The sequence below is a fragment of the Pseudomonas sp. Choline-02u-1 genome (genome assembly GCF_002836515.1).
In the GTDB taxonomy this organism is placed as follows: Bacteria; Pseudomonadota; Gammaproteobacteria; order Pseudomonadales; family Pseudomonadaceae; genus Aquipseudomonas.
On sequence record NZ_PJBC01000013.1, the window covers coordinates 276,764 to 391,699 of the forward strand.

The 114,936-nt window shown below is 60.3% G+C and carries 105 protein-coding genes and 1 pseudogene (2 of these 106 only partly in view); 77 read left to right on the forward strand and 29 right to left on the reverse strand.

Features of this window, described 5'->3' with window-relative positions:
* Window positions 1-828, forward strand: partial view of a LysR family transcriptional regulator gene (locus CXF97_RS11435; RefSeq protein ID WP_007956593.1) — the 3' portion only. 66 nt of this gene lie to the left of the window's left edge; the window shows 828 of its 894 coding nt (coding positions 67-894); the start codon falls outside the window, past its left edge; its stop codon occupies window positions 826-828.
* A gap of 6 nt (window positions 829-834) precedes the next feature.
* Window positions 835-1,431, forward strand: a complete 597-nt coding sequence (locus tag CXF97_RS11440; RefSeq protein WP_101158588.1) for a tRNA-uridine aminocarboxypropyltransferase — start codon at window positions 835-837, stop codon at window positions 1,429-1,431.
* A 121-nt stretch (window positions 1,432-1,552) separates the two neighbouring features.
* Here the strand turns inward: CXF97_RS11440 and CXF97_RS11445 are convergent, their stop codons facing one another.
* The 3 genes from CXF97_RS11445 to CXF97_RS11455 form a co-directional block, all read right to left on the reverse strand.
* Complete coding sequence (locus CXF97_RS11445) at window positions 1,553-2,914, reverse strand: HlyD family type I secretion periplasmic adaptor subunit (RefSeq protein WP_101158589.1); 1,362 nt, start codon at window positions 2,912-2,914, stop codon at window positions 1,553-1,555.
* Window positions 2,915-2,924: 10 nt separating this feature from the next.
* Entirely contained in the window at window positions 2,925-5,084 is a 2,160-nt protein-coding gene (locus tag CXF97_RS11450; RefSeq protein WP_101158590.1) for a type I secretion system permease/ATPase, read from the reverse strand.
* A 144-nt stretch (window positions 5,085-5,228) separates the two neighbouring features.
* Window positions 5,229-6,587: a TolC family outer membrane protein gene (locus CXF97_RS11455; RefSeq protein ID WP_101158591.1), complete on the reverse strand. Its 1,359-nt coding sequence runs from the start codon at window positions 6,585-6,587 to the stop codon at window positions 5,229-5,231.
* Window positions 6,588-7,117: 530 nt separating this feature from the next.
* Between CXF97_RS11455 and CXF97_RS11460 the strand changes: the two genes are divergently transcribed.
* Window positions 7,118-14,974: a retention module-containing protein gene (locus CXF97_RS11460; RefSeq protein WP_101158592.1), complete on the forward strand. Its 7,857-nt coding sequence runs from the start codon at window positions 7,118-7,120 to the stop codon at window positions 14,972-14,974.
* Window positions 14,975-15,270: 296 nt separating this feature from the next.
* On the opposite strand, the gene CXF97_RS11465 is transcribed toward CXF97_RS11460, so the two are convergent.
* Both CXF97_RS11465 and CXF97_RS11470 read right to left on the reverse strand, forming a co-directional pair.
* Window positions 15,271-15,666 carry a YbaN family protein gene (locus CXF97_RS11465; RefSeq protein WP_101158593.1) on the reverse strand — a complete coding sequence of 132 codons (396 nt, stop codon included), beginning with the start codon at window positions 15,664-15,666 and terminating at the stop codon, window positions 15,271-15,273.
* 10 nt (window positions 15,667-15,676) lie between these two features.
* Window positions 15,677-16,264, reverse strand: coding sequence for a YecA family protein (locus CXF97_RS11470; RefSeq protein WP_101158594.1), 588 nt, complete (start codon window positions 16,262-16,264; stop codon window positions 15,677-15,679).
* Window positions 16,265-16,668: 404 nt separating this feature from the next.
* On the opposite strand from CXF97_RS11470, the gene recQ reads away from it, so the two are divergent.
* The 3 genes from recQ (at window position 16,669) to CXF97_RS11485 (ending at window position 21,295) form a co-directional block, all read left to right on the forward strand.
* Window positions 16,669-18,798, forward strand: coding sequence for a DNA helicase RecQ (gene recQ / locus CXF97_RS11475; protein ID WP_101158595.1), 2,130 nt, complete (start codon window positions 16,669-16,671; stop codon window positions 18,796-18,798).
* Between the two features lie 132 nt (window positions 18,799-18,930).
* Complete coding sequence (locus tag CXF97_RS11480) at window positions 18,931-19,365, forward strand: MarR family transcriptional regulator (protein WP_016771142.1); 435 nt, start codon at window positions 18,931-18,933, stop codon at window positions 19,363-19,365.
* A gap of 127 nt (window positions 19,366-19,492) precedes the next feature.
* Entirely contained in the window at window positions 19,493-21,295 is a 1,803-nt protein-coding gene (locus CXF97_RS11485; RefSeq protein ID WP_101158744.1) for a FimV/HubP family polar landmark protein, read from the forward strand.
* 103 nt (window positions 21,296-21,398) lie between these two features.
* Here CXF97_RS11485 and CXF97_RS11490 read toward each other — a convergent pair whose 3' ends face one another.
* Complete coding sequence (locus CXF97_RS11490; protein ID WP_101158596.1) at window positions 21,399-23,588, reverse strand: patatin-like phospholipase family protein; 2,190 nt, start codon at window positions 23,586-23,588, stop codon at window positions 21,399-21,401.
* Window positions 23,589-23,659: 71 nt separating this feature from the next.
* Between CXF97_RS11490 and CXF97_RS11495 the strand changes: the two genes are divergently transcribed.
* Entirely contained in the window at window positions 23,660-23,947 is a 288-nt protein-coding gene (locus tag CXF97_RS11495; RefSeq protein WP_101158597.1) for a SelT/SelW/SelH family protein, read from the forward strand.
* Here the strand turns inward: CXF97_RS11495 and CXF97_RS11500 are convergent.
* Window positions 23,941-24,834: a DMT family transporter gene (locus tag CXF97_RS11500; protein WP_101158598.1), complete on the reverse strand. Its 894-nt coding sequence runs from the start codon at window positions 24,832-24,834 to the stop codon at window positions 23,941-23,943. The genes CXF97_RS11495 and CXF97_RS11500 overlap by 7 nt on opposite strands.
* A 73-nt stretch (window positions 24,835-24,907) precedes the next feature.
* Entirely contained in the window at window positions 24,908-25,672 is a 765-nt protein-coding gene (locus CXF97_RS11505) for an AraC family transcriptional regulator (RefSeq protein WP_101158599.1), read from the reverse strand.
* A gap of 135 nt (window positions 25,673-25,807) precedes the next feature.
* On the opposite strand from CXF97_RS11505, the gene CXF97_RS11510 reads away from it, so the two are divergent.
* The gene (locus CXF97_RS11510; RefSeq protein ID WP_101158600.1) at window positions 25,808-26,623 is read left to right on the forward strand and encodes a UDP-2,3-diacylglucosamine diphosphatase; all 816 of its coding nucleotides are present in this window, start codon (window positions 25,808-25,810) and stop codon (window positions 26,621-26,623) included.
* A 123-nt stretch (window positions 26,624-26,746) separates the two neighbouring features.
* Here CXF97_RS11510 and CXF97_RS11515 read toward each other — a convergent pair whose 3' ends face one another.
* Window positions 26,747-27,337 (reverse strand): HD domain-containing protein, encoded by a 591-nt coding sequence (locus CXF97_RS11515; protein WP_101158601.1) that lies wholly within the window; start codon window positions 27,335-27,337, stop codon window positions 26,747-26,749.
* Between the two features lie 14 nt (window positions 27,338-27,351).
* The gene (locus tag CXF97_RS11520; RefSeq protein WP_101158602.1) at window positions 27,352-27,663 is read right to left on the reverse strand and encodes a DUF962 domain-containing protein; all 312 of its coding nucleotides are present in this window, start codon (window positions 27,661-27,663) and stop codon (window positions 27,352-27,354) included.
* 165 nt (window positions 27,664-27,828) lie between these two features.
* Between CXF97_RS11520 and CXF97_RS11525 the strand changes: the two genes are divergently transcribed.
* Entirely contained in the window at window positions 27,829-28,890 is a 1,062-nt protein-coding gene (locus CXF97_RS11525; RefSeq protein ID WP_218239547.1) for an AraC family transcriptional regulator, read from the forward strand.
* Here CXF97_RS11525 and CXF97_RS11530 read toward each other — a convergent pair.
* Complete coding sequence (locus CXF97_RS11530) at window positions 28,847-30,301, reverse strand: TrkH family potassium uptake protein (RefSeq protein WP_101158604.1); 1,455 nt, start codon at window positions 30,299-30,301, stop codon at window positions 28,847-28,849. The genes CXF97_RS11525 and CXF97_RS11530 overlap by 44 nt on opposite strands.
* 121 nt (window positions 30,302-30,422) lie before the next feature.
* On the opposite strand from CXF97_RS11530, the gene CXF97_RS11535 reads away from it, so the two are divergent.
* Window positions 30,423-30,989, forward strand: coding sequence for a nitroreductase family protein (locus tag CXF97_RS11535; RefSeq protein ID WP_101158605.1), 567 nt, complete (start codon window positions 30,423-30,425; stop codon window positions 30,987-30,989).
* Window positions 30,990-31,100: 111 nt separating this feature from the next.
* On the opposite strand, the gene CXF97_RS11540 is transcribed toward CXF97_RS11535, so the two are convergent.
* A complete protein-coding gene (locus CXF97_RS11540; protein WP_101158606.1) occupies window positions 31,101-32,441 on the reverse strand; it encodes a HAMP domain-containing sensor histidine kinase in 1,341 nt (446 codons plus the stop codon).
* 176 nt (window positions 32,442-32,617) lie between these two features.
* Entirely contained in the window at window positions 32,618-33,070 is a 453-nt protein-coding gene (locus CXF97_RS11545; RefSeq protein ID WP_101158607.1) for a Spy/CpxP family protein refolding chaperone, read from the reverse strand.
* 265 nt (window positions 33,071-33,335) lie between these two features.
* On the opposite strand from CXF97_RS11545, the gene CXF97_RS11550 reads away from it, so the two are divergent.
* Window positions 33,336-33,809, forward strand: coding sequence for a hypothetical protein (locus CXF97_RS11550; RefSeq protein ID WP_101158608.1), 474 nt, complete (start codon window positions 33,336-33,338; stop codon window positions 33,807-33,809).
* 106 nt (window positions 33,810-33,915) lie between these two features.
* On the opposite strand, the gene CXF97_RS11555 is transcribed toward CXF97_RS11550, so the two are convergent.
* The 4 genes from CXF97_RS11555 to CXF97_RS11570 all read right to left on the reverse strand — a co-directional run bounded on the left by CXF97_RS11555 (window position 33,916) and on the right by CXF97_RS11570 (window position 36,018).
* Window positions 33,916-34,593 (reverse strand): response regulator transcription factor, encoded by a 678-nt coding sequence (locus tag CXF97_RS11555; RefSeq protein WP_101158609.1) that lies wholly within the window; start codon window positions 34,591-34,593, stop codon window positions 33,916-33,918.
* Between the two features lie 7 nt (window positions 34,594-34,600).
* Window positions 34,601-35,011, reverse strand: coding sequence for a translation initiation factor 2 (locus CXF97_RS11560; protein WP_101158610.1), 411 nt, complete (start codon window positions 35,009-35,011; stop codon window positions 34,601-34,603).
* Between the two features lie 109 nt (window positions 35,012-35,120).
* Window positions 35,121-35,420, reverse strand: coding sequence for a YciI family protein (locus tag CXF97_RS11565; RefSeq protein WP_016771127.1), 300 nt, complete (start codon window positions 35,418-35,420; stop codon window positions 35,121-35,123).
* A 1-nt stretch (window position 35,421) separates the two neighbouring features.
* Window positions 35,422-36,018, reverse strand: a complete 597-nt coding sequence (locus CXF97_RS11570) for a septation protein A (protein WP_101158611.1) — start codon at window positions 36,016-36,018, stop codon at window positions 35,422-35,424.
* 87 nt (window positions 36,019-36,105) lie between these two features.
* Between CXF97_RS11570 and CXF97_RS11575 the strand changes: the two genes are divergently transcribed.
* From CXF97_RS11575 to CXF97_RS11605, 7 genes are all read left to right on the forward strand, one after another.
* Window positions 36,106-36,969, forward strand: coding sequence for a PHP domain-containing protein (locus CXF97_RS11575; protein ID WP_101158612.1), 864 nt, complete (start codon window positions 36,106-36,108; stop codon window positions 36,967-36,969).
* A 13-nt stretch (window positions 36,970-36,982) separates the two neighbouring features.
* Complete coding sequence (locus CXF97_RS11580) at window positions 36,983-37,612, forward strand: L-threonylcarbamoyladenylate synthase (protein ID WP_016771124.1); 630 nt, start codon at window positions 36,983-36,985, stop codon at window positions 37,610-37,612.
* Between the two features lie 123 nt (window positions 37,613-37,735).
* On the forward strand, window positions 37,736-38,434 hold the full coding sequence (locus CXF97_RS11585; protein ID WP_172828192.1) for a ScpA family protein: 699 nt from the start codon (window positions 37,736-37,738) through the stop codon (window positions 38,432-38,434).
* Window positions 38,435-38,445: 11 nt separating this feature from the next.
* Complete coding sequence (gene scpB, locus CXF97_RS11590; protein ID WP_101158613.1) at window positions 38,446-39,399, forward strand: SMC-Scp complex subunit ScpB; 954 nt, start codon at window positions 38,446-38,448, stop codon at window positions 39,397-39,399.
* Window positions 39,400-39,523: 124 nt separating this feature from the next.
* Window positions 39,524-39,715, forward strand: a complete 192-nt coding sequence (locus CXF97_RS11595; RefSeq protein WP_101158614.1) for a DUF1289 domain-containing protein — start codon at window positions 39,524-39,526, stop codon at window positions 39,713-39,715.
* 142 nt (window positions 39,716-39,857) lie between these two features.
* Window positions 39,858-41,078, forward strand: a complete 1,221-nt coding sequence (gene rluB / locus CXF97_RS11600) for a 23S rRNA pseudouridine(2605) synthase RluB (protein ID WP_101158745.1) — start codon at window positions 39,858-39,860, stop codon at window positions 41,076-41,078.
* 819 nt (window positions 41,079-41,897) lie between these two features.
* A complete protein-coding gene (locus CXF97_RS11605; protein ID WP_101158615.1) occupies window positions 41,898-43,319 on the forward strand; it encodes an amino acid permease in 1,422 nt (473 codons plus the stop codon).
* Window positions 43,320-43,551: 232 nt separating this feature from the next.
* Here CXF97_RS11605 and CXF97_RS27980 read toward each other — a convergent pair whose 3' ends face one another.
* The 3 genes from CXF97_RS27980 to CXF97_RS11615 are packed head-to-tail and all read right to left on the reverse strand — an operon-like array spanning window position 43,552 to window position 45,045.
* Window positions 43,552-43,854 (reverse strand): hypothetical protein, encoded by a 303-nt coding sequence (locus tag CXF97_RS27980; RefSeq protein ID WP_157830880.1) that lies wholly within the window; start codon window positions 43,852-43,854, stop codon window positions 43,552-43,554.
* Window positions 43,844-44,563 (reverse strand): DUF4225 domain-containing protein, encoded by a 720-nt coding sequence (locus CXF97_RS11610; protein ID WP_101158616.1) that lies wholly within the window; start codon window positions 44,561-44,563, stop codon window positions 43,844-43,846. The genes CXF97_RS27980 and CXF97_RS11610 overlap by 11 nt, the downstream gene beginning before the upstream one ends.
* Window positions 44,560-45,045 carry an Hcp family type VI secretion system effector gene (locus CXF97_RS11615; protein ID WP_101158617.1) on the reverse strand — a complete coding sequence of 162 codons (486 nt, stop codon included), beginning with the start codon at window positions 45,043-45,045 and terminating at the stop codon, window positions 44,560-44,562. Before CXF97_RS11615 ends, CXF97_RS11610 begins: the two co-directional genes overlap by 4 nt.
* Before the next feature lie 203 nt (window positions 45,046-45,248).
* Here CXF97_RS11615 and arfB point away from each other — a divergent pair, with 203 nt between their 5' ends.
* Window positions 45,249-45,662 carry an alternative ribosome rescue aminoacyl-tRNA hydrolase ArfB gene (gene arfB, locus CXF97_RS11620; RefSeq protein WP_016771119.1) on the forward strand — a complete coding sequence of 138 codons (414 nt, stop codon included), beginning with the start codon at window positions 45,249-45,251 and terminating at the stop codon, window positions 45,660-45,662.
* On the opposite strand, the gene CXF97_RS11625 is transcribed toward arfB, so the two are convergent.
* From CXF97_RS11625 to phhA, 6 genes and pseudogenes are all read right to left on the reverse strand, one after another.
* Window positions 45,659-46,858 carry an MFS transporter gene (locus tag CXF97_RS11625; protein WP_101158618.1) on the reverse strand — a complete coding sequence of 400 codons (1,200 nt, stop codon included), beginning with the start codon at window positions 46,856-46,858 and terminating at the stop codon, window positions 45,659-45,661. The genes arfB and CXF97_RS11625 overlap by 4 nt on opposite strands.
* 103 nt (window positions 46,859-46,961) lie before the next feature.
* Window positions 46,962-47,144: a hypothetical protein gene (locus CXF97_RS11630; protein WP_101158746.1), complete on the reverse strand. Its 183-nt coding sequence runs from the start codon at window positions 47,142-47,144 to the stop codon at window positions 46,962-46,964.
* A 70-nt stretch (window positions 47,145-47,214) separates the two neighbouring features.
* On the reverse strand, window positions 47,215-47,346 hold the full coding sequence (locus tag CXF97_RS28445; protein WP_256589790.1) for a hypothetical protein: 132 nt from the start codon (window positions 47,344-47,346) through the stop codon (window positions 47,215-47,217).
* Window positions 47,347-47,630: 284 nt separating this feature from the next.
* Window positions 47,631-48,801, reverse strand: a pseudogene (locus CXF97_RS11635) (amino acid aminotransferase).
* On the reverse strand, window positions 48,801-49,157 hold the full coding sequence (locus CXF97_RS11640; RefSeq protein WP_101158619.1) for a 4a-hydroxytetrahydrobiopterin dehydratase: 357 nt from the start codon (window positions 49,155-49,157) through the stop codon (window positions 48,801-48,803). The pseudogene CXF97_RS11635 and the gene CXF97_RS11640 overlap by 1 nt, the downstream one beginning before the upstream one ends.
* Before the next feature lie 115 nt (window positions 49,158-49,272).
* Window positions 49,273-50,064 carry a phenylalanine 4-monooxygenase gene (phhA, locus tag CXF97_RS11645; protein ID WP_016771114.1) on the reverse strand — a complete coding sequence of 264 codons (792 nt, stop codon included), beginning with the start codon at window positions 50,062-50,064 and terminating at the stop codon, window positions 49,273-49,275.
* A gap of 407 nt (window positions 50,065-50,471) precedes the next feature.
* Between phhA and CXF97_RS11650 the strand changes: the two genes are divergently transcribed.
* From CXF97_RS11650 to flhB, 39 genes are all read left to right on the forward strand, one after another.
* Window positions 50,472-52,034 carry a sigma-54-dependent transcriptional regulator gene (locus CXF97_RS11650; RefSeq protein WP_101158620.1) on the forward strand — a complete coding sequence of 521 codons (1,563 nt, stop codon included), beginning with the start codon at window positions 50,472-50,474 and terminating at the stop codon, window positions 52,032-52,034.
* A 272-nt stretch (window positions 52,035-52,306) separates the two neighbouring features.
* On the forward strand, window positions 52,307-53,047 hold the full coding sequence (locus CXF97_RS11655) for a flagellar basal body rod protein FlgF (RefSeq protein WP_039761110.1): 741 nt from the start codon (window positions 52,307-52,309) through the stop codon (window positions 53,045-53,047).
* 45 nt (window positions 53,048-53,092) lie between these two features.
* Window positions 53,093-53,878, forward strand: coding sequence for a flagellar basal-body rod protein FlgG (gene flgG, locus CXF97_RS11660; protein WP_016771111.1), 786 nt, complete (start codon window positions 53,093-53,095; stop codon window positions 53,876-53,878).
* A 51-nt stretch (window positions 53,879-53,929) separates the two neighbouring features.
* Window positions 53,930-54,625, forward strand: a complete 696-nt coding sequence (gene flgH / locus CXF97_RS11665) for a flagellar basal body L-ring protein FlgH (protein WP_042558188.1) — start codon at window positions 53,930-53,932, stop codon at window positions 54,623-54,625.
* 27 nt (window positions 54,626-54,652) lie between these two features.
* Entirely contained in the window at window positions 54,653-55,741 is a 1,089-nt protein-coding gene (locus tag CXF97_RS11670) for a flagellar basal body P-ring protein FlgI (protein ID WP_256589804.1), read from the forward strand.
* A gap of 11 nt (window positions 55,742-55,752) precedes the next feature.
* Window positions 55,753-57,069: a flagellar assembly peptidoglycan hydrolase FlgJ gene (gene flgJ, locus CXF97_RS11675; RefSeq protein ID WP_101158622.1), complete on the forward strand. Its 1,317-nt coding sequence runs from the start codon at window positions 55,753-55,755 to the stop codon at window positions 57,067-57,069.
* Window positions 57,070-57,093: 24 nt separating this feature from the next.
* Window positions 57,094-59,154: a flagellar hook-associated protein FlgK gene (flgK, locus tag CXF97_RS11680; RefSeq protein WP_101158623.1), complete on the forward strand. Its 2,061-nt coding sequence runs from the start codon at window positions 57,094-57,096 to the stop codon at window positions 59,152-59,154.
* A 13-nt stretch (window positions 59,155-59,167) separates the two neighbouring features.
* Window positions 59,168-60,715 carry a flagellar hook-associated protein 3 gene (locus tag CXF97_RS11685; RefSeq protein WP_101158624.1) on the forward strand — a complete coding sequence of 516 codons (1,548 nt, stop codon included), beginning with the start codon at window positions 59,168-59,170 and terminating at the stop codon, window positions 60,713-60,715.
* A 69-nt stretch (window positions 60,716-60,784) separates the two neighbouring features.
* A complete protein-coding gene (locus CXF97_RS11690) occupies window positions 60,785-64,345 on the forward strand; it encodes a glycosyltransferase (protein WP_101158625.1) in 3,561 nt (1,186 codons plus the stop codon).
* A 55-nt stretch (window positions 64,346-64,400) separates the two neighbouring features.
* Window positions 64,401-67,130 carry a glycosyltransferase gene (locus CXF97_RS11695; protein ID WP_101158626.1) on the forward strand — a complete coding sequence of 910 codons (2,730 nt, stop codon included), beginning with the start codon at window positions 64,401-64,403 and terminating at the stop codon, window positions 67,128-67,130.
* A 142-nt stretch (window positions 67,131-67,272) separates the two neighbouring features.
* Window positions 67,273-68,655: a bifunctional 2-polyprenyl-6-hydroxyphenol methylase/3-demethylubiquinol 3-O-methyltransferase UbiG gene (locus CXF97_RS27985; protein ID WP_157830881.1), complete on the forward strand. Its 1,383-nt coding sequence runs from the start codon at window positions 67,273-67,275 to the stop codon at window positions 68,653-68,655.
* A 47-nt stretch (window positions 68,656-68,702) separates the two neighbouring features.
* Window positions 68,703-69,464 (forward strand): class I SAM-dependent methyltransferase, encoded by a 762-nt coding sequence (locus CXF97_RS11705; RefSeq protein WP_101158627.1) that lies wholly within the window; start codon window positions 68,703-68,705, stop codon window positions 69,462-69,464.
* Between the two features lie 352 nt (window positions 69,465-69,816).
* A complete protein-coding gene (locus CXF97_RS11715) occupies window positions 69,817-70,749 on the forward strand; it encodes a ketoacyl-ACP synthase III (protein ID WP_101158629.1) in 933 nt (310 codons plus the stop codon).
* A gap of 349 nt (window positions 70,750-71,098) precedes the next feature.
* Window positions 71,099-71,950 (forward strand): flagellin domain-containing protein, encoded by an 852-nt coding sequence (locus tag CXF97_RS11720; RefSeq protein WP_101158630.1) that lies wholly within the window; start codon window positions 71,099-71,101, stop codon window positions 71,948-71,950.
* 72 nt (window positions 71,951-72,022) lie between these two features.
* Entirely contained in the window at window positions 72,023-72,388 is a 366-nt protein-coding gene (locus CXF97_RS11725) for a flagellar protein FlaG (protein WP_101158631.1), read from the forward strand.
* A gap of 73 nt (window positions 72,389-72,461) precedes the next feature.
* On the forward strand, window positions 72,462-73,868 hold the full coding sequence (gene fliD, locus CXF97_RS11730; protein ID WP_101158632.1) for a flagellar filament capping protein FliD: 1,407 nt from the start codon (window positions 72,462-72,464) through the stop codon (window positions 73,866-73,868).
* 128 nt (window positions 73,869-73,996) lie between these two features.
* Complete coding sequence (gene fliS / locus CXF97_RS11735) at window positions 73,997-74,392, forward strand: flagellar export chaperone FliS (RefSeq protein ID WP_101158633.1); 396 nt, start codon at window positions 73,997-73,999, stop codon at window positions 74,390-74,392.
* A gap of 9 nt (window positions 74,393-74,401) precedes the next feature.
* Complete coding sequence (locus CXF97_RS11740; RefSeq protein WP_101158634.1) at window positions 74,402-74,698, forward strand: flagellar protein FliT; 297 nt, start codon at window positions 74,402-74,404, stop codon at window positions 74,696-74,698.
* 170 nt (window positions 74,699-74,868) lie between these two features.
* Complete coding sequence (locus CXF97_RS11745) at window positions 74,869-76,344, forward strand: sigma-54 dependent transcriptional regulator (RefSeq protein ID WP_041479014.1); 1,476 nt, start codon at window positions 74,869-74,871, stop codon at window positions 76,342-76,344.
* A 110-nt stretch (window positions 76,345-76,454) separates the two neighbouring features.
* Window positions 76,455-77,666, forward strand: a complete 1,212-nt coding sequence (locus CXF97_RS11750; protein ID WP_101158635.1) for a PAS domain-containing sensor histidine kinase — start codon at window positions 76,455-76,457, stop codon at window positions 77,664-77,666.
* A gap of 5 nt (window positions 77,667-77,671) precedes the next feature.
* The gene (locus tag CXF97_RS11755; RefSeq protein ID WP_101158636.1) at window positions 77,672-79,054 is read left to right on the forward strand and encodes a sigma-54 dependent transcriptional regulator; all 1,383 of its coding nucleotides are present in this window, start codon (window positions 77,672-77,674) and stop codon (window positions 79,052-79,054) included.
* 128 nt (window positions 79,055-79,182) lie between these two features.
* Entirely contained in the window at window positions 79,183-79,512 is a 330-nt protein-coding gene (gene fliE, locus CXF97_RS11760; protein ID WP_016771081.1) for a flagellar hook-basal body complex protein FliE, read from the forward strand.
* A 14-nt stretch (window positions 79,513-79,526) separates the two neighbouring features.
* Window positions 79,527-81,314 (forward strand): flagellar basal-body MS-ring/collar protein FliF, encoded by a 1,788-nt coding sequence (gene fliF / locus CXF97_RS11765; RefSeq protein WP_101158637.1) that lies wholly within the window; start codon window positions 79,527-79,529, stop codon window positions 81,312-81,314.
* Complete coding sequence (fliG, locus tag CXF97_RS11770; RefSeq protein WP_016771079.1) at window positions 81,307-82,326, forward strand: flagellar motor switch protein FliG; 1,020 nt, start codon at window positions 81,307-81,309, stop codon at window positions 82,324-82,326. The genes fliF and fliG overlap by 8 nt, the downstream gene beginning before the upstream one ends.
* Window positions 82,327-82,330: 4 nt before the next feature.
* On the forward strand, window positions 82,331-83,143 hold the full coding sequence (gene fliH / locus CXF97_RS11775; RefSeq protein WP_101158638.1) for a flagellar assembly protein FliH: 813 nt from the start codon (window positions 82,331-82,333) through the stop codon (window positions 83,141-83,143).
* The gene (gene fliI, locus CXF97_RS11780) at window positions 83,133-84,491 is read left to right on the forward strand and encodes a flagellar protein export ATPase FliI (protein ID WP_016771077.1); all 1,359 of its coding nucleotides are present in this window, start codon (window positions 83,133-83,135) and stop codon (window positions 84,489-84,491) included. The genes fliH and fliI overlap by 11 nt, the downstream gene beginning before the upstream one ends.
* A gap of 6 nt (window positions 84,492-84,497) precedes the next feature.
* Window positions 84,498-84,947 (forward strand): flagellar export protein FliJ, encoded by a 450-nt coding sequence (gene fliJ / locus CXF97_RS11785; protein ID WP_101158639.1) that lies wholly within the window; start codon window positions 84,498-84,500, stop codon window positions 84,945-84,947.
* A 189-nt stretch (window positions 84,948-85,136) separates the two neighbouring features.
* Entirely contained in the window at window positions 85,137-85,442 is a 306-nt protein-coding gene (locus CXF97_RS11790; RefSeq protein ID WP_101158640.1) for an STAS domain-containing protein, read from the forward strand.
* A gap of 5 nt (window positions 85,443-85,447) precedes the next feature.
* The gene (locus CXF97_RS11795; RefSeq protein WP_101158641.1) at window positions 85,448-87,151 is read left to right on the forward strand and encodes a fused response regulator/phosphatase; all 1,704 of its coding nucleotides are present in this window, start codon (window positions 85,448-85,450) and stop codon (window positions 87,149-87,151) included.
* A gap of 30 nt (window positions 87,152-87,181) precedes the next feature.
* Entirely contained in the window at window positions 87,182-87,529 is a 348-nt protein-coding gene (locus tag CXF97_RS11800; RefSeq protein WP_101158642.1) for an Hpt domain-containing protein, read from the forward strand.
* A gap of 105 nt (window positions 87,530-87,634) precedes the next feature.
* Window positions 87,635-88,999 carry a flagellar hook-length control protein FliK gene (locus tag CXF97_RS11805; protein WP_101158643.1) on the forward strand — a complete coding sequence of 455 codons (1,365 nt, stop codon included), beginning with the start codon at window positions 87,635-87,637 and terminating at the stop codon, window positions 88,997-88,999.
* Between the two features lie 213 nt (window positions 89,000-89,212).
* Entirely contained in the window at window positions 89,213-89,716 is a 504-nt protein-coding gene (fliL, locus tag CXF97_RS11810; RefSeq protein ID WP_101158644.1) for a flagellar basal body-associated protein FliL, read from the forward strand.
* 9 nt (window positions 89,717-89,725) lie between these two features.
* On the forward strand, window positions 89,726-90,694 hold the full coding sequence (fliM, locus tag CXF97_RS11815) for a flagellar motor switch protein FliM (protein ID WP_003222890.1): 969 nt from the start codon (window positions 89,726-89,728) through the stop codon (window positions 90,692-90,694).
* Between the two features lie 55 nt (window positions 90,695-90,749).
* Complete coding sequence (gene fliN, locus CXF97_RS11820; protein WP_016771070.1) at window positions 90,750-91,208, forward strand: flagellar motor switch protein FliN; 459 nt, start codon at window positions 90,750-90,752, stop codon at window positions 91,206-91,208.
* Window positions 91,209-91,661, forward strand: a complete 453-nt coding sequence (fliO, locus tag CXF97_RS11825; protein WP_101158645.1) for a flagellar biosynthetic protein FliO — start codon at window positions 91,209-91,211, stop codon at window positions 91,659-91,661.
* On the forward strand, window positions 91,661-92,419 hold the full coding sequence (gene fliP / locus CXF97_RS11830) for a flagellar type III secretion system pore protein FliP (protein ID WP_101158646.1): 759 nt from the start codon (window positions 91,661-91,663) through the stop codon (window positions 92,417-92,419). Before fliO ends, fliP begins: the two co-directional genes overlap by 1 nt.
* On the forward strand, window positions 92,416-92,685 hold the full coding sequence (fliQ, locus tag CXF97_RS11835) for a flagellar biosynthesis protein FliQ (RefSeq protein ID WP_101158647.1): 270 nt from the start codon (window positions 92,416-92,418) through the stop codon (window positions 92,683-92,685). Before fliP ends, fliQ begins: the two co-directional genes overlap by 4 nt.
* A 3-nt stretch (window positions 92,686-92,688) precedes the next feature.
* Complete coding sequence (gene fliR / locus CXF97_RS11840) at window positions 92,689-93,474, forward strand: flagellar biosynthetic protein FliR (protein WP_101158648.1); 786 nt, start codon at window positions 92,689-92,691, stop codon at window positions 93,472-93,474.
* Between the two features lie 3 nt (window positions 93,475-93,477).
* Window positions 93,478-94,617 (forward strand): flagellar biosynthesis protein FlhB, encoded by a 1,140-nt coding sequence (flhB, locus tag CXF97_RS11845; RefSeq protein WP_101158649.1) that lies wholly within the window; start codon window positions 93,478-93,480, stop codon window positions 94,615-94,617.
* 103 nt (window positions 94,618-94,720) lie between these two features.
* Here the strand turns inward: flhB and CXF97_RS11850 are convergent, their stop codons facing one another.
* Window positions 94,721-95,080 (reverse strand): DUF6124 family protein, encoded by a 360-nt coding sequence (locus CXF97_RS11850; protein ID WP_101158650.1) that lies wholly within the window; start codon window positions 95,078-95,080, stop codon window positions 94,721-94,723.
* Window positions 95,081-95,622: 542 nt separating this feature from the next.
* Here CXF97_RS11850 and flhA point away from each other — a divergent pair.
* From flhA to CXF97_RS11920, 14 genes are all read left to right on the forward strand, one after another.
* Window positions 95,623-97,752, forward strand: a complete 2,130-nt coding sequence (gene flhA / locus CXF97_RS11855) for a flagellar biosynthesis protein FlhA (protein ID WP_101158651.1) — start codon at window positions 95,623-95,625, stop codon at window positions 97,750-97,752.
* An 11-nt stretch (window positions 97,753-97,763) separates the two neighbouring features.
* Complete coding sequence (gene flhF, locus CXF97_RS11860; protein ID WP_101158652.1) at window positions 97,764-99,104, forward strand: flagellar biosynthesis protein FlhF; 1,341 nt, start codon at window positions 97,764-97,766, stop codon at window positions 99,102-99,104.
* A 116-nt stretch (window positions 99,105-99,220) separates the two neighbouring features.
* Window positions 99,221-100,051: a flagellar synthesis regulator FleN gene (gene fleN, locus CXF97_RS11865; RefSeq protein WP_016771060.1), complete on the forward strand. Its 831-nt coding sequence runs from the start codon at window positions 99,221-99,223 to the stop codon at window positions 100,049-100,051.
* Window positions 100,048-100,788 (forward strand): RNA polymerase sigma factor FliA, encoded by a 741-nt coding sequence (gene fliA, locus CXF97_RS11870; RefSeq protein WP_016771059.1) that lies wholly within the window; start codon window positions 100,048-100,050, stop codon window positions 100,786-100,788. Before fleN ends, fliA begins: the two co-directional genes overlap by 4 nt.
* A gap of 167 nt (window positions 100,789-100,955) precedes the next feature.
* Window positions 100,956-101,327, forward strand: a complete 372-nt coding sequence (locus CXF97_RS11875; RefSeq protein ID WP_024012118.1) for a chemotaxis response regulator CheY — start codon at window positions 100,956-100,958, stop codon at window positions 101,325-101,327.
* Between the two features lie 18 nt (window positions 101,328-101,345).
* Window positions 101,346-102,134 carry a protein phosphatase CheZ gene (locus CXF97_RS11880; protein WP_016771058.1) on the forward strand — a complete coding sequence of 263 codons (789 nt, stop codon included), beginning with the start codon at window positions 101,346-101,348 and terminating at the stop codon, window positions 102,132-102,134.
* 37 nt (window positions 102,135-102,171) lie between these two features.
* A complete protein-coding gene (locus tag CXF97_RS11885) occupies window positions 102,172-104,442 on the forward strand; it encodes a chemotaxis protein CheA (protein ID WP_101158653.1) in 2,271 nt (756 codons plus the stop codon).
* 49 nt (window positions 104,443-104,491) lie between these two features.
* Entirely contained in the window at window positions 104,492-105,628 is a 1,137-nt protein-coding gene (locus CXF97_RS11890) for a chemotaxis response regulator protein-glutamate methylesterase (RefSeq protein WP_101158654.1), read from the forward strand.
* Complete coding sequence (locus CXF97_RS11895; RefSeq protein ID WP_039763601.1) at window positions 105,628-106,368, forward strand: flagellar motor protein; 741 nt, start codon at window positions 105,628-105,630, stop codon at window positions 106,366-106,368. The genes CXF97_RS11890 and CXF97_RS11895 overlap by 1 nt, the downstream gene beginning before the upstream one ends.
* Before the next feature lie 15 nt (window positions 106,369-106,383).
* Window positions 106,384-107,274, forward strand: a complete 891-nt coding sequence (motD, locus tag CXF97_RS11900) for a flagellar motor protein MotD (RefSeq protein WP_101158655.1) — start codon at window positions 106,384-106,386, stop codon at window positions 107,272-107,274.
* A gap of 43 nt (window positions 107,275-107,317) precedes the next feature.
* The gene (locus CXF97_RS11905) at window positions 107,318-108,106 is read left to right on the forward strand and encodes a ParA family protein (RefSeq protein ID WP_101158656.1); all 789 of its coding nucleotides are present in this window, start codon (window positions 107,318-107,320) and stop codon (window positions 108,104-108,106) included.
* Between the two features lie 118 nt (window positions 108,107-108,224).
* Window positions 108,225-109,178, forward strand: coding sequence for a CheW domain-containing protein (locus CXF97_RS11910; RefSeq protein ID WP_101158657.1), 954 nt, complete (start codon window positions 108,225-108,227; stop codon window positions 109,176-109,178).
* Window positions 109,179-109,268: 90 nt separating this feature from the next.
* Window positions 109,269-109,754, forward strand: coding sequence for a chemotaxis protein CheW (locus tag CXF97_RS11915; protein WP_016771050.1), 486 nt, complete (start codon window positions 109,269-109,271; stop codon window positions 109,752-109,754).
* A 1-nt stretch (window position 109,755) separates the two neighbouring features.
* Complete coding sequence (locus CXF97_RS11920) at window positions 109,756-110,151, forward strand: DUF2802 domain-containing protein (protein ID WP_101158658.1); 396 nt, start codon at window positions 109,756-109,758, stop codon at window positions 110,149-110,151.
* 106 nt (window positions 110,152-110,257) lie between these two features.
* Here the strand turns inward: CXF97_RS11920 and CXF97_RS11925 are convergent, their stop codons facing one another.
* Both CXF97_RS11925 and CXF97_RS11930 read right to left on the reverse strand, forming a co-directional pair.
* Window positions 110,258-110,587, reverse strand: a complete 330-nt coding sequence (locus tag CXF97_RS11925; protein WP_101158659.1) for an EscU/YscU/HrcU family type III secretion system export apparatus switch protein — start codon at window positions 110,585-110,587, stop codon at window positions 110,258-110,260.
* Window positions 110,584-112,158: a flagellar hook-length control protein FliK gene (locus tag CXF97_RS11930; protein WP_101158660.1), complete on the reverse strand. Its 1,575-nt coding sequence runs from the start codon at window positions 112,156-112,158 to the stop codon at window positions 110,584-110,586. Before CXF97_RS11930 ends, CXF97_RS11925 begins: the two co-directional genes overlap by 4 nt.
* 197 nt (window positions 112,159-112,355) lie before the next feature.
* Here CXF97_RS11930 and ccmA point away from each other — a divergent pair, with 197 nt between their 5' ends.
* From ccmA to ccmE, 5 genes are all read left to right on the forward strand, one after another.
* Complete coding sequence (gene ccmA, locus CXF97_RS11935) at window positions 112,356-112,991, forward strand: cytochrome c biogenesis heme-transporting ATPase CcmA (protein ID WP_073472746.1); 636 nt, start codon at window positions 112,356-112,358, stop codon at window positions 112,989-112,991.
* The gene (gene ccmB, locus CXF97_RS11940) at window positions 112,988-113,656 is read left to right on the forward strand and encodes a heme exporter protein CcmB (protein WP_039763615.1); all 669 of its coding nucleotides are present in this window, start codon (window positions 112,988-112,990) and stop codon (window positions 113,654-113,656) included. Before ccmA ends, ccmB begins: the two co-directional genes overlap by 4 nt.
* Before the next feature lie 97 nt (window positions 113,657-113,753).
* Entirely contained in the window at window positions 113,754-114,509 is a 756-nt protein-coding gene (locus tag CXF97_RS11945) for a heme ABC transporter permease (protein WP_101158747.1), read from the forward strand.
* Window positions 114,506-114,682, forward strand: a complete 177-nt coding sequence (ccmD, locus tag CXF97_RS11950) for a heme exporter protein CcmD (protein ID WP_101158661.1) — start codon at window positions 114,506-114,508, stop codon at window positions 114,680-114,682. Before CXF97_RS11945 ends, ccmD begins: the two co-directional genes overlap by 4 nt.
* Window positions 114,679-114,936, forward strand: partial view of a cytochrome c maturation protein CcmE gene (gene ccmE, locus CXF97_RS11955; RefSeq protein WP_016771044.1) — the 5' portion only. The gene runs 198 nt beyond the window's last position; only the first 258 of its 456 coding nucleotides appear in the window; it begins with the start codon at window positions 114,679-114,681; its stop codon lies beyond the right edge, outside the window. Before ccmD ends, ccmE begins: the two co-directional genes overlap by 4 nt.

A 114,936-nucleotide genomic window follows, 5' to 3' on the forward strand; every position in this document is an offset into this window, starting at 1 on the left:
TTTGCCAATGCGCAGCAGGAACTCAACCTGTCGACCTCGGCGATCAGCACTTACATGAGCCAGCTCGAAGCCGCGTTGGGTCTGGTGCTGTGCCATCGCGGGCGTGGCGGGTTCAGCCTGACCAGCAAGGGCGAGCTGTTCCATCAGGAAACCCTGCGCCTGCTCGCCGAGCTCGAAGGCTTCGAGCAATACGCCGCCGCGCTCAAGGGCGAACTGCGCGGCACGCTCAATCTGGGGGTGATCGATTCCACGGTCAGCGACAAGGCCCTGCCATTTGCCGAAGCCATCGGCGCTTACAGTCAAGAGCACCCGGCGGTGCATTTGCACCTGTCAGTGATGAGCCCTTATGAATTGCAACTCGGCGTGCAGGACAATCGCCTCGATCTGGCCATCGGTGCGTTTTCCACGCGCATGAGCGGTCTGGTCTATATGCCGCTGTACCGCGAGCAGCACTGGCTGTATTGCAGCAGCCGCCATCCATTGTTCAACGAGCGGCGCATCCCCGAGCAGGTCATCACTCAGCAACGCATGGTCGGGCGCGGCTACTGGAGCCAGGCGGAACTGGCCCGGCACGGTTTCAAACACAGCGCCGCGACCGTGGAAAGCATGGAAGCTCAGCTGATTCTGGTGCTCTCCGGCGCGTACATCGGTTATCTGCCGGAACACTACGCGCAGGCCTGGGCCGACAAGGGTGATCTGCGTGTTTTGCTGCCGGCGACCTTCGGTTATCAGGCGCCGTTTTCGATGATCATGCGCAGGGGCCGCAGTCGCGAGCCGCTGATCCAGACCTTTCGCGATTTGCTCAAAGCGCAATTGAATCAGGCGTAACCCATCATGTCCCGAGCCCAATGCCCGCGCTGCCTGCGCCCCCAGACCCATTGCCTGTGCGCGCTGATTCCGCACCTCGACAGCCGCACCCGAGTATTGCTGCTGCAGCATCCGAGCGAGGTCAGTCACGCGCTCAATACGGCGCGACTGGCGGTGTTGGGGCTGAGCAATGCCGAGCTGATTGTTGGTGAGGTGTTCGACGATTTGCCGACGCTGTTGAACCGGCCGGGTTATCGGGCGCGCTTGCTGTTCCCGGCTGAGGATGCGCAGCCGTTGCAGGCTTACGATGAATCCGATGAACCGGTGTTGCTGGTGGTGCCCGACGGCACCTGGCGCAAGGCACGCAAGATGTTGCATCTCAACCCGCTGTTGGCCGCGTTGCCACGGGTGACTTTGGCTGAAGGCGGGGTGTCGCGCTATCGCTTGCGCAAGGCACCGGGGCCAGGGGCGTTGTCGACTATCGAGGCGATCGTGCAGGCACTGGAAACCCTTGAAGCGCCGTCGACGTTTGCGCCGTTGCTCAAACCTTTTGAAGCGCTGATCGACGGGCAGATTGCGGCGATGGGGGAGGAGACTTTTCAGCGCAATCATGGCGATAGATAGGCGTTGTCTGTGCTGGCCTCTTCGCGAGCAAGCCCGCTCCCACATGGATATGCATTCCCCTTGTGGGAGCGGGCTTGCTCGCGAAAGCGCCAGATCCATCACCCCAGCGTCCGGATGATGCCTAGCGCTCGCGCATCGCCTCGGTCCGCGCTTTCAGCACCGGTTTGAGCAGGTAATCCAGTACGCTTTTCTCGCCAGTAATAATGTCCACTGTCGCCACCATTCCCGGGATGATCAGCAGCGGTTTCACATCGCCCCCCAAGTGATTCTTGTCGGTGCGCACCTGAATCAGATAGAAGCTGTTGCCCTTGTCATCGGTAATCGTATCGGCGCCGATCAGCTCAAGTTTGGCGCTCAGCCCGCCATAAATCGTGTAGTCGTAGGCGCTGAACTTGACCATGGCTTTCTGGCCCGGATGCAGGAATGCCACGTCTTGCGGGCGGACCCTGGCTTCGATCAGCAGGTTGTCTTCCAGCGGCACGATTTCGACCATGTCGCTGCCCGGCTGGACCACGCCGCCGATGGTGTTGACCTTCATCTGCTTGATCACCCCGCGTACCGGCGAAGTCACCGTGGTGCGGCTGACGCGGTCATCGATGGCGATGCTCGAGGCGGTGATTTTCGACAGGTCGGTGCGTTTCTCGTTGAGCTCCTTGGCGGCCTCAGAGCGAAAGGTCTGTTCCGACTCGTCGATCTTGCTGCGGATTTCGGCGATGGCTGATTCGGCGCGGGGAATGGCCAGCGTGGTGGCGTTCAGCGAACCACGGATTTCCACCGCGCTGCGTCTGAGCCGGAGGATTTCCACTGGTGAAACCGCGCCGGTTTTCACCAGCGGTTCCGACATGTTCATCTCTTGCTGCAGCAGCGCCAGGCTGGAACTGAATTGGCCTTGCTTGGAGCGAAATTCCGCCAGCTCCTGGGTTTTCTGCCGCAGCTGTTCGCTGAGGGTGCGCTGTTCGCTGGCCAAGCGGCGTTGCCGTTGCTCGTACAGCGAGCGCTCGTCTTCGGCGACTTGCGGCGCCTTGGCGATGACTTCAGCGGAGAGCTTGAAGGGCCGCCCCTCGGCCTCCGCTGACAGCCGTTCGACTTGCGCGGTCAGCGCATACCGGTCGGCCTCACTCTCGCCCTTGTTCGAGCGAAAGCGCGTGTCATCCAGACGCAGCAGGGTGTCGCCCTTGCCGACCATCTGGCCTTCGCGAACGAAAATCTCGGTGACGATGCCGCCCTCGAGGTTCTGGATCACCTGAACCTTGCTCGACGGAATCGCCTTGCCTTCGCCCATGGTCACTTCTTCGAGCACGGCGAATTTGGCCCATACCAGTGCTGCGATCAGCAGCGCTGCCGCCAGCCACACGGTAATTCGCGATTTGCGGGGCGAATCCTGCAACGCTGCGCCGGCGGTTTCCGGCATGAACTCGGCTTCGGCGCTTTTGCCGAAACTGTCGAAGTAACCGCGCTTGTTGCTATCGGAGGAAGCAGGCATGGCGTAACTCCTAGACCGCCGCCGAGCCGACACGGCCCTTGCGCAGTGCATCGATGACTGCTTCTTTCGGGCCGTCCGCGACGACCCGGCCGTTGTCCAGCACCAGCAACCGGTCCACCAGGCTCAGCATCGAGGTGCGGTGGGTGACCAGCAGCAGGGTTTTGCCTTGCACCCAGCCATGCAGTTTCTGCCGCAATGCATCTTCGCTGCTGTTGTCCATGGCGCTGGTGGGCTCGTCGAGCAGCATGATCGGCGGATCGAGCAGTAACGCCCGCGCCAGCAACACGGCTTGGCGCTGGCCGCCGGAAAGCAATTGCCCGCGCTCGCCCACCGGTCGGTCGAAGCCTTGCGGATGTTGCCGCGCCAGTTCGGTGACGCCGGTCAGTTCGGCAACCTCAAGCATGCGTGAGTCGCTGATGTAACGCGCGCCCAGGGTCAGGTTGTCGCGCAGGCTGCCGGCCAGCAGCGGCAAGTCGTGGGCGACATAACCGATCTGCTGGCGCAGGTCAGCCACGTCCAGTTGGCGCAGATCCAGGCCGTCGAGCAGCAGTTGGCCTTCCTCCGCTTCGTAAAAGCCCATGACCAGCCGCGCCAACGTGCTTTTGCCCGAGCCGCTGCGACCGATGATGCCGACCCGCTCGCCGGGTTTCAGGCTGAAGCTGACTTCGCACAGCGCCGGCGCATTCTGGCCGTTGTAGTGAAACGTCACGCCGCTGACGTCCAGTGCACCTTGCAACTGCGTGCGTTCCAGCGGCCGTTGTTTGCCGTCGCGTTCCTGTGGCAGGGCCATCAGCGCGTCGGTGCTTTTCATGGTCAGTTGCGCTTGCTGATAGCGGGTGATCAGCCCGGCGATCTGGCCGAGCGGGGCGAGTACGCGGCTGCCAAGCATGTAAGTGGCGACCAGCGCGCCGACGCTGAGGTTGCCGGCGATGATGCTGTAGACCCCGGCGACGATCGTCGCCATCCCGGAAAACTGCTGGATGAACAGCGTGCCGTTGGTGGCTAGCGCCGACAGGTTGCGCGCGTGGCTGTCGAGGCGGGTGAGGGCGCCGTGGGTGCTTTCCCATTTGTGCTGGCGCTCGCTTTCGGCGCCGCAGGCCTTGAGGGTTTCCAGACCGCCGAGGGTTTCGATCAGCACCGCCTGACGCTCGGCGCCGAGGCTCAGGCTTTTTTGCACGGTGTCACGCAGGCGCACCTGAATCGCCATGGCGAAGATGATGGTGATCGGAAACGCCAACAGAGGAATCACCACCAGCCAGCCGCCGAGCAGGCCGATCACTACCAGCATCAACACCACGAAGGGCAAGTCGATCAGACTGGTCAGGGTCACGGCGGTGAGAAACTCACGCAGCCCCTGGAAGTCGTGAATGCTCTGGGCAAAGCCGCCGATGGTCGCCGGCCGCGCTTTCATCGACATGCCGGTGATGCGCTCGAACAACGTTGCCGAGAGGATCACATCGGTTTTCTTGCCGGCGGTGTCGAGCAGGTGCGCACGCACCACGCGCAGCACCAGTTCAAAACCGGTGCCGATCAACAGGCCGATCGACAGCACCCACAGCGTCGAGGTCGCCTGATTGGGCACCACGCGATCGTAGGTCTGCATGACGAACAGTGGCACCATCAGGCCCAGCAGGTTGATCAGGAAACTGGCGAGGATCGCATCGCTATACAGCCATTTCGACAGTTTGAGAGTGTCGCGAAACCACGCGTTTACCCGTGGCACCAGCGGCGCGCGCAGGTCTTCGAGTTCATGGCGCGGGCGGGCGAACAAGGCCTGGCCGCTGTAGTGTTCGCTGAGCTCTTCGCGGCTGACCCATTGCTCGCCGCCGTCGGCTTCGCTGGGCAGCAGCAGGGCTTTGCCGTCCTCGCCAAAACGGCGCAGCACGGCGGTGCGGCCGTCGTTGAGCAGCAACAGGATCGGCAGGTTCAGCGGCGAAATGTCTTTCAAGTCACGGCGCAACAACCGCGCCTGCAAACCGGCCCGCGCTGCTGCGCGGGGCAGCAGATCGAGGCTCAGGCGTTGCTTGTTCAGGGGCAGCCCGGCACTCAGGCTGGCGCGACTGACCGTGGCGCCGTGCAGCTTGCAGAGGATCAGCAGGCCGTCGAGTAACGGGTCGTCGAAGCTCAGGCGCGGATCGACCCCGGTAACGCCGGGTTCCATGCTGGTCATAGTGATTGCCTCTGTTGAACGGGCTCGGTTATCGGATCGTTCCCACGCTCCCGCGTGGGAATGCAGCCCGCGACGCTGCGCGTCCCTTGAGGCATTCCCACGCAGAGCGTGGGAACGATCAAGTGTCCACGGCGCCCATGTGGGTTACTTCAGCTCAGGCAGGCGCGCCTGGTTTTTCACTTCGGTGGTGGCAATCGCATCAGCCGGCAACACCACGCGTTGTTTGCTCAGCAGTTGGCCCATGTTCGCCAGCACGCGGTACATCGAGTATTCCTCGGTGTAGCGGATTTCGGTGTAGCGACGGTTGGCGTTGTACAGCTCGTTTTCGCTGTCGAGCAGGTCGAGCAGGGTGCGCTGGCCGAGGCCGAACTGGTCCTGATAAGCGGCGCGCACGCGTTTGGTGGTTTCGGCGTATTCGCGGGCGGTCGGCGTTTGCTTCTTGGCGTTTTCCATGGCGTTCCAGGCCAGGCGAATATTCTCGTTGAGCTGGCGCAAGGCGTTGTTGCGGATGTCCATCGCCTGGTTGATGTCGTGGGCATTCGCCGCCAGACGAGCCTTGTCGCTGCCGCCACGGAACAGGTTGTAGTTCATCACCACGCCGACACGCCATTCGTTGTCGTGACCTTCGTCGCCCTGCACGTTGTTGTTGGCGCCGACCGCCGCTTCCGCGTCAAAGCGTGGGTAGAACGGCGACTTGGCCACTTCGTACTGGCTCTCGGCGGACTGCACGTCAGCCTGGGCCGATTTCAGGTACGGGTTGTTGTCGACCATGCTCTGCTGCGCTTCACGCAGGTCCGGCGGAAGTTCGCCACGGGTCGAGGCCGGGGTTTCCAGCTCGTCGGGCATGCGTCCGACCACGCTGTAGAAATTCGATTCGGCGTCGGCCAGATCAACTTCGGCGGTGTCGAGGTTGTTCTGCGCCAGTGCACGACGGGCGACCGATTGGTCGGAGTCGGCGGTGCTGCCGATGCCGCGCTCGGTGCGCAGGCCGATCTGATCGTTGACGCGCAAGTGCGCCTGCAGGTTGTTCTCGGCCAGCGTCACCAGTTCACGACGCTTGAGCACTTCAAGGTAGACCTCAATGGTGCGCAGGGCCAGATCCTGCGCGGTGCCTTGCGCGTAGTAGGCGCGCGAGTTGGACACGCCCTTGGTGCGCTCGACCTCGTTGGCGGTGTTGAAGCCGTCGAAGATCATCTGCCGCAGGCGCAGCTCGGACTGGGTGTAGTTGAGAATCTCGGTGTTGTGATTACCGAAAGCGCGAGTGTTGGTGTTGTCGCTGTAGCCGCGACCGTAGGCAGCGTTCAAATCGACCGAGGGATAGAACCCGCCCTTGGCCACTTTCACTTGTTCGTCCGCTGACAGGCGCGCGTCCACCCGCGACGCCAGTTCCGGGTGAGTGGCGATGGTGCTTTGGATCGCCTCGGTGAGGTTCATCGCCTGGGCTTGGGAAGTGCAAGCCATGGCCAGCAAAACCGCGCTGCAGAGGGGGGTCAAAACGCGCATGGGTGCATCTCCCTGGATCTCAATGTTGTGTTACTGTCGCCAATTATTTGACGTAATTTTAGGGTGTAAGCGTTTCACTCTTGTAACAACAGAGCTAAGAACATCCTAGAGCGTAGCCAAGAAAAAATTTTCATAAGCCTTATTCCAAAAAAAACTTATGCGGTTTTTCAAAAGCAGCACATTGTTCAGCTCGAAAGCCTTTGTTTTATGCGCTTTAGGGAGCTCCAAAAGGCTTGAGGAAAGTTCCATTCACTTTGCGAGACACTGCGAAGTACTGCTGAAGGGGAGGGACGCGTCACGGCAAATGAGCGACAGATTTTTGTCACTCTGGTGATTCACCGCCGTTACGTAGCGCTAGTGGGTCGATGAATCGAACAGGGTTGGCAAGTGCTTGATAGCGCTGGTAATTCTCTTGATCCGACCTGCGAAACGAACTGCCGAGGGTGCGAGCGTCGCCCCCGGCAACCCGATTGAGCCATGGGCTGCTTCGCGAACCTGTGCCGACGGTGGTCGGCAGCGGAGGATTTCACATGGCAGCGCTCATCGGTACGGTCACAAAAGTCATTGGTCAGGTGTTCGCCCAGGCGGGCGACGGCATCAAGCGTCCGCTGTTCGAGGGCGATCGCCTGTACGGCGGCGATCAACTGATCACCGGCGCGGAAGGTGCGGTGGCGGTGAAACTGCAAAACGGCGAGCAATTGACCCTCGGCCGGGGCAGCAGCATCACCATGACCGGGCAATTGCTGGCCGACCAGGCGGTGCCGGTGAACGTCGCTGAAGCGCAGACCCCGAGCCAGGCGCAACTGACCGATGTCGAGCAAATCCAGAAAGCAATCGCCGCCGGTGAAGACCCCAGTAAAACTGCCGAAGCCACCGCTGCCGGCCCCAACGCGCCGACCGGCAATACCGGTGAACTGGGCGGCGGGCACAGCTTCGTGCTGCTGACCGAAGTCGGCGGCCGAGTCGATCCGAGCATCGGTTTCCCCACCGCCGGCTTCAACGGCATTCCCGAATTTCCCGAGTATCGCCGCGATGCGGACAACGACAATGGCGACGACACGCCGGCGCCGGTCGTGGTGCCACCGACGCCGGTGAACAACCCGGTCATCCTCAACGGTCTCGAAGGGGCGGGCGGCGAGCTGAACCTCAATGAAGCCAATCTGCCTGACGGTACAGCGGCCAATCCGGGCGCGCTGACGCAAAGTGGCAGCTTCACCGTCTCGGCAGCGGATGGCTTGAACAGCCTGAGCATCGGCGGCATCAACGTGATCGTTGGCGGCGTGCCGATCGGCTTTCCCCAGTCGATCACCACGCAACTGGGCAACACCCTGACCATCACCGGTTACAACGCGGCCACTGGCACGGTCAGCTACAGCTACACCCTCACCGGCAACGAGACCCACGCGGCCGGCGACGGCGTGAACAACCTCAGCGAACAGTTCACCGTGATCGCCACCGACAGCAATGGCGACAGCGCCACTGGCACGCTGGACGTGAATATCACCGACGACGTGCCCAAAGCGTTTGATGACGCCAACGGCGTTGCCTCGGAAACCGTGCTGACCCTGACCGGCAATGTCCTCACCAATGACATCCAAGGCGCTGACCGCGTACCCACCGGACCGGTCACGCCCGGTACATTCACTGGTACTTACGGCACGTTGATTCTGAACGCCGACGGCACTTACACCTACACGCTAAATACCAGCGACGCCGACTTCAAAAACTTGACCGGCGGCGGCAACGGCACCGAAACCTTCGCCTACACGATCACCGATGCCGACGGCGATACCAGCACTGCCAATCTCGTTTTGCGGATCCACAACAACGACGATCCAGTCACCATCGACGGCCTGAACGTCGCCGGTGGCGAGTTGACGATCTACGAAAAAACCCTCAGCGACGGCAGCGCCCCTGACGCTGGCGCACTGACGCAAAACGGCACCTTCACCATCACCGCGCTGGACGGCGTGACCACGCTGACAGTCGGCGGCATCGCCGTGGTCACCAATGGCGTTGCCGCAGGCTTCCCGCAATCGATCACCACGCCACTGGGCAGCACGCTGACCATTACTGGTTTCAACGCTGCAACCGGTGTGGTCAGTTACAGCTACACCCTGGCCGACAACGAAACGCATCCGAACGCCAATGGCGCGAACAGTCTGCCTGAGCAGTTCGCGGTTACCGTCATCGACGACAACGGGACAACGGCCACCGGCACCCTCGACGTCAACATCGTCGACGACCTGCCGAAAGCCAACGATGACAGCAACGGCACCGCCTCGGAAAATCAACTGACCCTCACCGGCAGTGTCCTCACCAATGACATACAAGGCGCCGACCGCGTACCCACCGGACCGGTCACGCCGGGCACTTTCACCGGTACTTACGGCACCTTGGTTCTGAACGCCGACGGCACCTACACCTACACGCTAAATACCAGCGACGCCGACTTCAAAAACTTGACCGGCGGCGGCAACGGCACCGAAACCTTCGCCTACACGATCACCGATGCCGACGGCGATACCAGCACTGCCAATCTCGTTTTGCGGATCCACAACAACGACGATCCAGTCACCATCGACGGCCTGAACGTCGCCGGTGGCGAGTTGACGATCTACGAAAAAACCCTCAGCGACGGCAGCGCCCCTGACGCTGGCGCACTGACGCAAAACGGCACCTTCACCATCACCGCGCTGGACGGCGTGACCACGCTGACAGTCGGCGGCATCGCCGTGGTCACCAATGGCGTTGCCGCAGGCTTCCCGCAATCGATCACCACGCCACTGGGCAGCACGCTGACCATTACTGGTTTCAACGCTGCAACCGGTGTGGTCAGTTACAGCTACACCTTGGCCGATAACGAAACGCATCCGAACGCCAATGGCGCGAACAGTCTGCCTGAGCAGTTCGCGGTTACCGTCGTAGACGACAACGGCACAACGGCCACCGGCACCCTCGACGTCAACATCGTCGACGACCTGCCGAAAGCCAACGATGACAGCAACGGCACGGCGTCAGAAACCCAACTGACCCTGACCGGCAACGTCCTCACCAACGACATACAAGGCGCCGACCGCGTAGCAACAGGCCCGGTTACACCCGGCACTTTCACCGGCACGTTCGGTACCTTGGTTCTGAACGCTGACGGCACCTACACCTACACGCTGAACACCAGCGATGCCGATTTCAAAGCCTTGACCGGCGGCGGTAACGGCACCGAAACTTTTGCCTACACGATCACCGATGCCGACGGCGATACCAGCACTGCCAATCTTGTTCTGCAGATTCACAACAACGATGATCCGGTGCTGCTCAATGGCCTCGACGTCAACGGTGGCGAACTGACGGTCTACGAAAAAAACCTCAGCGACGGCACCAGCCCCAACACCCCGGCGCTGACCCAGAACGGCACTTTCACCGTCAGCGCTCTCGATGGTCTGCAGACCCTCACAGTCGGCGGCATCGCCGTGATCACCAATGGCGTGGCCGCAGGTTTCCCGCAATCAATCGTCACGCCGCTGGGCAGCACCTTGACCATCAGCGGTTATGACCCTGCAACCGGCGTGGTCAGCTACAGCTACACCCTGGCCGACAACGAAGCCCATCCAACCGCCAACGGCGCCAACAGCCTCACCGAGAACTTCGACGTCGTCGCGACCGACACCGATGGCAGCACCGCCAGCGGTCAGATCAACGTCAACATCGTTGATGATTTGCCGACTGCGCATGCAGATGCGGCTTCGGTGGCGGAGGGCGGCACTGTCAGCGGCAATGTACTCAACAACGATGTCGGCGGCGCTGATGGCCCGGCGGTTACTGGCGCGGTGGTTGGCGTGCGCGCCGGTGCCGACACTTCGACCTCGGCCATCGGCGGGCTCAATTCGCAGATCAACGGCACCTACGGCTACCTCACGCTTGATGCCAACGGCAACGCCGTTTATCACAGCAATCCCAACGCGGTGAACGGCCCGGGCGCGGTCGATGTGTTCACTTACACGGTGCGCGATTTCGACGGTGATGAAAGCACCACGACCATCACCATCGACGTCTATAACAGCTGCCTGAAAGCGGTCAGCGATAGTGACGTGACCGTGTATGAAAAAGCCCTCGACCTGAACCAGGATGGCCAGGATCTAGCGGCGGGCAGCGTGGTCGGCAGCGATCCGGGCAGCACCGGCGAAACCGCATCCGGCACCCTGGTCGGCTCGGTTACCGGCGCGGTCGGCGCGATCAGTTATGCGCTGGTCGGCAGCGCCACCGGCAATTACGGGCAGATCGTGCTCAACGCCAATGGCACTTACACCTACACCCTGACCTCGCCGGCGACCACCACGCCGCACGCCGACGACGGCGCCAACAGCCTGAGCGAAACCTTCACCTATCAGGCCACCGATTCGCTGGGCAATGTCGTCACCAGCAGTATTGTCGTGAGCATCGTCGATGACGTGCCGAAAGCGCTGAACGACAGCAATGCCGACAACGCGACCGAAGCGCAATTGACCCTGACTGGCAATGTCCTCGACAACGACGTGCAAGGCGCCGATCGCGTCGCCAGCGGCCCGGTGACCGCCGGTACTTTCACTGGCACTTACGGCACGCTGGTACTTAACGCCAACGGCACTTACACCTACACGCTGGACGTTAACGACGCCGACTTCAACAACCTCCACGGCGGCGGCAACGGCACTGAAACCTTCGCCTACACGATCACCGACTCCGACGGCGACACCAGCACCGCCAACCTTGTGCTGAACATTCACAACAACGACGACCCGGTGTGTCTCGACGGCCTCAACGTGAAGGGCGGCGAACTCACCGTCTACGAGAGGAACCTCAGCGACGGCAGCAGCCCCAACACCTCGGCGCTGACCCAGAGCGGCAGCTTCACCGTCACCGCGCTTGATGGCCTGCAAACATTGACGGTCGGCGGCATTGCCGTGGTCAGCAATGGCGTCGCCGCCGGTTTGCCACAGTCGGTGGTCTCGCCGCTGGGCAGTACGTTCACCATCACCGGTTACGACCCGGCCACCGGCGTGGTCAGCTACAGCTACACCCTGGTCGACAACGAAGCCCATCCAGACGCCAACGGTGCCAACAGCCTCAGCGAGAATTTCGCGGTGGTCGCCACAGACACCGACGGCAGCACGGCCAGCGGTCAGATCAACGTCAACATCGTTGATGACCTGCCGACAGCGCACGCAGATGCCACTTCGGTGGAGGAGGGCGGAACCGTCAGTGGAAACGTGCTCGAAAACGATATAGGCGGGGCTGACGGCCCGGCAGTTTCCGGTGCCGTGATCGGCGTGCGTGCCGGCGCCGATACGTCTACTTCTGCCATTGGCGGTTTGAACTCACAAATCAACGGCAGCTACGGCTACCTCACCCTCGATGCCAACGGCAACGCCGTTTATCACAGCAATCCCAACGCGGTGAACGCCCCGGGCGCGGTTGACGTATTCACCTACACCGTGCGCGATTCCGATGGCGACGAAAGCACCACCACCCTCACCATTGATGTGCACAACAGCTGCCTGGTCGCCGTCGGCGACACCGACGTCACGGTTTACGAAAAAGCCCTCGACCTGAGCAAGGATGGCGCCGATCTGGCTCCCGGCACGGTCACCGGCAGCGAACCGGGCAACACCGGCGAAACCGCCAGCGGCACGCTGGTGGGTTCCCTCAGTGGCGGCAGCGGCGCGATCACTTATACGTTGGTCGGCAACGCCACCGGCAGCTACGGACAACTGCAGCTCAACGCCGACGGCACCTACACCTACACGCTGACCTCCGCGCCGAAAACCGCGCCGAACGCCAGCGACGGGGCCAATACCCTCAGCGAAACGTTCACCTACCAAGCCACCGATGCACTGGGCAACAGCACCACCAGCACCCTTGTGGTCAACATCGTTGACGATGTACCGAAAGCCGTTGCTTCGGATCGCTCGGTGACGGCGGTGGAGATCGATTCCAACGTGCTCATCGTCCTCGACATTTCCGGCAGCATGGCCGATGCCTCTGGCGTGCCGGGCCTGTCGCGGCTGGCGCTGGCCAAGCAGGCGATTGGTGCCTTGCTCGACAAGTACGATGATCTGGGCGATGTGAAAGTGCAGTTGGTGACATTCAGCAGCAATGCTGCCGACCGCACCACCGTGTGGGTGGATGTGGCCACCGCCAAGACGCTGCTCGCGGGTCTGAATGCCGGCGGCGGCACCAACTACGACGCCGCCGTGGCGGTGATGCAGACCGCGTTCAACACCTCCGGCAAACTCACCGGGGCGCAGAACGTCGGCTACTTCTTCTCCGACGGCAAGCCCAACGAGGGTGACATCGGCACGGCTGACGAAGCCGCGCTGAAAAACTTCCTCGACGCCAACAACATCAAAAACTACGCCATTGGACTGGGCAGTGGCGTGAGCAACGCCAACCTCGATCCGCTGGCCTACGACGGCATCAATCACACCGACACCAATGCGGTGGTGGTCACCGATCTCAATCAGCTCAACTCGGTATTGTCCGGCACCGTGCAGGGCGCGCCGGTCACCGGTTCGCTGCTGGGCGAGGGCGGTTCGTTCGGTGCCGATGGCGGTTTCATCAAGTCCATCGTCGTCGACGGCACCAGCTACACCTACGATCCGAAGGCCCTCAGCGGCCAGGGTTCGTTGACCGCGAGCGGCGGCGCCAACCACGGCACCTTCAACACGGCGAACAACACGGTCAGCATCGCCACCAACAATAGCGGCACCTTGGTGGTCAACCTCGACACCGGCGAATACAGCTACACCTCGCAGAAAACCACGGCGGTGGTGATCACCGAAAACATCGGTTTCACCGTCAGTGACAACGACGGCGATCTGGCCAGCTCCACGCTGACGGTGAAAGTGATCCCCAACGCGCCGCCGGTGGCGATGGACGATCACGTCATCACCAATGTGCTGTCCGGCAACATCGTGGTGCCGGGCGAGCTGCTGCTGGCCAATGACACCGATCCGAACGGCGATGCACTCAACGCCACGCCAACCAGCTTCAATACGGGTTGGGTATCGAAAGCAGCGGACTTCACCGGCACCGGTCTGATCGGTTTCACCGGGCAGCCCAATAATGCGGCCAACCAGAACCTGGCCAACGTGCGCAGCGCCTTCAGCGCCAATGCCGCGACGATGACCGCCGTGCTGGTAGTCAGCGGTTATCTCGGCATGGTGAGCAACAGCAATGCCAATGATGAAGATCGCATCACCGTCAATCTGCGTCAGGGCGAAACCCTCAATCTGGATCACAATCTGGGTGCCGGCAAGATCAGCATGGAGTACTCGCTCAACGGTGGCGCCTACGCCGCGCTGGCGGACGGGCAAACGCTGACCGCTTCGGCGGACGGCATCTACCAGATCCACATCACCAATATTGGTAACGGCGGCGGCAACCCCAACGCCGCAGAGAACTACCAACTGACAATGACCCTTGACTACGCCGGGGCCCACGACATCACGCCGGACTACCATGGCACCTACACCGCCAACGACAACCACGGCGGCAGCGATACGGCCAGTCTCAGCATCAGCTATCAGGACGGCCACACCCTGACCGGCACCGCCAGCGACGATGTGCTGGTGGCGGGCAGCGGCAATAACGTGATCAATGCCGGCGACGGCAATGACGTGCTCAGCGCTGGCTCCGGCAATAACGAAATGCACGGCGGCGCCGGCAACGATTTGCTTTACAGCGGCGCCGGCAATGATCTGCTCGACGGCGGCACCGGCAGCGACACGGCCAGCTACGCCCATGCCACAGCCGCGGTCACCGTCAACCTCGACCTGCTAGGTGCGCAAAACACCCTCGGCGCCGGCACCGACACCCTGACCGGCATCGAAAACCTGCTCGGCTCGAACTTCAACGACAGCCTCACCGGCGACGCCAACAACAACGTGATCAACGGGGGGCTCGGCAACGACTTCCTCAACGGTGGCGCCGGCGATGACTTGCTGATCGGTGGCATGGGCAACAACACTCTGACCGGCGGAGCAGGGGCGGACACCTTCCAGTGGCTCAAGGGCAACAGCGGCCACGACCTGATCACCGATTTCACCCCCGGCACCGACAAGCTCGACCTGTCGCAACTGCTGCAAGGCGAAAACGCCAGCACCGCTTCGCTGGATGACTATTTGCACTTCACTGTCAGTGGCAGCGGCGCCTCGGTGATGACCAGCATCGACGTCAGCGCCATGGCCGGCGCCACGCCGAACCAGACCATCGATCTCGCTGGCGTCAACCTTGCCAGCCACTACGGCGTGACCCCGGGCGCAGGCGGCATGATTGCCAGCGGCCACGACACGGCGACGATCATCAGCGGCATGCTCAATGATCATTCGTTGAAAGTCGATACCGTTTGATCTGAGGTCTGAAACAACAAACCCGCCGCCCCGGTTGGAGGGACGGCGGGTTTTTTCTGTGTGTAGGCATGTATTGCCTGTCAGTCAGCCTTCGCGGGCAAGCCCGCTCCCACGCAGATGAGCGGCGGCCACAAATCTTTTGTCACACCACAGAACCTGTGGGAGCGGGCTTGCCCGCGAAGAGGCCGGAATTGACACCGCAGGACTCAGCTGACTGTCATCCCGATTGCGGCAACTCCAGATTATCCAGCACCCGATTCACCGCCAGTTCGCCAAGCATGAGCAACTGCGATTTATCAGGATTTACGCAATGTCTTCTGCCGCAAAATATAAACCGTTACCAACACCGCACTGGTCAGCATGAACCCCCGCGCCCACATCAACGGCACCAGATAACACGAGAACAGAATGCTCACCCACATCAGCCCGATCGCGTAGACCTTGCCTTTGAGCGGAATGCCGTTGCCTTCGAGGTAGTCGCGAATCCATGGCCCCAGTCGTGGATGCTCGACCAGCCAGCGATAGAAGCGCGGAGAGCTGCGCGCAAAGCAAGCTGCAGCAAGCAGAAGGAAAGGAGTGGTGGGCAGGACCGGCAGGAAGATGCCGATCACCCCCAATGCCACGCTGAGCCAGCCGATGGCCAGCAGGACGTAGCGCAACATCAGGGGGCGGTTGCCTATGGGATTGTCCATAGGCCGGATCTTAGTGGTGGCGTGGCTTGAGGATCGCCGGTTTTTCGTCGGGCGCCTGGCACAGCAGGTACAGCGCGGTGAGGGCTTCCGGGATTTGTACGATCATGTCGTCCATCAGGTTGGCGTCCTTGGCGATGTCCTCGAACTCAGGCTGCTCGTCGAACAGACCGGAACCGACCATGATCGGCAGGAGCATTTCGCTGACTTCTTCTTCGGCGGTTTCGAACCAGGCGGCTTCGCGCAGGAACACACCTTCCATGAAACCGATGCACCAACCGCGCAGTTCGGAATCGTCCGGCTCTTCGCCCAGATCCAGTTCGCAAGGCAGTTCGAATTCTTCATCCGAGGCCAGTTGACGAGCGATATGCGCTTTGAGGCCGATCAGTGTGGCTTCGATTTCGGCACGCTGGGCTTCGTCGGCGTAATGCGGCTCTTCGGCGAACAGCGCGTCGATCCACTCGCGCTCCGGGACGTCTTCGGAGCAGATCGACAGCGCGGTCAGGTAACCGTGGGCGGCGACGTAATCCAGCGCCTCGTCGTGCAGCTCGTCGGCGTCGAGGAAGACTTGCAGGCGGGTCAGTTGCTCAGCGAAGGACATTACGGGGCTACCTTGGGGAATAAACAATGCGGGAATTCTAGGCCTTCTTGCGCGCTCTAGCCAGCCGCTTGGCAGATTTGCCCAATTACCGGACTTACTGGAAAGGGTGAATAGCCTGTGGGAGCGGGCTTGCTCGCGAAGACGGTGTGTCAGGCACTTTTGCATCGACTGACCCGCCGCTTGCGCGAGCAAGCGCGCTCTCACCGGGTTTTGTGCGTGGCAGGTTTATCAGTGTCTTCTCAGCGGCACCCTCTGCGGCAAAGGCCTCGGGTATACTGCCGCGTTTTGCGATCCCTGCTGGCGCTGCGCTGGTCATGCAACGTGTTCTTACGTTTTGTTTAAGCAGCCGAGGCTGCTCTGAACCAGCCTGAGCAGGGATGTATCGGTAGATTTTTGGAGTTTTTATGCTCGAACAGGCTCAACGCGTCCTCAAGGACATCTTCGGCTACGACAGTTTCCGTGGCCGTCAGGGTGCGATCATTGAGCGCGTGGCCAGCGGCGGTGATGCGCTGGTGCTGATGCCTACCGGTGGCGGCAAGTCCTTGTGCTTTCAGGTGCCGGCGCTGCTGCGCGACGGTCTGGCGGTGGTGGTTTCGCCGTTGATCGCTCTGATGGACGATCAGGTCGCCACCCTTGAAGAACTGGGCGTGGCCGCTGCCGCGTTGAACTCCACGCTGAGCGCTGAACAGCAGCGTGATCTCGCTGTGCGGATCAAGCGCGGCGAAGTGAAAATGCTCTATCTGGCCCCCGAGCGTCTGGTCCAGCCGCGCATGCTGGCGTTCCTGCAAAGCCTGGAAATCGCTTTGTTCGCCATCGACGAAGCGCATTGCGTGTCGCAATGGGGCCACGACTTCCGCCGCGAATACCTGCAACTGGGCCAATTGGCGGAACTGTTCCCCAACGTTCCGCGCATTGCCCTGACTGCGACCGCCGACAAGCGCACCCGCGAAGAAATCGTCGATCGCCTGCATCTGCAGAATGCCGAGCGCTTCCTGTCGAGCTTCGACCGCCCGAACATTTTCTACCGCATCGTCCCGAAAGAGCAGCCGCGCAAGCAATTGCTGGCGTTCCTCGCCGAGCGGCGCAGCGACGCCGGCATTGTTTATTGCCTGTCGCGCAAGAAGGTCGAAGAAGTTGCGGCATTCCTCAGCGAGCAGGGCTTCCCTGCGCTGCCGTATCACGCCGGTCTGCCGAATGATCTGCGCGCCTACCATCAGAAGCGCTTCCTTAACGAGGAAGGCCTGATCATGGTCGCCACGGTGGCGTTCGGCATGGGCATCGACAAGCCCAACGTGCGCTTTGTCGCGCACCTCGATCTGCCGAAATCCCTCGAGGCGTATTACCAGGAAACCGGACGCGGCGGCCGTGACGGTCTGCCGGCGGACGCGTGGATGGCCTACGGTCTGCAAGACGTGGTGATGCTCAAACAGATGCTGCAGAACTCCGAAGGCGACGAACGGCACAAGCGTCTGGAGCAGCACAAGCTCGACGCCATGCTCTCGCTGTGCGAAGAAACCCGCTGCCGCCGGCAGGCATTGCTGGCCTATTTCGACGAAGACATGCCCGAGCCGTGCGGGCATTGCGACAACTGTGTCGACGGCGTGCAGACCTGGGATGCCACCGAGCCGGCGCGCCAGGCCTTGTCGGCGATTTTCCGCACCGGCCAGCGTTACGGTGTCGGCCATCTGGTCGATGTGCTACTGGGCAAGGACAACGAAAAGGTACGCAGCTTTGGCCACCAGCACCTGTCGGTGTTTGGCGTGGGCAAGGCGTTGAGCGAGAGCGAGTGGCGCTCGCTGTTCCGCCAGTTGGTGGCGCGTGGGTTGGCCGATGTCGATCACGAGGGTTATGGCGGTCTGCGCTTGAATGACAGTTGCCGGCCGCTGCTCAAAGGCGAAGTGAAACTGGAACTGCGCCGCGACCTGAAACCACAAGTCACCGCCAAAACCGGCAGCAAGAGCCAGGCCAGCCAACTGGTGCGCGGCGAGGAACGCGAACAGTGGGAAGCCTTGCGCGCGTTGCGGCGCAAGCTCGCCGAAGAACACGGCGTGCCGCCATACGTCATCTTCCCCGACTCGACCCTGTTGGAAATGCTCCGCAGCCAGCCAACCTCGCTGGCGGAAATGGCCACGGTCAGCGGCGTCGGCGCGCGCAAGCTGGAACGCTACGGCGAAGCTTTCCTCGAAGTGCTCGGCGGCGAGGCCGAAGCGCCGAAAGTGGTGGCCGACGTCCGTCACGAACTGATCACCCTCGCGCGCGCGGGCATGACGCCGCTGCAGATCGCCGGGCAACTGCAGTGTTCGGAAAAGAACGTCTACGCGATGCTCGCTGAAGCCATCGGCAAGCAGCAATTGTCGCTTGAGCAGGCGTTGGACTTGCCTGAGGAACTGATGGGCGAAGTACAGGACGCGTTTCTCGATGGCGAGGGCGAGTTGCCGTCCGTCGCCGAAGTGGCCGAGTTGTTCGCCGGGCGCGTGCCGGAAGGTGTGCTTTATTGTGTGCGGGCGGCGTTGCAGTCTGAATTCGAGATGTGAAGCGACGTTTGCGCCAAGCCCCGTTCAGTTGTAACGATTCAGTACAGAGCCACCCTTGCCTATAACTGCCGCTCATGCTTAGCTGACTAATAATTAGATTTTCCGTATTTTCAGTCTAACCGTGAGTGTTTTATGCCGTTAACCGATCAACATCGCTTTGGTATGCAACTGGCCCAGATGTCCCGTGGCTGGCGTGCCGAACTGGATCGTCGTCTCGCCGGGCTGGGCCTGTCGCAGGCGCGCTGGCTGGTACTGCTGCATCTGGCGCGCTTTGAAGAGGCGCCGACCCAACGCGAACTGGCGCAAAGTGTCGGCGTCGAAGGTCCGACTCTGGCGCGCTTGCTCGATAGTCTGGAAAACCAGGGACTGGTGCAACGCCAGTCAGTGATGGAAGACCGTCGGGCGAAAAAAATCGTGCTCTGCGCACCCGCTCTACCTCTGATCGAACAAATCGAAACGATTGCCACGCAACTGCGCCACGAATTATTCGAAGGCGTCGACGAGGCGGATTTAAAGGTGTGCATGCGCGTGCACGGGCACATTCTGGCCAATCTGGAAAAATCCTGAGGCACATCCCAACGCCGATTTTTTGAGAGATCGCTCTGAGCCGACTATAAGAACTACTGGGCAATATCGTGTTCGTACCGGATGTGCGAACGCATAGAAACCGGTTTTGCTTATTTAAGGGATGCTCATGCTCGCAAGTCGGCAAGTGCTGTGCGGGGGCGCCAAATGGCTGCTCGCTGCCGGTCTATTCAGCTATTCGACCTGGTCGATGGCGTTGGGGTTGGGCGAAATCACTGTTCATTCGGCCCTGAATCAGCCGTTCAAGGCCGACATCGCGCTGGTCGATGTCGGCACGTTGACGCAAAACGATCTCTCGGCCAGCCTGGCCTCGGCAGATGAATTCGGCCGGGCCGGCGTCGAGCGGGTGTTCTTTCTCAACGACCTCAAGTTCACCCCGATCCTGCATGGCAATCGCCAGATGATCCGGGTGACCTCGAACAAGCCGGTCAACGAACCCTTCCTCAACTTCCTCGTGCAGCTCGATCAGCCCAACGGCCGCCTGCTGCGCGAGTACACGGTGCTGATCGACCCGCCGGGTTCGCCGGGCATCGTGCCCGCCACCGACGAGCCGGATCCGCGCCCGCAATCCTCCGAATTCCCAACCGTCGAACCGGTTACCGCACCGCCCCAGGCTGCCCAAGGCAAACGCACTGCCGCGCCCCTACCGCCAACGCCAGCGGCACCTGCCAACGATGCGCAGGCCGAGCAACTGGCTGCCAGCGTGTTGCTGACCCAGCAGCTGCAAAAGACCCTCGACGAACAGAACCTCAGACTGCAAGAGCAGCAATTGCAAATAGCCGACGGCAAGAAGCAGATCGAAGATTTGCAAACCCGTCTGGCCGAAGTGCAGAGAGCTCCGCCACCGGCCGCGGTCGCAGCTGTTCCGGCGGCCGTTTCGGCCCCCGTCGAGGCGACAGACGACGGTTTGAACTGGCCACTGCTCGGCGGGCTGATCGTGCTGCTGGGTGCGCTGGCGGCATTGTTTCTACGCCGCCGTCAGCAACGTTCGACAGCCGATGGCACGCCGCTGCCGCTATTGCCGGTGAGCGCCGAAGATGACGTCGATGAGCCAGAACTTCAACAATCTGTCGGTTCGCACGCGGCCACTGATCATCGCGACGAACCCGGTGCCGGCGATGTGCTGGAAGCCGTGGGCATTTATCTGGCCTATGGCCGGCTCAACGAAGCGGCCGGGCTGCTGCGCGATGCCTTGTACAAGGAGCCTGAGCGCACCGATCTTGGTTTGCAGTTGCTGGAAGTTCTTGGGCGCCAAGGTGACAGCGCCGCCTATGAACAGCAGGAGGAACACCTGCGGGCACTCGGCGTTGATGACCGCACACTGGTTGAGGCGCGTGCTCGCCATCCAAAACTGGCAGGCGCCGCACCGGCGGCATTCGCAGCAACGCCGATCGCAGCCGAATTGCCCTTGGCCACAGCGGCGACCGTTTCGGTGCCCCTCGCATCGACGCTCGGCGCTCCCGAGGATGATTTCGAATTGAATCTGAGTGAGCTGTCGATGGATTCAAACTGGGATCTCAACGACAGCCGCACCGATTCCGCCGCACCGCCGATTGATGATCCGGAGTTGGGCACAAGCCTGTCCGTGCTGCCGGTCGACTTCGAGCTGCCACAGGCTGCATCTGGGGAAGAAGCCGAACTTGAATGGATCCCCGAACCCGACGCCCAGCCGCTCGACGATGACTTCCTCAATGCGTTCGGCGATCCCGAGCCGTCGCCGGCATTGGAGCCTCTGGATCTGCAATTACCCGAGTCCAGCGAGACCGAGGCTGCTGGCAAGCTCGAACAGGCCCAAACCTGCATCGACGACGGCGACATCGACAGTGCGATCGCGCTGCTCAACGAATTGCTCAAGGAAGGGGATGAGCCATTGCGGCAAACAGCGAGGACGTTGTTGGCGGGGATTCGTTGACTGCCGACGGATTACAGGTTTCTCCAGGACCGCTTTCGCGAGCAGGCTCGCTCCCACCATGAAATGAGTTGTCCTTGTGGGAGCGAGCCTGTTCGCCAGGACGTCAGAACGTCTGCCCCAGATTCAGATAAACCGCCTGCTCATCGGCATCATTCAATCCATAAGTGAAATTCAACGGTCCCAGCGGCGTGTCGAAGCCGATAAACACGCTCGCGGCGTTGATGTAGCCGCTGTCAAATGCGTTGTCGTTATTCCACGCCCGACCGCGTTCCAGCGAGGCGCCGGCGTACAGCGGGAAATCCAGCGGCAGATACGAGCGCGGCGTCAGGCGGCGGTAGTACACGGCGCGCATCAAGCTGACGTTCTGCCCGGACAACGCGTCCTCACGGAACCCCGACAACTGCCGCGCGCCGCCAAGCAGGAAGCTTGAAGTCACCACATTGGCATTGTCCAGCGTGCGGCCGTAGCGCCCGCCGAGTATCAGCGTATCCGGGCCGTGGCTCATGGCCTTGTCGAAATTCAACTCCCACTGGCGATAGCGGGTGTCTGAGCTCAGTCCCGGTTCGAACTGGGTGAAGGTCAGGCTCACCTCTTTGCCCGTATGTGGAAAGTAGACGTTGTCCAGCGAGTCGTACGAATACTTCACGGTATAGAAGCCTTCGTTGAAGCTCTCGCTCGGCAAATCCTGATCGCCGATGCGCACGTCAGCCTCGCCCCAGGCCTGGCCGACGCCAAGCCGCACTTCGCCGTTGTTGCCGATCTGCCGGCCAAGGTTGAGGCCGAAACCGTAGCGCTCGACGCGATATTGGGCGATCGGATCGTTATCCAGCACCGAGTCGACGTTCTGCGCCTCGAACGACGCATACGGCGCGACGAAATAGCGCGAGCCGACATCCAGCGGCTGATAGAACTCGCTGTACAGCTCCTGCTTGTCGCCGATTTGCGCCCGGGTCAGCCATTCCGCACCGAGTCGGTTGATGCCGTTGACGCGATAGCTGGCGCCGAGATTGAAAGCACTGTCGCCGCGCATGTCGTCCGACAGGTTGAGGCCAACCCGCAAGTAATCGGTGCCGCTGCGCTTGCCGCTGGCACTGATGACCAGGGTGTGATCCTGGCCTTTGTGCACCACGCGGTAACGCACCTGATCGAAGTAATCGAGGCCGTACAACGTGCCCATGTCCGAATGCAGGCGGCCCAGATCCAGCGGCGCGCCGATCGGCTGGCGGATGTAATAGCGAATCACGGCATCGTCGACTTTCGAGTCGTTTTCGACGCGGATGGCCGTGATGATCGGCGTGCGCTGTCCCGGTTGGCGGGCGGCGTTGAGTTCGGCGTCCTGGGTTTCAGTTGGCTTCAGTTGTGCCAGCCGCGCATCGAGGATTCGGGTGGCGCGGTAACCGGCATCGATCATCTCCTGAGCCTTGCCGAAATCGGTCACGCCGAACGCGGCCAGCGCGGGTTGGATCAATACGTCATCGGCATGCAGAGCTGCCAGTTGCTCTTCGGAGTTGCGCCGGGTCATCAGGGTAATCGACTGATTGAGCACATCCACCACCGTGGTCAACTGCTTGCGGTTGCGCAGCGGCGTGCCGATGTCGACGACGATGGCGATGTCGACACCCATTTCCCGTGCGACGTCCAGCGGGATGTTGTCGGTCATGCCGCCGTCGACCAGCAGGCGGCCGTCGAGCTCGACCGGGGCGAACACCGCGGGGATCGACATGCTCGCGCGAATCACCTGGGGCAGGTGGCCTTTGCGAAACACCACTTTTTCGCCATTGGCGATGTCGGTGGTCACGGCGCGAAAGGGGATCGGCAGTTTGTCGAAGTCGCGGGTGTCGCTGGTGTGGGCCAGCAGGCTTTCCAGCAACAGCGCGAGGTTCTGACCCTGGATAACCCCCAACGGCAGGCCGAGGCTGCCGTCGTCGCGAAAGCTGAGTTTCTGCTTCACCAGAAAGTCGCGATCGTCCTGCTTGCGCCGGAACGGCACATCTTCGCGCGGCGGTGCGTCGGACAGCGCTGCTTGCCAGTCGATGCTCAGCGCGAGTTTCTCCAGTTCATCGACCTTGTAGCCCGAGGCGTACAGGCCGCCGACCACCGCGCCCATGCTGGTCCCGGCAATCGCGTCGATCGTGATGCCTTGTTCTTCCAGTGCTTTGAGCACGCCGATGTGCGCCAGCCCGCGCGCGGCACCGCCGGACAACACCAGACCGACTTTCGGTCGTGGCGCTTCACTGGCATGAAGCAGCAGGGGAAGGAAACCAAGCAGCAGGCAGAACAGCAAACGGCGCATTGTGAGTCTCTGGGCAAGCGGTAAAGCCGGCTATTATAGCGGCGCCCTCTGTCTCAGGAGTTTCAGCGATCATGACCGTCGCCAAAGCCGAAGTTGTCATAACTTATTGCACCCAATGCCAGTGGCTGCTGCGCGCGGCGTGGCTGGCCCAGGAGCTGCTCAGCACCTTCGCTGACGAGCTGGGCAAAGTGTCATTGGTGCCGGGCACCGGCGGGGTGTTTCACATCACTTGTGCGGGTGTGCAGATCTGGGAGCGCAAGGCCGACGGTGGCTTCCCCGAAGCCAAGGTTTTGAAGCAGCGGGTGCGCGATCAGATCGATCCTGACCGCGACCTCGGTCACAACGACCGCGCTCAGTGAGAGGCGGCCTCGGCGGCGACGGTTTTTTTGTCGCTGCCGCCTGACATCCGCGCCGACACTACGATAGCGATGATGATCAACGCGCCACCGATGAGCATGCGCAGGGTCGGGGTTTCACTGAACAGCAGCCAGGCGAGGGTGATGCCGTAAACCGGCTCCATGGCGAATACCACCGCCGCCGTGCGCGCCTTGATCACCGCCAGACTGGCGACGAACAGGCTGTGCGCCACGCCCGTGCAGAACACTCCGAGCAGGGCGATCCACAACCAGTCCAGCGCGCGCACCGCACTCAACTGCGGCGCTGCAACCGGCAACAGACACAACGCCACGACAACGTTCTGGCACAACGCCGCCTGCACCGCCGGGATGCGTCCGGAACTGGCGCGGTTGGTCAGCGACAGCAGGGAAAACAGCAGGCCGGACAACACTGCCCAAAGCAAGCCGACTGTCGCGCCGCTGCCCAGATCGAACGCCGGAGTTACCAGCCCCAGACCGATGGTTACCAACACGACCAGGACGATTTCATTGGCACGGATGCGTTCGCGGAAAATCAGCCCTTCGAGTATCACCGTAAACGCCGGGAAGCTGGCAAAGCCCAACGTGGCGATGGCCACTCCGGCGATCTTCACCGATACGAAAAAACTCACCCAATGTCCGGCCAGCAACACCCCGCTCAGCGCCAGGCGTCGCCAGTCGACTGCTTGCAGTTTTTGCCAGCCGCTCTGGCTGGCGAATCGAGCGAAGAAGGCCAGGGCAAGCACGGCGAAGGCGGCGCGCCCGAACACAATGACCGCCGGCGACGCGGCAGCGAGTTTGCCGAACACACCGGTCAGGCCGAACATCAAAGCGCCGATATGCAGGGCGCCGAGGGCGGTACGCGGAGTCATTGCAATCCTTTTATCTCAAACACAATCTCAACTGCATATTGAACCGGGGGATGGCCAGGAGTCTGTCGCGAGGCTAGCGATTTTTGTCGCAGGAGTCGCGCCGCAACTGGCGCGGCGAGGCGCCGAACTCACGCAGCATCGCCGCAGAAAAAGCGCTTTGCGATGAATAACCGACACGGCTGGCGATTTCACCGATCGGCAGCGACGTGTCGCGCAACAGTTGCACGGCCAGAAGCAGGCGCCGACTGCGGATATAGTCCATCGGCGTCTGCCCGCACTCAGCCATGAAGCGTGCGTGCAGTCGCGCACTCGACAACCCCGCGACCCGCGCCAGGTCGGCGACTTGCAGCGGATACGCAGCGTTTCGCTCGATGTGCGCGTCCAGCACGACATAGGGCAGACGGCGAGCAGCGACTTCGGCAGGCCGCGCGTGGTTGAGGCTGGCCAGCAGCAGCACCGCGCCTTGCTGTGCGATCACCGGGTCGCTGACCGGGCTGTTGGCCAACCAACTGATTAATTGGCTCTGCTGCGCATTCAGCGATGACCGCCCCGCCTGATCGAACAGTCGGCGACTGGCGTCGGCGTGATCGCCCAGAGCGTTCGTCAGCCACTGGTCGTCGGGGATATCCAGCACCAGACACTGGCTGCCCTCGGGACTGCCGCACGCATGGTGGGCACCGGACGGGATGACTACGAAACTGCGTTGACGGACCTGACTGCCGCGCCCCTCGACCTCGAAATCCAGCGCACCGGACAGCCCGAACACCAATTGCGGGTGGTTGTGGCTGTGGACGATCAGGTCGTGATTGTACTGTCGCAGAGTAAGGATCGGTCGCATGGCAGGTTGTCTCCGAAGTGGTCGCCAGTCTACACCGGTGCGCACAGGCTGCACTGTCACACGACTGACGCGCGCCTGTCATGGTCGATTAACCGGGCGCGCGCAAGCTGGCGAAAACATCGCAGAGGGTTGCCCATGACCAGCGCCGAGCTCGCCCGCCCCAGTCGCAAACAACGGGTGCGAACCCTGTGGATCTCCGATGTGCACCTGGGCACGCGGGATTGTCAGGCCGAGCATTTGTCGCAGTTTCTCAAGGGCTATCACGCCGACAAGATCTATCTGGTCGGTGACATCATCGACGGCTGGAAACTGCGCAGCGGCATGTACTGGCCGCAGGCGCACACCAACGTCATCCGCCGGCTGCTGACCATGAGCAAGCGTGGCACCGAGGTGATTTATGTCACCGGCAATCATGATGAATTTCTACGGCGCTATTCCAGGCTGATTCTGGGCAATATCCAGTTGGTCGACGAGGCGGTGCATGTCACGGCCGATGGCCGGCACCTGCTGGTGATTCACGGCGATCAGTTCGATGTGATCACTCGCTATCACCGTTGGCTGGCGTTTCTCGGCGACTCGGCCTACGAATTCACCCTGACGCTCAACCGCTGGCTCAATCACTGGCGCGCCCGTTATGGCTACGGTTACTGGTCGCTGTCGGCCTATTTGAAACACAAGGTGAAGACCGCCGTCAGTTTCATCAGCGACTTCGAAGAAGCCATTGCCCACGAATGTGTGAAGCGCGAATTGCACGGCGTGGTCTGCGGGCATATTCACCATGCCGAGATTCGCAAGGTCGGCGAGGTGGACTATCTCAATTGCGGCGATTGGGTCGAGTCGTGCACGGCGTTGATCGAGCATTGGGACGGCACGATCGAGTTGTATCGGCTGGCGGATGCGCAGGCGCGGGAGGCGGAGTTGAAAGCGGCCAATGTTGCCGAGATCGCCTGAACCACGCAGATCCAAAGTGGGAGCGGGCTTGCTCGCGAATGCGCGGTGTCAGCCAGAAAATCTCTCACTGGCACATCGCATTCGCGAGCAAGCCCGCTCCCACTTTAAGAAGTGTGTGTGTTTTCAGGCTGGGCTGTGTTCTTGCATCGCGGCTTTGTAAATCGAATTTTTCGGCTGCGCAAACAGCCTTTCCATCATCGGCTCGAAGAAACTCAGCGGTAACGTGTCATACGCCGGATCAAACGCCGCCGCATCGTATTTGGCGCAGAACTCGGCAGTCGCCTGAAACTGCGGATGTTCCCTGAATTGCTCGCGCAAATGCCGATCCATGCCCAGGTGATGAAAGAAGTAATAGCCCTGAAAGATGCCGTGCTTCTCCACCATCCACAGATTTTCCGCACTTACGAACGGCTTGAGAATCGCTGCAGCAATGTCCGGGTGATTGTACGAGCCCAGGGTGTCACCAATGTCATGCAGCAGCGCGCAGACGACGTATTCCTCGTCACGGTCGTCGCGAAAGGCCCGTGTCGCGGTTTGCAGCGAGTGGGTCAGGCGATCGACCGGGAAACCGCCGAAATCGCCTTCAAGCAGTTTCAGGTGCGTGACAATTCGCGACGGCAGCTGTCTGGCATAGGCACTGAAGTCAGCGGCGATGATCGCCCAGTCTTCCTCGGTGCCGTCCTTCATGTGGGTGAAACGAGCCTGGACATTCATGGGCAGATCCTCATTCAGAACGCCACGCGACCGAGAATCATGTCGCGGTACATGACGAAATCGCCGAGCAGGCTGTACAGCGGATGCTGAAAGGTCGCAGGGCGGTTCTTCTCGAAAAAGAAATGACCGATCCAGGCGAAGCTGTAACCGGCCAGAGGCAAAGCCAGCAACAGCAGCCAGGCGCCCTTGGCGATGCTCAGGGCGAGAATGAAGATGACCAGGGAAGTGCCGATGAAATGCAGACGGCGGCAGGTGCTGTTGTTGTGTTCGGCGAGGTAATACGGATAGAACTCGGCGAAGCTGTTGAACTGCTTGAAATTTTCCACGACCGCGCTCTCTGTGGTGATTGTTCTGGCGTCAAGTTGTTCGGCGGGCAGCTTATTTGAGTCTAGAGTGATCAGGGGTGTGGGCCAGTGACAATCGGCGCCACTTTAGTATCCTTCGCAAATAGGGCGGTTACCTGCAGCCCGTCATGTAAAAGAATAACAACCATGAGCGAACGAACGACTTCTGCAAGCTGGGCGATGGGGATTGTCAAAGCACTGGAGATGGACGGCCTGGATTGCCGGGTTCTGTTCAAGCAACTGGGGCTGGATTTCAGCGCCCTCGAAGATCCGGATGCGCGCTTCCCGCAAGACTCCATGACCCGGCTCTGGCAACGCGCGGTAGAGGTCTCCGGCAACCCGGCGATCGGCCTGAACATGGGCAAAGTGGTGCGACCGGCCTCGTTCCATGTCGCCGGCTACGCACTGATGTCGAGCAATACGCTGGCTGAAGGCTTCCAGCGCCTGGTGCGCTATCAACGCATCATTGCCGAAAGCGCCGACTTGAGTTTTCGCCTGCTCGACGAAGGTTACGCGCTGATTCTCACCGTGCACGGCGATCACTTGCCGCCCACCCGGCAGAGCGCCGAGGCGTCACTGGCCTGCGCTTTGGCGCTGTGCGGCTGGTTGACCGGGCGCCCACTGCATCCGGTCAAAGTGCTGATCCAGGGTGATCAGCCGACCCATCTGCAACCCTATAAAGAAGCCTTCCACGCCCCGCTGGTATTCAATGCCCCTTACGATGCGTTGATCTTCGAACGTGCCGATATGGAAGCACCATTGCCCACCGCCAACGAAGCCATGGCGTTGCTGCATGACCGCTTCGCCGGCGAATATCTGGCGCGGTTTTCCGAAACTCGCGTGACGCACCGGGCACGTCAGGTGCTGTGTCGTTTGCTGCCTCAGGGCGAGCCCAAGCGCGACACTGTCGCGCAGACCCTGCACCTGTCGCAGCGCACTTTGCAGCGCCGGTTGCAGGAGGAGGGCACCAGTTTCCAGCAGTTGCTCGATGACACCCGGCGTGAACTGGCCGAGCAATATCTGGCGCAACCGACCATGACCTTGCTGGAAATCGCTTACCTGTTGGGATTCGCCGACCCGAGCAACTTCTTTCGCGCCTTCCGCCGCTGGTTCGACGCCACGCCCGGCGAATACCGCACGCGCCTTTTACAGGTGCCGGACGCGGTCAATGACGCCAGAACGCCGGAATACACAGCACAAACACCGTAATGATCTCCAACCGGCCGAGCAGCATGCCGAACGACAGGATCCACTTGGCGGCATCCGGCAGGGTGGCGAAGTTGCCGGCCGGGCCGATGGTTTCACCCAGGCCCGGGCCGACGCCGGAGACCGTGCTGGCGGCGCCGGTCAGCGCGGTCATCCAATCCACGCCCAACAATGACAGCAGCAGGGCGATCACACAGATGGTGATGGCGAAGAAGAACGAAAAGGTCAGAATCGAGCGCACGATCTCTTCGTCGAGACGATGGCCGTTGTACTTCTGCTTGATCACCGCGCGCGGGTGGATCAACTGATTGAGGTTGGCCTTGAGCAGAATATAGGCGACCTGGAAACGAAAGATCTTGATCCCGCCCGACGTCGAGCCGGAGCAACCGCCGACAAAGCCCAGATAGAAAAACAGCATCAGCGAGAAGTTGCCCCACAGGCTGTAATCGCCGAGGGCAAAACCGGTGGTGGTGACTATCGACGTCACGTTCAGCGCCACGTGCCGCAGTGCTTCGAGCCAGTGCAGCTTGGTGGTCCACCAATACCAGGTGCCCAGCACCAGCCAGGTCACCAGTAACATCGCCAGCAACCCCTGCACTTGCTGATCGCGGATCAGAGCTTTGCGATTGCCGCGCAACGTCGCCACGTACAGGGTGAACGGCAGGCTGCCGAGAATCATCACCACGACCGCCACCCAGTGCACCGCCGGCTGCGACCATTTCGCCAGCGACTGGTCGGAAGTCGAAAAACCGCCGGTGGAAATCGCCGACATTGCGTGGTTGATTGCATCGAACAGGCTCATTCCCGCCCACCAGAACGCCAGGCTGCCAAGGATGGTGATGCCGACGTAAGCCGCCACGATCAGCCGCGCCACCATATGCGAGCGCGGCATGACCTTTTCCGAGCGGTCCGAGGATTCGGTCTGGAACAGCCGCATGCCACCGATACGCAGCAGCGGCAGAATCGCCACCGCCATGCCGATGAAGCCGATGCCGCCGATCCAGTGCAGCATCGAGCGCCACATCAGGATGCCCGGCGACATGTTGTCCAGGCCGTTGAGTACGGTAGAGCCAGTGGCGGTGATGCCCGACATGCTTTCGAAAAACGAGTCGGTGTAGCTGATGTGCTGGGTCAGCAGAAACGGCAGCGCGGCGAAAATGCACACCACCAGCCAACTGCTCACCGTCAGCAGATACATGTCACGCGGGCGTAAATGAATGTGTTCGGGACGTCCAGGGATCACCAGCGCCAGGCCTGCAACGAAGGTGATCATGCTCGCCCAAAGGAACGAAGGAAGATCGCTGGTGCGCTCGAAGATCACCAGCGTGGCCATCGGCACGACCATGGCCACCGCCAGGGTGATCAAAAAGATGCCGATGATGAAACCAATGATCCGTAAGGTCGGCAACGCCATGAAATCCGCTCGGGCTGATGGGGGAAGGGCGCCATTCTACCCGTGGGGCAGGGCATGTAAACCGGCAGGCGCTGCGCAGTTAAAGCTAGAATAGCCGCACATTTTTCAAAGGAGGTGGCCGATGCAGGCTCTCGACGCGTTGCTCAACCGTGTTTCCGTTCCCCGCCTGGTCGAACCGGCCCCCACTGCCGAGCAGCGTGAGGCGCTGTTTGGCGCGGCCTTGCGTGCTCCGGATCATGGGCATCTGCAGCCGTACCGCTTTTTGACCGTCGAAGGCGCAGCGCGTGAGCAAATGGGCGAGCTGCTCGCCGAGGCGGCTCGCCTGCAGGGCGGCGAAGTCACCGAAGCGATGATCGACAAGGCCCGCAACGGCCCACTGCGCGCTCCGCTGGTGGTTGTGGTGATCGCCAGGTTGCAGGAACACGTGAAATATCCGAAGGCTGAACAGTTGCTCACGGCGGGCTGCGCGGCACACGGGATTTTGCTCGCGGCGTACGCGCAGGGGATTGGCGCGGTGTGGCGCACCGGGGATCTGGCGTATTCCAGGCATGTGGCCGAAGGCCTGGGGCTGGCGGAAGGCGAAGAGGTGATCGCGTTTCTCTATCTCGGCACGCCGCAGAAAGAGCCGCGAGTGGCGGAGAAGGTTGATCTGAACGAGTTCGTCAGCGTCTGGCCCGGTAAAGCCTGACCTCACAGAATCACGTGTGGGAGCGGGCTTGCTCGCGAAAGCGCTGGCATGGTCAACATCTTGTTTGACCTGTACGACGCTTTCGCGAGCAAGCCCGCTCCTACATTTGCATCATGGTTGTACCGTCACACCGGGTAAGAGCGGCAATTCCAGACTCGCCACAAACCCACCTTGCGCATGATTGGCCAACACCAGACTGCCGCCATGCCGTTCTGCCGCCCGTTTGGCAATCGCCAGCCCCAAGCCATGCCCCGCTGCCGTCTGCCCCGGCGCCCGGTAAAAAGGTTCGCCCAACTGGCTTAGATGCTCCGCCTGCACCCCCGGCCCATGGTCGCGCACGCTGATAATAATCCGCTCTCCCTGCCGCGCAGCCTGCAGTTCGATCGGTTGCTCCGGCGGATTGAAGCGCTGGGCGTTGCGCAGCAGATTATCCACGGCGCGCTCGATCATCGTCGGCCAGCCTTTGAGATTCAGTTGTGGCTCAGCTTGCAGGCGCACGGTCTGCTCGGGGGAGCCGAGCTGCGCATCCTTTTGCAGCGTGGCGAGCAACGCATTCAGGTCCACTTCTTCAGCGCTGGCGTTGTCGGCATCGACTCGCGCCAGCACCAGAATTTCACTGATCAACGCCTCCAGCCGGTCGCATTCGCGGGTCAGGCGTGGCCACAGTTTTTCCCGTTCTTGCGGGTTGGCGCGCTCGGCCAAAGCCAGCGCGATGCGCAGGCGCGCCAGTGGTGAGCGCAGTTCATGGGAAACATCGCGCAGCAGCTGCCGCTGACTGCCGATCAGGCTTTGCAGGCGCGCGCCCATGCGGTTGAAATCCGTGGCGAGCACGCCGAATTCGTCACGGCGGTTGGCCAGTTTCGCCAGGCTGTTCTGCTGATAAGTGGTCTGCCCCAGATCATGCACCGCTCTGCGCAAACGGCTGAGCGGGCGGGTGATCGAGAAAGTCACCAGCAGACTGAACAAGGTCAGCACTACCAGCGCAATGCCCAGCGCACTCAGCGGCCAGAGCAGGCTTTCGCGGTGCCAGGCGTCGAGTTCCGGGTGCGGGATGCGATAGATGAACAGATAGGTGTCGCCGGTCTTTTCACTGGTGATCTCGTCAGTCAGGCGCCGCCACGGCAAGCGGCGGTCGTCGTTGTGCTGTCGCGCTTCAAACGCTGCGGCGCGACGCGGGAAAGTGCCGCGCACCACCGGGTCGCCGGTTTCATTGAGCACCTGAACGTCGATGTGATACTGGCGTTTACGTTGTTCGAGAATGTCCTGCGCGGCCTCTTCGCCCTGGGCTTCGTAGGTTTGCGTCCATTCATTGGCCAGCGTATTGAGGCCGGGATGACGGCTGAGGATCCACGCGTCCTGATTGAGCATGTGCCCGAGCAGAATTGACAGGCCGGCTACCAGAGCGATGGCCAGCCAGAAGCTCGCAAGAATCCGCCAGAACAGTGAACGCACAGAAACTCCTCGAAAATCACACTGTTCAAATGTGGGAGCAAGCCTGCTCGCGAAGGCGTAGTGTCAGTCAGTCCATCGCTGGCTGATACACCGCCTTCGCGAGCAGGCTCGCTCCCACATTCGATTTGAATGGAACAGGCCCGACGAGGTGAGTCGTCGGGCCCAGGGTCAAGCCATTATTGCGCCTTTTGCGCCTGCTGCGCTTTCCAGGCCTTGAACTCGGCCCATTCGGCGCGGCGTTCGGCGCGCTTCTTCTGGATCTCGTCGAACTGCTTCTGTTGCTCGGGTTTGAGCAGCGCGCGGACATCGGACTCGGCTTTCTTGTGGTTGGCCGCGATCTCGTCCTTCATGGCTTTCTGATCGGCCGGCGAGAGTTTTTCCAGGTATTTGTCGACCACCTGCTTACGCTCGTGCATTTGCTCGCCCATGATCTTGCGGATCTGCTCGCGCTGTTCGCGGGTCAGATCAAGCTGGCTGTACGGGCCTTTGCCGTGCATGCCGCCGTGCATCTGACCACCGTGGCGCGGACCGTCGAGCGGGCCACCCATCGGGCCGCCATCCTGCGGCATGGCCATGGCCACGGTTGGCAGAGCGGTAGCGAACATCAGAGCGATAAGAGTCTTGCGCATGGTGTATCTCCTTGTCTCGTTCCCGGTACGTTCCGGATGAGTGCAGATTACGCAGATCAAGGTCAGCGGCGGTCAGCGCAGCGTAAAGCTTGGGTAAAGACGCTTCACTCCCGGCCTTACACATATCCTGTGCAGGAGGTGCCGGTGGCTGCAATCTCTTGGATAATGCACGCGCCGAGGCGGTGATCGCTCATTTGGACGGTATTGCCGCTCAGCGAAAGAACAACGGCTGCGTGCCTAAACAAAGCCAATACCGAGATCCCCTATGACAAGGAAAACGTTTATCAGGCAACTCGGCCCATGGCTGATGGCAGCTTTATCGATCAATGCGGTTTTTTTGGCTTTGCTGATTTTTGATCACGGTTCGAAAGGACACGATATGAAGATGATCAAAACGAAAGAGCCATTGCTGATCGAGGGCCCAAATGGCGGCGAGAATTACTACGTGCTGCCGCAGGGTACGACGCTATATCGCGATAAAAGCTTTCCTGAAGGGCATGATCGTTATGTGGTGTATTTCAACCATAAAGGTCCGGTTGCTTACGAAGAAGTAGCCATGAAACCTGAATATGGCGGTCCTTTCATTGAGCCGCTCTGGCTGGCAGATGTTGATGCGGACACTTTGAGGGAAATCTTCAAGCGTTTCCCACTGTCCAAAAAAGACGTTGCTGCCGGCATCAGTGCCAGGGAAATAACCAGGAATGATTTGGCCGACATTATTCGTTCGATGCCCGAATGATCATTAAAGAGCCACCGAAGGCTGTGATCTTCAGACGATGGGACGCGGAGCGTACCTGGCTGCATTCCCACACAGAGCGTGGGAATGATCAGGGCAGGGAAGAGATTCAGAGGCTGTAGTAGTAACCACGGCTACGCAGGGCAACGATGCGCGGGCGTCCGTCCGGGTGGGGGCCGATTTTTTTTCGCAGGTTGCTGACGTGCATGTCGAGGCTGCGGTCGTACAGGGTCAGCTTGCGGCCGAGGGCCAGTTGCGCCAGTTCCTGTTTGTCCAGCGGCTCGCCGGGTTGCTTGAGCAGGGCTTCGAGCAGGCGGCTTTCGGAGACAGTCAGGGTCAGTTCTTTTTCGTCGATGCTGACTACGCCGCGCACCGGGCTGAAACTCAGATCGCCCAGTTCCAGTTGCGTCGACACGGCGGCGGGATGGCTGCGACGCAACACCGCACGCAGGCGTGCAGTCAGTTCGCGCGGGTCGCAAGGCTTGGCCAGGTAATCGTCGGCGCCCAGTTCGAGGCCCAGGATACGGTCCAGCGGTTCGCCGCGCGCCGAAAGCATCAGCACCGGCAAGTCGGCGTGGTCGTTGCGCAGTTGCTTGAGCAATTCCAGACCGCTGCCGTCGGGCAGCATCACGTCCAGCACCACCGCCGCCGGCGCGGCTTCGGCTAACGCCTTGCGCGCGCTCTGGCCGTCGTGGCAGGCGCGCACCTGGAAGCCTTCCTGGCTCAACCAGCTACTCAGGAGTTCGCACAACTCCTGGTCATCATCAATCAATAACAGCTCGCTCATGACTCACTCAATTTAGCCATTGCCGACGTTTTCGGCTTGCACCACTGGCAAAGATACCGCAGAGCAGCGCCAATAGCGCTACCCCGGCGCCGGTGACGAACCACTGCTGTTGATCGGTCAGCAAACGCGGCAACGGGCTGGCCTGGGCTTCCTTGAGTTGCAGCTTCAGGCGCTGGTTCTCCTGGCGCAACCGGGCGAGCTGGGTGCTTTCACGCGCGTTGTCGGCATTTTGCAGTTGTTTGTTCAGTTCTTCACGCTGCTGTTCACTGGCCTTGAGCCGCTGTTGCAGTTCGGTGATCTGGCTGCCGGCGCTCAGCGACAATGGCGTGGAGCTGCTGCCTTCGGTGGTTTCCTCACCATGGGCGGGCGCCATGATCGACAACGTGAGCAACATCAGACACAACGGACCCTTGCGCATCGCGACACCTGTTTTCCAAATGGATATTGGGCAGGTTGTCGGCAGGCAAACGAGAATAATGAGCGATTGAGAGCGCGATGAACCGAGAAGGTTCATCGCGTGGCAGGACTTAAGGCAGGACTTGCTTGAACGGCTTGACGATCACATTGGCATAGACGCCGGCTGCGATGTACGGATCGGCGTCGGCCCAGGCTTGAGCGGCGCTCAGGGAATCGAATTCGGCGACGATCAGGCTGCCGGTGAAACCCGCTGCGCCCGGATCATTGCTGTCGACGGCCGGGTGCGGACCGGCCAGCACGATGCGGCCTTCGCCCTTGAGCGCTTGCAGGCGTTCCAAGTGCGCCGGGCGCGCGGACAAGCGAGCTTCGAGCGAGTTGGCAACGTCGGTGGCGATGATGGCGTAGAGCATGTCAGTCCTCGGTTTTTGGCGTTGTGGTATCGGTGTCATGCAAATGGCGCGACAAGTAGATGCCCTGTGCAACCAGGAACAGTACGGTCATGCCCAGGCTGCCGAACACCTTGAAGTCGACCCAGATGCTCTGGAAGGTGAAGGCGACGAACAGGTTGGCGGCGCCGCAGAACAGGAAGAAGCCGATCCAGGCGATGTTCAGGCGGGTCCAGACCGGGTCCGGCAGGGTCAGCGCATGGCCCATGATGCGTTTGATCAGCAGGCGGTCACCGATGAAGTGGCTGCCGATGAAGGCCGCGGCGAACAGCCAGTTGACCACCGGCGCCTTCCATTTCAGGAAGGTTTCGCTGTGGAATGCCAGCGTCAGGCTACCGAATACCAGACAGGCGATCAGCGTCAGCCATTGGCTCTTTTCCAGCTTGCGCTGCTTGATGAACAGCGCGCCGTACACCACCAGCGAGCTGATGATCAGCATCGCCGTGGCGCTGTAAATACCGCCTACGGTCACTTGCTGGCCGGCAATGTCGACGACCCGCGGATCAAGTTTGTAAACGATGAAGAACAGCAGAAGCGGGATGAAATCGATGAATTGTTTCACAGTGAGAGCCAGAAGCTGGATGTGGCGGCATAATAACAAACATATGGGCGCGCGATAGCGCCAGCTGATTTGAGGTTACAACTCCCCGTGAATGTTGATTTGCACTGCCACAGCACGGCCTCCGACGGCGCCCTGGCGCCTGCGGTTCTGGTTGCGCGTGCGTTCGAGAACGGCGTGCGGGTCCTGGCGTTGACCGACCATGACACTCTCGAGGGGCTCGCCGAGGCGCGAACTGCCGCCACCGAGTTGGGCATGCAACTGGTCAACGGCGTCGAATTGTCCTGCACCTGGGGCGGTGCGACCATTCATGTATTGGGCTACGGTTTCGACGTCAACGCCGCGCCGTTGGTCGAAGCGATCGCTAAATTGCACGATGGCCGCTGGCTGCGGTCGGAAGAAATAAGCCGCAAGCTCGCCCTCAAGGGCATGCCCGGTGCCCTCGACGGCGCCCGGCAGCTCCAGCAGGAACTGGGCGACAGCGGCAACGCGCCGGCCCGGCCGCATTTCGCTGACTGGATGGTGCGTGAAGGTTATGTAAAGGATCGCGCCGAGGCGTTTCGCAAATGGCTCGGCGCCGGCAAGCTCGGCGACGTCAAGCTGCACTGGCCGACCCTGGAAGACACCGTCGGCACCCTGCGCGCCGCCGGTGCCTGGGTCAGCCTGGCGCATCCCTGGCACTACGATTTCACCCGTAGCAAACGCCGAAAGCTGATTGCCGACTATATTCAAGCAGGCGGGCATGCTATCGAGGTGGTCAATGGCCATCAGCCCGCAGAACAGGTGGGCAGCCTGGCGATCCTTGCCCGTGAGTTCGGTCTGCTGGTCAGCGCCGGCAGTGACTTCCATGGCCCTGGCGGCTGGTCCGAGATCGGCCAGTACCGGCCGGTTCCCGAGGACCTTCCACCCCTGTGGTGTCGGTTCAAACATGACACAGATATTGCCGCCGTCTGAACAGGTAGAGAACGTGAGTCAATTTTTCCAGATACATCCGGAAAACCCGCAAGCGCGCCTGATCAAACAGGCGGTCGAGATCATCCGCAAGGGTGGGGTGGTGATTTATCCCACGGACTCGTCCTACGCCATCGGTTGCCAGATCGGCGACAAAACCGCCATCGAGCGCGTGCGCCGTCTGCGTCAGCTCGATGAAAAGCACAACTTCGCGCTGATCTGCAGCGACCTGTCGCAGCTGGGCAATTACGCCAAGATCGACACTGGCACCTTCCGTATCCTCAAGGCGCACCTGCCGGGTCCTTACACCTTTATTCTCAACGCCACCCGCGAAGTGCCGCGCCTGTTGCTGCATCCGAAGAAACGCACCATCGGCCTGCGCGTGCCGAGCCATCCGATCGCCCTGGCGCTGCTGGCCGAACTCGGCGAGCCGCTGATGAGCGTGACGCTTATCATGCCCGGCGACGAAGATCCACTGAGCGATCCGTATGAAATGCGCCAGTTGCTTGAGCATCAGGTCGACCTGATCATCGATGGCGGTTTTGGCGGTATCAAGGCCTCGACGGTGATTGACCTGACCGGCGACGACCCGGAAGTGGTCCGCGTCGGTTGCGGCGATCCGACGCCGTTCATGGTCGAGGCCTGAATGTCGGCAGTGGAAACCGTGGTCGATCCCCAGGCCGGCGCCCAGCAGGAACTGCCGTTTGCCATGGTCTATGGCCAGGCGGTCATGGAGATGCCGCTGGACCTGTACATCCCGCCGGATGCGCTGGAAGTCTTCCTTGAAGCCTTCGAAGGCCCGCTCGACCTGCTGCTGTACCTGATTCGCAAACAGAACATCAATATCCTCGACATTCCGGTGGCAGAAATCACCCGCCAGTACATGGGCTACGTCGAGTTGATGCAGTCGGTGCGTCTGGAACTGGCCGCTGAATATCTGGTGATGGCGGCGATGCTCGCCGAGATCAAATCGCGCATGCTCCTGCCGCGCGCCGAAACCGTCGAAGACGAGGAAGACGACCCGCGCGCCGAACTGATCCGTCGCTTGCAGGAATACGAGCGTTTCAAGGCTGCTGCTGAAGGCATCGACGGCCTGAGTCGGGTCGGTCGCGATGTGATCGTGCCCAAGCTCGATGCCCCGGAGGCGCGGGCGCGCAAGCTGTTGCCCGACGTGGCGCTGGAAGAGATTCTGATGTGCATGGCCGAAGTGTTGCGCCGTGGCGACATGTTCGAAAGTCACCAGGTCAGCCGCGAAGCGCTGTCCACCCGCGAGCGCATGAGCGATGTGCTGGAACGGCTCAAGGGCGGCGGTTTCGTGCCGTTTGTCGAGCTGTTCACCGCCGAAGAGGGGCGCTTGGGTGTAGTGGTGACCTTTATGGCGATCCTTGAACTGGTCAAGGAATCCTTGGTCGAGCTGGTGCAGAATGAGCCGTTCGCCGCGATCCACGTGCGAGCCCGAGCCGAATAACGAGTCCCTGTATGAACCTGACTGAACCCCGCGAGCTGGCGCCCCTGCTTGAAGCCTTTCTGTTGGCCTCGGGAAAGCCGCAATCACTTGAGCGCCTGTTTGAACTGTTCGAAGAAGGCGAGCGGCCGGAGCCGGCGGTCTTCAAGAAAGCCCTGACGCTGCTCGGCAAGTCCTGCGAGGGCCGTGCCTTCGAGCTCAAGGAAGTCTCGTCGGGCTATCGCTTGCAGATCCGCGAGAAGTTTTCACCGTGGGTCGGCCGTCTCTGGGAAGAGCGCCCGCAGCGCTATTCCCGCGCGTTGCTGGAAACCATCGCATTGATCGCCTATCGCCAGCCGATCACCCGTGGCGAAATCGAAGACGTGCGTGGCGTCGCGGTCAACAGCAACATCGTCAAGACTTTGCTCGAGCGTGAGTGGATTCGCGTGGTGGGTTACCGCGACGTGCCGGGCAAACCGGCTATGTTCGCCACGACCAAGGCGTTTCTCGATCACTTCAACCTGAAAAATCTCGAAGACCTGCCGCCGCTGGCCGAACTGCGCGAAATGGAAGCCGAACCGGTGCTCGACTTCGACGATGCGCCGGTGCCGCAGAGTCTGCAGGAACTGGCCGACGCCAGTGCCGAGCCGGAGGAGGAGAAGGAAGAAACCAGTTTCCATTCGTTGCTGCTGGAGCTGGACAGCATGGAAGAGGGCATCAAAACCGACTTCGACGACTTGCTGCGTGATGCGGTGGATGGCGCAGCGCCGGTCTCTGAGCCTGAGATTATCGAGCCGACTGTTGAAGTTGAACATGAAGCCGCGCCTGATGCCGAACCGGAAGAAGACATTCTCGGTGTCGCCGAAGCCCGCGAGAAACTCTTGGCCGCCGTTGCCGCCCTCGAACAGCCGGAACTCAGCGAAGAAGAAGCCGAAGCCCGCGCATTGGCCGAAGCGATCGAAGCCGAACGGCGTGAGTTCGGCGACTGACCCAGACCCTGTGGGAGCGGGCTTGCTCGCGAATGCGTTGTGTCAGGGCATGCAGTCACGTCGGATACACCGCATTCGCGAGCAAGCCCGCTCCCACATTTCCACGTAAAAGCTGGAGAGGATGATGAGTTCAACCAAAGACCCCTGCATCAGCCTCTGCAAATTCTCCGACGACATCTGCCTCGGCTGTGGCCGCAGCAAACGCGAGATAAAGGCCTGGAAGAAACTCGACAAGGACGACAAGCGCACCGTGCTGGCGCAAGCCGCGTTGCGCCTGATCAAACTCGGCGGTGCCGGTCGGCGGAAAAAGAAATAACCGGCAATCGATCAGCTAGTCTCTGATGCGCGACGGCGCACATCCGCGTATGATTCGCGACCCTTCGCCGATCCCTTCGGCCGAATACCAGATTCCATTGCTTCAGGCGCCGCCTGAACAGACCACACCGGGAGGTGCCCAGATGAGTGACATCAATCAGAAAGACGACCAGGAAATCGGCCCAGCAGGCGAAAAGCTGCAGAAAGTCCTCGCCCGTATCGGCGTCGGCTCGCGCCGTGACGTCGAAGCCTGGATCAGCCAGGGCCGCATCAAGGTCAATGGTAAAGACGCCACCCTCGGCCTGCGTGTCGACATGCACGACGCCATCACCATCGATGGCAAGGTGATCAAGCGCGAAGAGGCTGCCGAATCGGTGCGCCGCGTGATCATGTACAACAAGCCCGATGGCGAAATCTGCACCCGTGACGACCCGGAAGGCCGTCCCACCGTGTTCGACAAGCTGCCGCGTCCGAAAGAAGGCCGCTGGATCAACATCGGCCGTCTCGACATCAACACCACCGGTCTGCTGATGTTCACCACCGACGGTGAATTGGCCAACCGCCTGATGCACCCATCCTACGAGATGGACCGCGAGTACGCCGTGCGGGTACGCGGTGAAGTCGATGACGAAATGATCGAACGCCTGAAGGCCGGCGTGGTGCTGGAAGACGGCCCGGCGCGTTTCACCGACATTCAGCAGGCGCCGGGTGGCGAAGGCTTCAACCACTGGTACCACTGCGTGGTCATGGAAGGGCGTAACCGTGAGGTTCGTCGTCTGTGGGAATCGCAGGGCCTGGTGGTCAGCCGTTTGAAGCGCGTGCGTTTCGGTCCGGTGTTCCTCAACTCCGACCTGCCGATGGGCCGCTGGCGCGAAATGAGCCAGTACGAAGTCGACGTGCTCAGCGCCGAAGTCGGCCTGACGCCAGTGGCAATGCCGCAGCTGAACGCCAAGAGCAAGGACAAACTGGAACGCATGCAGCGTAAATCGTCGCGGCCGATGGCCAAGACCGAGCGCGTGCGCACCCTGCGTCCTGCCGCTGGTGCACCGACCGGGCCACGCCCGGGCCGTGAGCCGCAGATCGAAGGCGAGCGTCCAGGTCGCAAGCCGGTTTCCCGTGACGGCGAGCGCGCCCCGCGTCCGGCCAATGGACGTACCGAGCGTGGCGAACGCGGCGCTCCTGCCGGTCGCGGTACGCCGGTAGCGGATCGTCCAGCCGACACCAACAACAAGCGTCCGGCCAAACCGGCGCCGAAGCGTCCGGGCATCAAACTGGTCGACGGCGACAAGCCCTCGGGCAAACGCCGCGGCGCCCCGGCCGGCTCCGGTCAGCGCCCAGGGTTTGGTCGCAAGAAGCCTGAATGAGGCTGCCTTGAGCTGCAAGTTCTAGCTGCAAGCTGAAGCAGAAACGCCAATCTTGGGATTGGCGTTTTTTTTCGTCTGGTGAAAGTGGTTTTTTTTCTCTGTGGCCGTCCTCTTCCCGAGCAAGCCCGCTCGCGCCGATAGGCAGACGTCCTTCAGAAATTACTGATTCGGAAAGTTTACGTTACAGGTTGTAAAAAAAAACTGACGAAATGGCGCAGCTGACTGGGTGATTTCTTCCATGCCACCTGGCTGTAAGGAAAAGCTTCCGAAACCAGCCATACCGGTCGCCAGGCAAGGCTCTGGCGCGCTTGTTTCCGAGGATCAGGCAAGGTGTGATGCGCGGTATGCCTGTCATGCAGGCCCATAACAAGAAGGAGGCGCAATGAACGCCGCGACTGATTTCCACTTCTCCCCGTGGGACGGTTTTCTCCTCGTCCCCGTCGATGGCCTGCAAAGGCCTGACTCACATTTTGCAGCCGCTCGAGACTGTCGAGGCGGACACGCGCAATCCCGGCAACCGACACGCTGATCAGGCGGGTCTGGCAGCAGGGGGTTAGCGGTGTACAATGCGCCGCGTTTTAACTGTGACCCTCTGCGTAATCGCAAAAATCCCGAGGCTATCCGCCTTGCTCACTCCGCCGCGCCACAAGCGTGCCGGGTTCGATTTCGTCACAGATAAAAACAAACAGGTGACGCATGACCGTTGTAAATGAGCTGAACTCCTGGTGCCTGCGCTGGGGTTTGATCGGGGCTGCCTGAAATCGCAACCTTGCAGCAACGTCTACTGAACATCATCAAACCTTGCGTGAGACCTTTTTCATGAGTGGACAACCCTCGCAATCAGGCGAGCTTAAGCGCGGCCTGAAAAATCGCCATATTCAACTGATCGCCCTCGGTGGCGCGATCGGTACCGGATTGTTCCTCGGTTCTGCCGGGGTGCTGAAATCCGCCGGCCCGTCGATGATCCTAGGCTATGCCATCTGCGGCTTCATCGCCTTCATGATCATGCGCCAGTTGGGTGAAATGATCGTTGAAGAGCCGGTGGCCGGCTCCTTCAGCCACTTCGCGCACAAGTATTGGGGCGGTTTCGCCGGTTTCCTTTCCGGCTGGAACTGCTGGATTCTGTACATTCTGGTGGGCATGTCCGAGCTGACAGCGGTCGGCAAGTACATCCATTACTGGGCGCCGGACATCCCGACCTGGGTCTCCGCTGCGGCCTTCTTCGTACTGATCAACGCGATCAACCTGGCCAACGTCAAAGTTTTCGGTGAAGCTGAATTCTGGTTCGCGATCATCAAGGTCGTGGCCATCGTCGGCATGATTGCCTTGGGCAGCTACCTGCTGGTCAGCGGCCATGGCGGCCCGCAGGCTTCGGTGAGCAACCTGTGGTCGCACGGCGGTTTCTTCCCCAACGGGGTGAGCGGTCTGGTCATGGCCATGGCGATCATCATGTTCTCCTTCGGCGGTCTGGAAATGCTCGGTTTCACCGCAGCGGAAGCCGACAAGCCGAAAACCGTGATCCCGAAAGCGATCAACCAGGTGATCTACCGTATCCTGATTTTCTACATCGGTGCGCTGGTGATCCTGCTGTCCCTGACTCCGTGGGACAGCCTGTTGGAAACCCTTAACGCGTCGGGCGATTCCTACAGCGGCAGCCCGTTCGTGCAAGTGTTCTCGATGCTCGGCAGCAACACCGCCGCACACATCCTCAACTTCGTCGTGCTGACCGCCGCGTTGTCGGTTTACAACAGCGGCACCTACTGCAACAGCCGCATGTTGCTGGGCATGGCCGAGCAGGGCGATGCACCGAAAGGCCTGGCGAAGATCGACAAGCGCGGCGTGCCGGTGCGTTCGATCCTCGCGTCGGCAGCGGTGACCCTGGTCGCGGTGCTGCTCAACTACCTGATCCCGCAACATGCGCTGGAACTGCTGATGTCGCTGGTGGTTGCGACACTGGTGATCAACTGGGCGATGATCAGCTTCTCGCACTTCAAGTTCCGCCAGCACATGAACCAGACCAGACAAACGCCACTGTTCAAGGCGCTGTGGTACCCGTACGGCAACTTCGTCTGCCTGGCGTTTGTGGTGTTCATCCTCGGCGTGATGCTGCTGATTCCGGGGATTCAGATCTCGGTGTACGCGATTCCGGTGTGGGTCGTATTCATGTGGGTCTGCTACGTGATCAAGAACAAGCGCAATGCTCAGCCCGCGTTGAACGCGGCGGGTTCGGCCGCGAAGTAAACAAGACGTAGAGACAACAAACCCGGCCAAGTGCCGGGTTTGTTGTTTGGAAGTGTGGCTCTCAAGTGAAATCAGATTCTGTGGGAGCGCTGCGGCTGGTTCGATGAGAGGGACTGTGTTTCTGGCGGGGCTTGGGCTCTTGGTATGGATTGTCACTGGTGCTGCCTGAGCGCTGTCGACTCGTGATCGACGAGATTGATTCGTTACTAATGTAGCTACTTGAGAATCAGTGTTATTGATTTTCTTTGCTTGGTGTGCAAAGCGTTTGAAGTATAGCGCTTACAAAGGCAATCCATCGAATTAGGTAGTTGTTTTCAATAGTGTCTTTGGATGAAGGGATAAACAGAATGTAGCCATGACGAGCAACGTTAAGTTGTATTGCTCCGCCAAGTATGATCAATGCAAAAAAGAACCAAAATATTCCGGGTTTCAGATTGGGGCCTGAGATTTTTTTTGCTGTTGAGTAATAAAGCCAAAATATTGTTAGAGAAGCAAGCAGGTATAGCGTTGTTGTAAGTCCTTGGTCACTCGTCACTGATTTTTTTCTCTTTGTATATTGAATTTATTGTTATTGCGTTTGAGGTGGCCTCAAAGGTAAGTGCTGATTTAGTTGCTTTTTCATACCCGCGTACGTAATCGGCTCGTACATATCTAAACAACCGCCATGCATCAGGCTTTAAAACCTGACCGGCAACACCATATACGGAAAGCCCTAAATCAACTGCTCCATATGCCACATTTCCCTCAGATTTTCCGCTGCCTATCAACTTTGCAGCCTCTTGGTAACCTTTTCTGACTGGCCCATGTGTATCGGAGCGGCCTTCCCACAAATTTCGCCCATTCTCATATACGTTGTTCGCCCCATGAAGCATCAAAGGTGAACCTGCCAGTAGACAAAGTGTGCCTGCGGAGCCGTAGCAAATTCCAGCCCCTGCTGCGAACTGAAATGCTCCAGCGATTACTCCAACACCTTTTTGAGCAATCTCCATTGACTGGCTTAAAAGGCTGCTCTGTTCGTTCTTGAGATCATTCAGAGCCTGCTCCGGACTTTTTTCACCTTGCGCAACCGCATCAACAATACTTTTGGCGTAGTAAGAAACCTCTCGGCCAAATTGCAAACGTAGCGTGCCGTCCTTGATGTACCTGGCACCCAGTGTGCAGGCTTGGCTTCCAAGTCTTCTTGCAGCTTCGCTGACAAGCCAATAATCGCAACTACCGGGTTTGCATTCACTTATCGGTTTCATGTCTCGTTTCCCCAGGTGCTGTGGCCGCTGGTTCCAGCTGAGTGGTGCACCCAAGTGATCTCCCTGTAGCGAATAGCCAGGTGTTCCTGCGGCTCTGCATCGTTTTGCAAAATCGAGTGAGGCATCTCAAGCGTCAGATCGGCAATAACACCGCCGGTAATCGAGATGGAATAAAATTTTTCCTGTATGCCAAACGAGGACACGCGATAAAAGTTAATCGTACAGTCTATTTTTTCTCTGGTTGACAGTGCTTGAGCGAGAAGTGGTGAAGATTTGTCGATGTTTTTAGTTATGATGAGAGGGCTGTGTGTCGGCTTGTCAATGTTTCCTATATTGGCCATGTTGTGGCTGTAAGACAGCACCATAACTTCGTCTGTATGTCCTGCCTGATATTTATTGCCAACAGAGTCTGCACTTGAGCAGCCCGCTGAAATTAACCCCTGAGTTTTACCTGTGATGGACATATATCCGTGGTTGGCCATTTTTGACACTCCTTTAGTCGACCTGAAATTCTATAACAGGGATTTGAGGAGTTCTGTAGGGCGCTTCTGAAAAGCAGGTTTGTGCCTGCCGGACGGCGCTATCGTGCGCTCAGGCCTTCGTCAATCAGGTCTACTATGGGTCCCGCTCAGGTTTGGTATCGGTTTCGCGGTATCCTGTACCCTCTGATTACGGATGCTTTTCCATGCTGGTGATTTCCAACAACGTGCATCTGCCGGATGCCGAGATCGAGTTGACGGCCATCCGTGCGCAAGGCGCGGGTGGGCAGAACGTCAACAAGGTTTCCAGCGCCATGCACCTGCGCTTCGACATTCCCAACTCATCCCTGCCTGAGTTCTACAAGGAACGCCTGCTGGCACTGCGTGACAGTCGCATCACCAGCGACGGCGTGCTGATCATCAAGGCTCAGCAATACCGAACCCAGGAAGCCAACCGCGCCGATGCGCTGGAGCGGCTGGTCGAGCTGATTCTCAGCGCCACCAAAGTCGAAAAGAAACGCCGCCCGACCAAACCGACCCTCGGTTCGAAAAAGCGTCGGCTGGAGTCGAAAACCAAGCGCGGCAGCATCAAGGCTGGGCGCGGCAAGGTGGATTTTTAAACCTCGCGGTATTTTGTCGTGTGCTTGTACAGATAAATGCTTAAACCGAGCCCGCTCAACGCGGCGAATGCGGCGAACAGAAAGATCGAAGCGAAACCGAACCCGGCGGCAATTGCCCCGGCCAATGGACCGGTGATGCCCAGCGACAAATCGATGAACAGCGAGTAAGCACCGACCGCTGCGCCCCGGCTCGAGGCTGGCACCAGATTCACCGCCTCCACGCCCAATGCCGGGAATACCAGCGAAAAACCAAAGCCGCTCAGTGCCGCGCCGGCCAATGCCCAGTGCGCATCCGGTGCGATCCACAACAGCAGCAACCCCAACGTTTCGACCGTCAGGCAGGCAATCGCCACGCGGAAACCGCCGAGGCGGTTGATCAGGTTGCCGAACAGCAGCCGCGCGCCAATGAAACTGGCACCGAACAGGCTCAGGCACAGCACGGCGTTATCCCAATGCCGGGTCGCGTAATACAGGGTGATGAAAGTCGCGATGGTGCCAAAACCGATCGAGCCCAGCGCCAGCCCGCAGCCATGCGGGAAGACTTTGCCGAGCACATGCATGAACGGCAGGCGTTCGCCGGCGACGATCGGCGCGGCGGTTTTCGGCCATGCCAGCGCGAGGCCTAGCAGGGCGAGGAGGATGATGCTCACGCCCATGCTCCACAAGCCCAGTCGGCTCACCAGCCAGACGCCGAACGGCGCGCCGATCGCCAGGGCACCGTAACTGGCGATGCCGTTCCAGGAAATCACCTTGGCGGTATTCGCCGCACCCACACGACCGATGCCCCAGCCAATCGAGCCGGAGCCGACCAGGCTTTCCGCGCTGCCCAATACCAGACGGCCGATCAACAGGCTGATCAGGCTCAGCAGCGGCAGGTTCGGCGTCCACGCCGAAATCAGCATGAACACACCGCTCAAGCCACAACCAGCGAGGCCAATCATCACCGCGCGTTTGCTGCCCTGGTTGTCAATGATCTTGCCGGCATACGGGCGGCTGAGCAGGGTGGCGAGGTATTGCACGCTGATCACCAGCCCGGCGATCACCGCGCCAAATCCGAGGTCGCTGTGCACGTAACCGGGCAACACCGCCAAGGGTATGCCGATGTTCAGGTAACCGATAAAGGTGAAAAGGACGATGGAAACGACTTGCAGCGTAACCGCCAGTGGGCGCTGGGGTTCGGGTATAGAGGACGACATGGGTAACGATCCACGGGAGCAGCAGATTAGATAGGCTGCTCATAATACCGGCGTGAACCGTTCAGGGGCGGGGAAAAGTAAAACTATTTGCCGGGCGGCGCTTTCAGGATTTCGCCGGAGCGACCAGTTGCGTGGTGACCAGGGCGGCGAGGGCGTTTTCTTCGCTGCCGAAACGCTCGAGCAGGGCAGCCTGTTTCTCGGGCGAGAGGCGATTCCAGATGTCGATCATTTTCTCGGTGGCGCCGATCAGCACGGCAGCTTGGCTTTCAGAAAATTCGTCGGTCATGGCGGGCTCGGGTTTCAGGCAGTGTGGAAAGCGCATGTTAGCGCTTTCCACACGGTCTGTACGGCGGGTCTTACGCTTCGCTGTCGGCTTTGCGGCTGTCAGCGGCTTCTTGCGGCTCGGGCTTATCGGCGCCGGCGTGTTGCGGGGTCGTCTGCTCAGGTACGTGCAGGCTTGGGAAGGGGAGATTGGGAATCTCGTGCATGGTTGCGCTCCTCGCTAAGTCTGTTGATAGATCAGGTGCTCCGCGCTTTTACAAAGCCTGCGCAGGATACAGCAGGAAAAATGACAATCAGACTTTTAATTGAAAATAATGCGACAGATGGCCGCAGGGCGAGAGAGCGCGGTGTTATTAATCGTTCCCACGCTCTGCGTGGGAATGCAGCCCGGGACGCTCTGCGTCCCTTTCAAAGCCGAACGCGGAGCGTCCGAGGAGGCGTTCCCACGCAGAGCGTGGGAACGATCATTCACAGGTTATGCAGTGTCTGACTACTTGCAGACGTCAGCGATGGCGTCAGCCAGCGATGCGAGGCGGGTGGCGTCGATGCCGGCGACGTTGGCCCGGCCGGAGCTGACCATGTACACGCTGTGCCGTTCGCGCAGATTCTTCACCTGCTCCGGCAACAGGCCGGTGTAGGAGAACATCCCGCGTTGCACGCCAATGTGCGCAAAACGCTCGCGTAGACCATGCGGTTCCAGCGCCTCGACCAGACCGCTGCGCAGCTGCGCGATCCGCAAGCGCATGGCTTCCACTTCATCGGCCCAGCGCGCCTTCAGCTCTGGATCGGCGAGGATGGTCGCGACCACCGCCGCGCCGTGATCCGGCGGCGTCGACCACAGGTTGCGGGCGATGTTGGCCAGTTGGCTGCGGATGTCGATGAGTTTTTCAGCGCTTTTCGTGCAGACGATCAGCGCGCCGGTGCGGTCGCGGTACAGCCCGAAATTCTTCGAGCAGGAACTGGTGATCAGCAGCTCCGGCACTTCGGCTGCGTAGAGGCGAGTCGACCATGCATCCTGTTCCAGCCCATCACCAAACCCCTGATAAGCGAAGTCGATCAGCGGTAACAGATCGCGGCTGCGTACGACGTCAAGCACGCGCTTCCAGTCGTCATGGCTCAGGTCAAAACCGGTCGGGTTGTGGCAGCAAGCATGCAGCAGCACCACGTCGCCCTTCGGCACTTCCTTGAGCACGGCGAGCATCGCTTCGACGTCGAGGCGGTTATCACTGCCCACGTACGGGTAGTGGCTGACCTTGACCTTGGCGGCGGCGAAAATGGTTTCGTGGATCGGCCAGGTCGGGTTGCTCAGCCATACGCCTTTGCCTGGCAGGCACTGGGCGATGAAATCAGCCGCCCGGCGTCTGCGTGGCGCCGGCGCGTTGTTCGGCGATCAGTGGTGAGTCGGCACCGAGCACCAGCTCATTGATGACCTTGGCGAACAGCGGATTGCCGTGGCCGCCGATGTAAGTCTTGGTGTCCTGGCTTTCGACCAGCCGCGCTTCGGCGATTTTCACCGCTTCGGGGATCGGCGTCAGGCCCTGAGCGTCCTTGTAGACGCCAACGCCGAGGTCGAACTTGCGCGGATTGGCATCCTGTGCATAGGCCTCCATCAACCCGAGGATGGGGTCGCCGGGGACCCGGCCGATGGCGTCGAAGTGCATTACTTGCGTCCTTCTGCGGTCTTGGCTACTTCGTCAGTGCGCGCCGCCATGATGAAGTCGTTGCGGTGCAAGCCTTTGATCGAGTGGCTCCACCAGGTCACGGTGACTTTGCCCCACTCGGTCAGCAGGCCCGGGTGATGACCTTCGGCCTCGGAGATCTCACCCACGGCATTGGTGAAGGCCAGGGCATGTTTGAAGTTCTTGAACAGGAAAATTTTCTCGAGCTGCATGACGCCATCGCGTACTTCGATGTTCCAGTCAGGGATCTGCTTGATCAGGATCGGCAGCTCTTCGTCGCTGACTTGTGGCGCATCGGCGCGGCAGGCTTCGCAGTGGGCTTGGTTCAAAGTCGACATGGTGTATTCCTGAATACGAGTGTGTTTTTTATTAAAGCGCATAGGCCGTCAATGCCGTCACGCTAAAGCAAAGTGGCGGCGACGCACAGACGCAATTGTCAGTAAAAGTCGCGGTTCAGGCGGCTTTGGGTTTCGGCGGAAATTTCGGCGCGTGCAAGCCCAACTGCATGCCCTGGCGGACCATGGCCATGATGTCTTCATGGGCCACATCGAACAGGCGCTTGAGGTTGGGCAGGACAAAGTAAAGCGGTTGCAGAATGTCGATGCGATACGGCGTGCGCATGGCTTCCAGCGGATCGAAGAGCTGATGCTCGGGCTCGTCCGACAGGCAGTAAACGGTTTCTTTCGGCGAGGACAGAATCCCGCCGCCGTAGATGCGCTTGCCTTGCGGGGTGTCGACCAGGCCGAATTCGATGGTCATCCAATACAGCCGCGCCAGGTACACGCGTTCTTCCTTGGTCGCTTGCAGGCCAAGCTTGCCGTAGGTGTGGGTGAATTCAGCGAAGTACGGGTTGGTCAACAACGGGCAGTGGCCGAAGATCTCGTGAAAAATGTCTGGCTCTTGCAGATAGTCGAGTTCTTCGCGGGTACGGATGAACGTCGCGACAGGAAATTGCTTGCTGGCGAGCAATTCGAAAAAGGTCTGGAAGGGAATCAGCGCCGGTACCCGGGCGACCTGCCAGCCCGTGGTCTCGCCGAGGACTTTGTTGATCTCGGCCAGTTGCGGGATACGGTCGTGGGGCAGACCGAGTTTTTCGATACCGTCCAGGTATTCCTGGCACGCGCGACCTTCAATCACCTTCAACTGGCGAGTGATCAGCGTGTTCCACACCGCATGTTCTTCGGCGGGGTAGTCGATAAAACCTTGCGCATCGGGCTCGCGAGCCACGTATTGCGTCTGCTTCATGCTGCTCTCCTGCTAAGGGATTTGGTTTTTGTTATATCCAGCGATGGGAAAAGGAATACCGGAGAGTGGCGGGGCGTGCAGCATGTTGAAGCGCGTACACGTAGGAAAATTCGGCGACTTTCGTAAAGTTATCGTTACGCTTTGTCGAGTAATGCGCATTTGCGGCGATTAGCGGGTTTGAAAAGCGCGGGGGCTGTCACATAATCTTGACAATTATCTGCGTGCCTCGGCAGAAAAGCCTCGGCAGCGCACACCATTCGGCCCGGCATTATCCCTTGGGGAGCGGGCTTGCTCGCGAATGCGGTGGGTCAGTTGCATAAATGTCGACTGACAGGGACTCTTCGCGAGCAAGCCCGCTCCCACAGCGGTGCGTGCATGGCACTTCATTTTCTATCGGGCCTTTTTCTATGCGCATCAAAGTCCATTGCCAGAACCGCATCGGCATCCTGCGCGACATTCTCAATCTGCTGGTCGCGTACGGCATCAACGTTGCGCGCGGCGAGGTTGGCGGTGAGCACGGCAATGCGATCTATCTGCATTGCCCGAACCTGATCAACATCCAGTTCCAGGCGTTGCGCCCCAAGTTCGAGGCAATTGGAGGGGTCTTCGGTGTCAAGCGCGTCGGCCTCATGCCTAGCGAGCGTCGACACATGGAGTTGAACGCGTTGCTCGGTGCACTGGAGTTTCCGGTGCTGTCGATCGACATGGGCGGCTCGATCGTCGCGGCCAACCGCGCGGCGGCGCAGTTGCTCGGGGTGCGCGTCGATGAGGTGCCGGGGATTCCGCTGTCGCGCTACGCCGAGGATTTCGACCTGCCGGAACTGGTGCGCGCCAACAAGTCGCGAATCAACGGCATGCGAGTCAAGGTCAAGGGCGATATCTTTCTCGCCGACATTGCGCCGCTGCAATCGGAGCACGACGACAGCGAAGCCATGGCCGGCGCAGTGTTGACGCTGCACCGCGCCGACCGCGTCGGCGAGCGTATCTATAATGTGCGCAAGCAAGAGTTGCGCGGCTTCGACAGCATCTTCCAAAGCTCAAAAATCATGGCCGCCGTGGTCCGCGAAGCACGACGCATGGCGCCGCTGGATGCGCCGCTATTAATAGAAGGCGAAACCGGCACCGGCAAGGAACTGCTCGCGCGCGCCTGCCACCTCGCCAGTCCGCGTGGCCAGTCACCGCTGATGGCGCTCAACTGCGCGGGGCTGCCGGAGTCGATGGCCGAGACCGAATTGTTCGGCTACGGCCCCGGCGCGTTCGAAGGTGCGCGGGCCGAAGGCAAGCTCGGTCTGCTGGAGTTGACCGCTGGCGGTACGTTGTTTCTCGACGGCGTCGGCGAGATGAGCCCGCGCTTGCAGGTCAAGCTGCTGCGCTTTCTTCAGGACGGTTGCTTCCGTCGCGTCGGCAGTGATGAAGAGGTCTATCTCGACGTGCGGGTGATCTGCGCCACCCAGGTGGACTTGTCCGAACTATGCGCGCGGGGCGAGTTTCGTCAGGATCTTTATCACCGCTTGAACGTGCTGTCGCTGCACATTCCGCCGCTGCGCGAATGCCTCGACGGTTTGACGCCGCTGGTCGAACATTTCCTCGATCAGGCCAGTCGGCAGATCGGCTGTCCGCTGCCGAAACTGGCCCCGGCGGCGATGGATCGTCTCAGCCATTACCACTGGCCGGGCAATGTGCGGCAACTGGAGAACGTGCTGTTCCAGGCGGTTTCCTTGTGCGACGGTGGGAAGGTCAAGGCCGAACATATCCGCCTGCCGGATTACGGCGTGCGTCAGCCGCTTGGCGATTTTTCCCTGGACGGAAATCTCGACGAGATCGTCGGGCGCTTCGAGAAAGCGGTGCTGGAAAGGTTGTATTCCGAGCATCCGAGCAGTCGGCAACTGGGCAAGCGGCTGGGTGTTTCGCACACGACTATTGCCAACAAGTTGCGTGAGTATGAGGTGGGTAAAGACAGCGGAGCTTAAGATCAAAAGATCGCAGCCTTCGGCAGCTCCTACATTTGGAACGCGGTTTCCTGTAGGAGCTGCGGAACGCTGCGATCTTTTGATCTCTTGCCGCGAAGCGGCATGACACCGCCGGTTTTTCGTCTTCTGCACATTTCAAATTCCCTTCGTAATTCGCTAAAGCCCTTTGTTTACCGGGCCTTCGCCTGCCAATAAAAAGTTGGTCTGCAAATTGCTTATGGCTGAGCAGTACAGCGGTGGGCGGCAAACGTCCGGCATGCAGAGGAAACAGTGTGGACAAGTACCTTTATGTGGCAATGACCGGCGCCAGCCAGAACGCACTGGCGCAGCGGGCGCATGCCAACAACCTGGCGAACATTTCCACCAACGGCTTCCAGCGCGACCTTGAGCAGGCGCGTTCGATGCCGGTGTTTGGTGACAGCTTTCCGGCGCGCGCGTTTGCCATGAGCGAACGTCCTGCCACCGACTTCACGCCGGGCTCGCTGGTGCAGACCGGGCGTGAACTCGACGTCGCAGTATCAGGCAACGGTTTCATCGCCGTGCAAAACCCCAACGGTGGCGAGAGCTACGTGCGCACCGGCAGCCTGAACATCGACGCCCTCGGCGTACTGCGTGCCGGCAACGGCATGCCAGTCATCGGTAACGGCGGCCCGATCGCCGTGCCGCCGGAGCAACAGGTCGAAGTCGGCGAAGACGGCACCATCAGCATTCGCGCGATGGGCGAAGGCCCGCGTGTCATGGCCGAAGTCGACCGGATCAAACTGGTCAACCCGGACATCAAGAACATGAACAAAGGCCTCGACGGTTCGATTTACACCAAGGACGGCCAGCCGGCGCAAGCCGACGCCAACGTCAAACTGGTCTCGGGTTTCCTCGAGTCGAGCAACGTCAATGCCGTGGAAGAAATGACTTCGGTGCTGGCCCTGGCCAAGCAGTTCGAGTTGCACGTCAAGATGATGAACACCGCCAAAGACGACGACCAGGCCATGGCTCGGGTCTTGCAGATCAGCTAATTATCAGAACGTCGCGCCGTAAAACAGGCGCACGAGGAGAATCGAATGCTTCCGGCTCTATGGGTTGCCAAAACCGGTCTGTCCGCCCAGGACACTAACCTGACCACCATTTCCAACAACCTGGCGAACGTCTCGACCACGGGTTTCAAACGCGACCGTGCCGAGTTCCAGGACCTGCTGTATCAGATCAAGCGTCAGCCAGGCGCCCAATCGACCCAGGACAGCGAACTGCCGTCGGGTCTGCAAGTGGGTACCGGTGTGCGCATTGTCGGCACGCAGAAAAACTTCACCGCCGGCAGCCTGCAAACCACCGAGCAGCCGCTGGACATGGCCATCGACGGTCGCGGTTTCTTCCAGATCCTGCAGCCGGACGGCACCACGTCCTACACCCGTGACGGTACTTTCCACCTCGACTCCAATGGCCAGATCGTCAACGCCAGCGGTTTCGCTCTGGAACCGGCGATCATCATCCCGAACGACGCGCAGACCTTCACCGTTGGCCGTGACGGCACCGTGTCGATCACCATCGCCGGCAACCCGGCCTCGCAAGTGATCGGCAACCTGCAGACCGCCGACTTCATCAACCCGGCCGGCCTGCAAGCCGTGGGCAACAACCTGTTCCTGGAAACCGCGGCTTCCGGCGCGCCGCAGATCGGCACCCCGGGCCTCAACGGTTTCGGTACCACGCTGCAGAACACCCTGGAAACCTCCAACGTCAGCACCGTTGAAGAGATGGTCAACATGATCACCACTCAACGCGCCTACGAGATGAACTCCAAGGTGATCTCCACCGCCGACCAGATGCTCTCGTTCGTAACGCAGAATCTGTAATCCAGTCTTTGGGGCGGCCTGAGGTCGCCAGCAACACCGTGAGGTAGGGTCATGAATCGCTTTGTATCTGTTCTGGCATTGAGTGGGGTCGTCTCGCTCGCGGGCTGCGTCGCTCCGACGCCCAAGCCCAATGACCCGTATTACGCCCCGGTGTTGCCGCGCACACCGTTGCCGGCTGCCGCCAACAACGGCTCGATCTATCAGGCCGGTTTCGAGCAGAACCTGTACAGCGACCGCAAGGCGTTCCGGGTCGGTGACATCATCACCATCACCCTCAACGAGCGCACCCAGGCGAGCAAGAATGCCAACTCGCAGATGGACAAGAACAGCGACAACAGCATCGGTCTGACCTCGTTGTTCGGCTCCAGCCTGACCACCAACAACCCGATCGGTGGCGGCGACCTGAGCCTGAACGCCGGCTACAGCGCCGACCGTTCGACCAAGGGTGACGCCAAGTCCGGGCAGAGCAACAGCCTGACCGGTTCGATCACCGTGACCGTGGCCGACGTGCTGCCCAACGGCATTATTGCGGTGCGTGGCGAGAAGTGGCTGACGCTCAATACCGGTGACGAACTGGTGCGCATCGCCGGCATGGTCCGCGCCGATGACATCGCGACCGACAACACCGTGTCGTCGACCCGTGTCGCCGATGCGCGCATCACCTACTCGGGTACCGGCGCGTTTGCCGATACGAGTCAGCCAGGCTGGTTCGACCGTTTCTTCCTCAGCCCGCTGTTCCCTTTCTAGGTGGCTACGTTGAATCTGAAAAGCCTTATGGTGGCCGCGTTATTGATGTCTGCGGCGTTCACCGCACACGCCGAGCGGCTGAAAGACATCGCCAGCATTTCCGGTGTGCGTTCCAACCAGTTGATCGGTTACGGCCTGGTGGTCGGGCTTAACGGCACCGGTGACCAGACGACGCAGACCCCGTTCACCTTGCAGACCTTCAACAACATGCTCTCGCAGTTCGGCATCAAGGTGCCGCCGGGATCGGGCAACGTGCAATTGAAAAACGTCGCGGCGGTGTCGGTGAGTGCCGATCTGCCGGCGTTTGCCAAACCGGGTCAGCAGGTCGACATCACTGTGTCCTCGATCGGTAACTCCAAGAGCCTGCGCGGCGGCACCTTGCTGTTGACGCCGCTCAAAGGTATCGACGGCAACGTCTATGCAATCGCTCAGGGCAACCTGGTGGTCGGCGGTTTCGATGCCGAAGGCCGTGACGGTTCGAAGATTACCGTCAACGTTCCGTCGGCCGGTCGCATCCCTGGCGGTGCATCGGTGGAGCGTTCGGTGCCGAGCGGTTTCAACCAGGGCAACAGCCTGACGCTGAACCTCAACCGCTCCGACTTCACCACCGCCAAGCGCATCGTCGACAAGATCAACGACATGCTCGGCCCTGGCGTTGCGCAAGCCATCGACGGCGGCTCGATCCGTGTCACTGCGCCGCTGGATCCGAGCCAGCGCGTTGATTACCTGTCGATCCTGGAAAACCTCGAAGTCGATCCGGGTCAGGCGGTGGCGAAAGTCATCATCAACTCGCGCACCGGCACCATCGTCATCGGCCAGAACGTGAAAGTGTCGCCGGCCGCCGTGACCCACGGCAGCCTGACCGTGACCATCACCGAAGACCCGATCGTCAGCCAGCCGGGTCCGCTGTCCAACGGCCAGACCGCCGTCGTGCCGCGCTCGCGGGTGAATGCCGAACAGGAAGCCAAGCCGATGTTCAAGTTCGGCCCGGGCACCACCCTCGACGAGATCGTCCGTGCGGTGAACCAGGTCGGCGCAGCACCGGGTGACCTGATGGCGATTCTCGAAGCTCTGAAGCAGGCCGGCGCGTTGCAAGCCGACCTGATCGTGATCTGAGGCCGGCCACCATGGATATGCGCAAAAGCGGTCTGGTCAGCAGCAGCGATTCGGGTTCGTACTCCGACCTCAATCGTCTGAATCAGCTCAAGGTCGGCGACAAGAACAGCGATGAAAACATGCGCAAGGTTGCGCAGGAATTCGAATCGCTGTTCCTTGGCGAGATGCTCAAGTCGATGCGTTCGGCCACCGAAGCGCTCGGCCAGGACAACCCGCTGAACACGCCGGCGGCCAAGCAATATCAGGAAATGTACGACCAGCAACTGGCGGTTTCCATGTCCCGGGAGGGCGGTGGTATCGGCCTGGCCGACGTGCTGATGCGGCAGATGTCGAAGAACAAACCGATGGCCCCGGGCGAGGCTGCCGCCGCGTCCGCCGCCAAGCAGCAGGAAGCACTGGCCAAGGCCGCCGCCGTGCCGACGCCGATTGCCGCCGGCACCGTTGCCACCCACGGTCCGCTGTCTCGCGTGAACGGCGAGCGGCCGTTGTGGGCGTCGCGTTCGGTGAATGCGCCGAACACCGATATTTCTCACCGCAACGACATGCAATTGATCAATCAGCGTCGCCTGGCTCTGCCGCCAAAACTGGCTGATCGCTTGCTCGCCGGTCTGGTGCCGTCGGCACCGAGTGCTGCCACTGCCAACACGTCGGCAGCTGCGACCAACGCCTTGCCGCAACGGGCTGCGACTACCGCCGTCACAGGCTCCGGCGCTTTGTACAACGGCGACTGGCTGGCCCGTGCCGAAGAGCAGAAAGCCGCTGGCGGGCAGATGCAGGTTTACGGCCGCGCCATGGCGCAGATTCCGCTGGCGCCGGCGAAGAAGGCCTTCAGTTCCGCTGACGAATTCGTCAACACCATGCTGCCGATGGCCAAGGAAGCCGCCGACCGCATCGGCGTCGACCCGCGTTATCTGGTGGCGCAAGCGGCACTGGAAACCGGCTGGGGCAAATCGGTCATGCGCGCCCAGGATGGCAGCAGCAGCCACAACCTGTTCGGCATCAAGGCGAGCAGCAACTGGAAGGGCGATTCGGCCCGGGCGATCACCAGCGAGTTCCGCAATGGCGCGATGGTCAAGGAGACGGCCGAGTTCCGTTCCTACGCCTCGTACAAGGACAGCTTCCACGATCTGGTGACGTTGCTGCAGAGCAACAATCGCTATCAAGAAGTGCTGAAGTCAGCCGATAACCCAGAACAGTTTGTACGCGAGTTGCAGAAGGCCGGTTACGCCACCGACCCGAACTACGCGACGAAGATTTCGCAAATTGCCAAGCAGATGAACAGTTTTGAAAACTACGCTGCGGCGGGTGTCTCCACCACGCCTTTATAAGGCACAGGTAATAAGGTCTGAACCATGAGTTTGCTCAATATCGGGATGTCGGGTTTATCCGCTAGCCAATCTTCTTTGGTGGTAACCGGTAACAACATTGCCAACGTCGATACCGCCGGCTATTCCCGTCAGCAAACCGTGCAAAACACCAAGGGCTCAAACCAGTACGGCAACGTCTGGATCGGTAGCGGCACCACCCTGGCGGATGTGCGTCGGGTCTACAACAGCTATATCGATGCGCAGTTGCAGACCAGCACTTCGCTCAACAGCGACGCGGCCGCCTACCAGGCCCAGGTCACACCGCTCGACAAGCTGCTGTCCGACAGCGGTACCGGCCTCAATGGCGCGCTGACCAAGTTTTTCGCCTCGGTGCAGAACGTCAATGCCAAGCCGGGCGATGATGCTTCCCGGCAATTGCTGCTCAGCGATGCGCAAGCCCTGAGTGCTCGTTTCAACTCGGTTTCCAGCCAGTTGAACGCACAGAACTCTGACATTAACGGCAACCTGACGAGCATGGCCGATCAGGTCAACAAGCTGGCGGCTACCGTCGCTCAGTTGAACCAGAAGATTTCCCAGATTTCCAGCAGCGGCGGCCAGCCGAACGAGCTGCTCGATGCGCGTAACGAGACCATCCGCCAGCTGTCCACTTTCACGGGCGCGCAGGTGGTCGAGCGTGACGGCAACATGGATCTTTACCTGGGCAACGGTCAGCCGCTGGTAATAGGTGGAACCTCCAGCAAACTGGAAATGACCCCTAGCAAAACCGATCCTTCCCGCTTGGGCGTTGTCTTGAACTACGGCTCCAGTGTCATTGACATGACGGCGAACATCACCGGCGGCGAGATCGGCGGCCTGCTGCGCTATCGCAGCACCGTGCTCGATCCGGCGATGAACGAGCTGGGTCGCGTAGCGCTTGTCGTTGCCGATCAGATGAACACGATCCAGGCGCAGGGCATCGACAAGAACGGTGACTTTGGCGGCAGCCTGTTCAACAGCATCAACAGCGCCGCCAACATCGCCCAGCGCAGCATTGCCACCGATGGCAACAGCGTGGGTTCGGGCAATTTCGAAGTCACGATCAAAGACAGCGGCAAGCTGACCATCAACGATTACAGAGTGACTTTCACCAGCGCCACGGATTACACCGTACAGCGTCTGCCGGAAGGCACCGCCATTGGCGCATTCAGCACCACCACCAACCCGCCACCGGTGATCGACGGTTTTTCGTTGAAACTCACCAACGGCACGGCAGCGGCGGGTGACACGTTCAAAATCACCCCGACGCGCAATGCAGCGACCAATATCAAGACCGAAATGACTGACTCCAAACGTCTGGCCATTGCGGCGCCGCTGGGTGCAGCCATTGCTTCGGGTGCCAGCGGCACGTTGACCATCCCGGCCAGCGGTCAGCCGACCCTGACGACCAAATTCGACATCTACGACGCAACGACGGCCACTGCAATGCAGAACGGCTTGAAGTATTCGACACCGGTCAAGGTAGTGTTTGGCGATCCGTCGGCCGATGGCACCAGCCAGGGATATCAATTGCTGGACGCCAAGGGTGGCGTGCTGAGCAGCGGCACCATCAAGCCGGGTCAGAGCAACACGCTGAACCTGACCATCGCGCTCAAGGATTCGACCGGCGCACCGATTCCGCCGGCGCCGGCTACGCAATACACCGCCAGTTTCGACATGACCGTGGCCGGCGCGCCTGGCAAGGGTACGGCGATCAACATCAGCCTCAGTGAGCCGGGCACGCTGGACAACCGCAACGGCAGCATCCTGGCCGGTTTGCAGACCAGGCAAACCGTGGATACCGGCTCGGCGAGCAAAGGTATTTCCCTGACGGACGCCTACGGCAAGCTGGTTGAAGGAGTCGGCGCCAAAGCGGCGCAGGGCAAACTCGACAGCGCTGCCACCGATGCCATTCTGGCCAATGCCAAAGGCGCCCGTGATTCGCTCTCGGGTGTCGATCTGGACGAAGAGACCGGCAACCTGGTCAAGTTTCAGCAGTACTACACCGCGTCATCGCAGATCATCAAGGCTGCGCAAGAAACTTTCGCCACACTGATCAGCAGTCTTTAAGGAGTCGTAGCCCATGCGCATTTCCACCGGCCAGTTTTACGCCTCCTCGGCAGCCAACTATCAGAAAAACTTCGCCAATGTGGTCAAGAGCAGCGAAGAGGCGAGCAGCCTCGTTCGCGTCAACACCGCGGCCGATGATCCGGTTGGCGCTTCGCGTTTGCTGCAGTTGGGCCAGCAAGCCTCGATGCTTGCCCAGTACAAGATCAACTCCAACACCATCAAGGCCACCCTGGGTCAGGCCGAGTCCGTGATGACCAGCATCACCAACGTCCTGCAACGGGCCAAGGAACTGGCCATTGGTGCCAATAACGCCGGTTTTACCGATGCCGACCGTCAGGCCAATGCCTCGGAACTGGGAAAGATCGAAGACCAGCTGCTGAGCTTGATGAACAGCCAGGACGAAAACGGCAAATACATTTTCGCCGGCTCCAAGGGCGACACCGTCCCGTTCACTCGCAACTCTGATGGGACCTACAGCTACAACGGCGACCAGGTAACCCTGAATCTGCCCGTTGGCGACAGCATGTCGATGGCCACCAACAGTACCGGTTGGGAAGTGTTCCAGCAGGCGATCAATACCAGTCGCACCCAGGTCACTGGCTCGATCAATGACGGTCTCGTGACCTTGTCCGACGGTCAGGTCAGCTCGAACGTGACGTACAACGGCAAATTTCGCGGCGGGGAGCCGTATACCGTGGAGTTTGTCAGCGGTACGCAGTTGAAGATCACTGACGGCCTGGGCAACGACGTCACCAATGAGGCCTCTCAGGGCGGCGTGATCAGCAACGCCAAGGGGCAGAGCATCAGTTTTCGCGGCGTCGATCTGGCCCTGAACATCAATGACCCTGCCGCCCCGCTGACGGGTCGCACGTTCACGCTTGAAGGCAAGCCGGACACCTTCAACGTATCCCGTGGCCCCGGTAACCCAAGTGCGGTGCAGGCGACTGGCACCCGTATCACCGATCAGGCCGCTTACAACGCCAGCTTCCCGAGTGGCTCGGCGGTGCTGAAGTTCACCAGCGCCACGACGTTCGATCTGTACGCGGCGCCGGTTACTGCCGACAGTCAACCGGTCTCCAGCGGCACGATGGTAGGCAATACCGCTACCGCATCCGGGGTGGAGTTCACTTTGAACGACACCGTAGCCAACCCTTTGCAGAACGGTGATCAGTTCAATATTGCGGTCAATACCCACGAAACCCAGAACATTCTGGACACCGTGAGCCAGTTGAAAACCGCACTCAATACGCCGAGCAGTGGTGATGCTGTCGCTACCCAAAAGCAGCAAGCGGCGATGACCGCCGGCATGGCCAACCTCGCCAGCGGTCTCGATCAGGTCTCTGTCAGTATCAGCTCGATCGGCGGTCGCGGTGCGGCGCTGGACAATCAAATCGAATCCAACGAAGCGCTGGTGCTGGCAAATTCACAGACGCAATCGACCATTCGTGACTCTGACCCTGCAGAAGTCATGACGCGGCTGACCCTGCAGCAAAACATGCTGCAAGCCTCTCAATTGGCATTCAGCAAAATCGCTTCGCTCGGCCTGTTCAACCGGCTCTGATAGACCCTCCACGCTGCACGCACCCAGGTGACGGCCATCGTCACCTGGCGTTCTTTCCAGGTTACCCAAATGAACGATCGGCTCCTTGTCAGCATTGCTATTCCTGCCTTCAATCCTGAATTTTTTCGTGGCGCGCTCCTCAGTGCGATCAATCAGGATTATCCGCATCTGGAAATCGTCATATGCGATGACAGCTCCGGTCCGGAAATCGAGGCAATCTGCGAAGAGTTAGCCAAGACATCGTCAGCGAGCCTGCGTTATGTGCGTAATCACCAGCGTTTGGGTTTTGCCCGCAACCTGCTGGCCTGCTTGAATCACGCATCGGGCGAAATGATCAAGTTCCTCTGCGACGATGACTCCCTGGTCCACCATTGCATCAGTCGCCAGGCCAACGTGCTGCAAGAAAACGAGGAACTGAGCATAGTGATCGGTCAGCGATTGCTTTGCGATGCTGACGACATATTGCTTCCTTCTCGTTTGCTCAACTGCCTGATCTCGCCCACAAGCGCCGTGCTCCACGGTACCGACCTGCTGGCGTGTGTCGCCGATAATACGGTCAACCTGTTCGGCGGCATCAGCCATGCCCTGTTCCGTCGCGCTCAAGTCGAGGAATACCTTGGCTCGCTGGTGCAGGATGGAAAGGGTTTTGTTGCACGCCTGGACATGGCCCTTTACATTTGTTTGCTGCGTCGCGGACATCTCGCCAGCCTGGATCAACTCTTGAGTTTTGAGCGCATGCATCCGGGCCGGCTCAGCCATCAGGTGGCAATGACGGAAGTGTTTGCCTGCGAGAGTGAGTGGCTGCTGCAGATGCTGGCTGCGCGCACCAGTGAGAAGGCTCCTGCCGAAGGCTACGTGCGCTATCTGCCGCTGGTTTCGTATCACGGTGCTGACCCGGTGTGGGAAGAACTGGATCTCCGAAATTTCCTCACCAAACAGATCGCGACTTTCAACCAGCAGGTGGGTACGAGCAGCCTTGATTTCGCTGCGTTGTATGCCGAATGGCTGGAGTGTCGCAGTTTGTCTGAGGGACAGCAGCGTCTGCTGCCCAAGCGCATCGAACAGTGGCCCTGTCAGCCGCGCATCATGCCTGTGGTGTTCTGTCATGAAGATGACGAGCTTGCGCTGCGCGCGACGTTGGACAGTCTGACGGCGCAGTCTTACGCTGCCAGCCGTATTCTGTTGCTGGGGCCTGCCGGTTCAACGTCACCGGCCGTTGCCGGGGTGGAATATCAGGTTCTGCGGGGTGACGGATTTGGCCAGATCAATACCTTGCTGGCCAATGACGCTCAGGCGGACTGGATACTTCTGCTGCAGGCAGGTGATCGTCTACACCCTCATGCGCTGGTCATAATGGCCGAACGCATGGCCTTGCGAACGGACATGCTATGCCTGTACAGCGATGAAGGGACGCACGATGGGCGAGGGCCCTCGATGCCGATTTTCAAGCCCGATTTCAATCTCGATCTGATGCGCAGCTTGCCTTACGTGGGGCGGCAGTTGGCGTTCAAGTGTGAGGCGTTATCGTCGATCGGCGGGTTTGACGAACAGTACGCGGAACTGGCGTCACACGATGTGCTCTGGCGTCTGGTTGAAACCCACGGTTTGCAGGTGGTTGAGCATATCCCTGAAGTGCTCGTGCAGAGTCAGTACAGTTACGCCGACTGGATGCGTGATCCCGCCATTCAGGCCCAGGCCGCACCGGTAGTGCGCGCGCATCTGCAACGTCTGGGCGTCTTGGCCCAGGTCGACAGTACGCCCGATAGCGTAACAACCCGGGTGCGCTATCAGCACCCACAGTCGGCCAGTGTGTCGATCCTGATTCCGGTCTGTGCAGACTTGCTGACCTTGCGCCGTTGTGTCGAATCTTTGTTCGAGCACACCCGTTATGGCGCGTATGAAGTACTGCTGATCGCCAACGGTGATGAATCAGCCGAGGTGCAAGACTGGTTAAAGGCGATGGAAGGGCTGGGCGGCGATCAGTTGCGGGTCGTTGGCGTGCAATCGCGATCTCGAGCAGAGAGCTTGAATCAAGCCAGCGAGCAGGCGCGGGGTGATTACCTTTTATTGCTGGATGCGCAGTGTGCACTGTTCGATGCGCAGTGGCTTGATGAACTCATGCTACAAGCCCAGCGTCCTGAAGTGGGCGTCGTCGGGCCCAAGCTGTTCGGCCGTGATGGCACGGTCGCTGCGGGTGCTTTGGTATTGGGCCTGCGGGGGCTGGCAGGTAACCCGTTTGTGGGTTGTGTCGATAGCAGTTATCTCGATCGTTTGAATGTGGTGCAGAACTGGAGCGCCCTGAGTCTGAATTGCCTGATGGTTCGCCGGACGCTGTTCCGTGAGCTGCAAGGGTTGGACACTGATTCGTTGCGACAGAGTTGGCTCGATGCGGACTTGTGTCTGCGGGCACACGAGCTTGGCTACCTGGTCGTTTGGACGCCTTTTTCCAAAGTGGCGCGATTGGGTATGGCAAGCGCTGCCTCGGCCATCGATCAGGAGGCCGACCAGCAAGCCTTCTATCAGCGGTGGCTGCCCAAGGTCGCTTGTGACCCCAATTACAATCGAAACCTGAGCCTGACCCAGGGAAGCTTCAACCTTGAACCCGGTCTGCGCACTGGCTGGGATCCTTTCATCGACCGCGCGATGCCTTCAGTGCTGGCTTTGCCGTTCAATGCGTCCGGTGTCGGTCACTACCGCGTCATTCAGCCATTCAGTGAGCTGGAACGCGCCGGCTGGATTCAGGGGCGTCTGAGCTACAGCATGCCGAAACCTGTCGAGGCAGAACGTGAAAAGCCGGATGTCATTATCATCCAGCTTCGCTATGCGAACGAAAGCAGCAAGGAGATCGCACGGCTCAAGCAATTCTCCAACGCCCGCCGAATCTTCGAGATCGATGACTACATCATCGATCCGCCGAAAAAGAACGACCATGTCCGAAACTGGCCGGCTGACACCGCGCAAAAACTCAGTCAGGCCATAGGTCTGTGTGATCGGCTCGTCGTTTCTACCGAGCCATTGGCCGATGCGCTGTCACACATGCATCAGGATATTCGTGTGGTACCCAACATGCTCGCAGCCTCGCTGTGGGCCGGGCTGACCAGCGAGCGCCAGACGAGTATCAAGCCGAGGGTCGGATGGGCGGGGGGAACCAGTCACCGTGGTGACCTTGAGTTGATGCTGGATGTCGTCAAATGCCTGGCCGATGAAGTCGACTGGGTCTTCTTCGGCATGTGCCCCGACATTCTTCGTCCCTACGTAAAAGAGTTCCACAGAGGCGTACCGCTGGCTCAGTACCCGCAGAAGCTGGCCAGCCTCAACCTCGACCTGGCCCTGGCTCCGCTCGAGCAGAATCTGTTCAACGACTGCAAGAGCAACCTGCGCCTGCTGGAATATGGCGTGTGCGGCTTTCCTGTGATTTGCACCGACACAAGGGCCTATGCGGGGTACTTGCCATGCACGCGGGTGCGCGAAAACTCGACTGAGCAGTGGTTGGAGGCGATTCGCATGCACTTGTCGGATCCCCAGGCCAGCTACCGTCAAGGCGATGCCCTGCGTGAAGTGGTGTTACGAGACTATTTGCTTACACCGCGTCATCTGCAGCACTGGGCGAATGCCTGGCTGGCGGACTGAACCCTGACGCTCGGCCAAGCCGGGCGCTGAACCCATTATTTGAAACAGGTACGCTATGAACGCAATCGCAACCGGGTCGCGCAGTGATGTTACGGTCGTTCTGCTCGGGCATGAACAGGCGGGCTATCGAGCACGGACACAGCACTTCTACGATCAGAACGAAGTCTCCTTTCTGTCATTGGAGTCGTTGCAGGCCGGCAGCGGGACTTTGTGCAGCCAGCGGCTGGCCCACGCGCTGGATAACGTGACGACACCATTGGTGGTCCTCGCGCTGGACTGCGACTTCATCTTGCCCGCAGCTCTGGACGCTGCCGCTGTTCGTTTGCAGGCAGCCTCGCACGCCATAGGGGCTCAGGGTTACGCACTGGCTTATGCGCTAGGCAATGGGCAAGCGGCTTATCACAAAGTCGGCTCTGTCCGCGCACCCATGTCCGAAGTCAGCGCCACTGCTCGTTTGCGCCAGTACGCCGAGGCGGCCCAGCCTGCCTGGCGAGCGGTACTGCGAGTCGAGGCCTTGCAGAGCGCACTGGCGCAAGTGCCGGGTCACCTGGATTTCTCCGGCTGGCGCGTAGCACTGTCCTATGCACTGCTGGCGCAGGGCGGGATCGAATCCATTGAGCAGACCGATGTGATTTGTGAGTACGCGCCTTGCACGCTGCCCGTTGCCGCTCAGGAAGAGCGCTTCACCCAGGCCGTTCGCGCACTGCTTGAGTGGGATGCGGCCGGGTTTGGCCTGTGCACGGGTGAGGCAGGTTTTGCACTGCTCAACCGTTTTGTCCGCAACACCTTTGCCGCGCTGGAGCAGCCGCTGCTGTTCACTTCGTCCTGGACGAGTGTCAAAGAGGATCCGGAGCGGGTGTTCGAGCCGCGTCAGTTCGTCGAGCTTCCGTACTACAGCGGGTCAGTGTTCCAATACCTGACCTCGCTGGAGTTTCTCTGTCATGCCTGGCCGGCGGGCGGGCAGCAGTTCCAGGCCTTGGAGGGTAGTTGGGTTCGCCAGCGCGAACTCTTGCTGACTCACCCCAACGATACCCGCGGAAGTCTCCAGCATCGTTACTGGCAGGCGCTGGAGTTGGGCCGGTTCAATCGCGAGGTCTGCCAACGGCTGGTCTCGTCCTTGACCAGCGAAGACGACGAAGCTATTGCCAGTGAGCTCAATGCCTGGCTCCAGCGGCTGGCGCAGATCCCGTCTTATGATGCGCAGCAGAGCCTGGCCGCTACCCCTTCGGGCCAAGTGCTGGCGACGCTGGCGGCAGCGACGCCGGATGAGCTCGCGCGTGAACGTGTGTCTGCGCATCTGGCGCGCTCGCCCGGTGAGCAAATCGCATTCGTTGTGCTCGATCTCGCCGACGATGACGACGCCTTGCAAGCCACCTTCGACAGCCTGCTTGCCAGTGGCGTACGCAATTTCAAGCTGCTGGTGCTCAAGGCCGGTAAGCCGCCGGTGATCACCACTGCGCGTGACACCCTGCACTTCATTCAGGTTACGGAGGGCAACTGGGTCGCCCACCTGAATCAGGCCGTGCGCCAATTGCAGAGTGAATGGATGCTGCTGCTGAAGGCCGGTGAGCAGTTGCTCGCTGGCGGATTGCTGCACTTGTCGCTGGAGCTGAGTCATGCAGCAACCTGCCAGGCGATCTGCGCCAACGAAGTGCAACGCGATAGCCACGGGCGCTTGAAGAGCGTCGTGCGACCAGGTGCCGATCTCGATCTGCTGCGCGGTCAACCTGCCCTGATGTCTCGCCACTGGCTGATACGACGTCAGGCCGTGCTCGACCTGGGAGGCTTCGGCGATGCCCAGCCTCAGGCCGTCGAGCTTGACCTGCTGCTGCGTCTGGTGGAATCGCAGGGCGTGGCCTGCCTTGCTCATCTGGATGACTACCTGGTGCTCGGCGAAGAGTCATCGCAGGCATTGATGACCCAGGCCCAGGTAGTGCTGGAACGTCACCTCAGGCTACTGGGCTATCGTGGTCATGTCAGTGACGACGGCACTTGCGTGTTGCAGATCGATTTTCGTCATGCCGCCACGCCATTGGTCAGCATCCTGCTGGCGAGCGAGGAGGGTGCTGCGCCGTTGCAGGCGTGCCTGGCCAGCGTGCTGCAACGCACGCGCTATCCGCGTTACGAAGTGATCGTGGCGTGCTCGGGTGAAAGTGGCGCTGACGAAGTGGGCGAGCACCGTGGAGTGGGCAACCGTGTGCGGGTGTTGAACGCAGAGTCCGGTGCTTCGCGTAACGACTTGCTCAATTTGGCGGCGAGCCAGGCCAAGGGCGAATATCTGGTAATGCTGTCGGCCACCGCAGAGGTCATCAGCCCTGCCTGGCTTGAAGGCTTGCTCAACGAGGCACAACGCCCTGAAGTCGGCGTTGTCGGGGGCGCGCTGTATGGCGCTGATTCAACCCTGGCGCATGCCGGTTATGGTTTATTGAGCGGCCCACAAATTGACTCGCCTTGGCTGGGCACCGCTGATCAATGGCCATTGTCAGTGCGTGGTTGCATGGCTGTTTCCGGGGATTGCCTGATGATGCACAAGTCACTGTTCGAGCAGTGCGGCGGTATGCAGGCGCTGCCAGGTGCGGATATCGAGTTGTGCCTGCTGGCAAAGGACGCAGGCCTTACGGTGGTATGGACGCCGCAGGCTCAGATCAGCGTTGCAGATTTCTCGGCACCTGACGCCGGTGTGGCGCAGGCGCTGGCCGAGCGTTGGCCACAGGCTTTCACCGGGGCGGCATCTGACAAGACGCCTGACACCGTTGGCGAGTTGGCCTGGATGGCGATGTTGTAAGCGCCTTGGCGTGATTACCGGTTAAGTGCGGCTGCTCCCTGGTCAGGGGGGCGGCTTCACGTTGTGACTCACGGGGGTACCCAAGGCGCGAGATACCGCGACGTCGTGTGTCCTTGTCCAAATTCAATAACGAAGTGCCCGCATGAAACCTATTCGAATCGTATGTGGAACGCGCGTGTCTGAGCAGGAGTTCTCCACCGAGACTGCTCTTGGCCGCTCCTTGTTGATCCACCAGTCGGCCAATCCCGTTGAAATCAGGCTTTTTGCCGAGAATACGCAGGGGCTTTCGACTATTTACAACCGCGTCATTGATGAAGCCCGGGACAATCCTGCCATTCTGGTGTTCGTTCATGACGATGTGCACCTGTGTGACTTCTTGTGGAGCGAGCGGATACGCGAAGGCGTTGCAGCGTTCGATATTGTCGGGCTTGCAGGCAACACTCGGCGTGTTGAGGGGCAACCCGCGTGGGCCTTCATTGATGACCGGTTCACTTGGGATCAGGCGTGCTTCCTGAGTGGTATGGTCGGGCACGGCAATAGTTTCCCCTGTGTCGTCTCCAATTTCGGGCCTGTGCCACAACCTTGCAAACTGCTCGACGGGCTGCTGCTTGCGGCGGACAGCGAGCGCCTGGAACAGGCCGGAGTGCGCTTTGACGAGCAATTCGAGTTTCATTTCTATGACATGGATTTTTGTCGTTCGGCTGAATTGAACGGTATGAGCATGGGCACGTGGCCGTTGAGCGTTGTCCATGAAAGCGCAGGTGCGTTCGGTACGCCTGCGTGGCGCGAGAGCTTTCGCCGTTATCAGGAAAAGTATGCCGTTACAGACACCCGAAAGCCTCAGGAGGCTACTGTGCAGAAACAAACGCCGGTCCATCAGTTCCATAACCCGGATTTACTCAAGCTGATGCCTGCCAATGCCAAGCGTGTCGTGGAGATCGGCTGCAGCTCGGGTGCGCTGGCGCGCGAATACAGAAAACTGAACCCCGATGTTCATTACACCGGGATCGAGATCGATGCAGGCTATGCGCAACTGGCACGCGAGCACTGTGATCGTGTGCTTGACATGAATATCGAAACGGCCAGCGATGATTTGCTTGCCGGCGATCTGGCCGCTGACTGCTGGGTCTTCGGGGATGTGCTTGAACATCTTTACGACCCATGGCAGCTCTTGCAGAGAATCCGTGAGGCGAGTGCCCCCGGCAGCTGTGTCGTCGCGTGCATTCCAAATGCTCAGCACTGGAGTGTTCAGGCGCGGCTCAGTGTGGGTGATTTCCGCTATGAAGACTCCGGTCTGTTCGACAGAACACATATTCGTTGGTTTACGCTGACCACCATGCTCGAAATGTTCAACCAGGCCGGTTTGACTGTCGAAGCGGGCGTGCCACGCGTTTTTGAAGAGCCTCAGCGCGAGAGATTTCTGCCAGTGATCCATGCGATGGCTGCGGCGGCGGGGAGGGATCCGGAGATGGCTGTCCAGGATGCGTTACCGTTGCAGTACGTGTTCAGGGCTGTAGCAGGTTGATGTTCTGCGTCGACACCTTATCTTCATTCCGATTGGAAATTTGAAATATGCACCCCACCGCAATGCAAAATGGACAATTGTTTTTCGATACCTATCTGGGTGAAGACTCAACTTGCGTGGTTGTCGAGATTGGCGCACAAAACGTGAACGGGTCACTTCGGGAAGTCGCGCCGTCCAGCGTGCACTACATTGGGGTTGACTTCGTCGTCGGAAAAGGGGTCGACGTTGTCTTGACCGACCCGTACAGCCTTCCGTTCGAGAGTGAGTCTGTCGATGTGATCGTCAGCTCCTCCTGCCTTGAGCACTCAGAAATGTTCTGGCTGTCGTTCACGGAGTGCTTGAGGGTTCTGAAGCCGGATGGCCTTATGTTCATCAACGTGCCCTCTAACGGCGCCTTTCACCGTTATCCGGTCGACTGCTGGCGTTTCTACCCTGACGCAGGGAGTGCCTTGGTCACCTGGGCCAAGCGTCAAGGCATGAACCCCGCGTTGCTGGAGTCCTTCATCACCCCTCAGCATGAGGATGTATGGAGCGACTTCCTCGCCGTTTTCGTCAAAGACGAAGCCTGCATACGCCAGCATCCGAACCGAATGATCAAAGCGATCTCAAAGTTTGAGAATGGCAAGGTTTCCGGAAGTGAGCAGATTTTCAGCTATTTTGAGTTTCCCGAAGACATTCGGCGATTGAACGAAGCTGTTCAACGACTGAGCGCGATGGAAGGTCGTGAGGCCATCGTCAATGATGTCCTGGAAAAGCTTCACGAATTCACCAAAGGCCAGGGCCCTGCAGCCCTGGCCGATCTTGCTTGAAGGCCTGAAGGTCTTCGGCCCGGGAAACAGGAAAACCTCCAGCCAGAAGTTTTCACCAGCCGCCATTCGTGGCGGTTTTCAGTCATGGCGGGTGAAACTGCCTTTGCAAAACCCACCCCAATCAGTGAGCAGGTCGCCCCAGGCTTCGGATGCGCCTCGTGCCGTTTTTGGCCCTGTCGGCAACCGATTCGATAAAAGCGCGTGACTCGGAAGTCACGGCGGGCATCTTCACTGTTATCATTCCCGCAACCGGGACAGCTAAGCCGGCGAACGGTGTTGTCAGGCGTTTGTTGCCTGGCGCGCATTCGTGGTGCCTGGTGGGCATTTTGCTTTTTCTGAATTGGGAAGCCATATGATTGGCATTAAAAGTATCGCCAGTTACGTGCCGGCTGAAGGGCTGGACAATTACGCGCAAGGCGCGAAATTCGGTAAGGACCAGGAATTCATCTTCGGCAAGATCGGTTCGACGTTCTTGCCCCGCAAAAGCGCCGGACAGGAAACCTCCGACTTGTGTGTCGAGGCCGTCAATGCCCTGTTCTCCGGCAACCCTGAGTTGGACCCGGCCTCAATCGACGTTGTGATCGTTGTCACTCAGAACGGCGATGCTGAAGGCTTACCGCACACTGCCGCGATCGTTCAGCACAAGCTCGGTCTGCCGACCCATATCGCCGCCTTCGACATCTCTCTGGGATGCTCCGGCTACGTGTACGGTTTGTATGCCATGAAGGGTTTCATGGAGGCTGCCGGGCTGAAAAACGGTCTGTTGATCACGGCCGATCCTTATTCAAAGATTGTCGATCCTGAAGATCGCAACACCACCATGCTGTTCGGTGATGCCGCAACGGTGACCTGGATGGGCGAAGGTGCGCACTGGCAGTTGGGCAAGTCGCTTTTCGGCACCGATGGCGCAGGCGCGGAATTTTTGCGTACCACCGATGGCAAGTTCTTCATGAATGGTCGTCAGGTCTACAATTTTGCCTTGGTCAAAGTGCCGGCTCACTTGCAGCAATTGCTTGATGCAAGCCAATTGCAAGCCACGGACATCGACCTTTACTGCTTGCACCAGGGAAGCGCGGCGATTGTTGATGCGGTATCCCAGCGTTTCGAGGGCGGTGACCCCAAGCGTTTTGTCAAGGATATGACCGAGACAGGCAATACCGTATCGTCCAGTATTCCGCTGCTGCTTGAAAAGCACGTGATGGGTTCACAGCATAAGCGCGTCGCCCTGAGCGGCTTTGGTGTCGGCCTGTCGTGGGGCTCGGCGATCATTGAGCGCGTTGACTGACAGCCGGTTGCATTAAAGAACGCCGCCTTACCCTGGCGGCGTTTTTGTGTGTGGATTTTCACCATCCATATCTTGCGTTCCGTTCGAGCGACGAGAGCTGCCATGCGCAGGATTCTGTGCGCTGGGGTGTAAATCTGCTGAAACACCCTGAGTCATGTTTGATGATGTGCTGATTTCTGGCGTCAAATCCCCGCGTTTGCTGGGCTGGCGGGATGCCACCAATTATTTTTAAAAAATCAGCTAAAGCAACGTGCCATGACGACGATAACTATTACGAAGGTTCTCTGTGCCACACCCGGCGAATTGCCAAGGCCGGAAGCCGTAGTACCCAACCAACGAGGAATTCGTCATGGCTTTGACTGTTAACACCAACACCACCTCCCTGGGCGTTCAGAAAAACCTGAACCGTGCTTCCGACGCTCTCAGCACTTCGATGTCCCGTCTGTCGTCCGGCCTGAAAATCAACAGCGCCAAAGACGATGCTGCTGGCCTGCAGATCGCCAACCGTATGACTTCGCAAATCCGCGGTCAGACCATGGCAATCAAAAACGCCAACGATGCAATCTCCATCGCGCAGACCGCTGAAGGCGCGATGCAAGAGCAGACCAACATCCTGCAGCGTATGCGTGAACTGGCTCTCCAGGCACGAAACGACTCCAACACTACCGATGACCGTGACGCACTGGACAAAGAATTCCAGTCGATGACCAAAGAGCTGGATCGTATCGCTGCCAGCACCCAGCTGAACAACAAGAATCTGCTCGACGGTAGCACTACCACCGCGATGGTTTTCCAGGTGGGCTCCAACACCGGTTCCGACAACCAGATCAGCATCACCCTGACTGACGCAATGAACACTGCCGGTGCTCTGAGCGCACTGGACGGCAAGGCTATCACTGGTGCTGCTTCCGATATCGAAGCAAACTTCAGTGGCGCGATGACCGCCATCGACGAAGCACTGAAAAACATCAACACCACCCGTGCTGACCTCGGCGCCGTTCAGAACCGTCTGACCAGCACCATCGCCAACCTGCAGAACATCAACGAAAACGCCGAAGCTGCACGTGGTCGTGTACAAGACACCGACTTCGCCGCTGAAACTGCCCAGCTGACCAAGCAGCAGACTCTGCAACAAGCGTCGACTTCGGTTCTGGCCCAGGCCAACCAACTGCCATCGGCCGTACTGAAACTGCTTCAGTAATCGCCTGATGATTGTCGGCGGGGGAGCGCACCTGTGGTGCTCCTCCGCTTTTTACATTGAGAGGTGGTTGGTATGGATATGAGCGTCAAGCTGAACCTGTCTTACCAGGCCACGAAGCCGGTCGAGCAGGCCGCCGAATCACCTGTGGTCAAGCCCTCTCGGGCTGTTGAGCCCATCAAGCCAGCACAGGACGAGGCCGACACCGGTCTTACCGAAGCTGAGAAAGTCAAAAGGGCGCTCAAGGATATCGAGACATTTCTCGCTACCTCGCGTCGTAACCTCGAATTTTCCACGGACGAAGAGTCCGGCAGAATTGTAGTTAAAGTCATCGCCAGTGAGACTGGAGAGCTGATCCGCCAACTTCCTTCGGAAGAGGCGTTGAGAATTGCTCACAGTCTGAGCGATGTAAACAGCCTGTTGTTCGACGCCAAGGTCTGACGGTGGCGGGCGAGCGGCAAGTTCGCTAGTCTTTTACCGACTAGGGGCGGCATGCACTCAAGAGGGAATAGCAATGGCGAGTACGATTTTACCAGGCACGGGTCTGGGTTCCGGCGTTGATATCAACGCCATTGTGAAAACACTGGTTGCGGCCGAGACCGATCCCAAGTCCAACCAGATCAAACGCCAGACCGCCAATAACACCGCCATGCTTTCAGGTGTGGCGTCGCTCAAGAGTGCGCTGTCCGTGTATCAGGCGGCGATGAAAAAACTCAACGACACCGCAGCCCCTTCGTTTAGCGCATACACGGCAACGTCCAGCAGTGACACTACGGTCAAAGCCACGTCGGATAACACGGCGGTGCCGGGTAGCTACATGGTTCGTGTCGAAAATCTCGCCACTTCGTCGAAAGTCGCCACCAAGAACTTCGAAGCGGGGCCCAGTACCCCGATCGCTGAGGGTGACTTGCTGATTACGCAGGACGGCGTGACCCACACTGTCAAGGTTGGCGCCGGTGCGACCTTGCAGTCGGTGCGTGATTCCATCAATACATCGCTCGCCGAGAAAGGCATCAGCGCCAACATCGTAACCGGTGCGGACGGTTCGCGCCTGGTATTCAGTTCCACGATGACCGGTAAAGAAACCGATATATCGGTTGGAGGCATTGCCGATCTAGAAATCCCTGCTGGACAGGAAATGGTCGGTGACGGTGCTGGCTATGTCGGCGAGAAGGCCGAGGATGCGCTGATCTATGTGGACGGTATCAAGGTCTCAAGCAAGACCAACACCGTCACTGGCGCGATCAGTGGTATCAGTCTTGATCTGCTTCAGGAGACCGGAACTGACCCGGGCAAGGCGATCAAGGTCACCGTGGGTGAAAACACCGAGGGTTTGAAAACATCGATTCAGGCCTATGTCGATGCGTACAACACACTGGTCAAGACCGCCAACAACCTGACGGCTACCTCGAAGGACGAAGAAGGCAATCTGGTGCTGGGGTCGCTGACCAACGACCCGACTACGCGAGCACTGCTTTCGGATCTGCGCAAGCAGCTTGCCACGGAGAGCAACGGTGATCGACTCACTAGCCTTAGCCAGTTGGGCATCAATACACAGAAGGACGGTACGCTTGAATTCAACGGTGTCAAATATGACACTGCTATGAAAGAGAAAAAGCTGGGCGCCGATGTGCAGCAGCTTTTCAGCGGCACCAATGGTGTCTTCGAGCGCATGAACAAGGCGATCGAACCCTATCTGCAAACCGGCGGTATTCTCGATACGCGCAAGAACGGTCTGGACAAGCTGCAAACCGACCTTACTAACCAGCAACTGGCGCTGGGTCGTCGTATCGACGCGCTGACCGAGACGCTGACCAAGCGCTACGTGGCCATGGACACCCTGGTCGGCAAGCTTGAGGCGCAACGCAAGAACATCGTCTCGATGTTCAACTCCATCGAGGCGCAGCAGAAGAATTCCTGACCGCCTGACAGGTTGTAAGCCCGGCTAGCCATCACAGGCGCTCCGGGCTTTCGCGTTTGTGCGCTAAAGTTTTTTGCTGCGCAGACGATAAAGGCAATATGAACATTTTCGTTGTAATGAGGTAGAACATGAATCCTATGTTGGCCCTTCGGCAATACCAGAAAGTCAACGGCGTGGCTCAAACCTCCGAGGCGAGCCCGCACCGCCTGGTACAGATGCTGATGCAGGGTGGCCTGGATCGTATCGCGCAGGCCAAGGGCGCCATTGCGCGTAATGATGCCGCCCAGAAAGGTATCCTGATCGGCAAGGCCATCGGTATCGTTGGCGGCCTGCGTGAAGGGCTCGATCTGGAAAATCAGGCCGAAGCCTTGGCGGACATCGATTCACTCTACGCCTACATGAGCAAACGCCTTGTCGAAGCCAACATTAAAAATGACCCCGAGATCCTCAATGAGGTAGCGCGCCTGCTGATTACCTTGAAAGAGGGGTGGGATGCAATTGGTGATCAGGTTCCCGACGCCTAGGAGAACACCATGAGTGCTGTGCTCGAACGTATCGAACAAACCCGTTACGCACTGCTCGGGGCGCTGGAGAGTCGTGATTGGGGAACCATCACCGAACTTGATCTGAGCTGCCGCGTTTGCGTCGAGGATGTGCTTGCGCAAACGTTGGACAATGAGCAGAGTGTGCGCAGCAGTCTGCAAGATCTGCTCGACGTGTACCGCCAGCTGATTGATGTGGCGTGTGAAGAGCGTCAAACAATAGTCGATGAAATGGCAAAGATTCGCCAAGCGAAAAATGCCGCAAACATCTACCATTTGTTCACGTGAAGCGGGCCGATTAGTAAAACCACTGCGCCATAAATTTGACTGTGCACGGTTTTTTGACTTAACTAGTGGCTATTATCAGGTTTAGGGCGTCTACAGGCACATGGTGTCCTGCAAGCGTCTCGCTTGCCTTATTTTTCGGGCATTGAGTTGACTAGGGAAGTTGCTATTGCATGTGGCGTGAAACCAAAATTCTGCTGATCGATGACGATAGCGTCCGCCGCCGCGACCTGGCGGTGATTCTGAATTTTCTTGGCGAAGAAAATTTACCCTGCGGCAGCCATGACTGGCAGCAGGCTGTCGGCTCTTTGTCGTCTAGTCGTGAAGTCATTTGCGTACTGATCGGGACGGTTAATGCTCCTGGCGCGCTTTTGGGCTTGCTAAAGACACTCGCAACCTGGGATGAGTTCCTTCCGGTTTTGTTAATGGGCGATAATTCTTCCGTTGACCTGCCTGAAGACCAGCGTCGCCGGGTTCTGTCGACCCTGGAGATGCCGCCCAGCTACAGCAAATTGCTCGATTCGCTGCACCGCGCCCAGGTCTATCGCGAAATGTACGACCAGGCCCGCGAACGCGGCCGTCATCGCGAACCCAACCTTTTCCGCAGCCTCGTCGGCACCAGTCGTGCCATTCAGCACGTCCGTCAGATGATGCAGCAAGTGGCGGACACCGACGCGAGCGTGTTGATCCTCGGCGAGTCCGGCACCGGCAAGGAAGTGGTCGCGCGCAACCTGCATTACCACTCCAAGCGCCGCGACGCGCCGTTCGTGCCGGTCAACTGTGGGGCAATCCCGGCAGAGCTGCTCGAAAGCGAACTGTTCGGCCACGAGAAGGGCGCCTTCACCGGCGCGATCACCAGCCGTGCCGGGCGTTTCGAACTGGCCAACGGCGGCACGCTGTTCCTCGACGAAATTGGCGACATGCCGCTGCCGATGCAAGTCAAGCTGCTGCGCGTGCTGCAGGAGCGTACCTTCGAGCGCGTGGGCAGCAACAAGACCCAAAGTGTCGATGTGCGCATCATTGCCGCGACCCACAAGAATCTCGAAAGCATGATCGAGATCGGTTCGTTCCGCGAAGACCTTTACTATCGTCTGAACGTATTTCCGATCGAAATGGCGCCGTTGCGTGAGCGCGTCGAAGACATTCCGCTGCTGATGAACGAACTGATCTCGCGCATGGAGCACGAGAAGCGCGGTTCGATCCGTTTCAACTCCGCTGCGATCATGTCGCTGTGCCGCCACGGCTGGCCGGGCAACGTCCGCGAGCTGGCCAACCTCGTCGAGCGCATGGCGATCATGCACCCGTACGGGGTGATCGGCGTGGTCGAGTTGCCGAAGAAATTCCGCTACGTCGACGACGAAGATGAGCAAATGGTTGACAGCCTGCGCAGCGATCTCGAAGAGCGCGTGGCCATCAACGGCCATACGCCTGACTTCAGCGCCAATGCGCTGTTGCCGCCGGAAGGTCTGGATCTCAAGGATTATCTCGGCGGTCTTGAGCAGGGCCTGATCCAGCAGGCGCTGGACGATGCCAATGGCATTGTTGCCCGTGCCGCTGAGCGTCTGCGCATTCGTCGCACCACGCTTGTCGAGAAGATGCGCAAGTACGGAATGAGCCGGGCCGGAGGCGATGAACAGGCGGATGATTGACGCCTGTTTTCCAACCGCTTCATTTATAAGCTGTTTTTTTTAGGCACGGGTATTGCTATAGCCCTCGCAACGTTCCGTTTCACTGACGGTCAGCCAAGCGAGAGAGCCCAATGCCCCAAGCCGCCCAGATCTCTTCTGCCTCCAATATCGTGGGGCATCCCTCGTCCGTAGAGCAGGCAAGTCGTCAGGGGCTTGAGCAGGCCTTCCAGCTGTTCAACCAGATGTCGAGCCAGTTGACCGACTCCTACAGCCTGCTCGAAGCGCGGGTCACCGAGCTCAAGGGTGAGCTGGCCGTGGTCAGCGCCCAGCGCATGCAGGAGCTGGCGGAAAAAGAACGCTTGGCCAATCGCCTGCAAAACCTCCTCGACTTGCTACCTGGCGGCGTCATCGTCATTGATGGCCACGGTCTGGTGCGCGAAGCCAATCCGGCCGCCATCGACTTGCTCGGCTCGCCACTCGAAGGCGAGCTCTGGCGCCATGTCATCGCACGCTGCTTCGCCCCGCGTGAAGACGACGGTCACGAAATTTCCCTGAAAAACGGTCGACGCCTGTCGATTTCCACCCGCTCGCTGGACGCCGAGCCGGGGCAGTTGGTGCTGCTCAACGACTTGACCGAAACCCGGCATCTTCAGGATCAACTGGCACGGCATGAACGTTTGTCTTCGCTGGGGCGCATGGTCGCGTCCTTGGCGCATCAGATTCGCACGCCGCTGTCCGCCGCTTTGCTCTACGCCAGTCATTTGACTGAGCAGCAATTGCCGCTGGAAACCCAGCAGCGTTTTGCCGGGCGGCTCAAGGAGCGCCTGCACGAACTGGAACATCAAGTGCGCGACATGCTGGTGTTCGCCCGTGGTGAATTGCCCCTGACCGACCGCATTACGCCGAATGCCCTGATGCAGTCGCTGCAGGCAGCGGCGCTGACTCATGTGCAGGGCCTGCCAATCCGCTGGCAGTGCGACAGTCATGCTGGCGAGCTGCTGTGCAACCGCGACACACTGGTCGGGGCATTACTGAATCTGATTGAAAACGCCATTCAGGCCAGCGCCGGCGAAGCGCGCCTGAAAGTGCATTGCTACACCAGAGGCAACACCCTGCGCTTGTGTGTCAGCGACAGCGGCAGCGGCATTGAGCCGACAGTTTTGGCGCGCCTCGGCGAGCCTTTTTTTACCACCAAAGTCACCGGCACCGGCCTTGGCCTGACCGTGGTCAAAGCGGTGGCCCGCGCACATCAGGGAGAATTGACCCTGCGTTCGCGAGTCGGGCGCGGCACTTGCGCGCAGGTCAGCCTGCCACTGTTTTCCGCTGCACAGGGAGTTGAATAATCGTCATGGGCATCAAGGTGTTGCTGGTCGAGGATGATCGTTCGTTGCGCGAAGCGCTGGCCGATACGCTGCTGCTCGCCGGCCACGACTATCACGCCGTCGGCAGCGCCGAAGAGGCGCTGACGGCGGTCGCGCAGCATGCCTTCAGCCTGGTGGTCAGCGACGTCAACATGCCGGGCATGGACGGGCATCAATTGCTCGCCTTGCTGCGCGCGCGTCAACCGCAATTGCCGGTGCTGCTGATGACCGCCCATGGCGCGGTCGAGCGTGCGGTCGATGCGATGCGCCAGGGCGCGGCGGATTATCTGGTCAAGCCGTTCGAACCCAAAGCGCTGCTTGATCTGGTCGCGCGGCATGCGCTGGGCAGCATCGACGCAGGCGAAGCGGACGGCCCCGTCGCCGTTGAACCGGCCAGTGCGCAGTTGCTTGAGCTGGCGGCACGGGTGGCGCGCAGTGACTCCACTGTGTTGATCTCTGGCGAGTCCGGCACCGGAAAAGAAGTGCTGGCGCGCTACATTCACCAGCAATCGCCGAGAGCCAGTCAGCCATTCATTGCAATCAATTGCGCGGCGATCCCGGACAACATGCTCGAAGCGACACTGTTCGGTCATGAGAAGGGCTCGTTCACTGGCGCCATCGCCTCGCAGGCCGGCAAGTTCGAACAGGCGGACGGCGGCACCATTCTGCTTGATGAAATTTCCGAAATGCCGATGGGCTTGCAGGCCAAACTGTTACGCGTACTGCAGGAGCGTGAGGTCGAGCGCGTGGGTGCGCGCAAGCCGATCAGCCTGGATATCCGCGTGGTCGCCACAACCAACCGCGATCTTGCTGGCGAGGTTGCAGCGGGGCGCTTCCGTGAGGATCTGTTTTACCGCTTGTCGGTTTTCCCTCTGGCCTGGCGTCCACTTCGCGAGCGCACTGCCGATATCCTGCCGCTGGCGGAAAAGTTGCTGGCCAAACACGTCAATAAAATGAAGCACGCAGCAGCGAAGCTGTCCCCCGAGGCGCAGGCCTGCCTGACCGCGTATCCGTGGCCAGGTAATGTACGTGAACTGGACAACGCCATTCAGCGCGCGCTGATCCTGCAGCAGGGCGGTTTGATTCAGCCGCAGGATTTTTGCCTGAGCGGTGCGGTGACATTTGCGTCGCTGCCGGTCACTGCACCGGTGATTCGCGAGGTGGAAATCGAGGCGGACTCCTCCGGCGCCCTGGGCGATGACCTGCGCCGCCGGGAGTTTCAGATGATCATCGAGACCCTGCGCGCTGAGCGTGGCCGGCGCAAGGAAGCTGCCGAAAAGCTCGGCATCAGCCCGCGGACTCTGCGCTACAAACTGGCGCAAATGCGCGACGCCGGGATGGACGTCGAAGGCTATCTGTTCGCCACCTGATCGATGCTGCAAAACATTCCAGATGCTTTTCTCAGAAGGGTGCCCATGAGCTGGCACCCTTGTTGCTAATACCTGTGTACCCGCCGAGTGAGTGTCAAAAAATTGCGGGCCGCCCAAGAGAGTAGACCATGAGCCAAGGTATTGAATTTAATCGGTTGATGATGGACATGCAGGCCATGAAAGTGGATGCCATGTCTGCGCGTAAATCGACTGCCGCTGTCCCTGAAATCGCGGGCAGCAGCTTTTCCGACATGCTCGGTCAGGCGATCAATAAAGTCAGCGATACCCAGCAGGCGTCGACTCAACTGGCCAATGCTTTCGAGATCGGCAAGAGCGGTGTCGACCTGACTGACGTCATGATTGCGTCGCAAAAAGCCAGCGTGTCGTTCCAGGCTCTGACCCAGGTGCGCAACAAGCTGGTCCAGGCTTACCAAGACATCATGCAGATGCCGGTTTAAGGGCGAATTAAGTCATGGCAGAAGCAGTCGCTGATAACGTTCCGGCCAAGGCCACCCCGATCGACGGCAAACCGCCGCTGTTCGGCCTGTCCTTTCTGGATAATCTTTCCCAGATGACCGTGCTGCGTCAGGTCGGCCTGTTGGTCGGTCTGGCTGCAAGCGTGGCGATTGGCTTTGCCGTGGTGCTGTGGTCGCAGCAGCCGGATTACCGTCCACTGTACGGCAGCCTTGCCGGCATGGACGCCAAACAGGTCATGGAAACCCTGGCCGCCGCTGACATTCCTTACAACGTAGAACCCAATTCCGGCGCCTTGCTGGTCAAGGCCGACGACCTGTCCCGTGCGCGGATGAAACTCGCTGCCGCTGGTGTCACTCCCAGCGATGGCAATATCGGTTTCGAAATCCTCGACAAGGAACAAGGTCTGGGCACCAGCCAGTTCATGGAAGCGACCCGTTATCGTCGCGGCCTCGAAGGCGAACTCGCGCGGACCATCTCCAGCCTGAACAACGTCAAGGGTGCTCGCGTGCACCTGGCGATTCCGAAGAGTTCGGTGTTCGTCCGTGACGAGCGCAAGCCAAGCGCTTCGGTACTGGTCGAGCTGTACAGCGGGCGTTCGCTGGAGCCGGGGCAGGTGGTCGCGATCATCAATCTGGTGGCGACCTCCGTTCCGGAATTGAGCAAATCGCAGATCACCGTCGTCGATCAGAAGGGCAACCTGCTTTCCGATCAGGCGGAGAACTCCGAGATGACCATGGCCGGCAAGCAGTTCGATTACAGCCGCCGCATGGAAAGCATGCTCACCCAGCGCGTGCACAACATTCTGCAACCGGTACTGGGCAACGATCGCTACAAGGCTGAAGTTTCGGCCGACGTCGATTTCAGTGCCGTCGAATCGACCGCCGAGCAGTTCAACCCTGATCAGCCGGCGTTGCGCAGCGAACAGTCGGTCAATGAACAACGCACCGCCAGCAATGGCCCGCAAGGTGTGCCGGGTGCCCTGAGCAACCAGCCACCGTCGCCGGCCTCGGCGCCGCAGACCACCGGCGGTACCGCTGCAGCGGCCGGCATGATCCAGCCGGGTCAGCCACTGGTCGACGCCAACGGTCAGCAGATCATGGACCCTGCCACCGGCCAGCCAATGCTCGCGCCGTATCCGGCCGACAAGCGTCAACAATCGACCAAGAACTTTGAGCTCGACCGTTCGATCAGCCACACCAAACAGCAGCAGGGCCGTCTCAATCGCCTGTCGGTGTCGGTGGTGGTCGATGATCAGGTCAAGATCAACCCGGCCAACGGTGAAACCAGCCGCGCGCCGTGGAGCGCCGACGAATTGGCGCGCTTCACGCGACTGGTGCAGGACGCCGTCGGTTTCGACGCCAGCCGTGGCGACAGCGTCAGCGTGATCAACATGCCGTTCTCCGCCGAGCGCGGCGAAGTGATTGCCGATATTCCGTTCTACTCCCAGCCATGGTTCTGGGACATCGTCAAACAAGTGCTGGGTGTGCTGTTCATCCTCGTGCTGGTGTTTGGTGTGCTGCGTCCGGTGCTCAACAACATCACCGGCGGTGGCAAAGGCAAGGAGCTGGCCGGTCTGGGCAGCGACGTGGAACTCGGTGGCATGGGCGGCCTGGACGGCGAACTGGCCAACGACCGCGTGAGCCTCGGTGGTCCGCAGAGCATTCTGTTGCCGAGCCCGAGCGAGGGTTATGACGCGCAGCTGAATGCAATCAAGAGTCTGGTAGCTGAAGACCCGGGTCGCGTGGCTCAGGTCGTGAAAGAGTGGATTAACGCAGATGAGTGATAACCGAGCCGCCACCGTCAAACTGACCAAGGTCGACAAAGCCGCGATTCTGCTGCTGTCCCTGGGTTCGACCGATGCTGCGCAAGTGCTGCGCCACATGGGCCCCAAAGAGGTTCAGCGCGTCGGCGTGGCCATGGCGCAGATGGGCAACGTACATCGCGAACAGGTCGAGCAGGTGATGAGTGAGTTCGTCGACATCGTCGGCGATCAGACCAGCCTCGGCGTCGGTTCCGACGACTACGTGCGAAAGATGCTCACCCAGGCCCTGGGCGAAGACAAGGCCAACGGCCTGATCGACCGCATCCTGCTCGGTGGCAACACCAGCGGCCTCGACAGCCTGAAATGGATGGAGCCGCGCGCAGTCGCCGACGTGATCCGTTACGAACACCCGCAGATCCAGGCGATCGTGGTCGCGTACCTCGATCCGGATCAGGCCGGTGAAGTGCTAGGCAACTTCGACCATAAAGTGCGTCTGGACATCATCCTGCGCGTTTCGTCGCTGAACACCGTGCAACCGGCTGCCTTGAAAGAACTCAACCAGATTCTCGAGAAACAGTTCTCCGGCAACTCGAACGCCTCGCGCACCACACTCGGTGGTATCAAGCGTGCGGCCGACATCATGAACTTCCTCGACAGCTCGATCGAAGGCCAGCTCATGGACTCGATCCGCGAAGTCGACGAAGACCTGTCCGGTCAGATCGAAGACCTCATGTTCGTGTTCAACAACCTGGCGGACGTCGACGACCGCGGGATTCAGGCGCTGCTGCGCGAAGTCTCGTCCGACGTGCTGGTGCTGGCCCTCAAGGGGTCGGACGAAGGCGTCAAGGAAAAGATCTTCAAGAACATGTCCAAGCGTGCGGCCGAACTGTTGCGCGACGACCTCGAGGCGAAAGGCCCGGTGCGCGTCAGCGACGTCGAGACCGCGCAGAAGGAAATCCTCACCATTGCCCGTCGTATGGCCGAAGCCGGCGAGATCGTGCTCGGTGGCAAGGGCGGCGAGGAAATGATCTAAGCCCATGGACAAGCCTGACGAGTCTGTGACGGATCTGATCCGCGCCCGCGATGTTCGTGGTTTCGAATCCTGGGCGCTGCCCAGCTTCGACCCGCCCAAGCCCAAGCCTGAGCCTGAGCCGGAACCGGAGCCCGAGCCGCCGGAAATGGAAGAAGTGCCGCTGGAAGAAGTCCAGCCACTGACTCTGGAAGAACTCGAAAGCATCCGTCAGGAGGCTTACAACGAGGGCTTCGCCATTGGCGAAAAGGAAGGGTTTCACAGCACCACGCTGAAGGTGCGTCAGGAAGCTGAAACAGCACTGGCGGCGAAAGTCGCCAGCCTTGAGCTGTTGATGGCCAACCTCTTCGAACCGATCGCCGAGCAAGACACACAGATTGAAAAGTCGCTGGTCGACCTCGTGCAACACATTGCCAAACAGGTGATCAAGCGCGAACTGGCCATCGATTCGAGCCAGATCGAACACGTCATGCGCGACGCCCTCAAGCTGTTGCCGCTGGGTGTGGAAAACGTGCGCCTGTACGTCAATCCGCAGGATTTCGCCCAGGTCAAAGCCCTGCGCGAGCGCCACGAAGAAACCTGGCGCATCGTCGAAGACGAGTCGCTGTTGCCGGGCGGCTGCCGGGTTGAAACCGAGCACAGCCGCATCGACGCCAGTGTGGAGTCGCGGGTGACCCAGGTCATGGCCAAGCTGTTCGACCAGCTGCATGAGCAGGCCCTGCACCCGGCAGCGCCGGACTTGAGTCTGGAGATCCCCGAAGACACCCCAGCGGTTGTCGACTCTGACGAGCCGCGCGCGGACGCCAGCGATGCGCCTTGAACGCACCAGCTTCGCCAAGCGCCTGAGCACCTACGCCGAGGCCACCGAGATTGCCGGCGCGCCGATCCTTGAAGGTCGGCTGCTGCGCATGGTCGGCCTGACCCTCGAAGCCGAAGGCCTGCGCGCCGCCATGGGCACCCGTTGCATGGTGATCAACGACGACAGCTATCACCCGTCTCAGGTGGAAGCAGAAGTCATGGGCTTTTCCGGCAGCAAAGTCTTTCTGATGCCGGTCGGCAGTGTCGCCGGTATCGCCCCGGGCGCCCGCGTGGTGCCGTTGGCCGACACCGGTCGTTTGCCGATGGGCATGAGCATGCTCGGCCGTGTTCTCGACGGCGCGGGGCGTGCGCTGGACGGCAAGGGCGGGATGAAAGCCGAAGACTGGGTGCCGATGGACGGCCCGACAATCAACCCGCTCAACCGTGATCCGATCAGCGTGCCGCTGGATGTCGGCATCCGTTGCATCAACGGTTTGCTGACGGTCGGCCGTGGCCAGCGTCTGGGTCTGTTCGCCGGTACCGGTGTCGGTAAATCGGTGCTGTTGGGCATGATGACCCGCTTCACCGAGGCCGACATTATCGTCGTTGGTCTGATCGGTGAGCGTGGTCGCGAAGTTAAGGAATTCATCGAGCACATTCTCGGTGAAGAGGGCCTCAAGCGCTCGGTGGTGGTCGCCTCGCCAGCGGACGATGCACCGCTGATGCGTATGCGCGCGGCGATGTATTGCACGCGCATCGCCGAGTATTTCCGCGACAAGGGCAAGAACGTTCTGTTGCTGATGGATTCGCTGACTCGTTTCGCCCAGGCCCAGCGGGAAATCGCTTTGGCCATCGGCGAGCCGCCAGCAACCAAGGGCTATCCGCCCTCGGTGTTCGCCAAACTGCCGAAACTGGTTGAGCGCGCCGGTAACGCGGAGAAGGGCGGTGGCTCGATCACGGCGTTCTACACCGTACTGTCCGAAGGCGATGACCAGCAGGACCCGATTGCCGACTCGGCGCGCGGTGTACTCGATGGCCACATCGTCCTGTCGCGGCGCCTGGCCGAGGAAGGCCACTATCCGGCGATCGACATCGAAGCGTCGATCAGCCGGGTGATGCCGGCGGTGGTTTCGCCAGATCACATGCAGCGTGCGCAGTATTTCAAGCAGCTTTGGTCGCGCTATCAGCAGAGCCGCGATCTGATCAGCGTCGGCGCCTACGTCGCCGGCGGCGATCGCGAGACCGACCTGGCGATTTCCCTGCAGCCGCAGTTGGTCAGGTATCAGCGCCAGGGCCTCAACGACAAAATCAATCTGGGTGAGAGCCAGGCCTATCTGGAAACCCTGTTCGCCCCTGCGGCGGGCGGGTAACCGGCCATGGCCGTCAGTCGCGCCGCGCGCCTTGCACCGGTGGTGGAAATGGCCGAACAGGCCGAGAAAGCCGCCGTGCAGCGGCTTGGTTATTTCCAAGGTCAGGTAAAAGTCGCGGAAAGCAAACTGGCCGACCTCAATGCCTTTCGTCTGGATTACTCGCAGCAATGGATCGTGCGCGGCAGCACCGGCGTCACCGGGCAATGGCTGCTGGGCTTTCAGGGCTTTCTGGCGCAACTCGACACCGCCGTCGACCAGCAACGGCAAAGCCTGGTCTGGCACCAGAACAAGCTCGACAAGGCGCGTGAGGAGTGGCAACAGGCGTTTGCCCGCGTCGAGGGTTTGCGCAAACTGGTGCAGCGCTATCGCGACGAGGCGCAGCGCCTTGAGGACAAGCGCGAGCAGAAGCTGCTGGATGAGTTGTCGCAGCGCTTGCCGCGACGTGATGCCTTCTAAACCTCAGCGCTAATCCCTGTGGGAGCGGGCTTGCTCGCGAATGCATTCGACCAGTTGATGCAATATTGACTGACACGCCGCATTCGCGAGCAAGCCCGCTCCCACACTTGTTCCACCGTTGCGCCTTGCCCCAACCCTATCCAGCTGCTAAACCTTGTACAGGTTCGTCAATGACAAGGAAGCCAGTCAATGTCAGTCGTTACAGAAGTTTCACCGGATGGTCACAAGCTGACCATCGCGGTCAAAGGCCGGTTCGATTTCGGCCGCCATCAAGAATTCCGTGAGTCGTATGAGCGGCTCCCGCGCAAACCCGAATCCATCGTGGTCGATCTCAAAGAGGCCACTTACCTCGACAGCTCGGCGCTGGGCATGCTGCTCTTGCTGCGTGACCATGCCGGCGGCGACGAGTCGGATATCCGCGTCGTCAACAGCAGTTCCGATGTGAAGAAAATCCTCGCGATTTCCAACTTCGACAAACTCTTCGACATCAGTTGACGCCCATGCAGGCGCAAGAGCCGCTCACCGTTCTTATTGCCGAAGACAGCGCCGCCGACCGGCTGCTGCTGTCGACCATCGTCCGTCGTCAGGGCCATCAGGTTCTGACGGCGGCCAACGGTGCCGAAGCGGTCGATACCTTCAAAAAACAGCAACCCGATCTGGTGCTGATGGATGCGTTGATGCCGGTGATGGACGGCTTTGAGGCGGCGCGGCAGATCAAGGCGCTGGCAGGTGAAGCGCTGGTGCCGATCATCTTCCTCACCTCGCTGACCGAAAGCGAAGCGCTGGCCCGTTGTCTGGAGGCCGGTGGCGACGATTTTCTGGCGAAGCCTTACAACCAGGTGATCCTCGCCGCCAAAATCAAGGCGATGGATCGTTTGCGGCGTCTGCAGGCGACGGTACTGCAACAGCGCGACCTGATCGCCAGGCATCACGACTATCTGCTCAACGAACAACGCGTGGCCAAAGCGGTGTTCGACAAGGTTGCGCATTCGGGCTGCCTGAGTGCGCCGAATATCCGTTACCTGCAATCGCCGTACGCACTGTTCAACGGCGACTTGTTGCTCGCGGCGTACACGCCGGCCGGTGACATGCACGTCATGCTCGGCGATTTCACCGGCCACGGTTTGCCAGCGGCGGTGGGTGCCATGCCGCTGGCCGAAGTGTTCTACGGCATGACCGCCAAAGGTTACGGGTTGGCGGAAACCCTGCGCGAGATGAACTCCAAGCTCAAGCGCATCCTGCCGGTGGACATGTTCTGCTGCGCCACGTTGCTCTGTTTGAGTTTCCAGAGCCGCTCGGTAGAAGTGTGGAACGGCGGCATGCCCGACGGATACTTGCACCGCATGGCCAGCGGCGAGCGGGTGCCTTTGCCGGCGCGACATCTGCCGCTGGGGATTCTCGGTGCGCAGGCCTTCGATGACCGTACGGATGTGTACCCGATGGCTGTTGATGATCGGGTGTTTCTGCTGTCCGACGGGGTCATCGATACCTGCGATGCCAATGACCAATTGTTCGGCGTCGAGCGCCTGCAGCAGGTCTTTGCGGCGAACCGGGAGCCGGATCGGCTGTTCGAGGATATCGAGCAGGCGTTGCGCGATTTTCGCGGACAGGCCCGGGATGACGTGAGCATGGTCGAGGTCAGCCTGCTGGAGTCGGCGCAGGCGCACGGCGCGGCGCCGGTGTACTCCGACAGCGGCCAGTCGTGCCCGCTGGACTGGTCGGCCAGTTTTGAGTTTCGCGGTGCCACGCTCAGGCGATTCAATCCGATGCCGTTCCTGTTGCAGTTGCTGCTTGAGGTACACGGCCTACGCGCGCAAAGCGGGGCGCTTTATAGCGTGCTCGCCGAGTTGTATTCCAACGCGCTGGAGCATGGCGTACTCGGGCTGGATTCCAGCCTCAAGCGCGATGCCACTGGGTTTGCCCGTTATTATGAAATGCGCGCGGCGCGGCTGGAGGCGCTGCAGGACGGCTTCGTGCGCGTGCATCTACAGGTGAAACCGCAAAGTGAGGGTGGACGCCTGGTGATCCGGGTCGAGGACAGTGGCGAGGGCTTCGATGTCGCGCGGGTCATGGAGCGGCCCGTGGATAACGTCCGCTTGTCGGGCCGTGGCATCAGTCTGGTCCGGCAGTTAGGGCGCAATGCCAGTTGGTCGGACCAAGGTCGTAGTGCCAGCGTGGAGTTTTTCTGGGAGATTGGGGCATAATCCGCCCATTCTTGATCAAGGAGTGAGCAAGTGACTGACCCACATGTAGATCGCGATGTCCTCGACACCTTGCGCGAGGTGATGGAGGACGGCTATCCGGAATTGCTGGAGACTTTTCTGGCAGATTCGGAAAGCCGCCTGCACGAATTGCAGGACAGCACCAGCGCCAAAGCGTTGTCTGATGTCGCCCACAGCTTCAAGGGCAGCGCCAGCAACATGGGCGCCATCCGGCTGGCAGCGTTGTGCCAGGATCTGGAGTCGAACGCTAAGGACAAAAGTCCGGAAGCGCTCGCGCAACTGGTTGCCGACATCCATTCTGAATTCGTCGACGTACGCCCGGTGTACGAAAACGAAAAGCACCACGTCCACACCCACTGAATCCGTCGTCCGGCGCTTTTCGCAGGTGTCTGGCCAAACTGGCCCGGCACTTGCAGTCATTTTGCTCAACTGTACCTACGATCCCAGTGCAGCGGAGACCGTGTCATGCCTGCGACCCCTAACATTCTTCTTCAGACCGCCGCTCAGGCCAAGGCGCAAGCAGCCTCTGCCAAATCGTCGGCAATGGCCGCAGATGCCGGGGACAAGGCTTCCAGCTTCGCTAAAGTATTCGCCGATCAGGCGCCGGCCAAGCCTGCCGTGAGTGCTGACAATTCAGTCAAACCGGCACGCGACAAGGTCGCAGACGGCAGCAACAAAAAGGACGTCGGCAAAGATCAGTCTGCCGCGCCTGAGCCAGCGGTTGCCGATAGCGGCAAAGCGTTGCCTGCCGAAAAACCGGCGGCGAGCGAAGACGCGAATGCCGCAGACGATGACGCCACTGAAACAGTACAAACCCCTGTGGCCGATGCCGCGCCGGCAGACCCGACGCTCGATCCGGCCTTGGCGCAAATCGTCCAGCCACTGGTGGCAGCGCCTGTTGTGCCAGCCCCCGTAGTCGCAACGCCAGCCCAGCCGGAAACCGAAACACCTGCCTTGGCCGCGGTGCCGGGCATGGTCAAGGATCCGGCGGCAACCGACAGCGATTTCGATCCTTCGGCTGACCCGCTTGACTCGCTGCCAGCCGTTCGCATGGCGATGGAGCAGGGCGGGCATATTTCCGCCGCCAGCCAGGCTCAGCCCAAGGCTACTCCCGCGCAAGCTCAGGCCGACGGCGAACTCACCGCGGCGCAGAACTTCGCTGCCGGCATGGCCAGCATGCTGGACGTGCAGGCAGACAAGGACAGCACCAGCCAGGGCGGCGAAAAGGCCTTTAGCGGGCTGATCGATGATGGCCTGAAGGATCTGAAATCGGCTACCAGCGACACCCGCGTCGACGACTTCGCCAACCGACTGGCAGCACTGACCCAAGCCGCCACGCCAAAAACCGCCAATGCGCTGCCGGTGAATCAGCCGATCGCCATGCATCAGAGCGGCTGGACCGAAGAAGTGGTCAACCGCGTCATGTACCTGTCCAGCGCCAACCTGAAAGCCGCCGACATTCAGTTGCAACCGGCGGAGCTTGGGCGCCTGGATATCCGCGTGAACATGGTCCCTGATCAGCAAACCCAGGTGACCTTCATGAGCGCGCACCCGAGCGTGCGTGAAGCGCTCGACAGCCAGATGCATCGCCTGCGCGACATGTTCAACCAGCAGGGCATGGGCCAGGTCGACGTCAACGTCGCCGACCAGAACCGTGGCTGGCAGGGGCAAGGGCAGGAGCAGGCGCAGCAGGGCCAGAGCGGTCGCACCAGCGCCGCGGGCGGGCGTCTGGATGCGGCGGATGAAGAATTGGCACCCGCTGCTATTGCCGACGTCGCCGCTCAAACAACAAGCGTGATTGGCACCAGCGCAGTCGACTATTACGCCTGATGTAACGCAGAACCCAGTGTGGGAGCGGGCTTGCTCGCGAACGCGGCGTCACATTCAACATTGAGGTTGTCTGTCACACGGCATTCGCGAGCAAGCCCGCTCCCACAGTTGTTTTGCGGTGCCATCCAATATCCTCCGGACACTTCTGGCATAACACTTGCTCTTGCCTTGCCGTGCGACTGTGAAACCCCCGATTAGTGACGGATTATTGGCATGGCGAAGAGCGAAGCTGCAGCAGTAAAAGACCCCGCAACCAAAGGCAAACTCAAGCTGATCATCGTGATCGTGCTGGCGTTGCTGGTGGCCATTGGTGCATCCGTCGGGGCGACCTGGTTCTTCATGCATGGCGCGCAGAGCAAGCCTGCCGAGGCCGCCGATGCAGCGCCCGTCGGCAAGCAGCCAGCGATTTTCGAGCCGATGGCGCCGGCCTTCGTTGCCAACTACAACCAGAACGGCCGTCAGCGCTACATGCAGGTGAGCATCACCATGCTGGGGCGCAATCAAGCCGATCTGGACGCGCTCAAAGTGCACATGCCGGTTATCCGCAACAACCTGGTGATGCTCTTCTCCGGTCAGGATTTCGCCACACTGGCGACCCCGGTCGGGCAAGAGATGTTGCGCCAGAAAGCCACAGCCAGCGTCCAGGAAGTGGCGCAGAAAGAGCTGGGCAAAGTGGTCATCGAACAGTTGCTTTTCACTAATTTCGTACTGCAGTAGGAACACGACATGGCCGTGCAGGATCTGCTGTCCCAGGATGAAATCGATGCGCTGCTGCATGGCGTCGATGATGGTCTGGTACAGACCGATAATGCTGCCGAACCCGGCAGTGTCAAAAGCTACGACCTGACCAGCCAGGATCGCATCGTCCGCGGACGCATGCCGACGCTGGAAATGATCAACGAGCGTTTCGCCCGCTACACCCGCATCAGCATGTTCAACATGTTGCGTCGCTCGGCGGACGTTGCCGTCGGTGGCGTGCAGGTGATGAAGTTTGGCGAATACGTGCACTCGCTGTACGTGCCGACCAGCCTCAACCTGGTCAAGATCAAGCCGTTGCGCGGCACCGCGCTGTTCATCCTCGACGCCAAACTGGTGTTCAAGCTGGTGGACAACTTTTTCGGCGGCGACGGCCGTCACGCGAAGATCGAAGGGCGTGAATTCACCCCGACCGAACTGCGCGTGGTGCGCATGGTGCTCGAGCAGGCCTTCGTCGATCTGAAGGAAGCCTGGCAGGCGATCATGGAAGTCAACTTCGAGTACATCAACTCGGAAGTGAACCCGGCCATGGCCAACATCGTCGGCCCGAGCGAAGCGATCGTGGTCTCCACCTTCCACATCGAACTCGATGGCGGTGGCGGCGATCTGCACGTGACCATGCCGTACTCGATGATCGAGCCGGTGCGCGAGATGCTCGACGCCGGTTTCCAGTCCGATCTCGACGATCAGGACGAGCGCTGGGTCAACGCCCTGCGCCAGGACGTGCTCGATGTCGACGTGCCGATCGGTGCCACCGTGGCCCGTCGCCAGTTGAAGCTGCGCGACATCCTGCACATGCAACCGGGCGATGTGATCCCGGTCGAGATGCCGGAAGACATGATCATGCGCGCCAACGGCGTGCCGGCCTTCAAGGTCAAGATGGGCTCGCACAAAGGCAACCTCGCGTTGCAAGTGATCGAGCCGATCGAGCGTCGCTGAGGCGATGCTTTCCACCCCCGCATTTAACTGAATTGTTGCCCGCCGAGGACACATGATGAACGACGATATGAACGCGCAGGACGATCAGGCACTGGCCGATGAATGGGCTGCGGCCCTGGAAGAAACCGGTGACGCCGGCCAGGCTGACATCGATGCACTGCTGGCTGCCGACGCTGGTACTTCCAGCTCCAACCGTCTGCCAATGGAAGAGTTTGGCAGCGTGCCGAAGAACAACGACCCAGTGACCCTCGACGGTCCGAACCTGGACGTGATCCTCGATATTCCGGTGTCGATTTCCATGGAAGTCGGCAGCACCGACATCAACATTCGCAACCTGCTGCAACTCAACCAGGGTTCGGTGATCGAGCTTGATCGTCTGGCCGGCGAACCGCTGGACGTGCTGGTCAACGGCACTCTGATCGCCCACGGCGAAGTAGTGGTGGTCAACGAGAAGTTCGGCATCCGCCTGACCGACGTGATCAGCCCAAGCGAACGCATCAAGAAGCTGCGCTGAGTGAAAAGGTTTCTCTGGGCTCTGCTGGTACTGCCGCTGAGCGTCCTCGCCGCCGAGCCGAACGCGAACACCGCTGCGCCTGCTGCCACCGCGCCGATGGTCAGCAGCGGCGTGGCCGGTCAGTTGACCCAACTGGTGTTCGGCTTGCTGTTGGTGCTGGGCCTGATCTTCTTGCTCGCCTGGCTGTTGCGCCGCGTGCAGCAGGCGGGGCCGGCGGGCAAGGGGCAGGTGATCGAGTTGATCGGTTCGCGTGCGCTCGGCCCGCGTGATCGGTTGATGCTGGTGCAGGTCGGCAACGAGCAGATTCTCCTCGGCCTCAGCCCTGGCACCATCACTGCGCTGCATGTGCTCAAAGAGCCGGTCGAAGTCCCCACGGCCAGCGAAAAAGCGACGCCGGAATTTGCCCAGCATCTGCTGAAAATTCTCGGCAAGGACCAAAAGGATACGAAGTAATGGGTGCGCTCCGCATCGTCTTGACGCTGGTCCTGTTGCTGGCCGCGCCGCTGGCGTTCGCCGCCGATCCGTTGTCGATTCCGGCGATCACGCTGGGCACCAATGCCGACGGCGCGCAGGAATATTCGGTCAGTCTGCAGATCCTGCTGATCATGACCGCGCTGAGTTTTATTCCGGCGGCGGTCATTCTGATGACCAGTTTCACGCGGATCATCATCGTCTTCTCGATCTTGCGTCAGGCCCTCGGCCTGCAACAGACGCCGTCGAACCAGATCCTCACCGGCATGGCGCTGTTCCTGACGCTGTTCATCATGGCGCCGGTGTTCGACCGGGTGAACAACGACGCGCTGCAACCGTATCTGGCTGAAACCCTGACCGCGCAGCAAGCGGTGGAAAAAGCGCAGGTGCCGATCAAGGACTTCATGCTCGCCCAGACCCGGACCAGCGATCTTGAGTTGTTCATGCGCCTGTCCAAGCGCACCGACATCGCCACCCCGGATCAAGCACCGCTGACCATTCTGGTCCCGGCGTTCGTTACCTCGGAACTTAAAACCGCCTTCCAGATCGGCTTCATGATCTTCATTCCGTTCCTGATCATCGACCTTGTCGTCGCGAGCGTGCTGATGGCCATGGGTATGATGATGCTCTCGCCGCTGATCATTTCGCTGCCGTTCAAGATCATGCTGTTCGTGCTGGTCGATGGCTGGGCGCTGATCATCGGCACCCTCGCCAGCAGTTTTGGAGGTGTCTCGCCATGACGCCGGAAGTCGCGGTCGATATCTTTCGTGAAGCCCTTTGGCTGACCACCGTGATGGTCGCCATTCTGGTGGTGCCGAGCCTGCTGGTCGGCCTGCTGGTGTCGATGTTCCAGGCCGCCACGCAGATCAACGAACAGACGCTGAGCTTCCTGCCGCGTCTTCTGGTGATGCTGGTAACCCTGATCATCGGCGGTCCGTGGATCGTGCAGACGTTCATGGAATACATCATCCAGCTGTACAAAAACATTCCGATGGTCATCGGCTAAGCCATGCAATCGCTGCTTCAGCTGACCGACACCCAGATCAGTACCTGGGTGGCATCGTTCATGTTGCCGCTGTTTCGCGTAGCGTCGATGCTGATGGTCATGCCGATTTTCGGCACCACTCTGATCCCGCGTCGCGTGCGCCTGTATTTCGCTGTGGCGATCACCGTGGTCATCACCCCGGCGCTGCCGCCGATGCCTGCCGTCAGTCCCCTCGACCTCAGTGGCCTGCTGATGATTGGCGAGCAGATTCTGGTCGGCGCGGTGCTCGGCTTTTCCCTGCAACTGTTCTTCCAGGCCTTTGCTGTCGCCGGGCAGATCGTCGCGGTGCAGATGGGCATGGGCTTCGCCTCGATGGTCGACCCTACCAACGGCGTTTCGGTGGCGGTGATCGGTCAGTTCTTCACCATGCTGGTGACCCTGCTGTTCCTCTCCATGAATGGCCACCTGGTGGTGTTCGAAGTCCTGACCGAAAGCTTCACCACGTTGCCGGTCGGCGGCGGCCTGATGGTTGAGCATTACTGGGAGCTGGCCGGCAAGCTCGGCTGGGTGCTCGGCGCGGCGTTGCTGCTGGTCTTGCCGGCGATCACCGCATTGCTGGTGGTCAACATCGCCTTCGGTGTGATGACCCGCGCCGCACCGCAACTGAATATCTTCTCGATCGGTTTTCCGCTGACCCTGGTGCTCGGCCTGTTCATCATCTGGGTGGGGCTGGCGGACATTCTCAACCAGTATCAACCGCTGGCCAGCGAGGCCTTGCAGTTGCTACGCGAACTGGCACGGGCGCGCTGAGTCATGGCAGAAAGCGAGAGCGGTCAGGACAAAACAGAAGACCCCACGGAGAAACGCAAAAAGGACTCCCGTGAGAAGGGTGAAATCGCCCGTTCGAAAGAGCTCAATACTCTCGCCGTGATGATGGCCGGTGCCGCTGCGCTGCTGATTTTCGGTGGCATGCTCGCGCAGGAACTGCTGGACGTGATGCGCCTGAATTTCACCCTGTCCCGCGAAGTGGTGATGGATCAGGGCGCCATGGGCCGGTTTTTGCTGGAGTCGGGGCTGATCGCCTTGCTGGCGATTCAGCCGGTGATGATCACCCTGTTGCTTGCCGCGATCATCGGGCCGATCTCTCTGGGCGGCTGGCTGTTCGCGGCCGGCTCGCTGGCGCCCAAGTTCAGCCGGATGAATCCAGCGGCCGGCCTGAAACGGATGTTCTCGTTCAAGGCCGTGGTCGAACTGCTCAAGGCACTGGCCAAGTTCCTGATCACTCTCGGTGTGGCGCTGCTGGTGCTGTCGGCCGACGTCGATGACTTGTTGCGCATCGCTCATGAGCCGCTGGATCAGGCGATTATCCACAGCGTGCTGCTGGTCGGCTGGAGCACGCTGTGGCTGGCCTGCGGTCTGATCATCATCGCCGCCGTCGACGTGCCGGTGCAGCTCTGGGAAGCGCACAAGAAACTGCTGATGACCAAGCAGGAAGTGCGCGACGAACACAAGGATCAGGAAGGCCGACCGGAGGTCAAGCAGCGCATCCGTCAGACCCAGCGTGAAATGTCGCAGCGGCGCATGATGGCGGCGATTCCTGAAGCCGACGTGGTCATCACCAACCCGACCCACTACGCCGTCGCGCTCAAGTACGACTCGGAGAAGGGCGGCGCACCGGTGCTGCTGGCCAAGGGTAGCGACTTCATCGCCCTGAAAATCCGTGAGATCGCCGTGGCCAACAACGTCATGCTGCTGGAATCCCCGGCGCTGGCGCGCTCGATTTACTACTCCACCGAGCTTGAGCAGGAAATCCCCGGCGGCCTGTATCTGGCGGTGGCCCAGGTGTTGGCTTACGTCTACCAGATCCGCCAACACCAGGCAGGCAAGGGCAAGCGTCCGGATCCGTTGAAGGATGATTTGCCGATTCCACCGGATTTGCGTCGGGATACCTGACCTTCCCATGTGACACAAAAACCGCCGTCCCGATTGAATGGGGTGGCGGTTTTTTTGTGATCATTCCCACGCAGAGCGCGGGAATGATCAGCGTTAGGCCGGCCTACTGCGGCAACTCCAGATTATCCAGCACCCGATTCACCGCCAATTCCCCGAGCATGATCAGCTGCGCAATCCCCATCAGGGTTCGGCGCTGGGATGGTTTCACCAGTCCGGCGAATTCCTGGGCGATGGTTTTGGCTGAGGCGAGGGTTTCGCAGGCGTTGGCCAGCAGGTCTTCGTTTTTGGTGTCGGCGGTGACGGCGTACATGGCGCGGGGGCTGTAGGGCGGTGGGGTCGAGCCGGGCGGGCAGAGGTAGTGGTCGAGGGCGCGGTCGGCGGCTTGGTGGAGTTTTTTTGAATCGAGGGATTCGTAGGGAGAGGTGGGGTCGGTTTCGGGTGGGTTGGGTGTTGGTTTGATCATGGTGAAGCTCCTGAGGTTATGGAGCCACTCTTTTTCCTGTCGCTAAACAGGTGAAGGTGGCAGCTGTACGCAGGTTAGCGAACCGGTCTCAGGCACCCCGGTAGACCCTAAGGTCTCCCGCATACAGCCGCCATAACGTTATTGCGGGCGAAAAATCCCGCAACGAAGCCACGATCGCTGATGCACTGAGTTGGTCCGGGTCGCTAAACCCGATCGCTGATTCGTCAGCGACCGGACCACAATAGAATCCGACCCCAAAGCGCACAAGCCGGCGGATTCTGGCTTGGCTGTAGGCATTGGCGCAAGGTTTTGTAGCCTTGAGACCGTGTCTGCAGGTGTCTTTTAAACTCGTCGTTTAAAACAAGATCGCAGCCTTCGGCAGCTCCTACAGGAGACGTAAATCCATGTAGGAGCTGCCGAAGGCTCGGGCCGCGATCGGACGATCTTTTCTGCTTGGGCAAAAGTTGGAAAGCTTCTTGCAATAGCCGCCCTGCGCCCGCTCGGGGCGTCAAAAGTTTGCTTTAAAGGAACGGGGAAAACCGGTGGATCGCTCTCAGTTACTCAACACTGCTCGCACAAACGTTGCCGACCTCAGTCGAGGCAATCTGGGCGTGCCGTTGTTGCTGCTGGTCATGCTGGCCATGATGATGTTGCCGGTGCCGCCGTTCCTGCTCGACGTCTTTTTTACGTTCAACATTGCCCTGTCCATCGTCGTCCTGCTGGTCTGCGTGTATGCGCTGCGGCCGCTGGATTTTGCCGTGTTCCCGACCATTCTGCTGGTGGCGACGCTCCTGCGCCTGGCCTTGAACGTGGCCTCCACACGGGTGGTAATGCTCAATGGTCAGGACGGCCACGAAGCCGCCGGCAAGGTGATCCAGGCCTTCGGTGAGGTGGTGATCGGCGGTAACTACGTGGTCGGTATCGTGGTGTTCGCGATTCTGATGATCATCAACTTCGTCGTAGTGACCAAGGGTGCCGGGCGGATTTCCGAGGTGAGCGCGCGCTTCACCCTCGATGCCATGCCCGGCAAACAAATGGCCATCGACGCCGACCTCAACGCCGGCCTGATCGACCAGAACCAGGCCAAGTCGCGCCGTCAGGAAGTTGCCCAGGAGGCGGAGTTCTACGGTTCGATGGACGGTGCCAGCAAGTTCGTCCGTGGTGACGCCATCGCCGGCCTGCTGATTCTGTTCATCAACCTCATCGGCGGTATGGCGGTCGGTATCTTCCAGCACGGCATGAGCTTCGGCGATGCGGGCAAGGTTTACGCGTTATTGACCATCGGTGACGGTTTGGTGGCGCAATTGCCATCACTGTTGTTATCGACAGCGGCGGCGATCATGGTGACCCGTGCCTCCGGCTCGGAAGATATGGGCAAACAGATCAACCGCCAGATGTTCGCCTCGCCGAAAGCGCTGGCCGTGGCTGCAGGTTTGATGGCGGTGATGGGCCTGGTGCCGGGCATGCCGCACTTCTCCTTCCTGAGCATGGCAGCGCTGGCCGCAGGCGGCGCGTACCTGTTCTGGAAGAAGCAGAACGTTGCCAAGGTCGTGGCGCTGGAAGAGGTCAAGCGTCAGCAGGAACTGCTGCCATCGCCGGCCCGCGCCATGGAAACCAAAGAGCTGGGCTGGGACGACGTCACGCCGATCGACATGATCGGTCTGGAAGTCGGCTATCGCCTGATTCCGCTGGTGGATCGCAATCAGGGCGGGCAATTGCTGGCGCGGATCAAGGGCGTGCGCAAGAAGCTCTCGCAGGATCTGGGCTTCCTGATGCCGACTGTGCACATCCGCGACAACCTCGATCTGGCGCCGAGCGCTTATCGCCTGACGCTGATGGGCGTGATTCTGGCAGAGGCCGAGATCTATCCGGACCGCGAACTGGCGATCAACCCCGGTCAGGTCTACGGCTCGCTCAACGGTATCAACGCCAAAGATCCGGCTTTCGGCCTGGAGGCGGTGTGGATCGAAATCAGCCAGCGCGCCCAGGCGCAATCGCTCGGTTACACCGTGGTCGATGCGAGCACCGTGGTCGCCACCCACTTGAACCAGATTCTGTACAAGCACTCCAGTGAGCTGATCGGCCACGAGGAAGTGCAGCAACTCATGCAATTGCTGGCCAAGAGCTCGCCGAAACTGGCGGAAGAGCTGGTGCCGGGCGTGGTTTCGCTGTCGCAGTTGCTCAAAGTTCTGCAAGCGCTGCTCGCCGAGCACGTGCCGGTGCGCGACATCCGCAGCATCGCCGAAGCGATCGCGAACAACGCTGCCAAGAGTCAAGATACCGCCGCGCTGGTCGCCGCTGTGCGGGTCGGCGTATCGCGCGCCATCGTCCAAAGCATTGTAGGCACTGAGTCCGAGCTGCCTGTAATCACATTGGAACCAAGGTTGGAACAGATATTGCTCAATAGTCTGCAGAAGGCAGGACAAGGCTCGGAAGAAGGCGTTCTGCTGGAGCCGAGCATGGCCGAGAAGCTGCAACGTTCGTTGATCGAAGCGGCCCAGCGTCAGGAAATGCAAGGCCAACCGGTGATCCTGCTGGTCGCAGGCCCGATTCGCGCGATGCTCTCGCGCTTTGGTCGCCTCGCAGTCCCAGGGCTGCATGTGCTGGCCTACCAGGAAGTACCGGACAACAAGCAAGTGACCATCGTTGCGACAGTAGGGCCCAACGGCTGAGGTAGTGGTTTATGCAAGTTAAGCGTTTTTTCGCCGCCGATATGCGTCAGGCCATGAAGCTGGTTCGCGATGAGCTGGGCGCTGATGCCGCCATCATCGGCAACCGCCGCATCGCCGGCGGCGTCGAGTTGACGGCGGCACTGGATTACAAATTGTCGGCGCTGGCGCCACGGGTTCCGAACATGGAGCTCGAAGACGAGCTGCGCAAGACCCAGTCGCGCATCGTCACTGCCCAGGCCGAGCTGAGCCTGCGTGGCGAAGCCGACGGCAACACCAATCAGCAGTTGTTCGCCGGGCTGCCATTGACCGCAGGCCTGCCGCTGACCGCTGCCGAGCCGTTGAGCGAGCCGACCCACGCGGCGCCGGCGCGTCCGGCCGCAGCCCCTGCACAAGCCTCCGCCGGTGTCGATCCGCGTGCGCTGGACTCGATGCGTTTTGAATTGAACAGCCTGCGCGAGCTGATGGAAGTGCAGCTCGGCACGCTGGCCTGGAATCAGTTGCAAGGCAGCCGCCCAGCCCAGGCCAATCTCTATCGCCGTCTGCAGCGCATCGGCCTGTCCGGCCCGCTGTCGCGCGATCTGTTGGCACTGGTTACCGATATCGAAGAGCCGCGTCAGGCCTGGCGCATGCTGCTCGCTCACCTGGCGCGGATGATTGCCGTGCCGGAAGTCGAGCCGCTGGAAGAGGGCGGTGTGATTGCCATGGTCGGCCCGGCCGGCATGGGCAAGACCACGACGCTGGCCAAGCTTGCCGCGCGTTACGTGCTCAAGTACGGCGCGCAGAACGTCGCGCTGGTGAGCATGGACAGCTTCCGCATCGGCGCGCAGGAACAACTGAAAACCCTCGGTCGCATCCTCAACGTGCCAGTCACGCACGTCGATCCGGGTCAGTCGCTGGTACAGGCATTGGATCCACTGCTACGCAAGCGCGTGGTTTTGATCGATACTGCCGGGCTGCAGGCCAGTGATCCGGCGTTGCGCATGCAGCTTGAGAGCCTGGCCGGGCGTGGCATCCGCTCTAAAAATTATCTGGTCCTGGCAACCACCAGCCAGAAACAGGTTCTAACCGCCGCTTATCATAGTTACAAGCGTTGCGGGCTAGCCGGCTGCATCCTGACTAAACTGGATGAGACGGCCAGTCTCGGCGAAGTGTTGAGCCTGGCGATCAGTCATGAATTGCCGGTCGCGTACCTGACCGATGGCCCACGGATTCCGGATGATCTGCATCTGCCGCGCCGTCATCAACTGGTCAGCCGCGCCGTCAGCGTGCAAATGCAGGAAGAACCCAGCGAAGAAGCCATGGCTGACATGTTCGCTGATATCTATCACAGCCCGACCAAGCAGGTTGGCTGAGGTATTCATGAACAGTTTTTGTACCTACATCGATGGTCTGCCACGCATTGTTCCCATCGGGAACGCGCAGCCAGTAATGTGGCCTCCGTCTATGCAAGACAAGGTAAAGAAATAACATGGGCAGCATGCATCCCGTACAGGTGATCGCGGTGACCGGCGGCAAAGGTGGCGTCGGCAAGACTAACGTGTCAGTGAACTTGTCGCTGGCGCTGGCAGAGCTTGGCCGTCGGGTCATGCTGCTGGACGCCGACCTCGGTCTGGCGAACGTCGACGTTCTGCTGGGGCTGACCCCCAAACGCACGCTGGCCGACGTGATCGAAGGCCGCTGCGAACTGCGCGACGTGCTGTTGCAGGGCCCGGGCGGGATTCGCATCGTGCCGGCGGCCTCCGGCACGCAGAGCATGGTGCACCTGAGCCCGGCGCAACACGCCGGCCTGATCCAGGCGTTCAGTGACATCGGCGACAATCTCGACGTGCTGGTGATCGACACCGCTGCGGGTATTGGTGACTCGGTAGTCAGTTTCGTGCGCGCAGCGCAAGAGGTGTTGCTGGTGGTCTGCGACGAGCCAACTTCGATCACCGACGCTTACGCGCTGATCAAGTTGCTCAACCGCGACTACGGCATGAACCGCTTCCGCGTGCTGGCCAACATGGCACAGAGCCCGCAGGAAGGGCGCAACCTGTTCGCCAAGTTGACCAAGGTCACGGATCGTTTTCTCGACGTCGCTCTACAATACGTCGGCGCCGTGCCATACGACGAAAGCGTGCGCAAAGCGGTGCAGAAGCAGCGCGCCGTCTACGAAGCCTTTCCCCGTTCCAAGTGCGCGCTGGCCTTCAAGGCTATCGCCCAGAAGGTCGACACCTGGCCGCTGCCGGCGAACCCGCGCGGTCATCTGGAATTTTTCGTCGAGCGTCTCGTGCAGCAAACCGCAGGGCCTGTGATATGACCGCCAGTGGCATGAATCTTTACAAAAAGTCGGCGCGTGACGCGCAATACGAATTGATCGAGCGTTACGCGCCACTGGTCAAGCGCATTGCCTATCACTTGCTGGCACGCCTGCCGGCCAGTGTGCAGGTCGAGGACCTGATCCAGGCTGGGATGATCGGTCTGCTCGAAGTCTCGACCAAATACGACGCCAGCAAAGGCGCCAGTTTCGAAACGTACGCGGGCATTCGAATCCGCGGCGCGATGCTCGACGAAGTGCGCAAAGGGGACTGGGCGCCACGCTCGGTTCACCGTAATACCAGGATGGTCAGCGACGCGATTCGCTCGATTGAAGCTAAAACCGGTCGTGACGCTAAAGATCACGAGGTTGCGGCCGAACTCCAATTGAGTCTCGACGATTACTACGGGATTCTGAATGACACCCTGGGCAGTCGCTTGTTCAGTTTCGACGACCTGTTGCAGGACGGCGAACACGAAGGGCTGCACGAGGATGGCGCCAGTGCTCATATGGAGCCGTCACGCGATCTGGAAGATGAACGCTTCCAGGCGGCGCTGGCGGACGCGATTGCCAATTTGCCGGAGCGTGAGCGACTGGTGTTGGCGCTGTACTACGACGAAGAGCTGAACCTCAAGGAAATCGGTGAAGTCCTTGGCGTCAGTGAATCGCGGGTCAGCCAGTTACACAGCCAGTGCGCGGCCCGTTTGCGGGGGCGTTTGGGGGAGTGGCGAGCGCGCTGAAGGCAGTGTGGGGACACTGCGAAACGAGGCTGGTGCGGTGATGAACGGCGCCGGTCTCGATCCGTTGTGCTCCAGACAAACTTCGAGTGCTATGCCGATTGATTGAAGTGGCGTGTCCAGGTGCTGGGCGCGTTTAAGACTGCTTGGAGGTCGAATTGAACAAAGACATGAAAATCCTCATCGTTGATGACTTCTCAACGATGCGGCGGATCATCAAGAACCTGCTGCGCGATCTTGGGTTCACCAACACCGTCGAGGCCGACGATGGCACCACTGCCATTCCGGTGCTCAACAGCGGCAGCATCGACTTTCTGGTAACGGACTGGAACATGCCGGGCATGACCGGTATCGACCTGCTGCGTCACGTGCGCGCCGATGAAAAACTCAAGCACCTCCCGGTGTTGATGGTGACTGCTGAAGCCAAGCGCGAGCAGATCATCGAGGCCGCTCAGGCCGGCGTGAACGGTTACGTGGTCAAACCTTTCACGGCTCAAGCGTTGAAAGACAAAATCGAGAAGATTTTCGAACGCATCGGCTGATGAATGCGCGGGGGAGCTATGGAGCATAACGAATCATCCCAGGGCGATTTTGAATCGACCCTGAAAAAACACGCGGTCGAACTGGTCGAGAGCCTTGAAAAAGGCAAGTTCGGCGACGCGGTGCAACTGATCCATGAGCTCAATCAGACCCGTGACCGCGGCCTGTATCAGGAAGTGGGCAAGCTGACACGTGAACTGCACAGTGCGATCGTCAATTTCCAGATCGATCCGCACATGCCGCAAGCCGAGGAGGTGTCGCAAATCACCGACGCCACCGAACGCCTGGGTTATGTGGTCAAGCTGACGGAAGCCGCGGCCAACCGCACCATGGATCTGGTGGAAAGCGCCACGCCGGTGGTCAACAGTCTGGCTGATGAAGCGCAGACCTTGAGCGCCGATTGGGGCCGCTTCATGCGTCGCGAGGTCGGGGCTGAAGAGTTCCGCGAACTGGCGCGCCGGGTCGACGGTTTTCTGTCACGCAGCAGCACGGACAACCGTGCGGTGTCGAGCAACCTCAACGACATTCTGCTGGCTCAGGATTATCAGGACCTCACAGGTCAAGTGATCAAGCGCGTGACCCAACTGGTCACCGAAGTCGAAAGCAATCTGCTCAAACTCGTGCTCATGGCCAGTCAGGTCGACCGCTTTGCGGGCATCGAACATGACCGCGCCGCAATGCTTGCTGAAAAAGATCCACAAAAACATCTCTCGCAGGGTGAAGGTCCGCAGATTCATGCCGATAAACGAGAAGACGTTGTGTCCGGTCAGGACGATGTGGACGATTTGCTATCCAGCCTTGGATTTTGAAGTTTAGGTTTTTAGACCTGTTAGGAGCACCCCATTAATGAGCTTCGGCGCCGATGAAGAGATCCTTCAGGATTTCCTGGTTGAGGCCGGCGAGATTCTTGAGCAACTGTCCGAACAACTGGTCGAGCTGGAAAGCCGCCCGGATGATGCAGATCTGCTCAATGCAATTTTTCGCGGTTTCCACACTGTAAAAGGGGGCGCCGGCTTCCTTCAGCTCAATGAGCTGGTGGAGTGCTGTCACATCGCCGAAAACGTGTTCGACATCCTGCGCAAGGGTGAGCGTCGCGTTGATGCAGAACTGATGGACGTTGTGCTCGAAGCGCTGGACGCGGTGAACAGCATGTTCAGCGAAGTCCGCGAACGTGCACCGATCACTGCCGCCACGCCGGAGCTGCTGGCCGCGCTGGCGCGTCTGGCCGAGCCGCAATCGGCTGACGAGGCCGTGGCCGCACCGGTGGAAGTGGTCGAAGAGCCGGTTGCCGAAAGCGCGTCGGACGACATCACCGATAACGAATTCGAACAACTGCTGGACTCGCTCAATGCCGTGAAGGCCCAGGCCGAGGCTCCGGCCGCTGCTGTGGCGCCCGCGCCGGTTGCCGACACGGCGGCCAGCGATGAAATCAGCGACGCCGAATTTGAATCGCTGCTCGATCAACTGCACGGCAAGGGCCAGTTTGCGGTGGATGCGGTCGCTGCGGCGGCACCAGCAGCGCCGGCCGCGCCTGCTGCAGGCGACAGCTCGGACATCACCGACGACGAATTCGAAGCCTTGCTCGATCAGCTGCACGGCAAGGGCAACTTCGCCGTTGACGCGCTGGAGTCGGCCATCGCTTCGGCACCGGCAGCACCTGCTGCACCGGCAGCCGCTGCCGCCGGTAGCGACCTGATCAGCGATCACGAATTCGAATCGCTGCTCGACGAATTGCACGGCAAAGGCAAGTTTGACGCCAGCGCTGCGACTGCCGGCTCTGCGTCGAGCGTCGCCACGCCAACGGCGAAAGCTCCGGCTGCCGCTGCTGCGCCGAAACCTGCGGCCAAGCCTGAGCCGAAAGCCGAGACGCCGAAACCGGCCGCCGCTGCTGCACCGGCGCCGGCCCGTGCGCCAGCTTCTGCCCCGGCAGAAAAACCGGCCAGCGAAGCAGAAACCACCGTGCGCGTCGATACCGCGCGGCTCGACGAGATCATGAACATGGTCGGCGAGCTGGTGCTGGTGCGTAACCGTCTGGTGCGCCTGGGCCTCAACAGCGGCGACGAAGCCATGTCCAAAGCCGTGTCGAACCTCGACGTGGTCACCGCTGACTTGCAGACCGCCGTGATGAAAACGCGGATGCAGCCGATCAAGAAGGTCTTCGGGCGCTTCCCGCGTCTGGTTCGCGACCTCGCGCGGCAGCTCAAGAAAGAGATCAACCTGGAACTGGTGGGTGAAGAAACCGACCTCGACAAAAACCTTGTCGAGGCCCTGGCCGACCCGCTGGTCCACTTGGTGCGCAACGCCGTCGACCACGGCATCGAGTCGCCGGAAGAACGCGAAGCGTCGGGCAAGGCCCGTGGCGGTCGCGTGGTGCTGGCGGCCGAGCAGGAAGGTGACCATATCCTGCTGTCGATCTCCGATGACGGCAAAGGTATGGACCCGAATGTCCTGCGTTCGATCGCGGTAAAACGCGGTGTGATGGACAAGGACGCGGCCGATCGCCTGAGCGATACCGAGTGCTACAACCTGATTTTCGCTCCGGGTTTCTCGACCAAGACCGAGATCTCCGACGTGTCCGGCCGTGGTGTCGGCATGGACGTGGTGAAGACCAAGATTTCCCAGCTCAACGGATCGATCAACATCTACTCGACCAAGGGCCAGGGCTCGAAGATTGTCATCAAGGTGCCGTTGACGCTGGCGATCATGCCGACGCTGATGGTCATGCTCGGCAATCAGGCGTTCGCGTTCCCGCTGGTCAACGTCAACGAAATCTTCCACCTCGACCTGTCGACCACCAATGTCGTCGACGGTCAGGAAGTGGTGATCGTGCGCGACAAGGCGCTGCCATTGTTCTACCTCAAGCGCTGGCTGGTCAGCTCCGCCGCTCACGAAGAGCAGCGCGAAGGCCATGTGGTGATTCTTTCGGTGGGCACTCAGCGGATCGGCTTTGTCGTCGATCAACTGGTGGGCCAGGAAGAAGTGGTCATCAAGCCATTGGGCAAAATGCTCCAGGGCACTCCGGGCATGTCCGGCGCCACCATCACCGGTGACGGCCGCATTGCGCTGATTCTCGATGTTCCAAGCATGCTCAAGCGTTACGCCACAAAGCGTATTTGAATCCGGGACGGCGGCGCGATGACGCGCCGCTGCACCTAATGGAGTGTTTATGGCAGTCAAAGTCCTGGTGGTGGACGATTCGGGTTTTTTCCGCCGCCGCGTCTCGGAAATTCTTTCGGCGGATCCGAGCATCCAGGTGGTCGGCACGGCCACCAACGGTAAAGAGGCGATCGATCAGGCCATGGCCCTCAAGCCTGACGTGATCACCATGGACTACGAGATGCCAATGATGGACGGCATCACGGCAGTGCGGCACATCATGCAGCGCTGCCCGACCCCGGTGTTGATGTTCTCCTCGCTGACGCACGAAGGCGCGCGGGTGACCCTCGATGCGCTGGACGCCGGCGCGGTGGATTTCCTGCCGAAGAATTTCGAAGACATCTCGCGCAACCCCGAGAAGGTCAAGCAACTGCTGTGCGAGAAAGTCCACAGCATCTCGCGCAGCAATCGTCGTTTCAGCGCCTACAGCGCGCCGGCTCCTGCCGCCGCGCCAGCACCGACGCCTGCCCCGGCAGCGTCGAGCTACGGTAGCCAGAGCAACTCTGTCCCGGCGCGTCCGGCGCCTGCGCCAGCACCTGCTCGCGCATCGGCTGCCAGCGCTTCGTCGTCAGCCCCGAAACGCAAAGCCTACAAACTGGTTGCCATCGGTACTTCGACGGGCGGCCCGGTTGCGCTGCAGCGTGTACTGACCCAATTGCCGGCGAACTTCCCGGCGCCGATCGTGCTCATTCAGCACATGCCGGCGGCGTTCACCAAAGCGTTTGCCGAGCGCCTCGACAAGCTCTGCCGCATCAGCGTCAAGGAAGCCGAGGATGGCGACATCCTGCGTCCAGGCCTGGCGCTGCTGGCGCCGGGTGGCAAGCAGATGATGATCGACGGCCGTGGCGCGGTGAAGATTTTGCCGGGTGACGAGCGTCTGAATTACAAGCCGTGCGTTGACATCACGTTTGGCTCGGCGGCGAAATCCTACGGCGACAAAGTGCTGGCAGTGGTTCTCACCGGCATGGGCGCCGACGGTCGCGAAGGTGCGCGTCTGCTCAAGCAGGGCGGCAGTTCGGTGTGGGCGCAGGACGAGGCCAGTTGCGTGATCTACGGTATGCCGATGGCCATCGTCAAAGCCGATCTGGCTGACGCGGTGTACGGTCTGGACGATATCGGCAAGCATATCGTCGAGGCGTGTATCTGATGGATGTTCTCAGCCTTATCGGACTCATCATGGCGTTCGTCGCCATCATCGGCGGCAACTACCTTGAAGGCGGTCACCTCGGCGCACTGGCCAACGGCCCGGCGGCGTTGATCGTGCTGGGCGGCACGGTCGGTGCTGCGCTGCTGCAATCGCCGATGAGCGCGTTCAAGCGCGCCATGCAGATTCTGGCGTGGATCTTCTTCCCGCCGCGTGTCGACCTCGCCGGCGGCATCGACCGCGTGGTCAATTGGAGCCTGACGGCACGCAAGGAAGGCCTGCTCGGTCTTGAAGGCGTGGCCGACGCCGAACCCGACAGCTACTCGCGCAAGGGCCTGCAACTGCTGGTCGACGGCGCCGAGCCGGAAGCGATTCGCAGCATTCTCGAAGTGGATTTCTACACTCAGGAATCCCGTGATATCGAAGCGGCCAAAGTTTTTGAAAGCATGGGCGGGTACGCGCCAACCATCGGCATCATCGGTGCAGTGATGGGCCTGATTCACGTGATGGGCAACCTCGCCGATCCGTCGCAACTGGGTAACGGCATCGCTGTGGCGTTCGTTGCGACCATCTACGGCGTGGCCAGTGCCAACCTGATCCTCTTGCCGGTCGCGGCCAAGCTCAAGTCCATCGCGTTGCGGCAGTCGCGTTATCGCGAAATGTTGCTGGAAGGAATCCTGTCGATCGCCGAAGGTGAAAACCCGCGCTCTATCGAGCTGAAGCTTCAGGGCTTCATGGATTGATGGGGGAAATGGACCATGGCTCGTCGCAGGCACCAGGAAGAACACGTTAACCACGAGCGCTGGCTCGTGTCGTACGCCGACTTCATCACATTGCTGTTCGCGTTCTTCGTGGTGATGTACTCGATCTCGTCGATCAACGAAGGCAAGTACAAAGAAATTTCCGAAGCGCTGGTCGGCGTCTTCAAAGACTCCGACCGCGCGCTCAAACCGATCCAGATCGGCGACGAGCGGCCGAAAACCGTGACCCCGGCCAAGCCGCTGGTCAAGGATGCCGAGCAGGTCGACGCCGGTATCGCAGGCGCCAGTGATCCGCTGAAAAGCATCGCCGATGACATCAGCGCCGCGTTTGGCGATTTGATCAGCTCCAACCAGATGACCGTGCGCGGCAACGAACTGTGGGTGGAGATCGAACTCAATTCCAGCCTGTTGTTCGGCAGCGGCGACGCGATGCCGAGCGACATCGCGTTCAACATCATCGACAAGGTCGCGGCGATCCTGAAACCGTTCGACAACCCGATCCACGTCGAAGGCTTCACCGACGATCAACCGATCCGCACCGCGCAGTACCCGACCAACTGGGAGCTGTCCTCGGCGCGTTCGGCGAGCATCGTGCGCATGCTTGCCATGCAGGGCGTAAACCCTGGCCGACTGGCGTCGGTGGGCTATGGCGAGTTCCAGCCTGTGGCCAACAATGCCACGGTCGAAGGCCGGGCGAAGAACCGTCGCGTGGTGCTGGTGGTCTCGCGCAATCTTGATGTGCGCCGCAGCCTCACCGGCACCGGTACCGCCAATGCGCAACCGGATGCGGCGTTGAAGCGCGCTGGCACACAAACTGCACCGACCCCGGTCAAGACGCCGGGACGCGAGAGTGCCGTCAATTCTCCGTCGCCCGCATTAACACGCTGAAGCATGTCTCGGCCAGCCAATCTGGCCGGGAGGAACGAACTGAATGAGAGTCTGGGCAGTCGCCAATCAAAAGGGTGGTGTCGGTAAAACCACATCCTCCATCGCTCTAGCCGGGTTGCTGGCCGAGGCGGGCAAGCGCGTGGTTGTGGTCGATCTTGACCCGCACGGCTCGATGACCAGCTATTTCGGCTACGATCCCGACAGTCTGGAACACAGCAACTACGACCTGTTTCTGCACAAGGGCAGCGTGCCGCAAGGCTTGCCGGGGCAATTGCTGTTGTCGACCAGCGACGAACGCATTTCGCTGTTGCCGTCGAGCACCGCACTGGCCACCCTCGAGCGCCAGTCGCCGGGGCAAAGTGGTCTGGGCCTGGTGATCGCCAAGAGTCTGGCGCAGCTGTGGCAGGACTTCGATTACGCCATCATCGACAGCCCGCCGTTGCTCGGCGTGCTGATGGTCAACGCCCTCGCGGCGAGCCAGCAACTGGTGATCCCGGTGCAGACCGAGCACCTGGCCGTGAAAGGTCTGGAGCGCATGGTCAACACGCTGGCGATGATCAACCGTTCGCGCAAACAGCCACTGCCATTCAGCATCGTGCCGACGCTGTTCGACCGCCGCACGCAAGCCTCGATGCACACTTTGCGTGTGCTGCGCGACAAATTCCCCGACGATATCTGGCACGGCTATATCCCGGTCGACACCCGTCTGCGCGACGCCAGCCGAGCCGGCGTCACGCCTCCGCAGTTCGACGGCAAGAGCCGTGGCGTGCTGGCCTATCGAGCGCTGCTCAAGCACCTGCTCGCGCAGCAACTTGTTCCGCAGGTGGCTTGAGCATGATCCTTATTCGTGTAGGAGCTGCCGAAGGCTGCGATCTTTTGATCTGGCCTGTCAGTGCTCCTGAAAAGATCAAAAGATCGCAGCCTTCGGCAGCTCCTTCAGGGAGTCGCGCATGAACCGCCCAGTGAAACTCACGTCACGTCCGCAACAGGCCTTGCAGTCCTATCTGGAAGACCTGCTGCTCGACCTGCCCGAGGACTTGCCTGCGCCGGTCGAAGCGCTGCCGCCAGTCGCGGAGCAGGCGCAGCCTGAAGCGGTGCAAAGCACCGAAGCCATGGACGAATTCCAGGCCGCCGTGCTCGAAGAGCAGGCCCGTGACGCGCAGAAATCCTTCACTCCGATTGCCGCGCCCGCTGCTGCGTCAGTGGCCAAAGCACCGGTCGCGCTGATCGATGAACCGCGCGCGCCGCTGTCGACGCTGGCGCCGCTGCTGCAAACGCAATTATTGACCGTGCCGGAACCCGAGCCGGAGCCAGAACCCGAGCCGCCAGTTGCGCAGCCGCAGGTGCTTATCCCGCCGCTGGTCGAGGTGCATCTGCCACCCAACAACCCGCCGCCACCGATCGAACCCGATGGGCGTCCGGCCTGGGCCGCCGAAGCCTTCGAATGCTTGCTGTTCGATGTGGCCGGGCTGACGCTCGCTGTGCCGCTGGTGTCCCTGGGCTCGATCTATTCGCTGGCCGGGCACGAGCTGACGCCGCTGTTTGGTCAGCCGGAGTGGTTCCTCGGTATTCTGCCGAGTCAGGCCGGCAATTTGAAAGTTTTGGATACCGCCCGCTGGGTCATGCCGGATCGCTACCGCGATGACTTCCGTCAGGGCCTGCAATACGTGATTTCGGTACAAGGTTACGAGTGGGGGCTGGCGGTGCATCAGGTCAGCCGCTCGTTGCGTCTGGACCCGAATGAAATCAAATGGAGAAGTCACCGGGGTCAGCGGCCATGGCTTGCCGGCACCGTGATTGAGCACATGTGTGCATTGCTTGATGTATCCGCGCTGGCCGAGTTGATCGCCAGCGGCGGGGCGAAGCACATGAGCGGCAACAAGCCGCTACATAAACCGACTTAGCAGCCGACATAACTATCAGGCGATGGCATTGTTCAATGCCACCACACAGAACACACACCGCCCAGGGCGGTTTTTTCGAGGGGTCAGGGTATGAGTAGTCAGGCGTCGAATGCAAAAGGTTCTGAAGATCCGATCCTGCAATGGGTGACCTTCAAACTGGATAACGAAACCTACGGCATCAACGTGATGCGCGTACAGGAAGTGCTGCGCTACACCGAGATCGCGCCGGTGCCGGGTGCGCCGAGCTACGTGCTGGGTATCATCAACCTGCGCGGCAACGTGGTCACCGTGATCGACACCCGTCAGCGCTTCGGCCTGCACAGCGGTGAGATCAGCGACAACACCCGTATCGTCATCATCGAAGCCGACAAGCAAGTCGTTGGCATCATGGTCGACAGCGTCGCCGAAGTGGTTTACCTGCGTCAGTCGGAAATCGAAACTGCACCGAACGTTGGTAACGAAGAATCGGCCAAGTTCATTCAAGGCGTGTGCAACAAGAACAACGAGCTGCTGATTCTGGTCGAGCTGGACAAGATGATGAGCGAAGAAGAATGGTCGGAACTGGAGAGCATCTGATTTGATTCTCGAGGTTGCGGTAATTGTTCTGTTCCTGTTCTGGGCCGGCACGCTGGCGATGTTCGTCTCATACATCAAGGCGCAGCGGGTAATCGCTGCGCAGCAGGCCCAGGGCGATGCGCTGCGTGATCAGCGCATCAAGGACCTGGCCAAACGTGTCGACGATTACCAGAACGGCAACGTGCGCATGGGCGAAGCCCTGCACGAGTTGCGCGCAGTGGTGAGCCCGTTGCCGGACAAGATCGTTGCGCTGGAGCAGCGCGACCCGTCGAGCCTGTCATTCGCCCAGGCGGCGAAACTGGTGGGCATGGGCGCCAGCGTCGATGAGCTGACTCAGTCGTGCGGGTTGACCCAGGCTGAGGCGCAATTGATGCGCAAGTTGCACAAGGGCAGCTAGGAGCTTCAAGCAAGATCAAAAGATCGCAGCCTTCGGCAGCTCCTACATCGGGATTCGCGTTTCCCTGTAAGAGCTGCCGAAGGCTGCGATCTTTTGCTTTAAGGGTTCAATAATCATCCCCACGTGCGGTGATGTCCTTCTCGACCATCGGCGCGTCCGGGTCTTGTCCCTCAGGGAATTTGCCTTTCAGATTCCACGCAAACGCAATGATCTCGGCAATGGTGCGATAGAGCTCTTCGGGAATGCTGTCGCCCAGTTCCATTCGCGCGAGCAGGCGCACCAGTTCGGCGTTCTCGTAGATCGGCACTTCGTAATCGCGGGCGATGCGCAGGATTTCTTCGGCCAGTTCGTCGTCGCCCTTGGCGGTGAGGGTCGGGGCGTGGTTGCCGTCGTATTTGAGGGCAATGGCCTGGCGTGGGGCAGTGGAATCGTTCATGCGGTTTCGTCGACCCAGCGATGTTCGAGGCGGGTTTGGTTGCCTTGCGGCGGGGTGCCGTGGTGGCAGTCGAGGTCGCCGACGTTGAGCCCGGAATCGAGCAAGCGCTGGCGCAGGGCAAACAGATTGTTTTCGATCAGGTCGGCGGTCTGCGGCCGCTCGGCCCAGAGCTGACTGGAGAGGCTGCCGGCGATCAGTTGCGCTTGAATCTGCAGCGGCCCGAGCGGCTCCAGATCGAAGGCCAGATCGACGCGCCACAGTTGCTGTTTGGCTTCGCGCTCATCGCGACGTTCGTGCGGTTGCGGTTCGCGCTCCGGCGCCTCTTCACGCTGGAACTTGACCTGCAACGGCACGATGTCCTGCAGGTTGCGCATGGGTATTTCCAGCTGCCAAGTGCTCAGTAGGCGGCCATCGTCGGTGACGCCGGTCTGTTCCAGGCTCGACAGCTGATGGCTCTGCAGACGCGACACTGCTGCAGCAGCGAGGCGCAGCAGTTGTTCGAGATCACCTTCGCCTTCCAGTTTCGCCAGCAGCCGTTCGGGCAACGGAAAGCTGCTCGGCACCGGTCTGGCGCTGACCTGGCCGAGGGTGCCGAGAGCGTTCCGGACGAAACTCGGCAGCGCTTGCGCCAAGGTGTTGGCGGCGATGATCGCATTAAAATTGGTGTTGCTCGGCAGGCCCGGGGTCAGTTGCGCGATCAGTTTGAGCAGGTCGGCTTTCATATCCGGGGCGAGAGTCGGGTTTTGTCCACCGAGCAATTTCGCTTCGAGGAACGCGCCGCTGTTGGCCAAGGCCAGCGCCACGCCTTTGGCGGTGCTCATTTGCTGCACGTCGGGCAGGCTGGCGAGCAGCTTGTCGACCACCGCGCGCAGATCGGCCGAGGTCTGGTCAGTGGTAGGCGGCAGATTTTGCAACATCTTCAGCAGACCATCGAGCGAGCCCTGGCGACTTTGCTGGCCGAGCAATTGCTGACTCACCGCCAGTTGTTCCTGACGGCTGCTCAGCGGCACGAATTTGAGGGTTTGCGCGTCCTGCACCTGCGCCGACAACAAGGTGCCGATGCGCAGCGGCTGCGGGCTGTCGACGGTCAAGGTGCTGCCGCTCAATGCGGTGTTGAGCAGAGTGACCATCGAGCGAAATACCGCCGCTTGCCCCGGCGTCTGCGGCAGGGCTTGCGAGGTCACGACTTTGCCTTGCAGCAGGGTGCCGGCGGGCAATTGCGCGGTATCGATACGGGTCAGGGTGGCGACGCTGCTGGTGATCGCTTGCTGTACGGTGATCGCCAGATTGCCGGCCGATGGCTGAGTGATCGCCAGGTTGGTGCCCTGTGGCAACGGCAGGTTGCTGCTGGCCTGCACGGTGGTCTGACGGCCGCTGTCGAGGGTCACTTTGAGCAACAATTCAAAGGTCTGATCGGCCTGCTTGAGCGACAACACCTCCGCCTTGGCGCTTTGCCCCGCGCCGATCAAGCCCTCGACCGGCGTCAGCAGCTTGAGCAGCTCACCCATCTGCGGGCGAGCGCTCGCCGGCACGGTGGGTGGCAGCGGGAGGATGTTCATTTCGCCTGTCATACGCGGACACAACCTGAGGAAATTGCGCTCTTGAGAGTAAGGCACGGCATGTATAATGCCGCGCGTCGTGCGCTTCGTTCAAAAAACCTGGCAATTGTTTGATCCAGCTCGCCAGATCGAGCGATCAAAGCATCTATGCTGCATCTCTTTAACGGCCGCTCTAGAGCCGACTTGAACCGTATAAGGCCCGTGATCCCTTGACCAGTCCTGTCCTGCAAACCGTTGCCCTGGCGTGTGAACGCGATCTCAGGCTGCTTTTCGAAAACCTCGAATTGCGCCTGGCCAGTGGCGACATGGTGCAGATCAGCGGCCCCAACGGCAGCGGCAAGACCAGTCTTTTACGTCTGCTCGCCGGTTTGATGCAACCCACCGATGGCCAGGTGCTGCTCAACGGTCAGCCGCTGACCGAGCAACGCAGCGAACTGGCGCGAAACCTGTTGTGGATCGGCCACGCCGCCGGGATCAAGGATCTGCTCACTCCCGAAGAAAACCTGTCGTGGCTGTGCGCCCTGCATCATCCCGCCGAACGCGAGGCGATCTGGCAGGCGCTGGCAGCGGTAGGATTGCGCGGTTTCGAAGACGTTCCCTGCCACAGTCTTTCCGCCGGCCAACAGCGCCGTGTGGCGCTGGCGCGGTTGTATCTGGACAGCCCGCCGCTGTGGATTCTCGACGAACCTTTCACCGCGCTGGACAAGCAGGGCGTCGCGCAACTGGAAGAACACCTGGCCGGCCACTGCGAGCGCGGTGGGTTGGTGGTGCTGACCACGCACCACACCCTGAGCCGCATGCCGGCCGGTTATCGCGACATCGATCTGGGGAAATGGGCGGTATGAGCGTCTTCGGCCTGCTGCTTGCCCGCGAATCGCGACTGCTGTTCCGCCGCCCGGCGGAGCTGGCCAATCCGCTGATTTTCTTCGCCATCGTCATCGCACTTTTCCCGCTGGCCGTCGGCCCGGAAACTCAAGTCTTGCAAAACCTGTCCCCGGGGTTAGTCTGGGTGGCCGCATTGTTGTCGGTCCTGCTTTCGCTGGACGGATTGTTTCGCAGTGACTTCGAAGACGGCTCGCTGGAACAGTGGGTCCTTTCGTCGCACCCGCTGCCGCTTTTGGTCCTGGCCAAGGTGCTGGCACACTGGCTGTTCTCCGGTCTGGCGCTGGTGCTGCTGTCGCCGCTGCTGGCGTTGATGCTCGGTTTGCCGGCCGCATGTCTGCCGGTACTGCTGCTGTCGTTGCTGCTCGGCACGCCGGTGCTGAGCCTGCTCGGTGCAGTCGGCGCGGCACTGACAGTCGGTCTGAAGCGCGGCGGTCTGTTACTGGCGTTGCTGATTCTGCCGTTGTACATCCCGGTGTTGATCCTTGGCAGCGGCGCGTTGCAAGCGGCGCTGCAAGGCATGCCGGCGACCGGATACCTGTTGTGGATGGCCAGCCTCACAGCGCTGGCGATCACCCTGACACCCTTTGCAATAGCCGCTGGCCTGAAGATCAGCGTCGGCGAATAATAATGAGGCCTGGTCAAAAATTGACCACTTCTTCCAGAAGAAAGGCATGACCCTCTGCCAGCTCGCGATGATGAGCGGCAACCGTGATGGAAACAGTATGAACTGGACCTGGTTTCACAAGCTCGGCTCACCCAAGTGGTTCTACGGTATCAGCGGCAGGTTTCTGCCGTGGTTGAGCATCGCAGCGTTGCTGCTGATCGGTGTTGGCGTGGTCTGGGGGCTGGCGTTCGCGCCGCCGGATTACCAGCAAGGCAACAGCTTTCGCATCATCTATATCCATGTGCCAGCGGCGATGCTCGCCCAGTCGATCTACGTGATGCTCGCGGTGTGCGGCGTGGTCGGGCTGGTGTGGAAAATGAAACTGGCCGACGTCGCCCTGCAATGCGCTGCACCGATCGGTGCGTGGATGACCGCCGTGGCGCTGGTCACCGGGGCCATCTGGGGCAAGCCGACCTGGGGCTCGTGGTGGGTGTGGGACGCGCGCCTGACCTCGATGTTGATTCTCCTGTTTCTGTATTTCGGCGTGATCGCGCTGGGCAACGCCATCAGCAATCGTGACAGTGCCGCCAAGGCCTGCGCGGTGCTGGCCATCGTTGGCGTGATCAACATTCCGATCATCAAATACTCGGTGGAGTGGTGGAACACCCTGCACCAGGGCGCGACCTTCACCCTTACGGAAAAACCGGCGATGCCGGCGGAAATGTGGCTGCCGCTGTTGCTGACGGTGCTGGGTTTCTATTGCTTCTTCGGCGCTGTGCTGTTGCTGCGCATGCGTCTTGAAGTGCTCAAGCGCGAGGCTCGCGCCAGTTGGGTGAAAGCCGAAGTGCAGCAGAGTCTGGAGGCAGCGCGATGAGTTTTGCTTCATTCGGCGACTTCCTCGCCATGGGCCATCACGGCCTGTATGTCTGGTCGGCCTACGGCATCTGCCTGGCGGTGCTGGCCCTCAACGTGTTAGCGCCGATTGCGGCGCGCAAGCGTTATCTGCAACAAGAGGCGCGTCGTCTGCGCCGGGAGAACGCCCAGTGAATGCGCTGCGCAAAAAACGTCTGATCATCATTCTGGCCATCCTGGTCGGGGTCGGTGCTGCTGTCGGCCTGGCCCTGAGTGCGTTGCAGGAAAACATCAATCTGTTTTACACGCCGACGCAGATCGCCAACGGTGAAGCGCCGCAGGACACACGCATCCGCGCCGGCGGCATGGTCGAGGCCGGTTCGCTGCAACGGTCAAAGGATTCGCTGGACGTCAAATTCGTCGTCACCGATTTCAACAAATCCGTGACC

What these genes read in the sequence shown, in the direction of transcription:
- CXF97_RS11440 (WP_101158588.1), top strand. Translation starts at nt 835, where the DNA reads ATGTCCCGAGCCCAATGCCCGCGCTGCCTGCGCCCCCAGACCCATTGC.
- CXF97_RS11905 (WP_101158656.1), top strand. Translation starts at nt 107,318, where the DNA reads ATGAGAGTCTGGGCAGTCGCCAATCAAAAGGGTGGTGTCGGTAAAACC.
- CXF97_RS11805 (WP_101158643.1), top strand. Translation starts at nt 87,635, where the DNA reads ATGCCTGCGACCCCTAACATTCTTCTTCAGACCGCCGCTCAGGCCAAG.
- motD (WP_101158655.1), top strand. Translation starts at nt 106,384, where the DNA reads ATGGCTCGTCGCAGGCACCAGGAAGAACACGTTAACCACGAGCGCTGG.
- CXF97_RS11625 (WP_101158618.1), bottom strand. Translation starts at nt 46,858, where the DNA reads ATGTCGTCCTCTATACCCGAACCCCAGCGCCCACTGGCGGTTACGCTG.
- CXF97_RS11555 (WP_101158609.1), bottom strand. Translation starts at nt 34,593, where the DNA reads ATGAGCGAGCTGTTATTGATTGATGATGACCAGGAGTTGTGCGAACTC.
- CXF97_RS11550 (WP_101158608.1), top strand. Translation starts at nt 33,336, where the DNA reads ATGACAAGGAAAACGTTTATCAGGCAACTCGGCCCATGGCTGATGGCA.
- fliL (WP_101158644.1), top strand. Translation starts at nt 89,213, where the DNA reads ATGGCGAAGAGCGAAGCTGCAGCAGTAAAAGACCCCGCAACCAAAGGC.
- flhB (WP_101158649.1), top strand. Translation starts at nt 93,478, where the DNA reads ATGGCAGAAAGCGAGAGCGGTCAGGACAAAACAGAAGACCCCACGGAG.
- CXF97_RS11695 (WP_101158626.1), top strand. Translation starts at nt 64,401, where the DNA reads ATGAACGCAATCGCAACCGGGTCGCGCAGTGATGTTACGGTCGTTCTG.
- CXF97_RS11515 (WP_101158601.1), bottom strand. Translation starts at nt 27,337, where the DNA reads ATGAATGTCCAGGCTCGTTTCACCCACATGAAGGACGGCACCGAGGAA.
- CXF97_RS11480 (WP_016771142.1), top strand. Translation starts at nt 18,931, where the DNA reads ATGCCGTTAACCGATCAACATCGCTTTGGTATGCAACTGGCCCAGATG.
- phhA (WP_016771114.1), bottom strand. Translation starts at nt 50,064, where the DNA reads ATGAAGCAGACGCAATACGTGGCTCGCGAGCCCGATGCGCAAGGTTTT.
- CXF97_RS11495 (WP_101158597.1), top strand. Translation starts at nt 23,660, where the DNA reads ATGACCGTCGCCAAAGCCGAAGTTGTCATAACTTATTGCACCCAATGC.
- CXF97_RS11895 (WP_039763601.1), top strand. Translation starts at nt 105,628, where the DNA reads ATGGATGTTCTCAGCCTTATCGGACTCATCATGGCGTTCGTCGCCATC.
- fliH (WP_101158638.1), top strand. Translation starts at nt 82,331, where the DNA reads ATGGACAAGCCTGACGAGTCTGTGACGGATCTGATCCGCGCCCGCGAT.
- recQ (WP_101158595.1), top strand. Translation starts at nt 16,669, where the DNA reads ATGCTCGAACAGGCTCAACGCGTCCTCAAGGACATCTTCGGCTACGAC.
- arfB (WP_016771119.1), top strand. Translation starts at nt 45,249, where the DNA reads ATGCTGGTGATTTCCAACAACGTGCATCTGCCGGATGCCGAGATCGAG.
- CXF97_RS11795 (WP_101158641.1), top strand. Translation starts at nt 85,448, where the DNA reads ATGCAGGCGCAAGAGCCGCTCACCGTTCTTATTGCCGAAGACAGCGCC.
- fliD (WP_101158632.1), top strand. Translation starts at nt 72,462, where the DNA reads ATGGCGAGTACGATTTTACCAGGCACGGGTCTGGGTTCCGGCGTTGAT.
- fliJ (WP_101158639.1), top strand. Translation starts at nt 84,498, where the DNA reads ATGGCCGTCAGTCGCGCCGCGCGCCTTGCACCGGTGGTGGAAATGGCC.
- fliF (WP_101158637.1), top strand. Translation starts at nt 79,527, where the DNA reads ATGGCAGAAGCAGTCGCTGATAACGTTCCGGCCAAGGCCACCCCGATC.
- CXF97_RS11685 (WP_101158624.1), top strand. Translation starts at nt 59,168, where the DNA reads ATGCGCATTTCCACCGGCCAGTTTTACGCCTCCTCGGCAGCCAACTAT.
- CXF97_RS11610 (WP_101158616.1), bottom strand. Translation starts at nt 44,563, where the DNA reads ATGAAACCGATAAGTGAATGCAAACCCGGTAGTTGCGATTATTGGCTT.
- CXF97_RS11535 (WP_101158605.1), top strand. Translation starts at nt 30,423, where the DNA reads ATGCAGGCTCTCGACGCGTTGCTCAACCGTGTTTCCGTTCCCCGCCTG.
- CXF97_RS11455 (WP_101158591.1), bottom strand. Translation starts at nt 6,587, where the DNA reads ATGCGCGTTTTGACCCCCCTCTGCAGCGCGGTTTTGCTGGCCATGGCT.
- CXF97_RS11720 (WP_101158630.1), top strand. Translation starts at nt 71,099, where the DNA reads ATGGCTTTGACTGTTAACACCAACACCACCTCCCTGGGCGTTCAGAAA.
- rluB (WP_101158745.1), top strand. Translation starts at nt 39,858, where the DNA reads ATGAGTGACATCAATCAGAAAGACGACCAGGAAATCGGCCCAGCAGGC.
- CXF97_RS11915 (WP_016771050.1), top strand. Translation starts at nt 109,269, where the DNA reads ATGAGTAGTCAGGCGTCGAATGCAAAAGGTTCTGAAGATCCGATCCTG.
- CXF97_RS11490 (WP_101158596.1), bottom strand. Translation starts at nt 23,588, where the DNA reads ATGCGCCGTTTGCTGTTCTGCCTGCTGCTTGGTTTCCTTCCCCTGCTG.
- CXF97_RS11485 (WP_101158744.1), top strand. Translation starts at nt 19,493, where the DNA reads ATGCTCGCAAGTCGGCAAGTGCTGTGCGGGGGCGCCAAATGGCTGCTC.
- flgK (WP_101158623.1), top strand. Translation starts at nt 57,094, where the DNA reads ATGAGTTTGCTCAATATCGGGATGTCGGGTTTATCCGCTAGCCAATCT.
- fliN (WP_016771070.1), top strand. Translation starts at nt 90,750, where the DNA reads ATGAACGACGATATGAACGCGCAGGACGATCAGGCACTGGCCGATGAA.
- fliQ (WP_101158647.1), top strand. Translation starts at nt 92,416, where the DNA reads ATGACGCCGGAAGTCGCGGTCGATATCTTTCGTGAAGCCCTTTGGCTG.
- CXF97_RS11615 (WP_101158617.1), bottom strand. Translation starts at nt 45,045, where the DNA reads ATGGCCAACCACGGATATATGTCCATCACAGGTAAAACTCAGGGGTTA.
- CXF97_RS11605 (WP_101158615.1), top strand. Translation starts at nt 41,898, where the DNA reads ATGAGTGGACAACCCTCGCAATCAGGCGAGCTTAAGCGCGGCCTGAAA.
- CXF97_RS11755 (WP_101158636.1), top strand. Translation starts at nt 77,672, where the DNA reads ATGGGCATCAAGGTGTTGCTGGTCGAGGATGATCGTTCGTTGCGCGAA.
- fliG (WP_016771079.1), top strand. Translation starts at nt 81,307, where the DNA reads ATGAGTGATAACCGAGCCGCCACCGTCAAACTGACCAAGGTCGACAAA.
- CXF97_RS28445 (WP_256589790.1), bottom strand. Translation starts at nt 47,346, where the DNA reads ATGCACGAGATTCCCAATCTCCCCTTCCCAAGCCTGCACGTACCTGAG.
- CXF97_RS11885 (WP_101158653.1), top strand. Translation starts at nt 102,172, where the DNA reads ATGAGCTTCGGCGCCGATGAAGAGATCCTTCAGGATTTCCTGGTTGAG.
- flgJ (WP_101158622.1), top strand. Translation starts at nt 55,753, where the DNA reads ATGGATATGCGCAAAAGCGGTCTGGTCAGCAGCAGCGATTCGGGTTCG.
- CXF97_RS11505 (WP_101158599.1), bottom strand. Translation starts at nt 25,672, where the DNA reads ATGCGACCGATCCTTACTCTGCGACAGTACAATCACGACCTGATCGTC.
- flhF (WP_101158652.1), top strand. Translation starts at nt 97,764, where the DNA reads ATGCAAGTTAAGCGTTTTTTCGCCGCCGATATGCGTCAGGCCATGAAG.
- fliE (WP_016771081.1), top strand. Translation starts at nt 79,183, where the DNA reads ATGAGCCAAGGTATTGAATTTAATCGGTTGATGATGGACATGCAGGCC.
- ccmB (WP_039763615.1), top strand. Translation starts at nt 112,988, where the DNA reads ATGAGCGTCTTCGGCCTGCTGCTTGCCCGCGAATCGCGACTGCTGTTC.
- CXF97_RS11850 (WP_101158650.1), bottom strand. Translation starts at nt 95,080, where the DNA reads ATGATCAAACCAACACCCAACCCACCCGAAACCGACCCCACCTCTCCC.
- CXF97_RS11445 (WP_101158589.1), bottom strand. Translation starts at nt 2,914, where the DNA reads ATGCCTGCTTCCTCCGATAGCAACAAGCGCGGTTACTTCGACAGTTTC.
- fliS (WP_101158633.1), top strand. Translation starts at nt 73,997, where the DNA reads ATGAATCCTATGTTGGCCCTTCGGCAATACCAGAAAGTCAACGGCGTG.
- CXF97_RS11595 (WP_101158614.1), top strand. Translation starts at nt 39,524, where the DNA reads ATGAGTTCAACCAAAGACCCCTGCATCAGCCTCTGCAAATTCTCCGAC.
- CXF97_RS11715 (WP_101158629.1), top strand. Translation starts at nt 69,817, where the DNA reads ATGATTGGCATTAAAAGTATCGCCAGTTACGTGCCGGCTGAAGGGCTG.
- fliP (WP_101158646.1), top strand. Translation starts at nt 91,661, where the DNA reads ATGGGTGCGCTCCGCATCGTCTTGACGCTGGTCCTGTTGCTGGCCGCG.
- CXF97_RS11745 (WP_041479014.1), top strand. Translation starts at nt 74,869, where the DNA reads ATGTGGCGTGAAACCAAAATTCTGCTGATCGATGACGATAGCGTCCGC.
- scpB (WP_101158613.1), top strand. Translation starts at nt 38,446, where the DNA reads ATGAACCTGACTGAACCCCGCGAGCTGGCGCCCCTGCTTGAAGCCTTT.
- CXF97_RS11790 (WP_101158640.1), top strand. Translation starts at nt 85,137, where the DNA reads ATGTCAGTCGTTACAGAAGTTTCACCGGATGGTCACAAGCTGACCATC.
- ccmD (WP_101158661.1), top strand. Translation starts at nt 114,506, where the DNA reads ATGAGTTTTGCTTCATTCGGCGACTTCCTCGCCATGGGCCATCACGGC.
- CXF97_RS11725 (WP_101158631.1), top strand. Translation starts at nt 72,023, where the DNA reads ATGGATATGAGCGTCAAGCTGAACCTGTCTTACCAGGCCACGAAGCCG.
- fliR (WP_101158648.1), top strand. Translation starts at nt 92,689, where the DNA reads ATGCAATCGCTGCTTCAGCTGACCGACACCCAGATCAGTACCTGGGTG.
- CXF97_RS27985 (WP_157830881.1), top strand. Translation starts at nt 67,273, where the DNA reads ATGAAACCTATTCGAATCGTATGTGGAACGCGCGTGTCTGAGCAGGAG.
- CXF97_RS11470 (WP_101158594.1), bottom strand. Translation starts at nt 16,264, where the DNA reads ATGTCCTTCGCTGAGCAACTGACCCGCCTGCAAGTCTTCCTCGACGCC.
- CXF97_RS11460 (WP_101158592.1), top strand. Translation starts at nt 7,118, where the DNA reads ATGGCAGCGCTCATCGGTACGGTCACAAAAGTCATTGGTCAGGTGTTC.
- CXF97_RS11945 (WP_101158747.1), top strand. Translation starts at nt 113,754, where the DNA reads ATGAACTGGACCTGGTTTCACAAGCTCGGCTCACCCAAGTGGTTCTAC.
- CXF97_RS11560 (WP_101158610.1), bottom strand. Translation starts at nt 35,011, where the DNA reads ATGCGCAAGGGTCCGTTGTGTCTGATGTTGCTCACGTTGTCGATCATG.
- CXF97_RS11545 (WP_101158607.1), bottom strand. Translation starts at nt 33,070, where the DNA reads ATGCGCAAGACTCTTATCGCTCTGATGTTCGCTACCGCTCTGCCAACC.
- CXF97_RS11690 (WP_101158625.1), top strand. Translation starts at nt 60,785, where the DNA reads ATGAACGATCGGCTCCTTGTCAGCATTGCTATTCCTGCCTTCAATCCT.
- CXF97_RS11925 (WP_101158659.1), bottom strand. Translation starts at nt 110,587, where the DNA reads ATGAACGATTCCACTGCCCCACGCCAGGCCATTGCCCTCAAATACGAC.
- CXF97_RS11670 (WP_256589804.1), top strand. Translation starts at nt 54,653, where the DNA reads ATGGTGGCCGCGTTATTGATGTCTGCGGCGTTCACCGCACACGCCGAG.
- fliA (WP_016771059.1), top strand. Translation starts at nt 100,048, where the DNA reads ATGACCGCCAGTGGCATGAATCTTTACAAAAAGTCGGCGCGTGACGCG.
- CXF97_RS11530 (WP_101158604.1), bottom strand. Translation starts at nt 30,301, where the DNA reads ATGGCGTTGCCGACCTTACGGATCATTGGTTTCATCATCGGCATCTTT.
- CXF97_RS11565 (WP_016771127.1), bottom strand. Translation starts at nt 35,420, where the DNA reads ATGCTCTACGCCATCATCGCCACCGACGTTGCCAACTCGCTCGAAGCT.
- CXF97_RS11510 (WP_101158600.1), top strand. Translation starts at nt 25,808, where the DNA reads ATGACCAGCGCCGAGCTCGCCCGCCCCAGTCGCAAACAACGGGTGCGA.
- CXF97_RS11640 (WP_101158619.1), bottom strand. Translation starts at nt 49,157, where the DNA reads ATGTCGACTTTGAACCAAGCCCACTGCGAAGCCTGCCGCGCCGATGCG.
- CXF97_RS11875 (WP_024012118.1), top strand. Translation starts at nt 100,956, where the DNA reads ATGAAAATCCTCATCGTTGATGACTTCTCAACGATGCGGCGGATCATC.
- CXF97_RS11500 (WP_101158598.1), bottom strand. Translation starts at nt 24,834, where the DNA reads ATGACTCCGCGTACCGCCCTCGGCGCCCTGCATATCGGCGCTTTGATG.
- CXF97_RS11910 (WP_101158657.1), top strand. Translation starts at nt 108,225, where the DNA reads ATGAACCGCCCAGTGAAACTCACGTCACGTCCGCAACAGGCCTTGCAG.
- CXF97_RS11890 (WP_101158654.1), top strand. Translation starts at nt 104,492, where the DNA reads ATGGCAGTCAAAGTCCTGGTGGTGGACGATTCGGGTTTTTTCCGCCGC.
- CXF97_RS11630 (WP_101158746.1), bottom strand. Translation starts at nt 47,144, where the DNA reads ATGACCGACGAATTTTCTGAAAGCCAAGCTGCCGTGCTGATCGGCGCC.
- flgH (WP_042558188.1), top strand. Translation starts at nt 53,930, where the DNA reads ATGAATCGCTTTGTATCTGTTCTGGCATTGAGTGGGGTCGTCTCGCTC.
- flgG (WP_016771111.1), top strand. Translation starts at nt 53,093, where the DNA reads ATGCTTCCGGCTCTATGGGTTGCCAAAACCGGTCTGTCCGCCCAGGAC.
- CXF97_RS11880 (WP_016771058.1), top strand. Translation starts at nt 101,346, where the DNA reads ATGGAGCATAACGAATCATCCCAGGGCGATTTTGAATCGACCCTGAAA.
- CXF97_RS11750 (WP_101158635.1), top strand. Translation starts at nt 76,455, where the DNA reads ATGCCCCAAGCCGCCCAGATCTCTTCTGCCTCCAATATCGTGGGGCAT.
- CXF97_RS11740 (WP_101158634.1), top strand. Translation starts at nt 74,402, where the DNA reads ATGAGTGCTGTGCTCGAACGTATCGAACAAACCCGTTACGCACTGCTC.
- CXF97_RS11650 (WP_101158620.1), top strand. Translation starts at nt 50,472, where the DNA reads ATGCGCATCAAAGTCCATTGCCAGAACCGCATCGGCATCCTGCGCGAC.
- CXF97_RS11450 (WP_101158590.1), bottom strand. Translation starts at nt 5,084, where the DNA reads ATGACCAGCATGGAACCCGGCGTTACCGGGGTCGATCCGCGCCTGAGC.
- CXF97_RS11525 (WP_218239547.1), top strand. Translation starts at nt 27,829, where the DNA reads ATGAGCGAACGAACGACTTCTGCAAGCTGGGCGATGGGGATTGTCAAA.
- fliI (WP_016771077.1), top strand. Translation starts at nt 83,133, where the DNA reads ATGCGCCTTGAACGCACCAGCTTCGCCAAGCGCCTGAGCACCTACGCC.
- CXF97_RS11705 (WP_101158627.1), top strand. Translation starts at nt 68,703, where the DNA reads ATGCACCCCACCGCAATGCAAAATGGACAATTGTTTTTCGATACCTAT.
- fleN (WP_016771060.1), top strand. Translation starts at nt 99,221, where the DNA reads ATGGGCAGCATGCATCCCGTACAGGTGATCGCGGTGACCGGCGGCAAA.
- CXF97_RS11465 (WP_101158593.1), bottom strand. Translation starts at nt 15,666, where the DNA reads ATGGACAATCCCATAGGCAACCGCCCCCTGATGTTGCGCTACGTCCTG.
- CXF97_RS11930 (WP_101158660.1), bottom strand. Translation starts at nt 112,158, where the DNA reads ATGACAGGCGAAATGAACATCCTCCCGCTGCCACCCACCGTGCCGGCG.
- fliM (WP_003222890.1), top strand. Translation starts at nt 89,726, where the DNA reads ATGGCCGTGCAGGATCTGCTGTCCCAGGATGAAATCGATGCGCTGCTG.